The sequence below is a fragment of the Ruegeria sp. AWH4_226 genome (assembly GCF_056159225.1).
Genome location: NZ_JBSWUU010000001.1, coordinates 56,103 through 169,792, shown reverse-complemented (window position 1 = coordinate 169,792; position 113,690 = coordinate 56,103). Strand labels below are relative to the sequence as shown.

Annotated in this window: 109 protein-coding genes and 3 tRNA genes (1 of these 112 only partly in view); 45 read left to right on the top strand and 67 right to left on the bottom strand. The window is 57.8% G+C overall.

Annotation, left to right across the window (positions count from 1 at the left end; all coding sequences use genetic code 11):
- The first annotated feature begins 107 nt into the window (after nt 1-107).
- The 3 genes from ACXAET_RS00845 to ACXAET_RS00835 all read left to right on the top strand — a co-directional run bounded on the left by ACXAET_RS00845 (nt 108) and on the right by ACXAET_RS00835 (nt 3,427).
- Complete coding sequence (locus tag ACXAET_RS00845) at nt 108-1,280, top strand: hypothetical protein (protein ID WP_475179612.1); 1,173 nt, start codon at nt 108-110, stop codon at nt 1,278-1,280.
- 70 nt (nt 1,281-1,350) lie between these two features.
- A complete protein-coding gene (gatB, locus tag ACXAET_RS00840; protein WP_475179610.1) occupies nt 1,351-2,862 on the top strand; it encodes an Asp-tRNA(Asn)/Glu-tRNA(Gln) amidotransferase subunit GatB in 1,512 nt (503 codons plus the stop codon).
- A gap of 142 nt (nt 2,863-3,004) precedes the next feature.
- Nucleotides 3,005-3,427 carry a DUF4177 domain-containing protein gene (locus tag ACXAET_RS00835; protein ID WP_475179608.1) on the top strand — a complete coding sequence of 141 codons (423 nt, stop codon included), beginning with the start codon at nt 3,005-3,007 and terminating at the stop codon, nt 3,425-3,427.
- 118 nt (nt 3,428-3,545) lie between these two features.
- Here ACXAET_RS00835 and ACXAET_RS00830 read toward each other — a convergent pair whose 3' ends face one another.
- Complete coding sequence (locus tag ACXAET_RS00830; RefSeq protein ID WP_475179606.1) at nt 3,546-3,800, bottom strand: BolA family protein; 255 nt, start codon at nt 3,798-3,800, stop codon at nt 3,546-3,548.
- A 107-nt stretch (nt 3,801-3,907) separates the two neighbouring features.
- On the opposite strand from ACXAET_RS00830, the gene ACXAET_RS00825 reads away from it, so the two are divergent.
- The 6 genes from ACXAET_RS00825 (at nt 3,908) to ACXAET_RS00800 (ending at nt 11,015) form a co-directional block, all read left to right on the top strand.
- Nucleotides 3,908-4,528, top strand: a complete 621-nt coding sequence (locus tag ACXAET_RS00825) for a J domain-containing protein (protein WP_475179601.1) — start codon at nt 3,908-3,910, stop codon at nt 4,526-4,528.
- 278 nt (nt 4,529-4,806) lie between these two features.
- A complete protein-coding gene (cobS, locus tag ACXAET_RS00820) occupies nt 4,807-5,793 on the top strand; it encodes a cobaltochelatase subunit CobS (protein WP_475179597.1) in 987 nt (328 codons plus the stop codon).
- A gap of 7 nt (nt 5,794-5,800) precedes the next feature.
- Nucleotides 5,801-6,625, top strand: a complete 825-nt coding sequence (locus tag ACXAET_RS00815; RefSeq protein WP_475179594.1) for a hypothetical protein — start codon at nt 5,801-5,803, stop codon at nt 6,623-6,625.
- A gap of 254 nt (nt 6,626-6,879) precedes the next feature.
- Entirely contained in the window at nt 6,880-8,757 is a 1,878-nt protein-coding gene (gene cobT, locus ACXAET_RS00810; protein WP_475179589.1) for a cobaltochelatase subunit CobT, read from the top strand.
- 75 nt (nt 8,758-8,832) lie between these two features.
- A complete protein-coding gene (locus ACXAET_RS00805) occupies nt 8,833-10,614 on the top strand; it encodes an aminopeptidase P family protein (RefSeq protein WP_475179586.1) in 1,782 nt (593 codons plus the stop codon).
- 59 nt (nt 10,615-10,673) lie between these two features.
- Nucleotides 10,674-11,015 carry a DUF427 domain-containing protein gene (locus tag ACXAET_RS00800; RefSeq protein ID WP_068335669.1) on the top strand — a complete coding sequence of 114 codons (342 nt, stop codon included), beginning with the start codon at nt 10,674-10,676 and terminating at the stop codon, nt 11,013-11,015.
- A gap of 76 nt (nt 11,016-11,091) precedes the next feature.
- Here the strand turns inward: ACXAET_RS00800 and ACXAET_RS00795 are convergent, their stop codons facing one another.
- From ACXAET_RS00795 to ACXAET_RS00720, 16 genes are all read right to left on the bottom strand, one after another.
- Nucleotides 11,092-12,777, bottom strand: coding sequence for a chloride channel protein (locus ACXAET_RS00795; protein ID WP_475179581.1), 1,686 nt, complete (start codon nt 12,775-12,777; stop codon nt 11,092-11,094).
- Nucleotides 12,778-12,878: 101 nt separating this feature from the next.
- Nucleotides 12,879-14,528 (bottom strand): DNA repair protein RecN, encoded by a 1,650-nt coding sequence (gene recN, locus ACXAET_RS00790; RefSeq protein WP_475179580.1) that lies wholly within the window; start codon nt 14,526-14,528, stop codon nt 12,879-12,881.
- 35 nt (nt 14,529-14,563) lie between these two features.
- Entirely contained in the window at nt 14,564-15,406 is an 843-nt protein-coding gene (locus ACXAET_RS00785; protein ID WP_475179576.1) for an outer membrane protein assembly factor BamD, read from the bottom strand.
- 127 nt (nt 15,407-15,533) lie between these two features.
- A complete protein-coding gene (gene lpxC / locus ACXAET_RS00780; RefSeq protein ID WP_475179572.1) occupies nt 15,534-16,454 on the bottom strand; it encodes a UDP-3-O-acyl-N-acetylglucosamine deacetylase in 921 nt (306 codons plus the stop codon).
- Nucleotides 16,455-16,667: 213 nt separating this feature from the next.
- Nucleotides 16,668-18,290 (bottom strand): cell division protein FtsZ, encoded by a 1,623-nt coding sequence (ftsZ, locus tag ACXAET_RS00775; RefSeq protein WP_475179568.1) that lies wholly within the window; start codon nt 18,288-18,290, stop codon nt 16,668-16,670.
- Nucleotides 18,291-18,635: 345 nt separating this feature from the next.
- On the bottom strand, nt 18,636-19,052 hold the full coding sequence (locus tag ACXAET_RS00770; RefSeq protein WP_475179565.1) for a hypothetical protein: 417 nt from the start codon (nt 19,050-19,052) through the stop codon (nt 18,636-18,638).
- A complete protein-coding gene (ftsA, locus tag ACXAET_RS00765; protein WP_475187026.1) occupies nt 19,039-20,373 on the bottom strand; it encodes a cell division protein FtsA in 1,335 nt (444 codons plus the stop codon). The genes ACXAET_RS00770 and ftsA overlap by 14 nt, the downstream gene beginning before the upstream one ends.
- Nucleotides 20,373-21,383 (bottom strand): cell division protein FtsQ/DivIB, encoded by a 1,011-nt coding sequence (locus ACXAET_RS00760; protein WP_475179563.1) that lies wholly within the window; start codon nt 21,381-21,383, stop codon nt 20,373-20,375. The genes ftsA and ACXAET_RS00760 overlap by 1 nt, the downstream gene beginning before the upstream one ends.
- Entirely contained in the window at nt 21,371-22,291 is a 921-nt protein-coding gene (locus ACXAET_RS00755) for a D-alanine--D-alanine ligase (protein ID WP_475179560.1), read from the bottom strand. Before ACXAET_RS00755 ends, ACXAET_RS00760 begins: the two co-directional genes overlap by 13 nt.
- Before the next feature lie 103 nt (nt 22,292-22,394).
- On the bottom strand, nt 22,395-23,321 hold the full coding sequence (murB, locus tag ACXAET_RS00750) for a UDP-N-acetylmuramate dehydrogenase (protein WP_475179559.1): 927 nt from the start codon (nt 23,319-23,321) through the stop codon (nt 22,395-22,397).
- Nucleotides 23,322-23,366: 45 nt separating this feature from the next.
- Entirely contained in the window at nt 23,367-23,621 is a 255-nt protein-coding gene (locus ACXAET_RS00745) for a DUF2484 family protein (RefSeq protein ID WP_475179556.1), read from the bottom strand.
- Entirely contained in the window at nt 23,618-23,866 is a 249-nt protein-coding gene (locus ACXAET_RS00740; RefSeq protein WP_475179554.1) for a DUF2484 family protein, read from the bottom strand. The genes ACXAET_RS00745 and ACXAET_RS00740 overlap by 4 nt, the downstream gene beginning before the upstream one ends.
- A gap of 76 nt (nt 23,867-23,942) precedes the next feature.
- Complete coding sequence (gene murC / locus ACXAET_RS00735; RefSeq protein ID WP_475179552.1) at nt 23,943-25,352, bottom strand: UDP-N-acetylmuramate--L-alanine ligase; 1,410 nt, start codon at nt 25,350-25,352, stop codon at nt 23,943-23,945.
- The gene (locus tag ACXAET_RS00730; protein ID WP_475179550.1) at nt 25,349-26,446 is read right to left on the bottom strand and encodes a UDP-N-acetylglucosamine--N-acetylmuramyl-(pentapeptide) pyrophosphoryl-undecaprenol N-acetylglucosamine transferase; all 1,098 of its coding nucleotides are present in this window, start codon (nt 26,444-26,446) and stop codon (nt 25,349-25,351) included. Before ACXAET_RS00730 ends, murC begins: the two co-directional genes overlap by 4 nt.
- Complete coding sequence (gene ftsW / locus ACXAET_RS00725; RefSeq protein ID WP_475179547.1) at nt 26,446-27,609, bottom strand: putative lipid II flippase FtsW; 1,164 nt, start codon at nt 27,607-27,609, stop codon at nt 26,446-26,448. The genes ACXAET_RS00730 and ftsW overlap by 1 nt, the downstream gene beginning before the upstream one ends.
- A gap of 169 nt (nt 27,610-27,778) precedes the next feature.
- Entirely contained in the window at nt 27,779-28,072 is a 294-nt protein-coding gene (locus tag ACXAET_RS00720) for an antibiotic biosynthesis monooxygenase family protein (protein WP_475179546.1), read from the bottom strand.
- Between the two features lie 140 nt (nt 28,073-28,212).
- On the opposite strand from ACXAET_RS00720, the gene ACXAET_RS00715 reads away from it, so the two are divergent.
- Nucleotides 28,213-29,391, top strand: coding sequence for a BaiN/RdsA family NAD(P)/FAD-dependent oxidoreductase (locus tag ACXAET_RS00715; RefSeq protein ID WP_475179545.1), 1,179 nt, complete (start codon nt 28,213-28,215; stop codon nt 29,389-29,391).
- Here ACXAET_RS00715 and ACXAET_RS00710 read toward each other — a convergent pair.
- The 9 genes from ACXAET_RS00710 to mraZ all read right to left on the bottom strand — a co-directional run bounded on the left by ACXAET_RS00710 (nt 29,388) and on the right by mraZ (nt 39,069).
- Nucleotides 29,388-29,762, bottom strand: a complete 375-nt coding sequence (locus ACXAET_RS00710) for a glycine zipper family protein (RefSeq protein WP_475179542.1) — start codon at nt 29,760-29,762, stop codon at nt 29,388-29,390. The genes ACXAET_RS00715 and ACXAET_RS00710 overlap by 4 nt on opposite strands.
- Before the next feature lie 105 nt (nt 29,763-29,867).
- Nucleotides 29,868-31,268 carry a UDP-N-acetylmuramoyl-L-alanine--D-glutamate ligase gene (murD, locus tag ACXAET_RS00705; protein ID WP_475179539.1) on the bottom strand — a complete coding sequence of 467 codons (1,401 nt, stop codon included), beginning with the start codon at nt 31,266-31,268 and terminating at the stop codon, nt 29,868-29,870.
- Nucleotides 31,269-31,418: 150 nt separating this feature from the next.
- The gene (gene mraY / locus ACXAET_RS00700) at nt 31,419-32,501 is read right to left on the bottom strand and encodes a phospho-N-acetylmuramoyl-pentapeptide-transferase (protein WP_068335706.1); all 1,083 of its coding nucleotides are present in this window, start codon (nt 32,499-32,501) and stop codon (nt 31,419-31,421) included.
- A gap of 24 nt (nt 32,502-32,525) precedes the next feature.
- Nucleotides 32,526-33,920 carry a UDP-N-acetylmuramoyl-tripeptide--D-alanyl-D-alanine ligase gene (locus ACXAET_RS00695; protein ID WP_475179537.1) on the bottom strand — a complete coding sequence of 465 codons (1,395 nt, stop codon included), beginning with the start codon at nt 33,918-33,920 and terminating at the stop codon, nt 32,526-32,528.
- A complete protein-coding gene (locus ACXAET_RS00690) occupies nt 33,917-35,398 on the bottom strand; it encodes a UDP-N-acetylmuramoyl-L-alanyl-D-glutamate--2,6-diaminopimelate ligase (RefSeq protein WP_475179535.1) in 1,482 nt (493 codons plus the stop codon). Before ACXAET_RS00690 ends, ACXAET_RS00695 begins: the two co-directional genes overlap by 4 nt.
- Before the next feature lie 21 nt (nt 35,399-35,419).
- Complete coding sequence (locus tag ACXAET_RS00685) at nt 35,420-37,207, bottom strand: peptidoglycan D,D-transpeptidase FtsI family protein (RefSeq protein ID WP_475179534.1); 1,788 nt, start codon at nt 37,205-37,207, stop codon at nt 35,420-35,422.
- On the bottom strand, nt 37,204-37,572 hold the full coding sequence (gene ftsL / locus ACXAET_RS00680; protein WP_068335718.1) for a cell division protein FtsL: 369 nt from the start codon (nt 37,570-37,572) through the stop codon (nt 37,204-37,206). Before ftsL ends, ACXAET_RS00685 begins: the two co-directional genes overlap by 4 nt.
- Nucleotides 37,569-38,561 carry a 16S rRNA (cytosine(1402)-N(4))-methyltransferase RsmH gene (gene rsmH, locus ACXAET_RS00675; RefSeq protein ID WP_475179530.1) on the bottom strand — a complete coding sequence of 331 codons (993 nt, stop codon included), beginning with the start codon at nt 38,559-38,561 and terminating at the stop codon, nt 37,569-37,571. The genes ftsL and rsmH overlap by 4 nt, the downstream gene beginning before the upstream one ends.
- 4 nt (nt 38,562-38,565) lie before the next feature.
- Nucleotides 38,566-39,069: a division/cell wall cluster transcriptional repressor MraZ gene (gene mraZ, locus ACXAET_RS00670; RefSeq protein WP_475179528.1), complete on the bottom strand. Its 504-nt coding sequence runs from the start codon at nt 39,067-39,069 to the stop codon at nt 38,566-38,568.
- A gap of 904 nt (nt 39,070-39,973) precedes the next feature.
- On the opposite strand from mraZ, the gene ACXAET_RS00665 reads away from it, so the two are divergent.
- A complete protein-coding gene (locus ACXAET_RS00665) occupies nt 39,974-40,198 on the top strand; it encodes a DUF1127 domain-containing protein (protein WP_475179527.1) in 225 nt (74 codons plus the stop codon).
- Between the two features lie 517 nt (nt 40,199-40,715).
- On the opposite strand, the gene ACXAET_RS00660 is transcribed toward ACXAET_RS00665, so the two are convergent.
- The gene (locus ACXAET_RS00660; protein WP_475179524.1) at nt 40,716-43,109 is read right to left on the bottom strand and encodes an ATP-dependent helicase; all 2,394 of its coding nucleotides are present in this window, start codon (nt 43,107-43,109) and stop codon (nt 40,716-40,718) included.
- A 343-nt stretch (nt 43,110-43,452) separates the two neighbouring features.
- On the opposite strand from ACXAET_RS00660, the gene ACXAET_RS00655 reads away from it, so the two are divergent.
- The 3 genes from ACXAET_RS00655 to ACXAET_RS00645 all read left to right on the top strand — a co-directional run bounded on the left by ACXAET_RS00655 (nt 43,453) and on the right by ACXAET_RS00645 (nt 48,629).
- A complete protein-coding gene (locus ACXAET_RS00655) occupies nt 43,453-44,589 on the top strand; it encodes an alpha-hydroxy acid oxidase (RefSeq protein WP_475179523.1) in 1,137 nt (378 codons plus the stop codon).
- 146 nt (nt 44,590-44,735) lie between these two features.
- Complete coding sequence (locus ACXAET_RS00650) at nt 44,736-48,173, top strand: pyruvate carboxylase (protein WP_475179522.1); 3,438 nt, start codon at nt 44,736-44,738, stop codon at nt 48,171-48,173.
- Nucleotides 48,174-48,245: 72 nt separating this feature from the next.
- The gene (locus ACXAET_RS00645; protein ID WP_475179520.1) at nt 48,246-48,629 is read left to right on the top strand and encodes an MAPEG family protein; all 384 of its coding nucleotides are present in this window, start codon (nt 48,246-48,248) and stop codon (nt 48,627-48,629) included.
- Nucleotides 48,630-48,644: 15 nt separating this feature from the next.
- Here the strand turns inward: ACXAET_RS00645 and ACXAET_RS00640 are convergent, their stop codons facing one another.
- Nucleotides 48,645-48,797: a hypothetical protein gene (locus tag ACXAET_RS00640; protein WP_475179517.1), complete on the bottom strand. Its 153-nt coding sequence runs from the start codon at nt 48,795-48,797 to the stop codon at nt 48,645-48,647.
- Between the two features lie 149 nt (nt 48,798-48,946).
- Between ACXAET_RS00640 and ACXAET_RS00635 the strand changes: the two genes are divergently transcribed.
- The 3 genes from ACXAET_RS00635 (at nt 48,947) to ACXAET_RS00625 (ending at nt 50,078) form a co-directional block, all read left to right on the top strand.
- Nucleotides 48,947-49,021: transfer RNA gene (locus ACXAET_RS00635), tRNA-Gly, on the top strand.
- Nucleotides 49,022-49,054: 33 nt separating this feature from the next.
- A tRNA-Gly gene (locus ACXAET_RS00630) sits at nt 49,055-49,129 on the top strand.
- An 82-nt stretch (nt 49,130-49,211) separates the two neighbouring features.
- A complete protein-coding gene (locus ACXAET_RS00625) occupies nt 49,212-50,078 on the top strand; it encodes a GNAT family N-acetyltransferase (RefSeq protein WP_475179515.1) in 867 nt (288 codons plus the stop codon).
- Here ACXAET_RS00625 and ACXAET_RS00620 read toward each other — a convergent pair.
- On the bottom strand, nt 50,075-50,314 hold the full coding sequence (locus ACXAET_RS00620) for an Lrp/AsnC family transcriptional regulator (protein ID WP_068335738.1): 240 nt from the start codon (nt 50,312-50,314) through the stop codon (nt 50,075-50,077). The genes ACXAET_RS00625 and ACXAET_RS00620 overlap by 4 nt on opposite strands.
- Before the next feature lie 154 nt (nt 50,315-50,468).
- Here ACXAET_RS00620 and hisB point away from each other — a divergent pair, with 154 nt between their 5' ends.
- Together hisB and hisH are read left to right on the top strand one after the other, a co-directional pair.
- Nucleotides 50,469-51,056 (top strand): imidazoleglycerol-phosphate dehydratase HisB, encoded by a 588-nt coding sequence (hisB, locus tag ACXAET_RS00615; protein ID WP_475179512.1) that lies wholly within the window; start codon nt 50,469-50,471, stop codon nt 51,054-51,056.
- Nucleotides 51,057-51,695: an imidazole glycerol phosphate synthase subunit HisH gene (gene hisH, locus ACXAET_RS00610; RefSeq protein ID WP_475179510.1), complete on the top strand. Its 639-nt coding sequence runs from the start codon at nt 51,057-51,059 to the stop codon at nt 51,693-51,695.
- A 3-nt stretch (nt 51,696-51,698) separates the two neighbouring features.
- Here the strand turns inward: hisH and ACXAET_RS00605 are convergent, their stop codons facing one another.
- The gene (locus tag ACXAET_RS00605; RefSeq protein ID WP_475179508.1) at nt 51,699-52,100 is read right to left on the bottom strand and encodes a DUF2147 domain-containing protein; all 402 of its coding nucleotides are present in this window, start codon (nt 52,098-52,100) and stop codon (nt 51,699-51,701) included.
- A 134-nt stretch (nt 52,101-52,234) separates the two neighbouring features.
- Here ACXAET_RS00605 and hisA point away from each other — a divergent pair, with 134 nt between their 5' ends.
- The gene (hisA, locus tag ACXAET_RS00600) at nt 52,235-52,957 is read left to right on the top strand and encodes a 1-(5-phosphoribosyl)-5-[(5-phosphoribosylamino)methylideneamino]imidazole-4-carboxamide isomerase (protein WP_475179505.1); all 723 of its coding nucleotides are present in this window, start codon (nt 52,235-52,237) and stop codon (nt 52,955-52,957) included.
- Between the two features lie 82 nt (nt 52,958-53,039).
- Nucleotides 53,040-53,426, top strand: coding sequence for a DUF2867 domain-containing protein (locus ACXAET_RS00595; RefSeq protein ID WP_475179503.1), 387 nt, complete (start codon nt 53,040-53,042; stop codon nt 53,424-53,426).
- A gap of 5 nt (nt 53,427-53,431) precedes the next feature.
- On the opposite strand, the gene ACXAET_RS00590 is transcribed toward ACXAET_RS00595, so the two are convergent.
- The gene (locus ACXAET_RS00590) at nt 53,432-53,878 is read right to left on the bottom strand and encodes a DUF302 domain-containing protein (RefSeq protein ID WP_475179501.1); all 447 of its coding nucleotides are present in this window, start codon (nt 53,876-53,878) and stop codon (nt 53,432-53,434) included.
- A gap of 253 nt (nt 53,879-54,131) precedes the next feature.
- On the opposite strand from ACXAET_RS00590, the gene ACXAET_RS00585 reads away from it, so the two are divergent.
- The 4 genes from ACXAET_RS00585 (at nt 54,132) to ACXAET_RS00570 (ending at nt 58,163) form a co-directional block, all read left to right on the top strand.
- Entirely contained in the window at nt 54,132-56,348 is a 2,217-nt protein-coding gene (locus ACXAET_RS00585) for a fused MFS/spermidine synthase (RefSeq protein ID WP_475179499.1), read from the top strand.
- A 99-nt stretch (nt 56,349-56,447) separates the two neighbouring features.
- Nucleotides 56,448-57,209 (top strand): imidazole glycerol phosphate synthase subunit HisF, encoded by a 762-nt coding sequence (hisF, locus tag ACXAET_RS00580; RefSeq protein WP_475179496.1) that lies wholly within the window; start codon nt 56,448-56,450, stop codon nt 57,207-57,209.
- A complete protein-coding gene (locus tag ACXAET_RS00575) occupies nt 57,206-57,523 on the top strand; it encodes a phosphoribosyl-ATP diphosphatase (RefSeq protein ID WP_475179494.1) in 318 nt (105 codons plus the stop codon). Before hisF ends, ACXAET_RS00575 begins: the two co-directional genes overlap by 4 nt.
- A gap of 73 nt (nt 57,524-57,596) precedes the next feature.
- Nucleotides 57,597-58,163: a hypothetical protein gene (locus ACXAET_RS00570; RefSeq protein WP_475179492.1), complete on the top strand. Its 567-nt coding sequence runs from the start codon at nt 57,597-57,599 to the stop codon at nt 58,161-58,163.
- 2 nt (nt 58,164-58,165) lie between these two features.
- Here the strand turns inward: ACXAET_RS00570 and ACXAET_RS00565 are convergent, their stop codons facing one another.
- The 4 genes from ACXAET_RS00565 to rlmB all read right to left on the bottom strand — a co-directional run bounded on the left by ACXAET_RS00565 (nt 58,166) and on the right by rlmB (nt 60,463).
- Nucleotides 58,166-58,636 carry a CoA-binding protein gene (locus tag ACXAET_RS00565; protein WP_224890700.1) on the bottom strand — a complete coding sequence of 157 codons (471 nt, stop codon included), beginning with the start codon at nt 58,634-58,636 and terminating at the stop codon, nt 58,166-58,168.
- Nucleotides 58,637-58,834: 198 nt separating this feature from the next.
- Nucleotides 58,835-59,287, bottom strand: coding sequence for a YHS domain-containing (seleno)protein (locus ACXAET_RS00560; RefSeq protein ID WP_475179488.1), 453 nt, complete (start codon nt 59,285-59,287; stop codon nt 58,835-58,837).
- 106 nt (nt 59,288-59,393) lie between these two features.
- The gene (locus ACXAET_RS00555; protein ID WP_475187021.1) at nt 59,394-59,675 is read right to left on the bottom strand and encodes a hypothetical protein; all 282 of its coding nucleotides are present in this window, start codon (nt 59,673-59,675) and stop codon (nt 59,394-59,396) included.
- Between the two features lie 14 nt (nt 59,676-59,689).
- Entirely contained in the window at nt 59,690-60,463 is a 774-nt protein-coding gene (rlmB, locus tag ACXAET_RS00550) for a 23S rRNA (guanosine(2251)-2'-O)-methyltransferase RlmB (protein WP_475179486.1), read from the bottom strand.
- 115 nt (nt 60,464-60,578) lie between these two features.
- Here rlmB and ACXAET_RS00545 point away from each other — a divergent pair.
- Nucleotides 60,579-60,662, top strand: a tRNA-Tyr gene (locus ACXAET_RS00545).
- Nucleotides 60,663-60,912: 250 nt separating this feature from the next.
- On the opposite strand, the gene ACXAET_RS00540 is transcribed toward ACXAET_RS00545, so the two are convergent.
- Nucleotides 60,913-61,434, bottom strand: a complete 522-nt coding sequence (locus ACXAET_RS00540) for a DUF2478 domain-containing protein (protein WP_475179483.1) — start codon at nt 61,432-61,434, stop codon at nt 60,913-60,915.
- Between the two features lie 230 nt (nt 61,435-61,664).
- On the opposite strand from ACXAET_RS00540, the gene ACXAET_RS00535 reads away from it, so the two are divergent.
- Complete coding sequence (locus ACXAET_RS00535; protein WP_475179481.1) at nt 61,665-62,351, top strand: hypothetical protein; 687 nt, start codon at nt 61,665-61,667, stop codon at nt 62,349-62,351.
- Nucleotides 62,352-62,354: 3 nt separating this feature from the next.
- Here ACXAET_RS00535 and ACXAET_RS00530 read toward each other — a convergent pair whose 3' ends face one another.
- From ACXAET_RS00530 to ACXAET_RS00520, 3 genes are all read right to left on the bottom strand, one after another.
- Nucleotides 62,355-62,759 carry a c-type cytochrome gene (locus ACXAET_RS00530; RefSeq protein WP_475179479.1) on the bottom strand — a complete coding sequence of 135 codons (405 nt, stop codon included), beginning with the start codon at nt 62,757-62,759 and terminating at the stop codon, nt 62,355-62,357.
- A 258-nt stretch (nt 62,760-63,017) separates the two neighbouring features.
- Complete coding sequence (locus ACXAET_RS00525) at nt 63,018-63,704, bottom strand: ABC transporter ATP-binding protein (protein ID WP_475179477.1); 687 nt, start codon at nt 63,702-63,704, stop codon at nt 63,018-63,020.
- Nucleotides 63,697-64,992 carry a lipoprotein-releasing ABC transporter permease subunit gene (locus ACXAET_RS00520; RefSeq protein ID WP_068335781.1) on the bottom strand — a complete coding sequence of 432 codons (1,296 nt, stop codon included), beginning with the start codon at nt 64,990-64,992 and terminating at the stop codon, nt 63,697-63,699. Before ACXAET_RS00520 ends, ACXAET_RS00525 begins: the two co-directional genes overlap by 8 nt.
- Before the next feature lie 377 nt (nt 64,993-65,369).
- Here ACXAET_RS00520 and ACXAET_RS00515 point away from each other — a divergent pair, with 377 nt between their 5' ends.
- The gene (locus ACXAET_RS00515) at nt 65,370-65,720 is read left to right on the top strand and encodes a hypothetical protein (RefSeq protein ID WP_475179475.1); all 351 of its coding nucleotides are present in this window, start codon (nt 65,370-65,372) and stop codon (nt 65,718-65,720) included.
- A 5-nt stretch (nt 65,721-65,725) separates the two neighbouring features.
- Here ACXAET_RS00515 and ACXAET_RS00510 read toward each other — a convergent pair whose 3' ends face one another.
- Together ACXAET_RS00510 and proS are read right to left on the bottom strand one after the other, a co-directional pair.
- Complete coding sequence (locus ACXAET_RS00510; protein WP_475179473.1) at nt 65,726-66,637, bottom strand: glycosyltransferase family 2 protein; 912 nt, start codon at nt 66,635-66,637, stop codon at nt 65,726-65,728.
- On the bottom strand, nt 66,621-67,961 hold the full coding sequence (gene proS, locus ACXAET_RS00505; RefSeq protein WP_475179470.1) for a proline--tRNA ligase: 1,341 nt from the start codon (nt 67,959-67,961) through the stop codon (nt 66,621-66,623). The genes ACXAET_RS00510 and proS overlap by 17 nt, the downstream gene beginning before the upstream one ends.
- A 167-nt stretch (nt 67,962-68,128) precedes the next feature.
- Here proS and ACXAET_RS00500 point away from each other — a divergent pair, with 167 nt between their 5' ends.
- The 5 genes from ACXAET_RS00500 to ACXAET_RS00480 all read left to right on the top strand — a co-directional run bounded on the left by ACXAET_RS00500 (nt 68,129) and on the right by ACXAET_RS00480 (nt 73,915).
- Nucleotides 68,129-69,493, top strand: a complete 1,365-nt coding sequence (locus ACXAET_RS00500) for an FAD-dependent oxidoreductase (protein WP_475179468.1) — start codon at nt 68,129-68,131, stop codon at nt 69,491-69,493.
- Nucleotides 69,493-70,467, top strand: a complete 975-nt coding sequence (locus ACXAET_RS00495; RefSeq protein WP_475179467.1) for an isopenicillin N synthase family dioxygenase — start codon at nt 69,493-69,495, stop codon at nt 70,465-70,467. The genes ACXAET_RS00500 and ACXAET_RS00495 overlap by 1 nt, the downstream gene beginning before the upstream one ends.
- Nucleotides 70,468-70,557: 90 nt before the next feature.
- A complete protein-coding gene (locus ACXAET_RS00490; protein ID WP_475179464.1) occupies nt 70,558-71,631 on the top strand; it encodes an AI-2E family transporter in 1,074 nt (357 codons plus the stop codon).
- A complete protein-coding gene (locus tag ACXAET_RS00485; protein ID WP_475179462.1) occupies nt 71,632-72,321 on the top strand; it encodes a P-loop NTPase family protein in 690 nt (229 codons plus the stop codon).
- Between the two features lie 49 nt (nt 72,322-72,370).
- On the top strand, nt 72,371-73,915 hold the full coding sequence (locus ACXAET_RS00480) for a Ppx/GppA family phosphatase (protein WP_475179460.1): 1,545 nt from the start codon (nt 72,371-72,373) through the stop codon (nt 73,913-73,915).
- Between the two features lie 3 nt (nt 73,916-73,918).
- On the opposite strand, the gene ACXAET_RS00475 is transcribed toward ACXAET_RS00480, so the two are convergent.
- The 6 genes from ACXAET_RS00475 to scpA all read right to left on the bottom strand — a co-directional run bounded on the left by ACXAET_RS00475 (nt 73,919) and on the right by scpA (nt 79,358).
- The gene (locus tag ACXAET_RS00475; protein ID WP_475179457.1) at nt 73,919-74,293 is read right to left on the bottom strand and encodes a hypothetical protein; all 375 of its coding nucleotides are present in this window, start codon (nt 74,291-74,293) and stop codon (nt 73,919-73,921) included.
- Nucleotides 74,294-74,331: 38 nt separating this feature from the next.
- A complete protein-coding gene (locus ACXAET_RS00470; RefSeq protein WP_475179455.1) occupies nt 74,332-75,309 on the bottom strand; it encodes an endonuclease/exonuclease/phosphatase family protein in 978 nt (325 codons plus the stop codon).
- A 5-nt stretch (nt 75,310-75,314) separates the two neighbouring features.
- Complete coding sequence (locus ACXAET_RS00465; RefSeq protein WP_475179453.1) at nt 75,315-75,995, bottom strand: TerB family tellurite resistance protein; 681 nt, start codon at nt 75,993-75,995, stop codon at nt 75,315-75,317.
- Between the two features lie 45 nt (nt 75,996-76,040).
- Nucleotides 76,041-76,529 carry an N-acetyltransferase family protein gene (locus ACXAET_RS00460; RefSeq protein WP_475179451.1) on the bottom strand — a complete coding sequence of 163 codons (489 nt, stop codon included), beginning with the start codon at nt 76,527-76,529 and terminating at the stop codon, nt 76,041-76,043.
- Complete coding sequence (locus ACXAET_RS00455; protein WP_475179450.1) at nt 76,526-77,128, bottom strand: VOC family protein; 603 nt, start codon at nt 77,126-77,128, stop codon at nt 76,526-76,528. Before ACXAET_RS00455 ends, ACXAET_RS00460 begins: the two co-directional genes overlap by 4 nt.
- Before the next feature lie 103 nt (nt 77,129-77,231).
- The gene (scpA, locus tag ACXAET_RS00450; RefSeq protein ID WP_475179447.1) at nt 77,232-79,358 is read right to left on the bottom strand and encodes a methylmalonyl-CoA mutase; all 2,127 of its coding nucleotides are present in this window, start codon (nt 79,356-79,358) and stop codon (nt 77,232-77,234) included.
- A gap of 168 nt (nt 79,359-79,526) precedes the next feature.
- Here scpA and ACXAET_RS00445 point away from each other — a divergent pair, with 168 nt between their 5' ends.
- Nucleotides 79,527-79,973 carry a DUF4174 domain-containing protein gene (locus ACXAET_RS00445; protein WP_475179445.1) on the top strand — a complete coding sequence of 149 codons (447 nt, stop codon included), beginning with the start codon at nt 79,527-79,529 and terminating at the stop codon, nt 79,971-79,973.
- A 67-nt stretch (nt 79,974-80,040) separates the two neighbouring features.
- Here the strand turns inward: ACXAET_RS00445 and ACXAET_RS00440 are convergent, their stop codons facing one another.
- Nucleotides 80,041-82,086: an acetyl-CoA carboxylase biotin carboxylase subunit gene (locus ACXAET_RS00440; RefSeq protein WP_475179443.1), complete on the bottom strand. Its 2,046-nt coding sequence runs from the start codon at nt 82,084-82,086 to the stop codon at nt 80,041-80,043.
- A gap of 114 nt (nt 82,087-82,200) precedes the next feature.
- Entirely contained in the window at nt 82,201-82,404 is a 204-nt protein-coding gene (locus tag ACXAET_RS00435) for a hypothetical protein (protein ID WP_475179441.1), read from the bottom strand.
- 641 nt (nt 82,405-83,045) lie between these two features.
- Between ACXAET_RS00435 and ACXAET_RS00430 the strand changes: the two genes are divergently transcribed.
- Entirely contained in the window at nt 83,046-84,203 is a 1,158-nt protein-coding gene (locus ACXAET_RS00430; RefSeq protein ID WP_475179437.1) for a DcaP family trimeric outer membrane transporter, read from the top strand.
- 87 nt (nt 84,204-84,290) lie between these two features.
- Here ACXAET_RS00430 and ACXAET_RS00425 read toward each other — a convergent pair whose 3' ends face one another.
- From ACXAET_RS00425 to ACXAET_RS00415, 3 genes are all read right to left on the bottom strand, one after another.
- Nucleotides 84,291-84,644 (bottom strand): hypothetical protein, encoded by a 354-nt coding sequence (locus tag ACXAET_RS00425; RefSeq protein WP_475179433.1) that lies wholly within the window; start codon nt 84,642-84,644, stop codon nt 84,291-84,293.
- 130 nt (nt 84,645-84,774) lie between these two features.
- Entirely contained in the window at nt 84,775-85,260 is a 486-nt protein-coding gene (locus tag ACXAET_RS00420; protein ID WP_475179429.1) for a DUF6497 family protein, read from the bottom strand.
- Between the two features lie 100 nt (nt 85,261-85,360).
- Nucleotides 85,361-86,893, bottom strand: coding sequence for an acyl-CoA carboxylase subunit beta (locus ACXAET_RS00415; protein ID WP_475179424.1), 1,533 nt, complete (start codon nt 86,891-86,893; stop codon nt 85,361-85,363).
- A gap of 182 nt (nt 86,894-87,075) precedes the next feature.
- Between ACXAET_RS00415 and ACXAET_RS00410 the strand changes: the two genes are divergently transcribed.
- On the top strand, nt 87,076-88,281 hold the full coding sequence (locus tag ACXAET_RS00410) for a multidrug effflux MFS transporter (protein WP_475179420.1): 1,206 nt from the start codon (nt 87,076-87,078) through the stop codon (nt 88,279-88,281).
- A gap of 65 nt (nt 88,282-88,346) precedes the next feature.
- On the top strand, nt 88,347-89,747 hold the full coding sequence (locus ACXAET_RS00405; RefSeq protein ID WP_475179418.1) for a helix-turn-helix domain-containing protein: 1,401 nt from the start codon (nt 88,347-88,349) through the stop codon (nt 89,745-89,747).
- 72 nt (nt 89,748-89,819) lie between these two features.
- On the opposite strand, the gene ACXAET_RS00400 is transcribed toward ACXAET_RS00405, so the two are convergent.
- The 6 genes from ACXAET_RS00400 to ACXAET_RS00375 all read right to left on the bottom strand — a co-directional run bounded on the left by ACXAET_RS00400 (nt 89,820) and on the right by ACXAET_RS00375 (nt 95,581).
- On the bottom strand, nt 89,820-90,059 hold the full coding sequence (locus tag ACXAET_RS00400) for an HP1242/YdcH family protein (protein ID WP_224890727.1): 240 nt from the start codon (nt 90,057-90,059) through the stop codon (nt 89,820-89,822).
- A gap of 78 nt (nt 90,060-90,137) precedes the next feature.
- A complete protein-coding gene (betA, locus tag ACXAET_RS00395; protein ID WP_475179414.1) occupies nt 90,138-91,796 on the bottom strand; it encodes a choline dehydrogenase in 1,659 nt (552 codons plus the stop codon).
- Nucleotides 91,797-91,867: 71 nt separating this feature from the next.
- Complete coding sequence (gene betC, locus ACXAET_RS00390) at nt 91,868-93,376, bottom strand: choline-sulfatase (RefSeq protein WP_475179411.1); 1,509 nt, start codon at nt 93,374-93,376, stop codon at nt 91,868-91,870.
- Entirely contained in the window at nt 93,373-93,945 is a 573-nt protein-coding gene (betI, locus tag ACXAET_RS00385; protein WP_475179407.1) for a choline-binding transcriptional repressor BetI, read from the bottom strand. The genes betC and betI overlap by 4 nt, the downstream gene beginning before the upstream one ends.
- 87 nt (nt 93,946-94,032) lie before the next feature.
- Nucleotides 94,033-94,941 (bottom strand): DMT family transporter, encoded by a 909-nt coding sequence (locus tag ACXAET_RS00380; RefSeq protein ID WP_475179405.1) that lies wholly within the window; start codon nt 94,939-94,941, stop codon nt 94,033-94,035.
- A 40-nt stretch (nt 94,942-94,981) separates the two neighbouring features.
- Nucleotides 94,982-95,581, bottom strand: a complete 600-nt coding sequence (locus ACXAET_RS00375; protein ID WP_475179400.1) for a LysE/ArgO family amino acid transporter — start codon at nt 95,579-95,581, stop codon at nt 94,982-94,984.
- Between the two features lie 86 nt (nt 95,582-95,667).
- On the opposite strand from ACXAET_RS00375, the gene ACXAET_RS00370 reads away from it, so the two are divergent.
- Complete coding sequence (locus tag ACXAET_RS00370) at nt 95,668-96,552, top strand: LysR family transcriptional regulator ArgP (protein ID WP_475179396.1); 885 nt, start codon at nt 95,668-95,670, stop codon at nt 96,550-96,552.
- 226 nt (nt 96,553-96,778) lie between these two features.
- Entirely contained in the window at nt 96,779-97,741 is a 963-nt protein-coding gene (locus tag ACXAET_RS00365; protein ID WP_475179394.1) for a Hint domain-containing protein, read from the top strand.
- Nucleotides 97,742-97,798: 57 nt separating this feature from the next.
- Here the strand turns inward: ACXAET_RS00365 and ACXAET_RS00360 are convergent, their stop codons facing one another.
- Nucleotides 97,799-98,539, bottom strand: a complete 741-nt coding sequence (locus tag ACXAET_RS00360; RefSeq protein WP_475179392.1) for a YebC/PmpR family DNA-binding transcriptional regulator — start codon at nt 98,537-98,539, stop codon at nt 97,799-97,801.
- 110 nt (nt 98,540-98,649) lie between these two features.
- Between ACXAET_RS00360 and ACXAET_RS00355 the strand changes: the two genes are divergently transcribed.
- The 4 genes from ACXAET_RS00355 (at nt 98,650) to ACXAET_RS00340 (ending at nt 103,776) form a co-directional block, all read left to right on the top strand.
- The gene (locus ACXAET_RS00355) at nt 98,650-100,422 is read left to right on the top strand and encodes an SLC13 family permease (protein ID WP_475179389.1); all 1,773 of its coding nucleotides are present in this window, start codon (nt 98,650-98,652) and stop codon (nt 100,420-100,422) included.
- 16 nt (nt 100,423-100,438) lie between these two features.
- Entirely contained in the window at nt 100,439-101,173 is a 735-nt protein-coding gene (locus ACXAET_RS00350) for a glutamine amidotransferase (RefSeq protein ID WP_475179384.1), read from the top strand.
- Nucleotides 101,174-101,245: 72 nt separating this feature from the next.
- On the top strand, nt 101,246-102,103 hold the full coding sequence (locus tag ACXAET_RS00345; RefSeq protein ID WP_475179380.1) for a bile acid:sodium symporter family protein: 858 nt from the start codon (nt 101,246-101,248) through the stop codon (nt 102,101-102,103).
- Nucleotides 102,104-102,114: 11 nt separating this feature from the next.
- A complete protein-coding gene (locus ACXAET_RS00340; RefSeq protein ID WP_475179376.1) occupies nt 102,115-103,776 on the top strand; it encodes an FAD-binding dehydrogenase in 1,662 nt (553 codons plus the stop codon).
- A 10-nt stretch (nt 103,777-103,786) separates the two neighbouring features.
- Here the strand turns inward: ACXAET_RS00340 and ACXAET_RS00335 are convergent, their stop codons facing one another.
- The 3 genes from ACXAET_RS00335 to ACXAET_RS00325 form a co-directional block, all read right to left on the bottom strand.
- Nucleotides 103,787-104,521 (bottom strand): YbaY family lipoprotein, encoded by a 735-nt coding sequence (locus ACXAET_RS00335; RefSeq protein ID WP_475179373.1) that lies wholly within the window; start codon nt 104,519-104,521, stop codon nt 103,787-103,789.
- A 97-nt stretch (nt 104,522-104,618) separates the two neighbouring features.
- Nucleotides 104,619-106,397, bottom strand: a complete 1,779-nt coding sequence (locus ACXAET_RS00330) for an SLC13 family permease (protein WP_475179372.1) — start codon at nt 106,395-106,397, stop codon at nt 104,619-104,621.
- Nucleotides 106,398-106,487: 90 nt separating this feature from the next.
- Complete coding sequence (locus ACXAET_RS00325) at nt 106,488-107,303, bottom strand: TIGR00282 family metallophosphoesterase (RefSeq protein ID WP_475179369.1); 816 nt, start codon at nt 107,301-107,303, stop codon at nt 106,488-106,490.
- Nucleotides 107,304-107,391: 88 nt separating this feature from the next.
- On the opposite strand from ACXAET_RS00325, the gene ACXAET_RS00320 reads away from it, so the two are divergent.
- Complete coding sequence (locus ACXAET_RS00320; protein WP_475179367.1) at nt 107,392-107,625, top strand: putative hemolysin; 234 nt, start codon at nt 107,392-107,394, stop codon at nt 107,623-107,625.
- A gap of 5 nt (nt 107,626-107,630) precedes the next feature.
- On the opposite strand, the gene ACXAET_RS00315 is transcribed toward ACXAET_RS00320, so the two are convergent.
- Nucleotides 107,631-108,194 carry a 5-formyltetrahydrofolate cyclo-ligase gene (locus tag ACXAET_RS00315; RefSeq protein WP_475179365.1) on the bottom strand — a complete coding sequence of 188 codons (564 nt, stop codon included), beginning with the start codon at nt 108,192-108,194 and terminating at the stop codon, nt 107,631-107,633.
- Nucleotides 108,191-109,585 (bottom strand): magnesium transporter, encoded by a 1,395-nt coding sequence (mgtE, locus tag ACXAET_RS00310; protein WP_068336379.1) that lies wholly within the window; start codon nt 109,583-109,585, stop codon nt 108,191-108,193. Before mgtE ends, ACXAET_RS00315 begins: the two co-directional genes overlap by 4 nt.
- A gap of 139 nt (nt 109,586-109,724) precedes the next feature.
- On the opposite strand from mgtE, the gene guaD reads away from it, so the two are divergent.
- Nucleotides 109,725-111,014, top strand: coding sequence for a guanine deaminase (gene guaD / locus ACXAET_RS00305; RefSeq protein WP_475179362.1), 1,290 nt, complete (start codon nt 109,725-109,727; stop codon nt 111,012-111,014).
- Between the two features lie 26 nt (nt 111,015-111,040).
- On the opposite strand, the gene ACXAET_RS00300 is transcribed toward guaD, so the two are convergent.
- The 3 genes from ACXAET_RS00300 to hisN all read right to left on the bottom strand — a co-directional run.
- Entirely contained in the window at nt 111,041-111,529 is a 489-nt protein-coding gene (locus tag ACXAET_RS00300; protein WP_475179356.1) for a DUF995 domain-containing protein, read from the bottom strand.
- A 154-nt stretch (nt 111,530-111,683) separates the two neighbouring features.
- The gene (locus tag ACXAET_RS00295) at nt 111,684-113,018 is read right to left on the bottom strand and encodes an 8-oxoguanine deaminase (protein WP_475179351.1); all 1,335 of its coding nucleotides are present in this window, start codon (nt 113,016-113,018) and stop codon (nt 111,684-111,686) included.
- Between the two features lie 114 nt (nt 113,019-113,132).
- Nucleotides 113,133-113,690 carry the 3' portion of a histidinol-phosphatase gene (hisN, locus tag ACXAET_RS00290; RefSeq protein ID WP_475179348.1) on the bottom strand. 234 nt of this gene lie beyond the right edge of the window, so the window shows 558 of its 792 coding nt (coding positions 235-792); its start codon lies off the right edge, out of view; it ends in the stop codon at nt 113,133-113,135.

The window sequence follows — 113,690 nt, the reverse complement described above, 5'->3', positions numbered from 1 at the left end:
TTTTGATTTCGAGTTTTTCCATGTTTCGGTTTTTCAGGGCACGTCAAGCCCAATCCTCTCATTCTTCCAAAAGCTCAACGCAGAGCCTTCCCAATGTGAATGGCGGCGTGCATTCGACGCTCCCAGACAAAGGGCAATTGAACATCCCATTGGCCGACGTCAAAGCCGAAGACTTGGCAGCCCGCGATGCGATTGGGCGTGGTCGGACGCTGGCCAGACAGGATCGTTGGGCTGAACTGTCTCGTCAAATGCGCGCGGCAGACAAAAATCGTGCAGCCGCCCCGGATGGCACACCCATCGCGGATCTGCTTGCCTTTGGCGCTCGGTCCGATGTGGTTCTCGCGGTCGAACACGCCTTGTCGGATGGGAATGCACTGTGTGAGTACGACCTGCTTGGCGGGATTTCCGAGCTTGAAGACGAAATGCGCGCGCACCCGGATGATGCGATGATTGCGCTTGTGGTCGCGCTGACGCATATCGACCTGGCCTGGGCGTGGCGCGGAACGGCAACGGACGCAACCCTTCCGCCATTACACCGTTCCCGTTGTGCAGCCCATTTCGACCGGGCCGCAGCGTTATTGCCGAAATGTCGCGCGGCGTTGCCAGACAGCCCGATCGTCGCCGCCGCAGGCTGCGCACTTTTGGCTGGCCAACGCAAAGCCAGCCTTCGTGTTGCTGATGAATACGAGCGGCTAATCTCGCTGGACCCCAACAATCAGCGCCATATGCGCGCGATGGGCACCCATCTGTTGCCGCGGTGGTTTGGCAGCTACGCAGAGCTTGAGGTTCAGGCCCTGCGCAACGCGGCCCGGACCCACGACATCTGGGGGGCCGGCGGTTACACATGGGTGCAATTCGACGCCATCACCTTGGACGAAGAGGCGTGCGCCCGGCTGGATGTTGAGTACTTTCTGGAAGGTCTCTATGACATTCTGCACCATCGGCCGGATCAGCAAACAGTCAACATGCTATCGGCCTATTGCGCCATCACGATACAGAACGGCCTTAGGCAGAATGAAAAAGCCGAGACTGTGCGCGCGCAAATTCACGAGGCCGCACATGGGCTGATCCGCGACCACATGACCGAACTGCACCCAATGATTTGGGCGCATGCGGCGAACGGGTTCAACAACTCAGTCCGTATACACTCGGCTGAGCGGTTCGCGGCCCGCGGTCAGCGCGACGCACTGCGCGCGATTGGCGACCTGTTCCGTGAAGAGTTGCTCAGCGGCATGGATGTAACCTTCACCCCGTCGGGTTTGCGCCTGTCCCAGCACTGATTCCCCCTTGCCCCTCGCCCGTGCCAGGCCTAATACGCAGGCTTAGACTTCTGCGGAAATGAGGCGCGACATGCTCGACCTGACATACGAAATGCCCAAACCCAAGACCATCGCCGGGGCCAAGCACGATTGGGAACTGGTAATCGGGATGGAGGTGCACGCTCAGGTCTCATCCAATGCCAAGCTGTTCTCGGGCGCGTCGACGAAATTCGGGGCCGAGCCGAATGCAAACGTGGCCTTTGTGGACGCGGCGATGCCGGGCATGCTGCCGGTGATCAACGAGTACTGCGTGGAACAGGCGGTGCGCACAGGGTTGGGCCTGAAGGCGGATATCAACCTGAAATCGGCTTTCGACCGCAAGAACTACTTCTATCCCGACCTGCCGCAGGGCTATCAGATTTCACAGCTGTACCACCCAATCGTGGGCGAAGGTGAAGTGCTGGTCGAAATGGGCGATGGCACCGCGCGCATGGTTCGCATCGAACGCATCCACATGGAGCAGGACGCGGGCAAGTCGATCCACGATATGGACCCGCATATGTCCTTCGTCGACTTGAACCGGACCGGTGTCTGCCTGATGGAGATCGTCAGCCGCCCTGACATCCGTGGGCCGGAAGAGGCCGCCGCCTATATCGCCAAGCTGCGCCAGATCATGCGGTATCTGGGCACATGCGACGGCAATATGCAGAACGGAAACTTGCGGGCGGACGTGAACGTATCGATCTGTCTTCCGGGTGCCTATGAGAAGTACCAGGAAACACAGGATTTCTCGCACTTGGGAACGCGCTGCGAGATCAAGAACATGAACTCGATGCGCTTTATCCAGCAGGCAATTGAGGTCGAAGCCCGCCGTCAGATCGCCATTGTCGAAGCTGGTGGGACTATCGATCAGGAAACCCGTCTGTACGATCCGGACAAGGGCGAAACCCGCTCAATGCGGTCTAAAGAAGAAGCGCATGACTATCGCTATTTTCCGGACCCTGACCTGCTGCCGCTAGAGATTGAGCAAGCATGGGTGGACGATATCGCCGCCAAGTTGCCCGAATTACCGGACGACAAGAAAGCCCGCTTTATCAACGCGTTCGGTCTGACCGACTATGACGCATCTGTCCTGACCGCCGAAGTAGAGTCAGCCGCGTATTTTGAAGAGGTTGCCAAGGGCCGCAACGGCAAACTGGCGGCGAACTGGGTCATCAACGAACTGTTTGGTCGCCTGAAGAAAGAAGATCACGACATCACCGACTCGCCGGTCTCTCCGGCGCAACTGGGTGCCATCATTGACCTGATCGCCTCGGATGCCATCTCAGGCAAAATCGCCAAGGACCTGTTCGAGATCGTCTATACCGAAGGCGGTGACCCGGCGAAGATCGTTGAAGACCGCGGCATGAAGCAGGTCACCGACACGGGCGCGATTGAGTCCGCGCTGGATGAAATTATCGCCGCTAACCCCGCGCAGGTCGAAAAGGCGAAGGTGAACCCAAAGCTTGCAGGTTGGTTCGTGGGTCAGGTCATGAAAGCAACGGGCGGCAAGGCCAACCCCAAGGCGGTGAACGAGCTGGTCGGTAAAAAACTAGGCTCGTAACCTTTTAAGGGCACCCAATCCTGGCGGCAGGGTTTCGCAAAATCCTGCCGCTTTCAATTTTCCGGGTGTTTTCGCGCAATGCTGACTTTCGCCAAATCAACCGCATGTTAAGTTGCCATAACCCGGCAATCAGGAAGATCAAATGCAGCGCTATGAGTACAAGGTCGTTCCCGCCCCGCAAAAAGGCACGAAAGCCAAAGGTGTAAAAACCGCCGAAGGCCGGTTTGCCGCAACGATTGAGCAAGTGTTGAACCAATTGGGTCAAGACGGCTGGGAGTATCAACGCGCAGAGCTTTTACCAAGCGAAGAGAGGGCAGGCCTGACCGGATCTACCGTGAATTGGCGCAATGTGCTTGTCTTCCGCCGCACGATCGAGGCGGTCGAGGTCGCAGCCCCAGTCCCGGACGAAACCCCAGACGAAACCCCCGACGAAACCCCGGTTGCGCAGCCCGTTCCAGGACCAGAAATCGTCGCAGCGCCGGAACCAATTGCCGAAGAGGTTAAAGACCCTCCGTTGACGCTCAAGGACGCAAAGATCGAATTCCGCCGCACAGACAAGTCGTAAGGTTTGGCGTCGCAGCGGCCCGCCCAGCATCAAAGCCAGTGGTTCGCCGGTATGATCGCAGCACTTTGCGTCTCCAAGCTCTGGGCCGAACTGAAGTAAAGCGCCTAAGGTGCGCGCCCTACGTTCCGATATCCAGCGCCAGCGCATGTATCCGCGGCACGATGTCACCTAACGCCTTGTGCACCGCCCGATGGCTGGCGACACGGGATTGGCCTTCGAATGCACTGGCGCGGATATACACATTGAAGTGACTTTCCCCGCCTTCCTGATAGCCGGCATGCCCTCGGTGGCTTTCGCTATCATCGACAACCTTCAGCTCTCGCAGGTGAAACGCGGCATCAAGACGTTCATAGATTTCGTCGGTCACGGTCATTTTTTCGCTCGGCAGCAAATTATTTGCCGCCCCCCTCTTCTACTTTTGGCTGCTTAGACTAAACTGCTGCCTCCGAGTCGAGAAGATGCGTTCTTAAGGATCACAGCATGACGAAATCAGACCCTTTCGGATTCGATATGTCCGTCTCCAACGCCAAAAAGAAAAACCCGCGCGGGCGTCGGGGCATGTCGGGCGCGTCTGAAACTTCGGTCCGGATCTGTGACCATCCGGGGTGCCAGGAGCCTGGCAAGTATCGCGCGCCCAAGGCGCCAGACGTTTTGGATGACTTCTACTGGTTTTGCCAGAAGCACGTGCGCGAGTATAACCAAAAGTGGAATTTCTTCGACGGCACGACCGAGGCTGAACTGAACGCGCAGCGGTCAAAAGACAAGGTCTGGGAACGTGAAACCAAACCGATGGGCGACCCCGAAGCGCGCGCATGGGCACGTCTGGGCATCGAGGACCCGCATCAGGTGCTTGGCGAAAATGCCACCAAGAATCCGGGCCGTGCCGCCACAGGGCGCCGCCTGCCCCCGACCGAGCGGCGGGCAATCGAGATTCTTGAAGCCAAGGACAGCTGGACCAAGGCCGAAGTGCGCAAGGCCTACAAAAAGCTGATCAAGGTGCTGCACCCGGACATGAACGGCGGCGACCGCTCTCAAGAAGAGCAATTGCAAGAGGTCGTCTGGGCCTGGGACCAGATCAAGGACAGTCGGAATTTCAAGTAGGCAAGCCAACTGCCTTTTTCGGAACCATCGGCTTTGGAATGCTGAATGTGTTTCGGTGTGGTTGGATTTAACCCCCGTGGTTTATGTTGAACAATCGCCAATGTGGGCAGGCGATACCCTTCTGGGTGGACCTGGACGCGCATCAATAAGGCCAGTTTCAAAGAAAGCTTTGCCGAGTTCGCAGCACGCGCGGCTTTCCCTTGCCCTTGCCTGCAATATGTTGCACCACACACGGGTTCAGACCCGGCGAGATGGGTCGAAGGATAAGGACTACGCACATGGCTGACGGATCGATTGACATTAACGCAAAACCCACCGAAGAAATCTCGGTCCGTGACGTTTTCGGCATTGATACCGACATGGCGATCAAGGGGTTTTCCGAAGCAAGTGATCGGGTTCCGGTAATAGACCCGACGTACAAGTTCGACCCCGAAACGACTCTGGCGATTCTGGCCGGCTTTGCCCATAACCGCCGTGTGATGATTCAGGGCTATCACGGCACTGGCAAGTCCACCCATATCGAACAGGTCGCTGCCCGCCTGAACTGGCCAGCCGTGCGTGTGAACCTGGACAGCCATATCAGCCGGATCGACCTGATCGGCAAAGACGCGATCAAGCTGCGGGACGGTAAACAGGTGACCGAGTTCCACGAGGGCATTCTGCCGTGGGCGCTGCGTAATCCGGTTGCAATCGTGTTCGACGAGTATGACGCAGGCCGCGCTGACGTGATGTTCGTGATCCAGCGCGTGCTGGAGCATGACGGCAAGCTGACTTTGTTGGACCAGAATGAGATCATTACGCCGAACCCGAATTTCCGCCTGTTCGCAACGGCGAACACCGTGGGTCTGGGCGACACGACGGGCCTGTATCACGGCACGCAGCAGATCAACCAGGCTCAGATGGACCGGTGGTCGCTGGTGTCCACGCTGAACTACCTCAGCCACGATGCTGAGACGATGATCGTGCTGTCGAAGGCCCCGCACTATAACACCGAAAAGGGCCGCAAGACCGTCAGCCAGATGGTGACCGTTGCCGACCTGACCCGGACCGCCTTCATGAACGGCGATCTTTCAACAGTGATGAGCCCGCGGACCGTGATCAACTGGGCCCAGAATGCCGAGATCTTCCGCAACATCGGTTACGCCTTCCGCCTGTCTTTCCTGAACAAATGTGACGAGCTGGAACGCCAGACCGTCGCCGAGTTTTACCAACGCTGTTTTGACGAGGAACTGCCAGAGAGTGCAGCGAGCGCCAGCTTGGGTTGAAGGCAATATGGCTAAATTCTTCCGAAACTTTTTGACTAAACCATCAGGCAAAGACAACGATGTCTTGCGCGAAAACGGCAGCTTGTTTGAGATATCGCGTCCCAAACCCCGTCTAGTCTCATTTGCGGATGGCACATTCTCTTCACGTAGGGCGAATTTCCAACAGCAGGCAGAGCAAACGAGTTTTTTCTCGGACATTCGTGTTTATAGCTTACGGACGCTGCCGCAAGATTTCCGATCTCAGCACGGTGATTACGTAAAAAGCACACCCCGTGGTTTTGGTTATTGGATTTGGAAACCAGTGGTGATTTTACAGGCGATGGAAGCCGCCGAAGACGGTCAAACAATCGTTTATCTGGATGCAGGCTATACGATAAACCCAAATGGCGGCCGACGTTTTCAAGAATACCTTGAACTGGCTCAAGATCACGAAAGCAAGATGTTGTCCTTCATGAACGTTTTTACCGAAAGCCACTGGACCAAAGGTGATCTGTTCCGTCGTCTGGGCTTATCGGTCGATTGTTCAGAGGCTAAAACAAGTCAGTTTGGATCCGGATTTCTAGTCATGGTGAACAACGCTAGAAACCGTGACCTAGTCAGACAATGGTCCGAAATCGCGACCGAGGATAACTATCGTTACTCAGATGACTCGGAATCCATGAGCCGGAATCACGCCGAATTCAAGGAGCACCGACACGATCAAAGCATTTCCAGCTTGCTCCGCAAATTGAATGGCACCGCGATCACACACTACGAGGTTCAAAACTATTCAGGTCGGTTCGAGGAGTTTCAGAGTTCTTTGCCCACCTGGGCAACACGCCTCCGAAGTTGAGGTTTCGAGCGCGCGGATTTGGTTCTTTTCTCATATTGAGCAAAGGACGCGCAGTTTCTGCCCAAAGCGTTTTTTAAGATTTCCTTCGTAGAAACATTCCCTCGTGTCCTGCGGCAATCACATCGACGGTAAGTCGAGATGAACCGCCGACGGAGAGGAGCTTACCAAACCAAAGCGAATTAACGGCTAGCCCTATGGCCAAGACACCCGTTTGGCACTAGGTTGCCGGGACAGAACTAGACCGGACTGCCCCGATGAGCAAACCCAACGACAACCCCGCCGATCCGTTCAAAAAGGCCTTGGCCGAGGCCACCAAGGTTATGGCCGATGATCCCGAGTTGAACGTTACATATACGGTAGACCCGTCTGGGATGACCGGCGAGTCGATGCGTTTGCCACAGGTGAGCCGTCGGATGACGCGCGAAGAGGTTCTGCTGGCACGTGGTACGGCGGATGCCTTGGCCCTGCATCGAAAGTATCATGATGACGCGACCCATACGCGCTATGCCCCCCCAGGGGATATGGCCCGTGATCTGTATGAAGCAATGGAAGCCGCCCGGTGCGAGGCGATGGGCGCGCGTGACATGCCCGGCACCGCGTCTAACATCGACGTCAAGATCGGGCATGAGGCGCTGCGGCGTGGATATGACCAATGCAAACAACCTGCGGACGCACCTTTGGCAGTAGCTGCGGGCTATCTGATCCGCCACCTAGCCACGGGGCGCGATCTGCCTCCGGCGGCTGAGAACATCATGAATCTGTGGCGCGGCTTCATCGAGGAACAGGCTGGCGGAACGCTGGAAAACCTTGATGAAATCCTCTCGGACCAGGCAGAGTTCGCCAAATTCGCCCGCCAGATGATCAAGGACCTTGGTTATGGCGATCAACTGGGTGACGACCCGGATGAGTTGGACGAAGAACAAGAGGATCAGGCCGAGGAAAACGCCGACGAACAGCCTGACCCGGACAGTACTGGCCAAGACGATCAGGACGAACAAGAAGCCGACGCCACCCCGGAACAAACTCAGGAAGAGCAACAGGATCAATCCCAGGCTCAGGTCTCGATGGACGAGATGTCCGAAGATGAGCTGAGCGATGAGGCCGAGATGCCAGAGGGGGAAGCCCCGCTGGAACCCCCTGCCCCTCAGCCTGCGTCCGAAGCTGATCCGGATTACAAGGTTTATCTGAACACGCATGACGAAGAAATCGCTGCTGAGGATCTGGCCGAACCCGCCGAGTTAGAGCGCCTGCGCGCCTATCTGGACCAGCAGCTTGAACCGCTGAAGGGGGCTGTCAGCCGTCTTGCCAACAAGTTGCAGCGCCGCCTGCAAGCTCAACAGAACCGAAGCTGGGAGTTCGACCGAGAAGAAGGCATTCTGGACGCTGGCCGTTTGGCACGTGTGGTGGCAAACCCGACCACACCGCTCAGTTTCAAGGTCGAAAAGGATACCGAGTTCCGCGATACCGTGGTGACACTTTTGCTGGACAACTCGGGGTCAATGCGCGGGCGCCCGATCTCAATCGCCGCGATCTGCGCAGATGTTCTGGCGCGGACGCTGGAGCGGTGCAACGTGAAGGTCGAGATTTTGGGCTTTACCACGCGCGCTTGGAAAGGCGGTCAGGCGCGCGAGGCGTGGCTGAACGATGGCCGCCCGCAACAGCCGGGCCGTCTGAACGATCTGCGCCACATCATTTACAAGGGTGCAGATGCTCCTTGGCGGCGGGCGCGGCCAAACCTGGGCCTGATGATGAAAGAGGGCTTGCTAAAGGAAAACATCGACGGCGAGGCGCTGGAATGGGCGCACCGCCGGATGCTGGCGCGGCGCGAGCAACGCAAGATCCTGATGGTGATTTCGGATGGTGCACCGGTTGACGATTCAACACTCAGCGTCAACCCCGCAAACTATCTGGAAAAACACCTGCGCGACGTGATCGCAATGGTGGAAAAGCGAAAGATGGTGGAACTTCTGGCTATTGGAATCGGCCATGACGTCACCCGTTATTACGACCGCGCGGTGACAATAACAGACGTGGAACAGTTGGCCGGTGCGATGACCGAACAATTGGCTGCCCTGTTTGACAGCGACCCACGCGCACGCGCGCGGGTTATGGGGATGAAAAAAGCCAGCTAAAACTGGCCTTGCCGCCAATGCGCGGAATTTCCAAAAAAGAAGAACGGGTAAAACCCGGTATGGGAGAGGTATGTGATGTTTCAATCCTTTGAGGTAACGGCGCGCCCGGAACAGGGGCCGCCCCGACTGGCAGCTTTGCGCAGTGAGATGGCAAAAGAAGGGTTGGACGGGTTCCTGATCCCCCGCGCCGACGCGCATCAGGGCGAATATGTTGCCCCGCGGGATCAGCGCTTGGCTTGGTTGACGGGATTTACCGGCTCGGCCGGGTTCTGCGCGGTGTTGACAGACGTGGCCGGTGTATTTGTCGATGGTCGCTATCGCACTCAGGTCAAGGCGCAGGTCGCCAAAGAATACACTCCCGTAGCTTGGCCCGAAACCAGCCTCAGCGCTTGGTTGAAAGATCAGTTGCCCGATGGAGGCAAGGTCGGCTTTGACCCGTGGCTGCATGCCGCTGGCCAGATCGCCAGCACGCAGAAAGAGCTGGTCGGCAGCGATATCGAACTTGTCCGCTGTGACAATCTGGTGGACCGCGTGTGGGAGGATCAGCCAGAGCCGCCGATGAATCCGATCAAGACGCATCCGATCGAGTTTGCCGGCGAAACGGCGGACACCAAGATCACGCGTCTGGCCAAGGCCGTGCAAGAGTCAGGCAGTGCCGCCGCCGTGATCACCTTGCCCGACTCCATCATGTGGCTGCTGAACATTCGCGGTTCCGATATCGGATACAACCCGGTGGCGCATGGGTTCGCGATATTGCACGCCGGTGGTCAGGTCGATCTTTTTATGGCTTCGAAGAAGTTGGTGGTGCCACTGGCGGATCAGGTCACATCGCATGAGCCCGACGGATTTCTGGACGCTGTCGCGGCGCTGAAGGGCAAGGTGCAGGTCGATCTGGGAACGCTGCCGCAGGCCGTGGCGGACGTGTTAAACGATCAGATGGTCGATGGCGGCGATCCCTGTGCCCTGCCCAAGGCCTGCAAGAATGGCGCAGAAATCGAAGGCAGCGCCGAGGCACATTTACGCGATGCAGTAGCTGTGATCGAGACGCTGTGTTGGTTGGACGCACAGGCACCGGGTACCCTGACCGAAACGCAGGTGGTCACCCGGCTTGAAGAGAACAGGCGCAGGGATAATGCGCTTCAGGATATCTCTTTCGACACAATCGCGGGCACGGGTCCGAATGGCGCGATCATGCATTACCGCGTGACCGAAGAAACCGACAGCCGTTTGGAAGATGGCCACCTTCTGGTTCTGGACAGCGGCGGGCAATATCTGGACGGCACGACCGATATCACCCGCACCGTTGCTATCGGTACGGTCGGGGATGAGGAAAAAGCGTGTTTTACCCGTGTCTTGAAGGGCATGATTAACCTGTCCATGCTGCGCTGGCCGAGTGGGCTTGCCGGGCGTGATATTGAAGGGATTGCGCGGGAACCGCTCTGGGCCGCAGGGCAAGATTTCAACCACGGCGTCGGGCACGGTGTCGGTGCTTATCTCAGCGTTCACGAGGGCCCGCAACGCCTGTCCAAGGTCAGCCATGTGCCCCTGAAACCGGGCATGATCCTATCCAATGAACCCGGCTATTACCGCGAGGGGTCTTTCGGGATTCGCATCGAGAATCTTGTGGTCGTGCAGGACGCCGCACCCCTTCCAGGCGGGGACGACGACCGTGCCATGCTGATCTGGCGCACGCTGACCTACGTGCCAATCGACCGGCGGTTGATCGTGGTCGATATGCTGACATCCGCGGAACGCGCGTGGCTGAACGCGTATCATCGCGATGTTGCTGAAAAGATCGGGCCAAGGCTGAGCGATGATGCGCGGCGGTGGTTGGATACCGCAACTGCGCCGATCTGACACCGGGCTGTTACATAAACCGGGCAGAGGAGAAGCCCGAAAAAGACGAGGGAAGAGAAATGGTTGAAATCACGATTCACAAGGCACCAGGCAAATGGTGCGTCCGTTCCGGTGGGGCCGTATTGGGTGAAAGCACGAATGCATTGGAATTGACCGAGGGAGACCTGCCTTCGGTGATCTATTTCCCGCGCGCGGACATCGCGATGGCATTTCTGGACATGACTGACAAGACCACGCATTGCCCACACAAGGGCGACGCCACGCATTTCTCGATCGTCAACAAATCCTCGGTCACTGAAAATGCCGCCTGGAGCTATGAGGACCCGATCCCAGCCATGGCCGAACTCAAGGGCTATGTCGCATTTTATCCGAGTGATACCGTCAAGGTCGAACAGATTTAGGTAAGGGTCGCCGAGCCTATTCATACCGTTTTACCCATGACACCTATCCATGTGGTACAGCATCGGTGTGCTACGGCTACGAGTGTTCTTCGGCCGCAGTGGCTGCCAGCGCGCGATTATACGCCTTTAGTGCATCGACGTGAAACAATGCACCCACAGGGTTTTCGCTGCCGTCTTCTTCAACGACCACCACGGGAATGCAGGGAATGTCGTCTCGGTCGAAATAGGGCATCGCCGCTTCCAGCGTTGCGCTGGCATTTACGCAAAGCCCCTGATTGATCAGGTCCAGCGCCTCGTCTTTCGTGATCGAACGGGGGTCACCTATCGGTCGCATAACCGCACCGGCGCGCAACATGGCCAATAAATAGGCCTGCGGACCCGCAGCCAAGTGTACGTCACGCCGTTCCAACTGGGTCAGGAAGAAAGACCGGTCCACCAGACGCGAGGCCAGTGCGGTGGACATTGAAACCGAAACCATCACGGCAATCCCGATCTGCCAATCTCCGGTCAGTTCAAAGACGATCATGGTGGTAGAAATCGGCGCACCCAGAACGGCTGCAGCCACGGCCCCCATGCCTGCAAAAGCATAGAGCGTATGCGTCCCCGATACATCTGGCAGCAGCCCGGTCGCGATCAGACCAAAGGCCAGCCCGGTCAGTGCGCCGATCATGAGTGAGGGTGAAAACACCCCGCCCCCCATTCGACCGCCCATGGTTATAGCCACAGCAATCGTTTTGATCACGGCAAACAAAATTGCAGCCGAAAGGGTCAGGTCACCCGCCAGAGCGCGGATCGTCGTCTCGTACCCAACGCCGATGATATGCGGGAACCAGATTGCCAACAGCCCTAGCATTGCGCCAGACATTGCCGGACGCAGCCAGCGCGGCAGGGAAATACGGGTCTGTATATGGTTTCCAATATCCTCGGCAAAAAAGATTGACCGCATCATTAGCAGGGACACCAATCCGCAGATCAGGCCAAGGATTAGAAAAGCAGGAAGCTCCACGTAGAATTGTAGCGATCCGGGGGTTTCAAGAACAAACTCGGTCACATCGCCATATTCCAGCCGGTTGATCACCGTACCAGCGACCGACGCAATGACGATAGGCGCAAAGGCGTGAACGGCAAAATGGCGCAACACCACCTCAAGCGCGAACAATGCACCGGCAATGGGCGAGTTGAAGCTTGCCGATACCGCTGCCGCCACCGCACATCCCAACAGGTCGCGCCCCGTTATGCCATCAGCGTGGATACGGTTGCTCACCCAGGTCGAGATTACTCCGGCCATATGTACAACCGGCCCCTCTCGTCCAGTGGACCCCCCGGTGCTGAGGGTGATCAACGAGGCAAAGAATGAGGCAACGCCAGCCTTTCCTTCGACCCGCCCATTGGTCAAAGCGGCACCTTCGATCACATCCGCGACCGACCGCACCCGGCCATCGTCCGTGAACTTGTGCAATATGATACCGACCAACAGACCGCCGATAATCGGCGTGATCAGGATCAGAACCCGCGGCAGTTTTTCCGCATGGCTATGCAACAGAAGGATATTGTCGGTGTCGTAAACAAACGCCTGCAACGCCTGAATTGCCTTACGAAACCCCAAGGCCATAAAGCCTGCGGCAATACCGATAGCCAATGCAATGAACCAGAACTGAACTTGGCTTGGGCCGCGTCGCAACATGACCCGCCATGCGTCCTTGATCGCGGCCAGAGCCTGATTGAGCTGGTTGCGCAGAACGGTGCGGGTTGATTGGGTCATGGGCTCTCGGGGATCAGTACACACCCTTTAGTAAGCTACGGAGCCGCCTGAGAAAAGCAGGATCGCTATGGTTTGAAGGTTCGGACCGCAGCAGAATTTCTTCAGGCATCCAGCAAGGCGCGGGCAGCGGCGCGGGCCTCATCCGTTATGGTGTCTCCGGCGACCATGCGGGCGATTTCATCCACCCGGTCCGGCTGGGCCAGCGGAATGACGGTGGACAGGGTCTGACCATCGGTCACCTGCTTTTGCACCCGCCAGTGATGGGACGCACGGGCCGCAACCTGCGGAGAATGCGTCACGACAAGCACCTGCCCTCCATTCGCCAAAGACGCCAACCGGCGCCCGACCGCGTCGGCGGTTGCCCCACCGACACCGCGATCGATTTCATCGAAGATCATGGTCCGCGCGCTGTCATCGCCCGTCAGACAAACCTTGAGGGCCAGCAAAAACCGGCTGAGCTCACCACCTGAGGCGATCTTGTTCAACGGTCCTGAGGGCGCGCCGGGGTTGGTGGCGACAGTAAAGGCCACCGCATCTTTGCCTTCAGGGCCAGGATCGGCGGCGGTGATTTCGGTCTGAAACAACGCGCGTTCCATTTTCAGCGGTGCCAGTTCAGCCATAACCGCGGCATCCAATTGCCCGGCAGCGTGCCGGCGCGCCGCACTCAGGGCCTCGGCCGCAAGGTCATATGCGGACTGCGCCGCATCGGCTTCCGCTTGCTGATCCGCCAGATCAGCATCACCTGCATCCAGCCGGTTCAGGCGATCGCGCAGCGTGGTCGCAAATCGGCCCAGATCATCTGGTGCAACATCGTGTTTTCGGGCCAGCGCGCGGATTGCGAACAAACGCTCTTCTGTGGCCTCAAGCTCCGCGGGGTTGAAGTCCAACGCCTGAAGGCAGGTACTTACCCCGTCCTGCGCCTCACCAAGTTCGATCAACGCGCGTCCCAAAGCTGCGATTGGCTCTTCCAGCTGCCCACCTGCATTGTCGGAAACACCTTCAAGCCATCGTACGGCATCTGACATCGCGCCCTCGGCCCCTTCTCCGCCCAGCAGGTCAAACGCGCGTGCAACATCGTCTCTGATGCGTTCGGCCCCCTGCATCATACGGCGCCGCGCATCCAGTTCCGCGTCCTCCCCGGGCTGAGGGTCCAGCTTGTCCAGTTCAGCAACGGCGTGGCGCAGGAATTCTTCTTCGGCCCGCATGGCGGCAAGCGCCGCCTCGGTCTCGGCCAAAGCCTTTCGTGCGCGTGACATTTTTGTCCACGCTCCGCGTACGGCCGCCAGATTCTCGTCCGTTTTTGCATAGGTATCCAGCATCGCCCGGTGTCCGCGTGGGTTCAGCAACCCACGATCATCATGTTGACCGTGCAATTCTATCAGCGTGTCTGACAGGGCGCGCAACACTTCGCCTGAACAGCGGCGGTCGTTGACCCAAGCAGTTTTACGCCCTTCAGCCGTGTTGATGCGACGCAGGATCAGTTCCTCGCCGCCCGGCAGGCCAGCTTCGGCCAGAACCAAATGTGCCGGGTGATCAGGGCCAAGTTCGAATACGGCCACAACTTCACCCTGCGCGGCCCCCTGACGTACCAGTTCGGCCCGACCGCGCCAGCCCAATACAAAACCCAGCGAGTCCAGAAGAATCGACTTTCCTGCCCCGGTTTCACCCGTCAAGGCGTTCAAACCCGGCTGAAATGTCAGTTCCAGCCGGTCAATGATCAGCATATCGCGGATATCAAGGGCGCGCAGCATCGGGTCTTAGCGTCCCACGCCTGTAGCCATGGCGATTACAACCACTCACCTTTGATAGTCTGGCGATAAATCTGACTCAGCCAGTTGTTACCGCGGCTCTTCAGGTCCAACCCGCGCGAGGTCAGCAACTGGTAACCTGCGTCGTACCATTCGGACGACTGGTAGTTATAGCCCAGGATAGCACCGGCGGACTGCGCCTCATCCACCAAGCCCAGCGACAAATACGCCTCGATCAGACGATAGAGCGCTTCGGCGGTGTGGGTTGTCGTCTGGAAATCCTCAACAACGACGCGGAACCGGTTGATGGCCGCGGTATAGTGATCCTGACGCAAATAATAACGCCCGATCTCCATCTCTTTACCTGCCAGATGGTCGAAGGCCAGATCAAATTTAAGCACAGCCGAGGTTGCATATTCGCTGTCAGGATAAACCTCGATCACCGTCCGCAAGGATTGCAACGCCTGAAACGTCAGCCCCTGATCGCGACCGACCTCGTCAATCTGGTCATAGTAGCTGAGCGCCAGAAGATACTGCGCATAGGCGGCATCTTCGTCGGTTGGGTAAAAGTCGATATAGCGTTGTGCGGCTGCCCGGCTTTCCTCGTAATTCTTGTCTGAGTGATACGAAAATGCCTGCATGATCAGCGCACGTTTCGCCCAATCGGAATAGGGGTACAGACGTTCAACTTCTGAAAAATACCACGCCGCGTCATCCGAGCGATTCTGCGACAGTTCGAATTCACCGCGCGTATAGATCTGCTCGGGCGTGAAGCCTTCCAGATTTTGATTGCGGTCCGCGCCACTGTTGCCGCACGCCGTCAAAACTGCTGTCAGAAGAATCGCGCCCGCGAATCTGACTGCCGCTTTGGTGCCAACCATTCCGCCTATCCTTGTTGTATTGCTTGTCGGGACATACCCCGGATTTGCCCTTGGTCTAGCATATATAATTCCGGGGCAAAACGCCTTAGTAGGTCAGTTCGCGGAATTGTAGACCGGGGCGAACCAATCAGGCAACTTCGGGAATTTCGTCCCAAACTAAACCCTGCCCCGGAAGGCGCGCGGCCTGCTCGGGTGTACACAGGATCGGCCGAACCGCGCCGGGCGTTTCAAAAAGCTTGCGCAGCAGCGTGTTGGTCATCGCATGACCGGATTTGTCGCCGGTGAAGTGGCCCAGAATCGGCCCACCCGCCAAATAGAGATCGCCCAAGGCGTCCAGCATCTTGTGTCGTACAGCCTCGTCCGCGTGACGGAAACCGCCGGGCGTCAGAACGTCGTCGCCCTGAACGACAACAGCATTGTCCAGAGTGCCACCCAAGGCCAAACCGCTTTCGCGCATTGCCTCAACGTCAGTGCGTCGGCAGAAGGTGCGGCAATCGCTCAGCTCACGCGCGAACGAGCCGTTGCGCATATCCAACGTTTTGGTCTGGTTGCCAATCGCGCTGTCTTCGAAATCAATGTGGAAGTCGATGATTAGACCGTCTGCCGGAACGATGGATGCGCTTGCGCCTTCACGCGTTGCGGTCACGGGTTTCAGAACCTCAAAGGCCAGAACCGGGCTGCTCTGGCGGCGCACGCCTTTGGCCATGATCCCACGTACAAAATCAATCGCAGATCCGTCCATGATCGGCACTTCGGGTCCGTCGATTTCGATCAGCGCGTTATGCACACCGCAACCTGCCAGCGCGGCCATGATATGCTCAACAGTTGAGACCGATACGCCCGCGTCGTTCACCAAACGTGTGCAAAGCGGTGTCCGTTCCACCACATCGTATATGGCGGGGATCAGCGCATTTCCCAGCTCAATATCCGTCCGTTTGAACCAGATTCCGTGACCGGCGGCTGCCGGTTTCAAAACCATCGTAGCCGGTTTGCCGCTGTGCAGCCCGACGCCTTTAAACGTGACCGGGGATTTGAGCGTATGTTGCAAGGTTAGCCTCGATGAATGATGTCCGGCCTAAGCGGTCCGTGTTGGACATTCAGTTAAGGAAGCACGCGTCAAGGCTCAACTCACTCTTTGTAACTGAATGAAACATGAATGTAACAGATCGGCAAAAGCCTGCTTACACACCGCTTAAGTTATGAATTTAAAAAGAAAAGGGCCGCCAAGCGGCGGCCCGTGATCGCTAATTTGTTACCGGGATCAGTTGGCCTGACGCCGCAAAAAGGCGGGAATTTCGATCCGGTCCTGTTCAGGATCAGCCTCATCATGCGCAGGTGCCGTGGCGTCAGCCTGGCGTACCGGGGGTTGTTGGCGGACCGGTTGAGCAGGTGTATCTGCCGCATGTCCGGTCATCCGATCGATGAGGCGATTGAAGCCGAACCGAGGACGATCCTGCGCCTCTGCCTGTGGCGCCGGTGCTTGTCGCGGAGCCTGCGGACGCGGCGCGGAAAACCCGCGTTCGGATGCAGGAACCTTTTGAACCGCTGTTTGCAAACGCTGCAATGCCTCGGGGGACGGAGTGCCAGCGGCGGGCTTGGGTTGCGGGGCAACATAGCTTTCCGCAGCGTGCTCGACCGGCTCAGGGGTCGGCTCAAACTCTGCCACGCGCGGTTGGTAGGCCGGCGGCGGCAACCCGTCATCATCCTGCTCTGCCTGAGGTTGGAACTGCGGCTGCGCAGGTTCTTCGGCCGTTTCGAACAAAGAAGGTTCGCGGTTTACTTCGGGTTGCGCAACCGGCTCTGCCGTATCAGCCGCAGCAATGGGGGTCTCATCCTGCTGCGGCTCTTCGGCGGATACAGTGCGCGTCAACGGGGCTGACATGGTGCGCCGCGCGACCGGAACATCAGCGCTTTTTTCGCTGGCGTCGATCCCGGTGGCCACGACGGAAACGCGCATGCCGCCTTCCATCGCTGTATCAAGTGTAGAGCCGACGATGATGTTCGCCTCGGGGTCCACTTCCTCGCGGATGCGGTTGGCGGCTTCGTCCAGCTCAAACAGAGTCAGGTCATGCGAACCGGTGATGTTGATCAGCACACCCTTAGCACCCTTGAGGCTTATTTCGTCCAGCAGCGGGTTGGCAATGGCCTTCTCAGCCGCCTGAACGGCACGATCTTCGCCCGTGGCCTCACCCGTTCCCATCATCGCCTTGCCCATTTCGTCCATCACGGCACGAACATCGGCGAAGTCGAGGTTGATCAGGCCCGGACGTACCATAAGATCGGTCACACCCTTGACGCCCTGATAGAGAACGTCATCGGCCATCGAGAACGCCTCGGTAAAGGTGGTCTTTTCATTGGCAAGGCGGAACAGGTTCTGGTTTGGGATGATGATCAGCGTGTCGACAACTTTTTGCAGCGCCTCAACACCGTCCTCGGCCTGACGCATCCGTTTGGCGCCTTCGAACTGGAACGGCTTGGTCACAACACCGACGGTCAGCACACCCAATTCGCGCGCGGCTTGTGCGATGATCGGCGCGGCACCCGTACCAGTGCCGCCACCCATGCCGGCCGTGATAAAGCACATGTGCGCACCGGCCAGATGATCAACGATCTGCTCAATGCTTTCTTCCGCAGCCGCAGCCCCGACAGTTGGGCGGGCACCGGCGCCAAGACCCTCGGTCACTTTGACGCCCAGCTGCACCCGTGATGACGACTGGCTTTGCTGTAACGCTTGCGCGTCAGTGTTGGCGACTACGAAATCCACGCCATCAAGTTGTTTTTCAATCATGTTGTTAACGGCGTTTCCGCCTGCACCGCCAACGCCAAATACTGTAATCCGAGGCTTCAGTTCGTCGTGCCCGGGCATCGAAAGATTCAATGTCATGCTCTGTCCGCCTGTTTTATTGACCCGCCAAAGCGGTGTTTTTCTTACCTGTTCACGGACAATCCTACCGCTCGAAACCCAAAAGGTCACGCCAAAAATAGTCGAATTCCACAAAATATGGAGGAATTAAGGCGCTGCTAAACGGTATTTCGCATGAATTGCGATATGTTGCGGAATGATCTCAATCCACCACAAAATAAGCGACCACGCGGCAGAGCTGGATTACGCGCCACTGAAAGATCACCGGTTTTGTTAAGCGGAAAACTGCTCATGTCCTGCCGCTTGGCCTCTGACGGGCCCTATAGGTAACTTGCTGGAAATACGTTCGGCACGCAAGACATTTCTTCAGCCAATCTGGGCACTTGGGCAATTCAGATCGTCCTCGGAGATGTTGCGTACCTCTTGGATTTCAGTGTGATTAAAGCTGGCCAATCGCACCATGAGCCGCCCTTCGTACTCAAAGGTCCACCAACAGACCGGCACCCCATCCGGATCGTCATCGTACAGAAAGCAAAGTTGCCCATTAGGCGTCGTGATCTGCCCATAGACGCAGCCCCGACCCTCCATCCGCCAAACGGATAGGTTGCGACTCAGAAACTGCTCGGTGCCGACGAGGATACCGCTGGGAAAGTCGTAAAACATGACGGTCTTACCTTGGACCGCGTCCAGGAAAACATCGGGGGAAATCCGAGTCTGAGCGTTGGTCGCAAGCGGAGCCAAGGCGACCACCGCCGCGATCCCGAGTGCCCTACCAATTGTCACGGAACCAGCGCATAGCGCGTTTGAGCGGCCGTGCGGCATAAGTATCGACCGGAATTTCGAAATCCCACCATTCGTCCTGCGGATGCGCTGCAAACAGGCTAAGCCCGACGGCCGACGAAAAACCCGGTCCCGTCGCAGATTGTGGCAGGCCGTGGACGCGCAAGGGCCGACCCAATCGGACGCGCTGGCCAAGAATACGGGTGGCCAGGCCATCCAGCCCCATGATCTGACTTCCACCTCCGGTCAGCACGATCTGCTGACTAGGCATGTGTTCGAAACCGGCGGCGTCCAGACGGACGCGGACTTCTTCAAGAATCTCTTCAACACGTGGTCGCATGATACCGATCAGTTCGGCCCGGCTGACGGTGCGGCGGTCGTGTTCCCAATCACCGGTATCGCCGCCAATATCGATCAGATCACGGTCGTCGGCCCCGGTCGCGTGGACACCGCCGTTAAAGGTCTTGATCCGTTCCGCCACAGCAGCCGGGACGCCCAGCCCCATCGAGATGTCGGCCGTCACGTGGTCGCCGCCCATACGTACGCAATCGGCGTAAATCATGTGCTTTTTCATGAAGATCGAAACGCTGGTCGTGCCGCCGCCCATGTCAATACAGGCTGCGCCAAGCTCTTGCTCATCCTCGACCAAGGCCGAGACGCCCGATACATAAGCTGAATTCGCAATACCTGCGAGTTCAAGGTCGCAGCGTTTGATGCAGCGTACGATGTTCTGGATCGCAACCGCATCCACCGTCAGCATGTGCATGTCAACGGCGAGCATCTGACCCAATTGCCCGCGCGGATCAATCAGACCCGATCGGTTATCCAATGCAAAGTTCACTGGCTGGGCGTGCAGCACTTCCCGTCCGGCGCCATAGTCGGGCACATCGCAGGCGTTCAAAACGCGGCCGACCTCGGCCTCGGTCACTTCCTGCCCATCCAATTCGACTTGGGCGTCCAGCCCATAGGACCGGGGATTCGCGCCCGAGAAGCAGGCAATGACATGATCCACTCGGATATCCGCCATCTTTTGCGCAGCTTGCAGCGCGGTGCGGATGGCGCGTTCGGTTTCCTGCATCGCAGTGACTTCACCAAACTGGACACCCCGCGACCGCGTTGTGGCAGCGCCGATCACCCGAAACCCGGTCTGGCCCGCCAACGACCCGATGCTGTTGTCCTCGCTTAGCCGACCCGTGCCATCAAAGCGCAACACAAGGCAGGCTATCTTGGAACTGCCCACATCCAGAATGGCGACAACACCGCGCTGCATCGCCTGTCTGCGCATCTGTCGCATTGCCCTTTGGGACTGATATAGATCGGTCATCATGGTCGTTTCTGCCCGTTACCCACTGTCGCTTTTGTATTCCACCAGTCTTCGCTGGCGGCTTTGGTCATTCTGATTGTCGGACGCTGACCAAGGCGCATGTCTACCACGGCCACATCGCGTTCCAACAAGTCCTGTACTTCGTTTACGGCCAACACACGCTCGAGCGCGCGCACGGGACGTTCGGTTGGGAGCATGATGCGTTGGCCACGGTCCAGCACCAGGTCCCATCGGCGTTCGCCGATACGAACCAGCCCACGCACACGTCCACCCAGGCTGCTGGCGATGTTCATCAGGGCCAGAGCTTCGGCAACGTGATCATCTGCGCCCTTACCCGCGATCAATGGCAGGTTGGCATAGTCTTTGCGCGAAGCAATACGCTCGACATGCGCGCCTGTATCGTCCAACAGCTCGATCCCGCGGCGCGTACGCCAGACGACAACGGGTTGGCGTTCAACCACGTCGACTTGAAGGATGCCGCCGGGGCGCACTCGAACAGCGGCGGACTTGACCGGATCAAGCCCGGTAACTGTGTCCCGGATCTGTTCTACGTCGAGGTCCCAGGAACTGATCGGGAAATCCAGCGGCACGATTTCGCGAATGTCTTCCGACAGGTTGGGGCCAGCACCATCAATGGCCATCAAGTTGACCATAAACTCCGGTCGCTGTTGGATTGAGGTCTTGATGTCCGCAACGTAAGCGACTGCCGCATCGCGCCGCTCTTGCGAACCGAAGTAGACGCCGGTGACAGCAACAAGCAGGACTACGGGTATCCCCAATCTAAGACCGCGTCGTACACCCCGCGTCAACATCCAGCGCTGGAAGCGATAGCTGAACCGCGATGGAGCTGGATCACAGCGTCGCGACCTGCGCCCAAACAGCCTGACACCGCGCAGGTGCAAACCAGTCTCGTCCTCATGTCTATCACCAGAGGCAAAATCCGCGTCTGGCCCCGTCAGAGGCTTGGACCGATGAATGACCGGCGCGCGGGTGGCTTTCAGCGGTCGCATGAAGCGTCCTCCACCATCCAGGCACACAGCTGGCCGAAGCTGAGCCCACAGAACTCGGCCTGCTCCGGTACTAGCGAAGTTGGTGTCATGCCGGGTTGCGTGTTCGTTTCCAGTAAGAACAGGCCATCCCTGCCCTTGGTGTCATCCCAGCGATAATCCGTCCGGCTGACGCCTTTGCAGCCCAGAACCTTGTGGGCGCGCACGGCGTAATCAAGGCATAATTCAAATATATCCGACGGAATTTCAGCAGGTAATACGTGCCATGAACCACCGGGTTTGTACTTGGCATCGTAATCGTACCAGCCATCGGTCATGATTTCAGTCACGGTCAGGGCCCGGTCGCCCATAACCGTAACCGTTAGTTCGCGCCCGGCGACATATTGTTCAACCATCACCTGATCGGGCATGTCATCCGACAGTTGCGGCGGGATGTTTGTACCTTCCATCACAAGGTAAATGCCAACGCTGGAGCCTTCATTGTTGGGCTTGACCACGTAAGGCGGCTTCATCACGTGATCTGCCATCACACCCGCCTTGGGAAGGATGACACTGTCCGCAATCGGCATACCGGCGCTTAGGAATGCGTCCTTGCTGCGCTGTTTGTCCATCGCGAGGGCCGAGGCCAGAACACCGGAATGCGTATAGGGGATGCGCATCCATTCCAGCACACCCTGCACGCAGCCATCCTCACCCCAGCGACCATGCAGAGCGTTGAAGACCACATCTGGCTTGATTTCGGACAGGCGCGCGTAGAGGTCGGGACCAGCGTCCAGCTCGACCACTTCAAAGCCTTCTCCCACAAGGGCGGCCGCGCATTCGCGCCCAGAGCTGAGAGACACCTCGCGTTCCGCCGAGGGGCCACCCATCAACACCGCCACTTTGGGGTTTGTCCTGCTCGACCTACCCACTTCGTGCGCCTCAATGTCCCCGGACCTTGTGTCGTGGTCCGTGCTGCGTTATGCCTTTGATCCGTCGCCGTTAATTGCCTGTTTTGGTCTGACGGTTGGGGCTTTATTCCTTCAGCGGATCACCGACCCGCATGATTTCCCACTCTAGCGTGATGCCGCTTGTTTCGTAAACCTTTTTTCGCACCTCTTCCCCCAGACCTTCCAGGTCTGCGGCAGTTGCGTTCCCGGTGTTGATGAGGAAATTCGAGTGCTTGGGACTCATCTGCGCACCACCTTTTGTCGCCCCGCGCATGCCCGCATCGTCAATCACCTTCCACGCCTTCAGGTCGTGTATGTCATCAGCCCGGCCCGTCGAAGAGAACCCCGCAGGGTTACGAAAGGTGGAACCGGCGCTGCGATCTTTCGTTGGTTGGGTCTCGTCGCGTTTTTCAAGTTGGGCTTTCATGCGAGCGTGAAGTTCCTCTGGGTCGCCCGAGGGGCCTTCAAACGTGGCATCAATCAACACCGCGCCCTCGGGCAGATCGGTTTGGCGGTAGCGAAAGTTCAGATCGTCAGGCGTAAGCTCGGCAAGCTCACCTTGCCGGGTGACGATCGTAACCTTGCGCAGCACATCCGCTGTGTAGCTGCCATAGCAGCCCGCATTCATCCGCACCGCACCACCAATCGAACCGGGGATCGTCCGCAGAAAGGTCAGGTCCACCCCCGCATCCGCCGCCTTACGCGCCACATGCGCATCGAGTGCTGCCGCACCCGCGGTGACGGTGTTGCCCTCGACATTGATCCCGTTAAAGCCGCGCCCCAGCCGGATCACCACGGCACGCAAGCCGCCATCGCGGACAATCAGGTTCGATCCAACGCCCATTGGAAAGACAGGAACACCCGCTGGCAGATCGCGCAGAAACGCCCTCAGGTCGTCAATATCGGCGGGCTGGAACAGGTAATCTGCAGGTCCACCGACGCGCAGCCAAGTGAGGTCATTCAAGGACCGATTTTCAGAGAGCTTGCCGCGCGGAACAGGAAGAGATGTCATGCCTGCTAGATCGCGGATTTAGCATCACAACGCAAGCTGTAAAGGCTAAGGCGCAGACCGCATGACACTGCGCAGCCACCGCCCCAGATAGATCACTGGCCAGCGCAGCATGGACATACCCGCAGCCAAAACCAGCAGCCCGATCCACGGGCCGTTTTCATAGGTGACATATCCCAGAATGGGGATGCCGACCGCAATCAGGATATAGGCGCGGGTCCAGTGATTATCCTTGCTGGGAAGCATCGCCAGTACATTTGCTGCGATACCCCACAACGCGGCAAAAGCGATCGACCAATTCACTCAGCAACCTCCTGCCCGGTCCAACGGCGCCAATAAAAGCGGATAGGGTTGCGGAACATGGACACGAAACCTCCGATCGCCAGAACCGACCAGAGCCAGCCGTGGTCATAGCCTAGCCAGATGATCACAACCGGCGCACAGATCAGCAAAAGGAAACCCGGTGGAAATTGCAGCCGCATCGGAAGCAACCCAACAATCGTGGCGCATATCACCCAGAGGGCCGCAAAGGTTATCGAATAGTCCATTGGCCTCTCCGAAGGCGCGCAGTGGTAAATGTCCGGTTGTCACACTTGCAAGTTGTGCGACAAATATCAGTTTGGGTCAAACGGCTTGTTTTCTTTGCAGTCTTACGGGCAAACCGTTCGCCCATGCACTGATTGTTCCTGCCCCGAGACAGACAACCATATCGCCGGGGCGGGCCTGCTCACGCACGAGGCGCTCAAGGTCATCTTCGTTCAGAAGGGCGCGGGCATGGCGGTGGCCGTGGCGGATCAGACCCTGCACCAGATCATCGCGAGAGGCGCCGGGGATCGGATCTTCTCCAGCGGCGAAGATATCCGCGATGGCGACCACATCAGCGTCGTTGAAGCAGGTGCAGAAGTCTTCGAACAGGTTGGACAGGCGAGAGTAGCGGTGCGGCTGATGAACGGCGATCACGCGACCCTCGGTCGCCTGACGCGCAGCTTTCAGGACGGCGGCGATTTCAACAGGGTGATGGCCGTAGTCGTCGATGATCGTCACGCCGTCGACCTCGCCTACCTTGGTAAAGCGGCGATTGACTCCGCCAAAATTGGCCAATGCCTTGCGGATCTCGGCAGTTTTCATGCCGAGGTGACGGGCTACGGCGACAGCAGACAGTGCGTTGGACACGTTGTGGTCGCCCGGCATGGGCAAGGTACACCCCTCGATCACGGTGTCTTCGTATTGCAGGTGGACATCGAAATGCGCGACCCCGCCCTTGTATGTCAGGTTCACCGCCCGCACATCCGCTTGCGCGTTGAAGCCATAGGTGCGTACGCGGCGGTCGGTAATTCGACCCACAAGCGTTTGAACCTCGGCGTGGTCAGTGCAACACACGGCCAGACCGTAGAATGGAAGATTCGAAACAAACTCGTAGAATCCATCGCGCAATTTGTCGAAATCGCCCCAATGCTCCATATGCTCGGGGTCAATATTGGTGACGATGGCGATGGTTGCGGGCAGACGGTTAAACGACCCATCGGATTCGTCGGCCTCAACAACCATCCATTCGCCCTGCCCCATACGGGCGTTTGAGCCATAGGCGTGGATGACACCCCCGTTGATCACGGTCGGGTCAAAATCACCAGCAACCATCAACTCGGCCATCATCGTAGTCGTGGTTGTCTTACCATGGGTTCCGGCAACGGCGATGTTTGAGCGCAGGCGCATCAGCTCGGCCAGCATGTCGGCGCGGCGCACAACAGGCAGCCCCTGCGCACGCGCACCATCAAGTTCCGGGTTGCCCGGTTTGATCGCGGTCGACACCACAACGACAGAAGCGTTTTCAAGGTTTTCTGCGCGTTGTTCTACAAAAATCTCAGCCCCCAGGCCTGCCAGCCGGTCCGTGATTTTTGAGGTCTTCAGATCTGATCCCTGAACCCGGTATCCTAAGTTCAGAAGAACCTCGGCAATTCCAGACATCCCTATCCCGCCGATCCCCACGAAATGGATCAGCCCGACGTCTTGCGGCAGTTTGGTTGCAGGATTCATGCGATCTCCTTCTGCGCCAGATCTTCGACAAGATGTACCAAGCGCTCGGTTGCATCCGGGGTGCCCGTCGACAAGGCGGCTTGGGCCATCTTTTGCGCCGCTTCCGGGTTGGTCAGAACTGAGGTGATTTGCTCGGTCAACGACGAAACGTCAAGGGCATTCTCGGGGATCATGATCGCCCCGCCCGCCTGCACCAACCCACGGGCATTCGCAGTCTGGTGGTCGCCAGCAGCGGCAGCAAACGGGATCAGAACCGACGGCCTTCCAATAACCGAGATATCGGCAACACTGGACGCGCCCGAACGTGAGATAACCAGTTGCGCGTCCGAAATGCGGCGCGGGACATCCTGAAAGAAAGGTTCGACTTCGGCCCTGATACCGTGATCAGCATAGAACGCCGCAACACGCGCGCCATCCTCGTCACGGGCTTGATGGGCAACACGGATATGGCCGCGCAGATCTTCAGGCAAAGCGGCAATCGCACCGGGAACCACGTCGCTGAGGATGCGCGCACCCTGCGACCCACCCATCACCAGAATCGACATCGGATAATCGCCGGGCGGGATATAACCGGCTGCTGCGCGCTCCAGCACGGCGGCACGGACGGGGTTGCCAGTGTGGACCCGTTTAACGCCTTCGGGCAAGTCGGTGGGCCAAGTGCCGCAGGCGACTTGCGGAACGCGGGTAGCAAATAGTTTGTTAACCCGCCCCAGAACCCCGTTCTGTTCATGGATCATGCGCGGGACGTTCAGCAAGGTTGCCGCACCCAGCGCAGGGATCGAGGGATAGCCACCGAACCCCACAACAACATCCGGTCGGTCGCGCATCATCTGCATTGCCATGCTGGTCACACCGCCCGCGATCTTGGGTCCGACCAGCGCCTTGGCGGCCAGACCACCGCGCGCGAAGGTCGCTGACGAAGCCTCGACAATCTCGGTCGAATGCGGAAAGCCGCTGGTATAGCGCGCACCACGCGGGTCGGTGGACAAACGTACACGCCACCCCTTGTGAAGCATCGCCTCGGCCAGCGCCTGCGCGGGGAACATATGCCCCCCGGTGCCGCCCGCAGCAATCAGAAGATAGGGTTTGCTCATCAACCTCGTCCGCGCAGAATGTCACCAAACTCGCCCTGAGGGCGCATTCGGGTGAAGGCCAGCAGCATGCCAACCGCAATACCACCCGCAATAAGTGACGAGCCGCCATAGCTGACAAACGGTAGCGTCATGCCCTTGGCGGGCAGCAACCGTACTGCGACCCCCATGTTGATCATGGCCTGAACGCCAAAAATGCAGGCCAAACCAGTACCGGCCAGACGGATGAACATATCCCGTTCGCGCATCAGGCGCAGCAACGACCGCACAACGATCAGCGCATAGAGCGCGATGATGATCAGGACCAGAACAAGGCCGTATTCCTCGGCCGCGACCGCAATGATGAAATCCGTGTGCGCGTCGGGCAGTGACCATTTCACTTGCCCCTCACCCACGCCAACACCGAATAATCCACCTTCACGGATGGCGTTGGTGGCATAGCCAATTTGCGTGGTCGGATCGACTTCCTGATTCAGAAATCCATCTATGCGACGGGCAAAATGTTCTGAATTCGAGTAGGCCAGCATACCGGCCAGAACGACCGCACCTGCCATCCCCACCAGCAGCAGCATCGGCGCTCCGGCCACGAAGTACATCACGCCCCAGCCAAAGAGGATCAAGCAAGCCTGCCCGAAATCGGGCTGCAATACCAGCATGCCCACGATCGCCATGCACAACGCAAACGACCAAAGCCGTCCCGGAGGGCCGTTGATTTCCTGCGATGCGGCCAGCAACCATGCGGCCACGACGATAAAGCCGGGCTTCAGAAACTCGGATGGCTGCAGCGAGCCAAAACCCAGCGAGTACCAGCGCACCGCGCCCTTACCAAAATCGGTGCCAAAAACGGGCAGAAAGACCAGTGCTACGAAAGCTCCCAAAAACCCAAGAATGGCCAGACGCCGTACCAGCGTCGGCGACATCATCGAGGTCAACAGCATCGCAATCAGTGCCAATCCACCAAAGATCGCCTGACGTTCGACATAGTGGAACGGATCGAACCCGTTGCGGCCTGCCAGCGGTGGCGATGAAGCCAGCCCAAGCAACAGCCCGATGACAAACAGGATCAGCACGCAGGACATGGTCCAGCGATCAATCGTGCGCCACCACTTTGGTAGAATCGGTTCTCCGCGCTGGTCCTGGACCGCGCCATACACCATCTCAGTCATGAGATACCGCCACTCTCTGCCTCATCCACGCCCCGTTTCTCGGGGTCTGACGTTGAGTCTACAGGGATTTTGGTGTTTGGGCTAGCGGAATGAGGACACAACAGCGGAAATTGGCCCCAAAAGCTGCCGTTTCGGGCAAGCAAGATGATTTCCTATCCCGCAGACCTTCTTATTCGACAAGATCGTAGTGTTTGATTGTCCGGGATTCGACCAATTCAGCTTCGGCCGGGTCAATATGCGGGCTGTTGTAATCCTCACCCACAAAGGCCTTTAGCGCATCCAAACTGCGCCAGACCATAACGAAACTGAATTCACGTGGCGTTTCCGAACGCGGGGCACCCGGAAGGACCTGAACAATGCCTTCCGTGTTCTTCATCAGGGGTATCGCGGTCTCATGGAAGAACTCTGAGAATTCCGCCTCTTTACCCGGTCGAACCGTGACTTGGAAAATGCGCATGATCATTGGGGTGCCCTCCTTCAGCGCAGATCCATCTTGATGTCCGCGCTTGCAGAAGTTTACCACAATAGCTCTCGTTTCCCTTGCATTGGCTTTCTGGTCTGCTTCCACTTGATATCCGGCACAATTCACGCCATGCGCTGCCCATGACTTTTGACACGATCATCCTAGGGGCCGGTGCTGCCGGCATGATGTGCGCGGCCCATTGCGGTGGGCGCGTTCTGGTGATCGACCATGCAAAATCTCCGGGTGAGAAAATCCGCATTTCAGGCGGTGGGCGCTGCAACTTTACGAATATGTATGCTTGGTCCGACAACTTCTTGTCGCAGAACTCTCATTTCTGCAAATCCGCATTGGCGCGCTACACACAGTGGGATTTCATTGATCTGGTTGGGCGCCACAAGATCGCATGGCATGAGAAAACCTTGGGCCAACTGTTTTGCGACGGGTCGTCAAAGCAGATTATTCAACTGCTGCTGTCCGAGATGGACCGCGTCGGGGCTGAGCTGTGGCTGCGCACCGAGTTGAAGGACCTGCGCAAGACGGACACTGGGTTCGTGTTGGATTTTGACCGCGAGGGGCAGCGCCTCAGCGTGACCTGCACCAATCTGGTCCTGGCCACAGGTGGCAAGTCGATCCCCAAGATGGGTGCAACCGGGCTGGCCTATGATATTGCCCGCCAGTTCGGCCTGCGGATCACCGATACGCGCGCCGCGCTTGTGCCCTTCACATTCTCGGACGGTAAATTCAACGACCTGTCCGGTGTATCCCTGCCCGTACGTCTGTCAAACGAGCACACCAGCTTTGACGAGGCGCTGCTTTTCACCCATCGCGGCCTCAGCGGACCGTCGGCGCTGCAACTGTCGTCCTATTGGCGCGAAGGTGAAGCGATCCGGGTCAACATGATTCCTGATCTGCCCCTTTTCGACTTGCTGCGTGATCAAAGACAGGCCGCAGGTCGCAAGGCGCTGACCACCGAATTGGCGCGTCATCTTCCCGCGCGGCTTGTGGACTACCTGTCCCAGAATATCCAGATGCAGGGCAATCTGGCCGATCAGCCCGACATTGCGCTGACCAAGTTAACCGCAGCGCTCAGCAACTGGGAACTGACCCCATCAGGCACCGAAGGTTATCGCACCGCCGAGGTCACGCTGGGCGGGATCGATACTGATGACCTGTCTTCAAAAACAATGGAGGCCAAGGATGTCCCTGGCCTCTATGCAATTGGTGAAGCGGTCGATGTCACCGGGTGGCTGGGCGGCTACAACTTCCAGTGGGCGTGGTCCTCAGGCTATGCCGCCGGAACAGCCATCGCGGCCCATTAACCTACGACGTTGTAGCCACGTCCGCGCATGCAGTTGCGCACGATGACTTCCTGGTTCTGGGTGTTATTGATCGCACTCGCGCCAGCCCCAACCAAAGCACCCGCGGCCGCTGCACGGCCCAGATTGTCGCTGCTGTCCTGAATTATTGCGGTGGTTGCCGCAGCACCCGCAGCACCAACCGCTGCCGCACCGGCCGTACTGCCGTCCACAGTGCCTTGCGTTCTTGCCAAGGCCTGACAATTTGCAAGATCGGATTGGTAATTCGGTCCAACTGGCCCATCAATAATCGGGACATAATTTGCACCCACATTCGTGCAGGCAGCAATCGCCAGACAAGCGGGAAGGATCAATGAAAACTTACGGTATGGCATTGTCATAACCTCGTGTTGCATTTGCCCGAAGCCAAACGCAATTGCCAAGGCGCGTCAAGCTGATAGCACCCTAGCTTGGCCCAACAGGCGGTCTATTGCAAATCGCTATTCCGCAAGCCTTTGCCGAACCTGCGAGGTAAAGTCTTCTCCGCGCCGTTCGAAGTTGTCGTATTGATCAAAACTGGCTGCTGCCGGCGCAAGCAACACGGTCTCTCCCGGTTGCGCATCGGCCATGGCTTGCGCAACGGCTTCCGCCATCGTTGTGCAGACTTGCGCCTCAGCTTTTAGCTGCATGGCAAAGCCAGCAGCCTCGCGCCCGATCACGTAGGCTTTGATTACTTGGTCCGCTGCGGCGTTCAGGGCCGCCAAGCCGCCTTCCTTTTCAAGCCCACCGCAAATCCACCTGATCTTCTTGAAGGCATTCAGGGCCTTCAATGCACTCTCCACATTCGTGGCCTTGGAGTCGTTCACATAAGTCACGCCGTCAACTTCGGCGATGATCTGGCTTCGATGTGGCAAACCGGGATAGCTGTGAAGCGCGTCCTCGATCACACGCGGTGCAAGACCCAGGGCGCGACAGGCCGCATAGGCGGCGCAGGCGTTCTGATGATTATGCGCGCCCGGTAACCCCTTGATCAGGCGCAGGTCAATTGATCCGGCCTGCCGCCCTTTACGATACTCGGACAGGAAGCCCTTGCGCGCAAAGACTTGCCAGCCCGGCCCGGTCAGCTTGCGCGATACCGAGATACGGATGACGCGATCGTCAACCGGACCCTCCGAAAGCTGCCCCGCTAGAAACGCACCTTCTTTTTCATCCACCCCGATGATGGCGCGATCTGGCCCGCCCTCGGCAAACAAACGACGTTTGGCGGCAAAATAGCCGCCCATCCCCCCATGCCGGTCCAGATGATCTGGTGAAAGATTGGTGAACACGGCCACGTCGGGCGTCAACGCGCGCGCCAGCTCGGTCTGATAGCTGGAGAGCTCAAGAACTACCACGGACCCATCCCCGCCCGGTTCGATATCCAACACTCCGCGCCCGATATTGCCCGCCAACTGCGCCTCACGCCCAGCTTCGGTAAGAATGTGATGGATCAATGCCGCAGTAGTCGATTTCCCATTCGATCCCGTCACCGCAATTACACGCGGCGGAGCGTCATAGCTGTTCCATTCTGGCCCTGCAAAGGACCGGAAAAACAGCCCTATGTCGTTATCTACCGGAACGCCTGCCTCTAGCGCGGCTGCCACAACCGGGTTTGGTTCGGGATAAAGATGCGGAATACCCGGCGACACAATCAGCGACGCGACCCCTTCGAAAGCACCGTTGCGAAGCAGATCGACACAGACGAGCCCTTCGGCTTCGGCCCTTTCCCGCGCGGCTGGATTGTCATCCCAACAAAGCGGCTCGGCCATGCCAGCCCGCAATGCGCGGGCCGCGGCCAGACCTGACCGACCAAGCCCCAGAACCGCAACCTTCTGACCCGAGAACCCTTTCACAGGGATCATGCCACCCACCTTTTTCTGACGTCCAATTCGCCGCCACACTGCGCAGAAGAAATCACCGATGGCAAGGGCAGCAAAAGGCTCGCGCGGCAGCGCGAGCCAGGCCCAACAGGTGGCAGGTGGACCGCAGGTCCGCCGAACCTGGCGGGAGCGTTACCGGACTTTCAAAGTCGCAAGGCCAATCATCGCAAGGATCAGCGAGATAATCCAAAAGCGGATCACGATTGTCGGCTCAGCCCAACCCTTTTTCTCATAGTGGTGATGAATAGGTGCCATCAAGAAAACACGTCGACCGGTTCGTTTGAAATAAAGCACCTGAATGATCACACTCAGCGCTTCGACCACGAACAATCCACCGACCACTGCCAATACCAGCTCGTGCTTGGTCGCCACTGCAATCGCACCCAGTGCGCCGCCCAGTGCCAGCGATCCGGTATCGCCCATAAACACAGCGGCAGGCGGGGCGTTATACCACAGGAACCCAAGCCCGCCCCCAAACAATGCTGCGGTAAAGATCAGGATTTCTCCGGTTCCCGGCACATAATGCACATCCAGATACTCGGTGAAGTCGACCCGCCCGACGGCATAGGCGATGACACCCAAGGTCGACGCCGCGATCATTGCCGGCATGATCGCCAGCCCGTCCAGACCATCAGTCAGGTTCACTGCATTCGCCGCCCCGACGATAACCACGACCGCGAAGGGAATATAGAAAACTCCAAGGTTGACCAGAGTGTCCTTGAAGACCGGCACCGCCATCTGGTTCTGCAAGGCTTCGGGATGATGCAATGACGCCCAGAGCGACGCCAGAACGGCAATTATCACGCCCAGCGCCAGTCGCATCCTGCTCGACACACCCTTTGTGTTTTGTTTCGACACCTTGGCGAAATCATCTGCAAAGCCAATCGCCGCATAGGCCAGCGTCACGAACAGCACCATCCAGACATAAGGGTTATCCCACCGCGCCCAGACCAGCGTCGACGTAACCAACGCGCCAACAATCAGCAACCCGCCCATCGTGGGCGTTCCCGCCTTGGAAAAGTGTCCTTCAGGGCCGTCATCCCGGATTGGCTGACCCTTACCTTGCTTCTTTCGAAGCACGTTGATCAGGGGCTTGCCAAAGATGAACCCAAAAATCAGCGCCGTCAAAAAGGCCCCGCCCGCACGGAACGTGATGTAGCGGAAGAGGTTAAAGAAATCGCCTCCATCCGACAGGGCGGTCAACCAATACAGCATGTCAAAACCTTTCCAACGCGGCGATCATGAGCCAGGCGCGCTCCCTTGCCCCATTTTCCGCAAACCGTCAACAATCTGAGCCAGCGCCATGCTCAGTGAACCTTTGGCCAACACCGTGTCGCCTGCGCGGACCAGCTCCGGCAGATGCTTAGCCATTTCTGCGCTGGTTTCACACCACCGCCCACGCTTGTCTGTGGGCAGCGCGTCATGCAGGGCCTTCATCAGCGGACCGATACTGTGGACTTGATCCACCCGCGCCATCGCGCCAACGCCTGCCAGCCCGGCATGCATCGCGACTTCCTGTCCGCCCAACTCTTTCATATCCCCCAGAAACGCAATCCTGCGCGCAGCTTTCGACGCCGCGAGCACATCCAGTGCCGCCTCCATCGAGGTGGGGTTGGCATTATAGCTGTCGTCCAGCAGCTCGATTTCGCCCCCTGAAGCTAAGGGTAAGATTTCGCGCACGCCCCTCCCTTTGACTGGCGACCATTGCTTCAGGCCAGCGATTGCGTCGTCAAGATCAACGCCCATTTCAACGCAGGCCGCCAGAGCACCCAGAGCGTTCATGGCGAAATGAGCGCCCGCCGACTGCACATCGTATGAAAAGGCCTTGGTTCTTAATGTTGCATCGGCGCGGACCGAGCCGTTTACTTGTGCAACGCCGGTCAGGACGTAATCTGCGGCCCTGCGGCCAAAATCGATGATCTTTGCACCCTGATCCAGCGCGGTCTGGCGCAGAATGTTTGCATATTCGATATCGGCATTCACGATGGCCACACCGCCGGGTTCAAGCCCTTCGAAAATCGCAGCTTTTTCATGAGCGATGCCAGCAACTGAATCAAAAGCCTCCAGATGCACCGCCGCCACGGTCGTGACCAATGCTACATGCGGCCGGGCCTGACGGGCCAAGGGCGCAATCTCTCCGGGGTGGTTCATTCCGATCTCGATCACGGCGAATTCGGTATCGCGCGGCATACGCGCTAACGTCAAAGGTACGCCCCAATGGTTGTTGTAGCTGGCGACGCTGGCATGAGTTTTTCCCTGCGTCTCAAAGATGGTCGCCAGCATTTCCTTGGTTGACGTCTTTCCCACGCTACCGGTGACACCCACCACGCGCGCGCGGGTGCGGGCGCGCCCGGTCTTACCCAGCGCTTCCAGCCCGGCTTGAACATCCGCGACAACAAGCAACGGTGCGTCTTGGGAAACGCCATCAGGGATGCGCGACACGAGCGCGGCCCCAGCGCCTTTTTCCAAGGCCTGCGCTACGAAATCATGCCCGTCACGTGCGGCTTTCAATGCTACGAAGAGGTCACCGGGTTGGAGGGTTCTCGTGTCGATCGACACGCCATTCACGTCCCAGTCGGTTGTTGCATGCCCGCCGGTGGCTTCGGCAGCCTCGGCTGCGGTCCACAGCGTCATGCCACCCTCCCATCCAGCGCGGCCACGCTGATGCTGGCTTGTTCCACGTCGTCAAACGGCAAGACCTGATCGCCGACAATCTGGCCCGTTTCGTGCCCCTTCCCTGCAATCAGCAGCGCATCACCGGGTTGGAGCGCATCAACGCCGCGCAGGATGGCCTCGGCGCGGTCGCCCACTTCGGTGGCGTCGGGTGCGCCCAAAAGGACAGCGGCGCGGATGGTAGCCGGATCTTCGCTGCGAGGGTTGTCGTCAGTGACAAACACAACATCTGCATGATCAGCGGCGGCTTTGCCCATAAGCGGACGTTTGGTTGCATCGCGATCCCCGCCAGCACCGACAATCGCGATCAGGCGCCCCATGACATGCGGTCGCATCGCCTTTAAGGCCGTCGCCACGGCATCTGGTGTATGGGCATAGTCGACAAAAACCGTTGCTCCGTTCTGGCGTGTGGCAGCCAGTTGCATCCGGCCCCGGACAGTCGTCAGATGCGGCAAGGTTTCGAACACGCGCTCGGGGTCGTCACCCGCCGCGATGACCAGACCACAAGCCAGCAGAATATTTTCGGCCTGGAACCCGCCGATCAGATTCAGGCGCGCTTGAAGCACTTTGCCTTGCCAAGAGAAGCGCAAATCCTGCCCGGTCGCATCAAAACGCTGGCCTATCAAGCACAGATCGGCATCGCCCGACCCAACCGTAAGAACCGATTGCCCGCGCGCCTCGGCGATTTTGCGGACGTCTGCGCCTTTGGGGTCGCTCATATTGATCACAACGGTGCCATCCTGCGGCAGAACGCGGTCGAATAGCCCGGCCTTGGCGGCAAAATACGCCTCGAAAGTTTCGTGATAATCCAGATGGTCCTGCGAAAAATTCGAAAATCCTGCGGCGGTCAGGTGCACACCGTCCAAACGGCGTTGTTCTAGCCCGTGCGAGGACGCTTCCATTGCGGCATGAGTCACACCGTTTTCGGCAGCTTCGGCAAGGCAACGGTGCAACGTTATGGGTTCCGGCGTGGTATGCGCCAGCGGGGTTGTCCATGCCCCTTCGACACCCGTGGTCCCAAGGTTGACGGCCGCATGTCCAAGCTCGGTCCAGATTTGGCGTACAAATGTGGCGACCGAGGTCTTCCCATTGGTTCCCGTAACCGCAACGATGGTCTCAGGCTGCGCGCCAAACCACAGGGCGGCGCACCCGGCCAGTGCCTGACGCGGGTCTTCGGCCACGATCAGCGCGGCGTGCGACGCGGCCAGCTCCTCAGCGGCGATTTCAGCACCCTTGGCGTCTGTCAGGATCGCCGCAGCCCCCATCCGCAAAGCATATTGAATGAACTCCCCACCATGCACGCGGGTGCCGGGCAAAGCGGCGAAAAGGAAGCCGTCCTTTACCTCGCGGCTATCAACTGCCAGGCCAGTGATGTCGGGATTTGCACCACCCCGGGCGGTCAGGGCCAATTGGCTGAGTGTTTTTGTCCTTGTGCCCATGCCCCACCTCTACCGCACAGCCTAATTCGAGGTCAGGGTTATAGCAGCGCTCGCCTCAGGCTCAAGCCGGGGACGCAAGCCCAGTAATGGTGCAATGCGTCCAATCAACTCGGCGGCAACGGGAACTGCCGTCCAACCTGCCGTCCGTCGCTTTTCACCATAGGCAACGATGGACGGTTCATCCAAGGTCACGATCAGCACATATTTGGGATCGTACGCGGGGAAGAAGGTCGCAAAAGTTGCAATCACCTTGTCATCGTAATAGCCACCGCGCGGTTTGGGCTTGTCCGCCGTGCCTGTTTTGCCAGCCACATCGTATCCGGCTACATCACCAAAGCTTGCAGTTCCATCCGTCACCACGCGGCGAAGCATGTTCTGCGCTTGTTTGGCCGCGTTCTCTGACATGACGCGCGGGCCATATTGCGGCCCATTCTTGCGCAGGATGGTCGGGCTGACATAGTGACCGCCATTGGCAATCGCCGCATAACCCGCAGCCAGATGCATCGGGCTGGTCGAAAGTCCGTGGCCGTAGGAAATGGTCACGGTGCTCAGTTCGCCCCATTTCTTGGGCTTCAGCGGCTCGCCCCCGGCTGCTTCGACAATTTCAAACGGCGTAGGCTTGAACATACCCAACGCCTCAAGGAAATCCTGCTGGCGTTTTGCGCCGATCTGCAAGGCAAGCCGCCCGGTCCCCCGGTTCGAGCTGTGGACGATCACATCCGCCACGCTGATCTTGCCGTAATTCTTGCCGTTGAATTCACCGATCGGGAAACGCCCGATCCGCATCGGACCCGAGGTATCGATGATCGTTTCGGAATTCACCAAGCCCAACTGCACCGCCTGAGCGGCCGTGAAAATCTTGAAAACCGATCCCAGCTCGTAAACGCCCTGCACATAGCGGTTGAATAGCGGACTGTCAGAGGGGTCAAAGCCCGATGTGGGCGGACGTGGGCGGTCATTCGGGTCGAAAGACGGTAGCGAAGCAGCCGAGATGACCTCACCCGTATGCGCGTTCATCAACACGGCGGACGCGCCCTTGGCATTCATGATCTTCATGCCACCGTAAAGCACCTGCTCCACAGCCGCCTGAACCGTCAGGTCCAGCGACAATTGCAAAGGTTTGTTGCCATTGGCCGGATCACGCAAGTAGTCGTCAAACTGCTTTTCAACGCCGGCAACACCGATCACCTCAGCGGCGCTAACGCCCTCGCGGCCAAAGCTGGACCCACCCAGAATATGGGCGGCGAGTTTACCGTTCGGATACAGCCTCATTTCACGGGGTCCGAACAGAATGCCGGGATCGCCGATGTCGTGAACGGCCTGCTTCTGTTCGGGCGAGATACGTTTCTTGATCCAAAGGAACTTGCGGTTGCCGGTGAAGTCCTTGACCAGACGCTCTTTGTCCAGATCCGGGAAGATTGCGACCAGCTGATCAGCGGCTAAAATCGGATCGATCATCAGGGGCGGCTGGGCGTATACGGAATAAGTATCCAGATTGGTTGCCAGAATACGCCCTTCGCGATCGACGATATTTGCGCGCTGCATGGCAATCGCAGCCCCCGGTGCGCTGGCCAGCGGCTCTTGCGCCTCGGACGTGGCAAGCATACCCATGCGGACGCCAACGACCGAGAACGCACAGAAAAAGAAAAGACCCAAGACCAAAAGACGCCCTTCAGCGCGGGCGCGGGCACGGTCCTTCATATCCTCATGACGCTGACGGATATTTTCTCGTTCAATTACCTTGGGGTTTTCACCCCGGGCACGAGCATCAAGGATACGGGCCAGAGGGCGCAGAGGCGTGCGGGTCATGGGATTTGCACCTCACCCAACGCCTGAGTATTTGTAATGGCCTGTAACTCGATCGGATCAACGATGGGCAGGTCCGGATCCTCGGCATAGGCAATCTGATCAGCCCTGCCGAATTGTTCAGCTCGCAGCGGCAACAGGCCCAAACGTTCAAAGTTCAGATCGGCCAGTTCGCGCAGCCGGTCGGGGCGGTTAAGATAAGCCCATTCCGCGTTCAATACAGCCAAACGCACCTGCGCGATCCCGATCTCGCGCTGCAGTTTCTGCGTCTCCTTAACCACCTGCTGGGTGCGGAAATTTTCCTGATACGCCCAAAGCGCCAGCCCGAACACGGACAAGGCCGTCAACACATACAAAACACTCTTCATTTCATCCTTCCCCCGAGTTGCGGCATCCCAATGGCGCGGGCCTCAATTTCCCCCGCCGGAGCATCTGTCCGCACCGCGACACGCAATTTAGCCGAGCGCGCACGCGGATTTTCCTGCAATTCCTGCTCATCCGGTCCAATGGCCTTGCGTGTTTTGAGCCTGAATTGCGGCTGCTCCTGTTCCACCTCTGGCGCATAGCGGTTGGCCCGCCCCGTCTTGCCCGCACGTGACTGAAAGAACCGTTTGACCATCCGATCCTCGATCGAATGAAAGGTGACCACGGCCAACTGCCCACCGGGTCTCAATGCCCGTTCAGCGGCCATAAGGCCTTGGAATAACTCTTCGTATTCTGCGTTTACCGCAATCCGAAGCCCTTGAAAGCTGCGCGTCGCAGGATGAGACTGGCCAGGTTTCGGGCGCGGCAGGCAGGATTCGATGATTTCAGCTAAACGCAGGGTCGTGGTGATCGGCTCCTGTGCCCGCGCTTTCACAATGGCCTTTGCAATCCGGCGACTCGCGCGCTCCTCACCATAGTGGAAAAGAATATCCGCCAACTGCGCCTCGGTTGCCGTGTTGACCAAATCAGCGGCGCTTTCACCTTCCTGGCTCATCCGCATATCCAGCGGACCGTCCTTCATGAAAGAAAACCCGCGCTCGGCTTGATCCAACTGCATGGAGGACACGCCAAGGTCCAACACCACTCCGTCCAGATCCAAAGCGTATTCATCCAAACGCGAAAAAACGCCTTGCTGCATCACCAGCCGGTCGCCATAGGCAGACGCCCATGCTGCAGCCATTTCAAATGCCAAAGGATCACGATCAACCGCGATAACCTTGTCAGCCCCAGCGTCCAACAGGCCGCGTGTGTACCCGCCCGCACCAAAAGTGCCGTCCAGCCAAGTCCCGGACACCGGCGCAACCGCAGCCAGCAACGGACGCAACAGAACAGGAATATGAGGTTTGTCAGAAGGGGTTTCAGCGTCGGCCATGCCGCTACGCGTCCCTGACGCCATCTAGGAATTCGAGGGGGTCAAAATCCTCGGGCTGTTCGTCCAGCCATTCCTCTGCTGCGGCAAGCTCTTCGGATTCGTAAGTTTCAGGCTTCCAAATCTGAAATGTGTCACCAGCAGCGATGAAAAACGCCTCACCCTCGAGCCCGATCTTGGTTCGCAGCTTGGCCGGTAGAACAAGACGCCCTGTCTCATCAACTGTGGTGGGAAAAGACTGCCCGTGAAACATGCGTTGCAGCATTTTTCGCTGCATCGAACCGCGCGGCAAAGCGTCAATCTTTTCATCGACCTCTTCGATTGCCTGCATGGTATAGCATTCAAGGAATTTCCGCCGGTGATCCCCGTATACAATTACAAGCTCAGGAGTGTCGCCGGGCTGCCAATTGGGGTCCGACGATTCAAGCACGCGGCGAAAAGAGGCCGGGATCGAGACCCTGCCCTTCGTATCCACCTTGTGGTGGCTTTCACCTCTGAACCTGCGCGCCAAGACGACTGTCCCTTTCGCTTGCGCCCCACCAAATCTTCACGTCCCCCGGATGAAAAACGGCGGGTTGATCTGCTGCCACTGATCAACCCGCCGCATTAACCCGCTGTGCGGGATGTCCAGCTGCGCGCGCCACCTGGGGGGATGTCTGCTCGCCCGCGCGCCGGATCTCTGAGTGATGAAAGCGAGATGCCTGTATGAAACCTGTTTTTCTGGTTCGGGGTCGTTTGGCGCCCCATCTGCCTCGTCCTCATCTTATGATCAAGGGATGACATGGGAATTCATGGAAATCAATAGAAAGTTTTGAGCGTACCCATGGGAGTTGCAACATAGACAATGAGAAACTAAAAGAAAACTAGCCACATTGATCTACATTTAGTTGTCCGCCTTCACTGTGTAACAAATTATAGTTCAATTCTGGACTCACCCCTTGTTTCCCACAATTTCCCACTTTTCTTCAATTTCTTTGCGATTCTAGCCTTCAGTGGGTCAAAACTGTCGTTGAAAGCATCGAATCACCCCGAACTAAAACGCGCTGACAGCAAAATCATCGGACACGCGCGACTTGCCCATGATTTCCCATACAGCCTTTTTCAGACACCATATGCCGTCTCGTGGTTCACCGGATTTTCAAATCGCCCAAATTTCAAAGCTACGTGCATAAAGATAAAGCAATTCCAGGTACTGCATTTTACACAGTCGTTTGCGGTAACGGCTTGGGACGGCCTAAAACCTATATTTTAAAGGCACTTATACCATCGCGCGACCAACGCGTTGATATCTATGCATTTGCTGCATAGCAGCATTGACCACTTGGGCTATTGTGCAAGCGCAGCATTCCCTTATCTTCAGTCTCAAGCGAACGCCGGAACACATCGGCAAGAACGAAACATATCGGGTAAAGCAGATGGCAGCAGCAACACATCAAACCGCTCTCAAAGGTGCGCCAGTAACTGGCTTGTCTTCACTGATCGACGCCGCAAAAGCCCGTTTCATTCGCTACCGCGTCTACCGCCGGACAGTCAATGAACTGTCCGAGTTGTCGAACCGCGAGTTGGCCGATCTTGGACTGCACCGCTCGATGATCCGTCGCATGGCAATGCAGGCGGCAGAAGAATACGTCGCGTCGTAGGCGCGCACTGACATACCGAGATCAGGTCCTTCTCCTCCCTTTTGGACCTGCATTTCAGCGGCGATATCTCTCCTCCTCCCTGATATCGCCGCAATTATACCGGCCCAAAATGCCGGACACTGACACACCGGGTACTTCTCCTCCCTTTCCCGGTGTTGAAAGCGCGCGGCGACGTCTTCCTCCTCCCTGACGTCGCCGCGTCTTACAGATTACCGGGATCAGACCCGGAAAAAGATGCATCGGGGCTCTCCTCCTCCCTGCCTTGATGTTGAAAGAGCGCGGCGGCACCTCTCCTCCTCCCTGGTGTCGCCGCGACTTACGCATACCGGGGTCAAACCCGGGTTCGGATACATCGGGTCTTCTCCTCCCAATCTCGATGTTGATAAGAACGGCGGTTCCCTCCTCCTCCCTGGGAGCCGCCGTTTTTCATTTCCCAAGCAAGAAAAAAGGCGCCACAGCCAATGCCGGGCGCCCATCACAAAAGTCGAGCATGTGCCGAAAGGCACATTCCATTTGGCTAAAACGGCACGTCGTCTTTGGCGGACAGGAATCGCGAGACCACTTTCTTGATCCCCGCTTTGTCGAAATCCACTTCGACCTTGTCCCCTTCGATACCGATTACCGCACCATACCCGAATTTCTGGTGAAACACGCGTTCACCCATCGTAAAGCTGGCCACCGCAGTTGCGTCGATCACCGTATTGCGGCTTTCGCGCGGCTGAGAGGTTCCATACTGCCCTTGTCGCGCCTGCATCCGCTTCCACCCCGGGGAGTTATAGACATTCGCTTCAGCCGCGCGGGTTTCGATCCCAGCCGTGGGTTGACCACCGCCGTAAAGCCCCGGAGGTGTCAGCACCTCTACATGATCTTCGGGCAATTCGTCGATAAACCGCGACGGCATTGCATTCTGCCATTGCCCAAACACGCGCCGGTTCGCCGCGAAAGATATCGTACAAACTTCCTCCGCGCGGGTGATGCCCACATAGGCCAGCCGCCGCTCTTCTTCCAAACCCTTGATCCCGGATTCGTCCATGGACCGCTGAGAAGGGAATAACCCGTCTTCCCACCCCGGCAGGAAAACGGCGGGAAACTCCAACCCTTTGGCCGCGTGCAAGGTCATGATCGAGACTTTGGCCCCGTCGCCCTCCTGCTCATTGTCCATGACCAGGCTGACATGCTCCAGAAACCCTTGCAGGTTCTCGAAATTATCCAACTGGTTCACCAGTTCTTTCAGGTTTTCCAGCCGCCCCGGAGCCTCGGGCGTTTTTTCGTTTTGCCAATGGGCGGTGTAACCGGATTCATCCAAGATGATCTGCGCCAGTTCGATATGTGAAACCTCAGGCTCTCCAAACCGCATCGGGGCGCCGTCATCAATGACCGAGTCATCGTCGACCTCGATCCGCGGTCCGCGCGTCATCGCGTTCCACCGCGCCAGCCCGTCGATCAACTCGCGCAGCGCTTTACCGCCCTTGCCCTTGATCAACCCATTGTCGACCGCAATCCGCGCACCGTCGACCAGCGAAACGCCATGCTCGCGCGCAGTCATTTGGATCGTCTGCTGCGCCTTGTCGCCCAGCCCCCGTTTCGGAGTATTCACGATCCGCTCGAACGCCAGATCGTCGCCGGGGCTGACCACGAGCCGGAAATAAGCCATGGCATCGCGAATCTCCATCCGCTCATAGAACCGGGGGCCGCCGATCACCTTGTAGGGCAGGCCAATAGTCAGGAACCGATCTTCAAACGCGCGCATCTGGTGCGACGCGCGGACCAGGATTGCGATTTCATCCAGCCCGATGGGCCGCATACCGCGCGTCCCGCCCTGCATCGCGTCGATCTCTTCACCGATCCAGCGGGCCTCTTCCTCGCCATCCCAATGGCCGATGAGCCGAACCTTTTCGCCCTCTTCAGCGTCTGTCCAAAGCTCTTTACCCAAACGGCTTTCATTGCCCCGAATGACATTCGATGCTGCGGCCAAAATATGCGGGGTCGAGCGATAGTTCTGCTCAAGCCGCACCACATAGGCACCCGGAAAATCCTTTTCGAAGCGCAGGATGTTGCCCACTTCGGCCCCGCGCCAGCCATAGATCGACTGGTCGTCATCGCCAACGCAGCAGATATTCTTATGCGCCCCGGCTAAAAGACGCAGCCAGAGATACTGCGCGACGTTAGTATCCTGATACTCGTCCACAAGAATGAACCGGAACCAACGCTGGTATTGTTCCAGCACATCCTGGTGTGTCTGGAAAATCGTAACCATGTGCAGCAGCAGGTCGCCGAAATCCACCGCGTTCAGTTCGCGAAGACGGGTCTGGTACTGCGCGTATAGCTCAATACCCTTGTTGTTATAGGCCCCGGCATCAGCCGCAGGGACCTTGTCGGGTGTCAACGCGCGGTTCTTCCAGTCGTCGATGATCCCGGCAAGCATTCGCGCGGGCCAGCGTTTTTCATCAATATTCGCCGCCTGAACCAACTGTTTGAGCAAGCGCAGTTGATCGTCGGTATCGAGAATCGTGAAGTTGGATTTCAGATCGACCAATTCAGCATGACGGCGCAGCAGTTTGACGCAGATCGAGTGAAATGTCCCCAGCCACGGCATTCCTTCCGCCGGCTGCCCAAGCAATCTACCGACCCGCCCTTTCATCTCACGCGCAGCTTTGTTGGTGAAAGTTACGGACAGAATCTCGTTCGGACGCGCGCGGCCAGTGCTGAGAAGATGTGCGATCCGGGCCGTCAGCGCCTTGGTTTTGCCCGTGCCCGCACCAGCCAGCATCAGAACTGGGCCCTCCAACCGCTCGACTGCTTCGCGTTGGGCGGGGTTCAGCTCGTCCAGATAAGGCGTGGGGCGCGCAGCCATGGCGCGCGCGGATAACGATGCGCCCTCAAAGGCGTCCATTTCGTCGAAACTGCTCATTTGCCCAAACTACGCTGGAAACGCCGCAAGGGAAAGGGTTTGTTCACGGCTTGTTCGCGCAATACTCGAAAAAAAACCATCGCATTTCTGATCAACACACCGGGTATTGTCTGCACCTACTTCACTCCCTTTGCGCCGGAGTACGTGACGGGCTTGGGTTCTGCCCGCAGGCGTGCATAAATCTCTGGGCGATGCATAACAGGTCGAACAGCACCCGGTTTCAGCCGGCCTCCGTCGGCACAGTGTCTTGACATCAATCGCCCAAAGGCCCGCTCGCGCATCCTTTCTGGCGGCAGCAGTCTGAAAACCTTGCAGAATCGGGCGACAGGTCGGATCAATTCATATGGACCTTCACAGCTCATTCCCTGGCATTGCCGATCTGAAGCGCTGCGCCCGGCGCAGGGTGCCGCATTTTGTATGGGAATACTTGGCAAGCGGCACCGGGACCGATGTCACTATGCATCGAAACCGGGCTGCGTTGGATGATGTCGAGTTTCTGCCCTCGATCCTGCATGGCCCCATCGAATGTGAGACTGGCGCGCAGTTCCTTGGTAAGGACTTTCCCCTGCCCTTCGGTATTGCGCCTATTGGGATGTCAGGGCTGATCTGGCCGAATGCGGAACAATTGCTGGCGCAAGCCGCCGCAGAGGCGGACGTACCCTATACCCTGTCGACCGTCGCCAGTCAGAGCCCCGAGGACATGGCACCACATATTGGACAGAATGCCTGGTTCCAGCTGTATCCGCCAAAAGATCCCGACATCCGCACGGATATGCTGAACCGCGCCAGAAGTGCTGGTTTCACGACGCTTGTGCTGACCGTAGATGTTCCTGTCGCCTCTCGTCGGGAACGGCTGGTGCGATCCGGCCTGACCAATCCGCCCAAACTCACCCCCCGACTGCTGGCCCAGATTGCCCTGCGTCCGACCTGGGCATTCGGCATGGCACGAAACGGGATGCCGCGTATGCGGACGCTGGACAAATACGTCGGCGGCGAAAGCGCTCGCTCGTCAACGGCGCATGTTGGCTACCTGCTGCGCACCTCACCGGATATGGACTACGTGAAGTGGCTGCGTGACGCATGGGACGGGCCTTTCATCGTAAAAGGCGTACTGCGCGCAGAAGACGCTGTCCGGCTGCAACAGGCAGGAGTTGACGCAATCTGGGTTTCGAATCACGGCGGAAGGCAGTTCGATGGTGCCCCGGCCAGCATTTCGGTGTTGCCTGCCATTCGCACGGCTACAGACCTGCCGCTTATCTTTGACGGTGGCGTCGAAGGCGGCCTGGACATTCTGCGCGCGCTGGCCCTTGGGGCAGATTTTGTCATGCTTGGGCGCGGTTTTCTCTATGGCCTCGCCGCTTTAGGGGCACGCGGACCGGCCCATGTCATCGACATTCTGAGACAGGATTTGCAGGCGAATATGGGGCAGATGGGGTTAGCGCAACTGGATCAGATTAAGACACATGATCACGCCAATTGATGCTGCAATGCAGAGCGGGTAAGAAGTTACCGCTAACAAGCGGCGTTTGCGAGCGTTAACATGCCGGTTCTACCCAGAACGACTGATATACGTGCGCTTATTGTCCGCCTATGACACGGCCAAACAAAAAAAGACCGGGACCCGATATGACCGATTTCAAAAAGATATTGATTGCCAACCGCGGCGAGATTGCGATTCGCGTGATGCGTGCGGCGAATGAGATGGGTAAGAAGACCGTTGCGGTTTACGCCGAGGAGGACAAGCTGGGTCTGCACCGGTTCAAGGCGGATGAGGCCTATCGGATTGGTGAGGGGATGGGCCCGGTTGCGGCCTATCTGTCGATTGACGAAATCATACGCGTGGCTAAGCAATGTGGTGCGGATGCGATCCATCCTGGCTATGGGCTGTTGTCGGAAAACCCTGACTTCGTGGATGCCTGTGTCCAGAACGGCATCACCTTCATCGGCCCCCGCGCCGAAACCATGCGCGCGCTTGGTGACAAGGCCAGCGCACGGCGGGTTGCGATCGCGGCAGGGGTTCCGGTGATCCCGGCGACCGAAGTTCTGGGCGATGACATGGATGCCATCCGGGCCGAAGCTGCGGAAATCGGCTATCCGCTGATGCTCAAGGCGTCGTGGGGCGGCGGCGGGCGCGGCATGCGCCCGATCCAGTCCGAGGATGAACTGGAGGAGAAGGTTCTGGAAGGCCGCCGCGAAGCCGAGGCCGCCTTTGGCAATGGCGAGGGCTATCTGGAAAAGATGATCACCCGCGCGCGCCACGTCGAGGTGCAAATTCTGGGCGACAAGCATGGTGAGATCTACCATCTGTATGAACGTGACTGCTCGGTCCAGCGTAGGAACCAGAAGGTCGTCGAACGTGCCCCTGCCCCGTATCTGTCCGAGGAACAGCGCGCCGAGATCTGCGAGTTGGGCCGCAAGATCTGCGCTCATGTGAATTACGAGTGCGCGGGCACGGTCGAGTTCCTGATGGATATGGAGACTGGCAAGTTCTACTTCATCGAAGTAAACCCACGCGTGCAGGTGGAACACACCGTCACCGAGGAAGTCACCGGCATCGACATCGTTCAGGCGCAGATCCTGATTGCCGAGGGCAAGACGCTGGCCGAGGCCACTGGTGCCGCCAGCCAGGCGGATGTGCACCTTAACGGCCACGCGCTGCAGACCCGGATCACCACCGAGGACCCGCAGAACAACTTCATCCCCGACTATGGCCGCATCACCGCCTATCGCTCGGCCACCGGCATGGGCATCCGTCTGGATGGCGGCACGGCTTATGCGGGGGGCGTGATCACGCGGTATTACGACTCGCTGCTGACAAAGGTCACGGCATGGGCACCGACGCCTGAAAAGGCCATCAGCCGGATGGACCGGGCGCTGCGCGAGTTCCGCATTCGCGGCGTTAGCACCAACATTGATTTTGTCATCAACCTGCTAAAGCACCCGACCTTTCTGTCGAATGAATACACCACCAAGTTCATCGACACGACGCCGGACCTGTTCACCTTCAAGCGCCGCCGCGACCGGGGCACCAAGGTGCTGACCTATATCGCGGATATCACCGTGAACGGGCACGCCGAGACCAAGGACCGGCCCGAGCCGCGCGCCGACCTGAAAGAGGCCAAGCCCCCTGCGCTCAAGGCCGAACCTCAGATGGGCACCCGCAACCTGCTGGAGCAGAAAGGCCCGCAGGCGGTGGCCGACTGGATGAAGGCGCAGCGGCAATTGCTGATCACCGACACCACCATGCGAGACGGGCACCAATCGCTGCTGGCGACGCGGATGCGCTCGATCGACATGATCCGTGTGGCGCCCACCTATGCCGCCAACCTGCCGCAGCTGTTCAGCGTCGAATGCTGGGGCGGCGCGACCTTCGACGTGGCCTACCGGTTCCTGCAGGAATGCCCGTGGCAACGTCTGCGCGACCTGCGCGAGGCGATGCCGAACCTGATGACTCAGATGCTACTGCGCGGGGCAAACGGCGTTGGCTATACCAACTACCCTGACAACGTGGTGCAGGAATTCGTGCGCCAGGCCGCGCAGAATATCGATGTGTTCCGCGTGTTCGACTCGCTGAACTGGGTCGAGAATATGCGTGTGGCGATGGATGCGGTCGTTGAAAACGGCAAGATTTGTGAAGGCACCGTTTGCTATACCGGTGATATCCTCGACCCGGACCGTGCCAAGTATGACCTGAAATACTATGTCGGCATGGCGAAAGAGCTGCGCGACGCAGGCGCACATGTGCTGGGCCTGAAAGACATGGCGGGCCTGCTAAAGCCGGCCTCGGCTAAAATCCTGATCCGCGCGCTGAAAGAAGAGGTCGGCCTGCCAATCCACTTCCACACCCACGACACGGCGGGCATCGCCAGCGCTACGATCCTAGCCGCGTCCGAGGCGGGCGTTGACGCGGTGGATTGCGCGATGGACGCGTTCTCGGGCAACACATCCCAGGCAACGCTTGGCACCGTGGTCGAGGCGCTGCGTCATACCGAGCGGGACACCGGTCTGGAGATCAAGGCGATCCGCGAGATCAGCGATTACTTCGAGGCGGTGCGCGGCCAGTACGCAGCGTTTGAATCCGGTCTGCAGGCCCCGGCCTCCGAGGTCTATCTGCATGAGATGCCGGGTGGTCAGTTCACCAACCTCAAGGCGCAGGCGCGCTCCTTGGGTCTGGAAGAGCGCTGGCACGAGGTCGCGCAGATGTATGCTGACGTGAACCAGATGTTCGGGGATATCGTTAAGGTAACGCCGTCCTCGAAGGTGGTGGGCGACATGGCGTTGATGATGGTCAGCCAGGGCCTGACCCGCGCGGATGTCGAGAACCCCGGCACGGATATGGCCTTCCCCGACTCGGTCATCGACATGATGCGCGGCAATCTGGGCCAGCCTCCGGGCGGGTTCCCCGACACCATCATCAAGAAGGTGCTGAAGGACGAGGTCCCCAATACCGAGCGCCCCGGCAAGCATGTGCCACCCGTCGACCTCGAAGCCACCCGCGCCGAGCTTTCCGGACAATTGGAAGGGATGCAGGTCGATGACGAGGACCTGAATGGCTACCTGATGTATCCCAAGGTGTTTCTGGATTACATGGGCCGCCACCGGATCTACGGCCCGGTCCGCACCCTGCCCACGCGCACCTTCTTCTACGGTATGGAACCCGGTGAAGAGATCACCGCCGAGATCGATCCCGGCAAGACGCTGGAGATCCGGTGTCAGGCCATCGGCGAGACCGACGAAAAGGGTGAGGTCAAAGTGTTCTTCGAACTCAACGGTCAGCCTCGCGTGATCCGAGTACCGAACCGGATGGTCACATCGGCCACACAGGCGCGACCCAAGGCCGAAGCTGGCAACTCCAACCACGTGGGCGCACCGATGCCCGGTGTGGTTGCAACAATCGCCGTGACAGCCGGTCAACAGGTCAAGGAAGGCGACATGCTGCTGACCATAGAAGCCATGAAAATGGAAACCGGCATCCACGCCGAACGCGACGCAACGGTCAAGGCCGTCAACGTCCAGCCCGGCGGACAGATTGACGCCAAGGATCTGCTGGTCGAACTGGAATAACTGGTTCGCCTTTATCAGGAACTACCGGCCGCTCGGGGAACCGGGCGGCTTTTTGCGCAGAAGGAAGAACGAATGCTGACTATATCCCCCATCTACGCCGCGCTGTTGGCGATCCTCTACATCGCCCTCAGCGTGAGAGTCATCAGCCAGCGCTTCAACGATAAAATCTCTTACGGCGACGGGGGCAGCAAGAACATGATCAAAGCCATCAGAACGCATTCCAACTTCGTCGAATACACGCCTTTTGCGTTGCTGCTGATCGCCATGGCCGAACTGCAAAACGCAGGAGGCTTACTCTTGAATTTGCTTGGGCTGACATTGCTGGCCGGGCGTGTTTTTCACGCGTATGGCTTTGGCCGCACCCCTCAGATCGTAATTTTACGCCGCATGGGAATGCTGCTGACATTCACCGCTATACTGGTTGCTGCCATTGCAAACCTCGCGCTGGCAATGTGACGTGCGTGGCAGGGCTTAACCCGCCAAAATCCGCGTCTCAATCGGTGGGGCTTGCATGAGAATCGGTTCCACCTTGACCACCTCGTTCTCTTCCCGGACACAGATCACGGTTGTCAGCACAATTAGTGCCGCAAGTAGGGCCGTTTTTATATCTGCACTGCGTGTCATCATCCTCTCCTCGAACCGGCCAATTCAACAACTGTCATAGTCTTTAACGTGTGGCGCGGGGATTTCCGTCGAAAGATTTTTCCGGCTTTTTGTGTTTTTCCGCTTGCAGGCTTGCGTGGGAATTTATACATCCCTCCTCACTCAACGGCGCGGGCGTAGCTCAGGGGTAGAGCATAACCTTGCCAAGGTTAGGGTCGGGCGTTCGAATCGCCTCGCCCGCTCCATTGAGAGGTCTTTGGACCACATTTGTATCTGATGCGGGCGTAGCTCAGGGGTAGAGCATAACCTTGCCAAGGTTAGGGTCGGGCGTTCGAATCGCCTCGCCCGCTCCAGATACCAAAACTCCGATATAGCCTAGCTTATACTCTGTCTGTGCGCCATTCTGGCGGTATTTTGCAACACAGGACATTCACCTTGTCTGAATATGTCATCCGCCTGTTAACTGCAGATGAGCTACAGATGGCTGTAGATTGGGCCGGACGCGAGGGGTGGAACCCCGGTCATCTTGATGCCGCATGTTTCCACAGCACTGATACCGGCGGGTTTCTGGGCGGTTTTCTGGATGGTGAGATGATCGCCTCGATCTCCGTCGTCCGCTACGACGATACATTTGCATTTCTTGGGTTCTACATCGTTCGGCCCGAGTATCGCGGTTCTGGCCACGGGCTGAAAATCTGGCGGCATGCGCTGGCGAATTGCAATGCGCTCAACATCGGATTGGACGGGGTCGTCGATCAGCAACACAATTATCGCAAGTCGGGCTTTGCCTTTGCCTACAACAACTATCGTTTCTCAGGATCTGCACGGGACATACTTGCCAAACTGGAAACAGGGTCGGTTGCTCAGATTTCTGATCTTTCCAGCGTTTCAGATGACCTGAGGGCTTATGATCGCAGTCTGTTCCCCGCGCCGCGCGGTGTATTTCTTGAACATTGGCTGAGTGCATCTGGCCATGTCTCAAAAGTGTATGTCGATAGTGGCAGGATCAGGGGGTATGCCACGCTGCGCCCCTGCCTGAATGGGTACAAGGTTGGCCCCCTGTTTGCGGACACAGGTGAGATCGCAAAGGCGTTGCTTGGCGCAGTTCTTGGCACGCTTCCCGAGAGACACCGCGCACATGAGGTATTTGTGGACATGCCGCAGCCCAATGCATCGGCCATGGCGTTGGCGGACGAACTTGGGCTGAGCAAGGTGTTTGAAACGGCGCGGATGTATTCGAAGCACGAACCAGATATCGACCTGAACCGCATCTTTGGCGTTACGACGTTTGAGCTGGGCTAGAACGCCTTGAACGTCATCGTGGTCAGGGACCGTTCGATATTTGGAATCACCAAAAGGTTTTCCGTGATGAAATGCCCCACATCCTTGTCTTCGGGGATGTAGAGCTTCAGCAGCAGGTCGTATTCACCGCTGGTCGAATAAAGCTCGGAGTGGATTTCGCGCAAGGCGATTTCTTCGGCAACCTTGTACGTGGTGCCGGGTTTGCAGCGGATCTGGATGAAAACGCAGGTGGACATGGGCCGTGCCTTGTTGGTTGAATTGCTGGCAGGCTGGCATGGGGCGCGCGCGGGTGCAATCCCCTGCAACAGTTTGCACTGATTACCACGTGCGGTCTGGATAAGCCGCCCCAACCCCGTCTATAAGCGCGCCTGTAGCAAAAGGAATTCGCCCATGCGCAGCGCAAAGATCAGCCGTCAGACCGCCGAAACCGAAATCTCGGTCGAGGTCAATCTGGACGGTACTGGCATATATGACAACCAGACCGGTGTCGGGTTTTTCGATCATATGCTGGACCAGCTTGCGCGCCATTCGCTGATCGACATGACAATCCGCGCCAAGGGTGATTATCACATCGACGATCACCACACGGTCGAGGATACTGGCATCGCGCTGGGTCAGGCTTTGACACAAGCCCTGGGCGGCAAAAAGGGCATCCGGCGCTATGGAGAATGCCACCTGCCCATGGACGACGCGCAGGTCCGCTGTGCGCTGGACCTGTCGGGCCGCCCTTTCCTGATCTGGAACGTGGACCTGCCGACACCCAAGATTGGCTCGTTCGATACCGAGTTGGTGCGCGAGTTCTTTCAGGCGCTCAGCACCCATGGCGGCATCACACTGCATGTCGACCAGGTACACGGCTTCAACAGCCACCACATTGCCGAGGCTGCCTTTAAGGCCGTGGCCCGTGCCCTGCGCGTGGCGGTTGAGACCGACCCGCGCAAGGCAGATGCGATCCCGTCCACCAAAGGCGCGCTGTAAATGCTGACAGCCATCATTGATTACGAGAGCGGTAACCTGCACTCGGCCGAAAAGGCATTTCAACGCATGGCACGCGAAGTGGATGCGGGTGAGGTTGTCGTGACCTCGGACGCGGATGTTGTTGCGCGTGCCGACCGTTTGGTTCTGCCGGGCGACGGTGCGTTTCCGGCCTGCGCCGCCGAATTGCGCGGACATAAGGGCATCTATGACGCCATGGTTGAGGCGGTTGGACAAAAAGGCCGACCGTTTCTGGGAATCTGCGTTGGTATGCAACTGATGGCCACGAAAGGCCATGAATATCGTGAAACGGACGGGCTTGACTGGGTCGCTGGCGATGTGGTGCGCATAGAATCGTCAGACAAAGCGCTGAAAGTCCCCCATATGGGTTGGAACGATCTGGTGCTGGAAAGCGACCACCCCGTGTTTAGCGGGGTCAACTCCGGCGATCACACCTATTTTGTCCACTCCTACCATTTCCGGGTGAAAAACCCGGCTGAGCGGTTGGCCTACGTGGATTATGGACAAGAGGTCACGGCCGTGATCGGCCGCGACACCATGGTTGGCATGCAATTCCACCCCGAGAAAAGCCAGGATGTGGGCTTGCGTATGATCGGAAATTTCCTGAACTGGGCGCCCTAAGCCTTATTGAACGCGTGTCCAGGTCTGCCCGCGGCAGATCAGGCCGCCAGCGACACAGCCTTTGACGGTCAGCTCGTTCTGGCTGTCCAACGTCATCTTCGAATTATAGGTCTTGTCCCGGTCCGGAGCCCAGATCTTGCCATTGTCATAGCTGCCGCCGCCTTCCGGGATCATATCCCAGATGATCTGCTTGCCTAGATTCTCATACTCCAACTGCTCGTTCCCATCCGCGTCAAAGGCAGTATCGATGGTACCGCAAATGGCGCTGCCGCATTCAGAAATCGTGACGTGCAGATAACCTCCGGTATCCCCCGGAGCGGTCTTCCACAGCCCGTCGACAGGATCGGCAGCCAAGGCGGTTGTTGCCAGCACTGCCAGACCCGCTGCAAGAATAAATGTTTTCATGAGTGTCTCCCTGTTTTGTGGCCAGTCTGGCCCGCCATTCGCCACCGGGCAAGATTGACTTTGCGTCGCGTTGCATCTCCTGCCCTGCATGTGCGATATCCCGCGCGAAAAGCAGTGATATAAGGCCACCCGACATGATCCTCTACCCCGCCATCGACCTAAAAGACGGCCAAGCCGTGCGCTTGCTGCGCGGTGAAATGGATAAGGCCACCGTGTTCAACGACGACCCGGCCGCGCAGGCCCGTGCCTTTGTTGACGCAGGGTGCGAATGGCTTCACCTTGTGGACCTGAACGGGGCCTTTGCAGGCGCGCCTGTGAACGCCGCGCCGGTTGAGGCAATTTTGAAGGCTTGCAATGTTCCAGCGCAGCTTGGGGGCGGCATTCGTGACATGGCCACGATTGAGACTTGGATCGACAAGGGTCTGGCCCGGGTCATTCTGGGTACCGTGGCGGTTGAGAACCCCGATCTGGTGCGTGAAGCCGCGCAAGCCTTTCCCGGCAAAGTTGCCGTCGGCATAGATGCGCGCAATGGCATGGTCGCCACCAAAGGCTGGGCGCAAGAAACCAACGTGCAGGTCACCGATCTGGCACGCAGCTTCGAGGACGCAGGTGTTGCCACCATCATCTATACGGACATCAACCGCGATGGTGCGATGCAGGGTCCAAATGTCGAAGCAACTGCAGATCTGGCGCGAGCAGTATCTATTCCGGTGATCGCTTCGGGTGGCGTTTCGTCGATCGCTGACCTGATCGCGCTGCGCGATTGTGGCGCAGATTTGAATGGTGCGATTTCGGGCCGCGCGCTCTATGATGGGGCGATTGACCTGAAACAAGCGGTGGCAGCGCTCCGAGTGTGAGTTCGTGTTCCATACCCACGTAAAAAAATCCGATCTTCCAACCACTAGCCGTCTGCATGCGCGGCTTGAACAAGGGGATTTTTTGGATTGCTACAGCGTACCATCCACCCTTTCCCCGCGCCGTGCGGCAGAAATCATTACCGATTTTCCAAATTGGGCAAAAGCACTGGTTCGATTGAGGGGGATTTTACTGGCACCGTTCGGGATATCCAAATCCGGTCCGAACGCAGCCGATAGGGTTGGTATTTTCCCGGTCGAACACGACGACGAAACCGAGCTGATCGCGGGATTTAACGATCGTCACCTGAATTTCCGGGTCTCGGTTGTTTCAGAAAATGGTCGGATTTCGTTAGCCACGTGGGTACGTCGGCATAATCTTGGTGGCTGGATTTATTTGGCGACAATCCTTCCATTCCATATTCTCATAGCAAGAAACGCGCTTGCGCGGGTCAGCCGCGCAAGCACCTAAGACTTTTATTCTGCGGCAACTGACGTCAGCTTTGCCAGTGCCCCCCGCATCTTTTCAATGACCGGGGATGACTCAACTGCGTCGAGATCATCCATGGTCTCTTTGGGGTCTTCATAGGCCAACCAGACCTGACCGTTTTCGTCCTCGTATGCCTGCACTTTCAGCGGCAAGAACAATCCCGCACGCGGGTCAATCTGCATGGCGGGTGTGCCCATCGCGGGGTTGCCGAAGATCAGCACTTGATTGGCCGGAATGGTCAGCCCTACCTTTTCGGCCCCGGCTGCGTGATCGACGCGTGCAAAAACAGTTGCGCCAGCATTACCAACAGCCGCCTCTAACGCTTCCAGCGCCTCCGACACCGATTTGTCTGTACCAACCTTGATGATATCGTCTGCCATCGCTGCGACGGTTCCTCCTAAAACGAAAACAGTTGCCAAAATGAAACTGTGCATTTTACTAATCTCCCGCTGAATTTGGGCGTAAACTTCCCGGGTTTGAATGGTCTTGCAATCACAAGTCCGGCATCACCGACACGGTGTTTGCCTGTGCTGTCATTTGATTGACCCACCAAAGAAGATTTGCCCTCGAATCGATCTCAGATCGTAAACAATTTTGGCTAAACTTGCAGAATTTGCACAGATCGGTCGCAAAAAGGTCAAATTCCGCGCCTACCGCTGAACCGTACCCCATAGCCGGAGTTTTGCCGTGTCTATTTCGAATGTATCGCAACCTACAGAAAACTGGCGTTATCTTGCTCCGGTTATCAGTTTCTGCGTGACGATTTTTGTCAGCGCCAGCCTTTTGTTTTTTGTGCAGCCGCTGTTTGCAAAACTCGTTTTGCCGAAAATCGGCGGCACACCTGCGGTCTGGACAACAGCGATGCTGTTCTTCCAGCTGATGCTTATCCTGGGGTATTTGTACGCTCATGTGCTGACACGATGGCTCGGTCTTCGGTGGCAGATTGTGACACACCTGGCCCTTTGGGTTTTGGCGCTCAGCTTTTTGCCTCTTGCCACGCAAGACGATTGGAGGTTCGATCCCTCGGCCTCGATCGCCCTTCAAACCCTTCTGGTCTTCGCGGTCGGTGTGGGGGTACCGTTTGCGGTGCTGTCAGCGAATGCACCATTGCTACAAGCCTGGTATTCACGCTCGGGCGGTCCGTCGGCCAATGATCCGTATTTTCTGTATGCGGCCAGCAACGTGGGGTCTTTGCTGGCCCTGTTGGCGTTTCCACTGATTGCCGATCCATTTTTTGGCGCTCAGGACATCAGCCTGTTCTGGTCCGTCGGGTTTGTCGCATTCGGACTTCTCATGGCGATCAGCGGCATGTTTGCCCTGAAAGGCGCAAGCAAACCTGTCGCGACACAGAACACACCTTCCGCTAGCGACAGGCTGAGCTTCGGGAAAATCATCGGCTGGGTCTTCATTGCCTTCATCCCCTCGTCCCTGATGTTGGCCACCACAACCAAACTCAGCATCGACCTTGGTGCTATTCCCCTGATCTGGGTTGTGCCACTGGCGACGTATATTCTGACGTTCATCCTGGCTTTTTCTAAATGGCGCCGCTTAACCTTGAACGGGCTGACGACGCCGGTTCTGATCGCACTGTCATTCGGCGTCGTGCTGCTGTCCAATACTCTGTCTGCACACAAGCCACCCGCTGTTATGGCGTTGTATATACCTATCCTGTTTTTGATTGCTTTGTTTGCGCACCGGCTGCTTTATGAGCTTCGCCCGCCGGCCCAGCATCTTACCGTCTTTTACTTGGCGCTTTCGGTTGGCGGTGCCTGTGGCGGGCTTTTCAACTCAATCATCGCACCTGCCGTTTTCAACCGCGAAATTGAATTCGCCGTCACCCTAATCCTGACCGGAGGCTTGTTCTTGATGCAAGCGGGCAAATTCAACCTGCGCCAGGTCGCACCGGCTATAGTCCTTTCGATTCCATTGCTATTCATGACTGGCGCTTTGAAAGTTAGCTTTCAATTCGAATCACGAACACTTGCCTTAGTCGCTGTTACAGCCATTGTCGCAGCGGTTTTGCTTGCGTCGAGAGGCAATCCAACCCGCTTGGCGACTGTTTTGCTGATCGTTCTGGCTTCAACGCTCTTTTCCAATCAAGACAGCTATTTCCGTGATCGTAGCTTTTTTGGAACCCACGATGTTTTTGATTTGGGGGAGTTCCGCGTCTACAAGAACGGCACCACGATACATGGTTGGCAAAAACGAACGCCCCCCGGCATACGACCGGTTGCGTTGTCGTATTACCATCCGAACGGACCGATGGCCGAAGTTCTCACATCGGATTACGGCGTTAACTCCAACAATATCGCCATTGTTGGTCTCGGGACTGGCGCGTTGTCCTGTTACGGCCAGCCGCATCAGACATGGGATTTCTTCGAGATCGACCAAACCGTCGACCGTATCGCTCGTGATCCAGAGCTGTTCACATACCTGTCCGAATGCGCCCCAACTGCCGAGACGCATCTTGGCGACGCCCGGATCGTGCTGGAACATCAAGCCTTTGATTTTGATATCATGGTGTTGGACGCCTATAGCTCTGATGCAATCCCCCTGCACCTGATCACCCGTGAAGCAATCGAAATTTACCTGCGTCATTTAAATCAGGACGGCGTTTTGGTCTTCCATATCTCGAACCAATACTACGATCTGTCACCGCAACTGGCCCGGTCTGCCGCCGCGCTTGACCTATTCGCCGCACTCCAAAGGGACAAAGTCGGAAAGCAGGAAAAAAAGAAGGGCGCATCCGACACGCATGTGGTGATCCTGAGCCGTGACAAAAGCCGCATCGACGCATTTGTCCAAGACGGGGAGTGGCAACCTTTGATTGCAGACGGTCGGGTTCCTTGGACAGATGACAAGGCCAACCTGTTGTCAGCCCTCAAGATACTGGGCACCGACTGACCGAAGAACAGGCATCCACTGATTGGCCGGTGTCACGCTGTTCGGCACTGGCATCGGCGGGGCATTATCGTTACAGGTGCGGCAACAAAGGATGCCGCCATGCTAAAGACTCGCATCATACCCTGCCTCGATGTCGCTGATGGCCGTGTGGTCAAAGGCGTGAACTTCGTGGGCCTGCGTGATGCAGGCGACCCGGTGGAATCGGCCAAGGCCTACGACGCCGCCGGCGCGGATGAGATTTGCTTTCTGGACATTCACGCCACCCACGAAAACCGAGGCACCATGTTCGACGTTGTTCAACGCACAGCCGAACAGTGTTTTGTCCCCCTCACAGTAGGCGGTGGCGTGCGCACCAAGGAAGATGTCCGCGCCTTGCTTTTGGCTGGTGCGGACAAGGTAAGTTTCAATTCGGCCGCAGTGGCAAATCCGGACGTGGTCGCCGAAGCAGCGGATCAATTCGGCAGCCAATGCATCGTCTGCGCCATCGACGCCAAGACCGTCAGCCCGGGTAAGTGGGAGATTTTCACGCATGGTGGCCGCAAACCCACCGGGATCGACGCCGTTGAGTTTGCCAAAATCGTCGTCGCCAAAGGCGCGGGTGAAATCTTGCTCACCTCAATGGACCGGGACGGCACCAAGGCCGGATTTAACCTACCACTGACACGCGCCATCTCGGACGCGGTGGATGTACCCGTGATCGCTTCGGGCGGGGTGGGCAATCTGGATCATCTGGTCGAAGGCGTGACGCAAGGTGGCGCAAGCGCGGTTCTGGCGGCCTCGATCTTTCACTTTGGCGAATATACGATCCATGAAGCCAAGGAACACATGGCTGCTGCGGGCATCCCGATGAGGTTAACATGAGCATTCTACACGATCTCTCCGCCACCATCGAGGCCCGCAAGGATGCTGATCCCGACTCCAGCTGGACCGCCAAATTGTTGGCGAAAGGTCCCGAAAAATGCGCCGAAAAATTCGGGGAAGAGGCCGTCGAAGCCATCATCGAAGCCGTCAAGGGTGATAGGGCGGGCCTGACAGCCGAAGCGGCGGATGTGCTATATCACTTGCTGGTCATGCTGGCGGCACGCGACGTCGCGCTGGATGACGTCCTGGCCGAGTTGGAACGGCGGCAAGGCGTCAGCGGCATCGCTGAAAAAGCTGCTCGCCCCAAGGGCTGAACGACAGGGTTCCGTCAACCGGTCCTCGCCTTTATGATCAGGTTTCACAGTCAACGGATCATAGGGCCAAGGGATGATCAGGATTATGGCAGCTATGCTGGCCTTTGCGGCGCTGACCGCCTGCGCGTCCCCGCCCCCGTCAACCGGGGACGAAGTGCAGCGACTCGCCAATGAAATCCTCAGCCTTGGGCCGGATATTGACCCGGAAGAGGCAAACCGTGCCTCTCAGATCGCTTATTCCTACACGGCGCAACTGGTGCAGGAATACGAAATCACTGACCCCCCGTTGATCCACAACGCCAAGGTCAACAAGGGCCTGCGCCCTCGGGGGCTGTGCTGGCACTGGGCCGAGGATATTGAGCGCCGGCTCAAGCAAGAGAACTTCCAAACGCTCGAATTGCATCGTGCCATCGCCAATGCGGACAACCCGTTCAGGATCGACCACAGCACCGCCATTATCAGCCGCAGAGGCGAAACACTGTATAGCGGCGTGGTGCTGGATCCCTGGCGCTACGGCGGGGTGTTGTTCTGGTCTCCGCTGGTGGAGGATACGAAATATGAATGGGTGCCGCGTGACGCCGTGTTGCAGCAACGCCGCGTCGAGCAATATGGTGAGCTTTTACCCTATGTCAGTGAGTAAGCTCAGATTTTGGAAGAGATCACGCCGGTCGCAAATCCACCCATGCGCAGCTCACCAAACAGGCGTTGATACTCGATTTTTGGGCATCTGTTCATGATCACGTCCATACCCTGACCTTGCGCCTTGGCGGCGGCATCGGCGTTTTCTACCCCGATCTGCATCCAAACCGTGCGTAGTTTTGGCAGCACGTCCAAGGCTTCGTCGACGATCGGCGGCACCGCCTCGGATCGGCGGAAGATATCGACCATATCAACCGGCTCGGAAATCTCAGACAATGAGGCGCGCACGGTCTGACCGAATAACTCTTTCCCCGCATGGCCCGGATTGACCGGGATAACCGTAAACCCTTTCAAAGATAGATACCGCGCCACGTAGTAACTTGGCCGCACCGGGTTCATCGACACACCAACCACGGCGACCACCTTGGTACGCTGCAGAATCTCTTTCAGGTATTTATCAGGATACTCTGTCATGGCCGCACCCTATTCTGGCGAACCAAAAGAAAAAAGCGCCCAGGCCGTACCTGAGCGCAAGTTGTTGGAACGAGGGACAGTGAAATGACCCGCGGCAGTTCCGTTCCGCGGTCACTGTGTCATTTAGGCATATGATCAGAGAAAAAAAGAGGGTGACCTAATTTTTGTGATGACAATTCACAAAAATCGACAATTTGCTCATTTGTTGTGAAGAATTCCGGGCCAATGCGCTTCGGCCATGCGGATATATTCAGCCGAGTCAGTGCGCCACATCCGTTCAACTTCCAATGAATGGGTCACATACAGCCGTCCGCCAACCACTTGCCATGCCATCGGGTCAGAACCGGCCAGTGATCCGTGGGCCATTGCATAGGCACAGTACCCACCGAACTGAGGCGCAAAGGCGCGTGGATCACGCTCGAATGCCTCACGGTTTTCGGCGGTTGAGAATTGCCATTTGGCCCCCCGCCACACAACTGCGTGTTCCGATTTGCCTTGAATAGGCGCATCTTCGTCAAAGTAAGATACCACGTCATACCCAGCCATTGCCGCTCCCTCTGTAGCAAAGAAAAACGGCATATCCTGCGCTGTGGCGGCAGGTGCGATCACGGCGGCGGCCGCTGCGGCCAACAGAAAACGACGAGTAAGCATAGCAGAAATCAATTTGATCCTTTCAAATAATCAAATTGCAATTTTTGCGCACTTGAGAAACCCCCGTTAACGGGTTTGTGATCATCAAATCGACCCTGAGGCCGCTTTAATCAAAGATATCCTCGACGACATCCCATGCCTCTTCCAGCAAGCGCGAGAAGATAGCCTTTCTCTTCTTCTTTTTGTTCTTCCGGTATGCCGCAGGCGCTTTCTTGACGTCTCGTTTAATCTTTTCGTCGCTCAACTTGCGCTTGGGCACCATTTTGATGTCATGCAGCGGCGCCCCGCAACTTGAACAGCTTAGCTCGTGGCGTTTCTGCCCCCTCAGAACCAACGCAGCGCGGGTCCCGCAGTAACAGCAGGTGACGATTTTGGACGGGCTGGGAATGGGGGCTCTCCTGTCTACGTGTGCCTTGAGGCATATAGGGCGATTGCGGCTGCATTTGAGACGTTAAGCGATCCAAAACCTCCGGCTGCGTCGATTTTCACCAATTGATCAACCGTTTCCTTGGTTTTTTGCCGTAGGCCTGGCCCTTCGGCCCCTAGCACCAGTGCAACCGGCTGATCCAACTTGCCACCCAAGGTCGTTTCGATGGTCTGGCTGGCCTCTCCATCCAGCCCCAGCACCAGAAAACCCATGTTTTGCAACTCAACAATCGTATCAGCCAGGTTGCGGACCCGAAGATAGGGTTGACGCTCCAGCGCGCCGCTGGCGGTCTTGGCCAAAGCACCTGTCTCGGGCGCTGAGTGGTGCCGGGTACCGATGACCGCACTTGCCCCCAAAACCTCGGCCGATCGCAGGATCGCCCCGACATTGTGAGGGTCTGTTACCCGATCCAACAAAAGCACGCGCGGATGCTCACGGCCAATGCAGTTTTCCGCCAATCCGCCCCACTCCAGAGGCTTGACCTCAAGAGCAGCACCTTGATGGACAGAGCCCGGATCAATTGGCGCAGTAAACTTGCGCGGGTCAACCATTTCGGCCTCAATCCCTGCAAATTCAATGGCTTCGGCCAATTTATCCCGTGCATTTCGCGTGACGATCAGGCGCAACTTCTGCCGGTTCGGGTTCATCAACGCGTCCCGCACGGCATGCAGTCCGAACAGCCAGAAGGTTTCCGCGGCAGCCGCCTTGCGCGCCTGTTCCTTTTCGACGACCCATTTGGGTTTCTTCATTTCATGGGCCTCCGGGCCGGGACTTCGGTTTCCTGCGTCAAAGCGAAATTTTCCTGTTGACGCTCCTTCAAGGCGCTAGTAATCACGCCTCCACGTCAGGTCAACGCCTGACAGTGGGCGACAGGCCGCAAGGTGTGGCAGGGGACTGTAACTCCCTCGCGGAGACGCACGCCTGGTTCGATTCCAGGGTCGCCCACCATCTTCTTTGTAGAATGATGAAGCTCTTACCACAGCGCATAATCGCTTTCTGGAAGCGCAAAACCGCGGCATTCCACAATTTGGCAAGGCCTCATAGATCGTATCTACAATTGAGGCTTTTTCATCTTGATATCAATGGATTGAAGAAGATCTCTCAGCATTGATTACCTAGAAAGCGTCGCGCCAAGGATCACCAACCGGAACCTTATGTAGGTCAATCTGCAAAATTGGCGCGACAAGGGCAGTCTCACTCAGGCAGCTGCTACCCGCTGTGCATCAACGCGGTCAAACCAGGCAACAATAGATTCAAGGTCAGCCGCGATCTGTTCCGCCGCGCCGCCCGCGAAGTCCTGAAACTTTTCTCTATTCAGACCATTCACGCCAACCAGAACCGGAATGTCCTTTGCCAGGGCTTCGGCAATCACAGGACGGAAGCCGCGCCCGTCAGCCTCATGCTTGCCAAACTTGTTGATGATTAGCAGTTGCGGGGCGTTTTCCAGCGAATTTGTAACCAATCCAACGGCTTGCTCCAACGCCGCCGGGTCCAGTCGGCAGCCGCGCGAGTGTTCGCCCAGCGACTGCGAGATACGGATTGTGTCTCCGTCCGGAAGCACGCGAACGTCCATGTCGCATTTGCTACTATCGGTGCATTCGGTGTTGGTTTGCACCACACCCGCCAGTTGAGCGCCGGCAGCCAAAAGAGCCTGGGCAACTTCGCTCAGCAACCGATCAGTCGCGCCGCGGTCCGTGGTTGTGACATAGGCCAAATACATTCAGCGACCCTCGTAGATTAAGCGTGATCATCCAATTAGCACGCCTAACCCTATCCGGCCACTCTTCGTGTTGCGGCACGGGTAACATAACTATTATGTGATGATGGCCGTGCAATACGCTGCTAGCACTTGGATGAGTTCGGGCAATCATTGAAGCAAATCAGCCGTGTTTTGGCAATGAGCCTGTGAAAAGCAGTTGCAGTGCGAGTGCTTGCCACTAGGCTCAGATCATGACCTGTCGCTTCCTGATTATGGTTCTTGTTCTGCTTGCGTCCTGCGGTCGCCCATTGACCGAGCAGGAACGCACCTTCGCGGATACCGTTCAGGGTGAAACGCTTAACCTTGACCGTGTGCGCCTGGTCGAGGGGGCTCCGGTCGCGCCGATCACTTTTTATCGCCAATCACGACCCCGCCTTGCCTGCCGCGAACGCATTCTGCCACCTACTGAAGAAGGTATAGTGACCGCAAAACCGGCCGCCGTTGCCCTTTTCAATCGGGTTTATTTCGCCCGCGACTGGTATCTTGAGGACTATATGTCCGAATTCCCCGAACAGATGAACCTGATTGCAGCGATGCTTCTTGCGCATGAGTTGACCCATGTCTGGCAATGGCAAAATCGGGAAACCACCGGCTATCACCCCCTGCGCGCCGCAGCCGAACATGGTGGCAACGCGGACCCGTACCTGTTCGATCTGAACACATCGCCAAACTTCTTGTCCTATGGGTTTGAACAGCAAGGTGCGATCGTCGAGGAATACGTCTGCTGCCGGGCTCTGGACCCAAAGGCACCCAGAACCCAGCGAATTCACGACATGTTAAGCGTGCATTTCGATCTGTCACCACTGCCAGAGCAGTCACGTGACCGCGACATCGTGATTCCGTGGAGCGGCGCCAAGATCGAAGGCATTTGCAGGTAACGACTACTGCCCCTGCAGCGTTTCGAGATACGCAACCAAATCCACAATTGGTTGGCTTGTCAGGATCGGCTGCCCCTCTGGCGTTTTCATCGAGGTATCCTGCCCGTCAAAGTAAGGCCCATAGACCGGCATCGGGCTACCATGGCTGACCAATGGGTCGCGCCCATCGATACGCGCCACCACGCGGGCGGTTGGGAATACGCCGTCCTCATTTGCCAGTTTCGTCAGATCCGGCGGTTGCACCAACAAAACACCAGCCATTGGGCCTTGTCCTGTTGCATCAATCCCGTGGCACGTTGCGCAATAATGCTGGTACAACTCGGCCCCTTCCCCTACGTCCTGCGCCGCGGCCTGTGAAACTGCCATCAGTGTTCCGATAGCAGCTACCCTAAGTAGCTGTCTGCTCATCGCATCCTCCTGTCACGATTGACATTTACAGGCTTGCCCGCCGGCGTTCTTGGCACAATGATCCAGATCAACGAAGCAGAGAACCACCAGCAACTAAGCTGGACGCCCTGATCCATTTTGCGTTCCAGATCACCCAGCACTTGGTGTCTCGCCCCTTTCGAGAAGCTCTGAGCCGAAGTCAATCTTACCAATAGCGTGTTCGCAACCTGTCCATCGATGATAGCCGTTTTTCTGCGGACAGCGCTTTGAGAGGTGCCATCACGGAATTGATCTGAGCACCCCGCCTTCCAATCGAAGTTTTCTGTCCATCCGAGCGGCGAGATCCATGTTATGCGTGGCAATCAGTGCTGAAAGCCCTTCGTCCCGCACCAGCGCCATCAGTGCATCAAACACCTGATCCGATGTCTCAGGATCAAGGTTTCCGGTTGGTTCATCGGCCAGCAGTATTTTAGGGCGGTTAGCCAGCGCCCGGCAGAATGCCACGCGTTGTTGTTCACCCCCTGACAAGGCCGCTGGACGGTGTTGCGCGCGCGGTGCAACACCAACGCGGTCCAACAAGGACATGGCCCTATCTTGGGCCGCCTTCTCGGACACACCGTTGGCCAGTTGTGGCAGAGTGATATTTTCCAAAGCTGTGAACTCGGGCAGCAAGTGGTGGAACTGATAAACAAACCCTACGTCCTGCCGTCGGATCGCCGTGCGGGTCCGATCCCCCTGGCCGTTGACAGTCTTGCCCGCGATTTCGACGGACCCGGCATCTGGCATGTCCAGCAAACCCGCGATGTGCAACAGGGTAGACTTACCCGCCCCGGATGGCGCCACCAGTGCAACAGCTTCGCCCGCGCGCAGTTCCAGATCGGCACCGCGCAGCACCTGAACTTCACCCGGCGAACCCTTTAGGTAGGTCTTGACCAGGCCGGCCAATCGCATTGTCACATCATTCATACCGCAGCGCCTCGACCGGATTGAGCCGCGCCGCGCGGCGAGCTGGAAAGTAGGTAACAAAAAAGGACAAGCCCAATGATAGACCAATCGCTTTGAGCACATCCGACAGATGTAGTTCGGCCGGCAAGGCATAGATACCGCGAATGGACGGGTCCCAAACGCCGCCACCCATGATGTAGTTCACGAATGAGAATATCGGATCAATATAGATCGCAAACAGGCATCCCAGCAGCACACCCAAAGCCGTGCCGATGATTCCCGTGAACGCACCGCAAATGAAGAAGACGCGCAGGACCGAACCTTCGCTCAGCCCAATGGTACGCAGGATGCCGATGTCGCGACCCTTGTTTTTCACCAGCATGATCAGCCCCGAGACGATATTCATCGCGGCGATCAGAACCAGGATAGACAGGATGATGAACATCACGTTGTCTTCAACCTCGAGCGCCCGCAGGAACCCGCCGGATGCGTCCTGCCATGTCCATATCTGGCTGCGCTCTCCGGCGGCTTCGAGGATGGGGATCAGGATCGGCGTCAACTCCTCGGGCCTTTCGACCATTACCTCGATCTCGTCAGCCACACCTTCTCGGTTGAAAAAGCTCTGCGCCTGTTCGAAGGGCATATAGACGCGCGTCCGATCGATATCATATCGACCGGCCGAGAACACATAGACGACCCGATACGCATTTACGCGCGGCGACGTGCCAAATGCCGTCTTCACGCCGTTGGGCGAAGTGAGCTTGATCGTGTCCCCAACCGTTGCCCCGATACCCCGTGCGACACCTGACCCGATGGCAATGACATCTTCGCCATTCTGAAACTCGGACAGATCACCCACGGCCTGTTCGCTTTCCGCAACACCGGGCAGGTCCAGCAGGTCATCCGGTTGAATGCCAAATACCTCGACCCCGTTGCTACGCTCGCGATTGGTAATCAGCACCTGCCCTTTCACCAAGGGCGCTGCACGCTCTACACCGGGAACCTGTGCGATGCGGTCAGCCACATCGTCATATTCCGCGATGGTGCGATCCAACTGGCCCTGAGCATCAAAATTGCCGGCTGAATAAACCGTGACATGCGCATTAGCCCCCAGAATGGTGCCCACAAACTCGGCCCGGAAGCCGGACCGCACAGCCAAGGTCGCAATCAGGGCAAATACGGCCAGCGTGATTCCAATGAGCGAAATCCAGGTCATCACGCTGACGCCACCCTCGGCCCGACGGGCACGCAGGTATCGCCAGGCGATCTTCCATTCAAAAGGGGCAAAGGGCGGGGGCGTCTTGGCCATATCTGCTCCGGGTGGTTATGTTTGGCGCGACACTTTCGGCATTTCCTTGGATGGTCAAGTTGATATCCACCCCCTGCGCCCGGATGGGCGTTTCCGCGACTTCTGCGCATAGTCTTCGATACGAATCATACGAAAAACCATCTCAAATGATCTGGTCAAAGGTGATATCAGAGCGCGACCTTATACCCTCGGTTGTGACGCGCTTCACAGACATGCCCGAATTGTTTCAGGTATGAAGTCAAAAAGGCCGTTGCGTGAGGGACTGAACTCAATATGCAACAATTTCCTCAGCAATTTTATTTCGCCTTTTGCCAATTTTTCGAAACTTTGTCACCCTGAATACAAGGGGGATACCATTTTAAGAGCGGGAGACGCTCATGTTAGTAAAGAGTAACACGGTTTTTTTGGACCCGACTTTGGTCCGAAAGGCATCTTCAGAACTTGATTGTGAAACGGCAGCGCTTTTGCGTGCAACAATTCGCCCTGTGTTCGACACTGCGGCAAGTTGGGCAAGCTTGGCTGACATCCTGAAGGAAAAAGGATACCGCCTTGCATTCCGCGACGGTCGCTTGTGCATCACGGACCGCGCAACCGGGGAAAGAGTATGCGGGATACGCTTTCTTGGGTTCGAACTGCGTGAATTGGTCAAACGCCTCGGGCGCCCAATCGTCGTGGCACGCGGGAACACTGCAGATGGCGATATTCTGACGAAACGGCCAAAACCGTAACAGAATTAGTAGCTACGCCAGAACTGCGCTTTGCGGCGCAGCGTCTTTGTCAGGCTGTAGAACGCAGCCCGCGCAATGACCGGGCGCGACAGCGATTTCAAAAAAATAGCACCTGAAACCCGTACTGGCAGATGGCCCTGCTTGTACCATCCAAGGCGTTCTGCGTCTGTATATCCAGACAGATCGCAGAACTGGCTATAGTTTTTCAGCCAGACTGCGGCCATTTCTGCACCTGCGGCATCTGTGTCCGCCGACACCCCTCCGATCCGAAACAGTGATATTGGTCGCTGCAACCGATGGCCGGAGTGGCCAGACAATATCATTCGTAAGACCATGTCATAATCCGCGGCAATGCGGAACCGCAGGTCATGACCACCCATTTCCTGAAAAACCGCCTTTTTCAGAACCATCGCGTTGTGGCCGAATGGCAGGCGTTGCAGGATTGATTTCGGCGTAAGCCGGCGGGCGTGGCGGCGATTGCCCTCATCATCAAAAAAGACCGTCTCGCCGTAAACAAAGTCCGGCTTGTCCGGCTCAAGGGCTTTTTGAACATCCAGCAGGCTGTCAGCGCCCGCAAGCAAGTCATCCGAATTGAGGAAAAGAATATACTCACCCGCGCACCGCTGAACCGCCTGGTTCATCGCATCATAAAGGCTTTTGTCTGCCTCGCAGAAATACTGCACGGGAATGGGGTTTTCAGTGTCCGCGATCTTTTGAATCGCTGCCTTCAAAAGGTCTTGCGTGCCGTCGTCGGATTGGCCGTCCCAAATCACGTGCTCGATGTCACGGAACTTTTGATCCTGAACACTGTCGAGGGCAGCGAGGATTTGTTCCCCGCGCCCTGCTTCGATCAGGTTTCGCGTTACCGTTATGACCGAGATCAGCGGCCGTTGATCCTGTTCAGGCAATTTGCTCATAGATTTCGGCAACTTTTGTAACGGCAGCCTCAGGGCTCAGCTCTTCGCTTTCGCCGGTCCGGCGGCAGGTCAGCTCGACCACGCCGTTTTTCAGGCCGCGCGGCCCAACGGTGATGCGCCAGGGCAGACCGATCAGGTCCATGGTGGCGAACTTGCCGCCTGCCCGCTCATTACGGTCGTCGTACAGCGGTTCAAGCCCCAGCGCGGTCAGAGCGCTATAGATCTTTTCACAGGCTGCGTCCGCCTCGTCATCACCCTGCTTTAGGTTGACGATACCGCAATGGAACGGCGTGACACCCTCAGGCCAGATGATGCCCTTGTCGTCATGGCTGGCTTCGATGATCGCGCCGATCAGGCGGCTAACACCGATGCCGTGGCTGCCCATGTGAACGGGAACCGGTTTGCCGTCCGGACCTTGCACGGTCGCGCCCAGAGGTTCGGAGTATTTGGTGCCGAAATAGAAAATCTGGCCAACTTCAATGCCACGCGCCACCCGGCGACGTTCCTCGGGAACTTGATGGAACAACGCCTCGTCATGGGTTTCGTCCGTACGCGCATATTTCGAGGTAAACTCCTCGAGGATCGCCTGACATTGCTCGCGGCTATCGTAATCGATGTCACGGTCACCAAATGTCAGATCGGTCACGGCGCTGTCATAGAACACCTCAGATTCACCAGTATCGGCCAACACCAGGAATTCATGCGTATCATCACCGCCAATGGGGCCAGAGTCCGCACGCATCGGGATCGCTTGCAGGCCCATACGTTCGTAGGTGCGCAGGTAGCTAACCAGATGACGGTTATACGCGTGCAGCGCATCCTCTTTGGTCAGGTCAAAATTGTACCCGTCCTTCATATAGAACTCGCGCCCACGCATCACGCCGAAACGCGGGCGAATCTCGTCGCGAAATTTCCATTGGATTTGATACAGCGTCAGCGGCAGGTCTTTATAGCTGCTGACGTGGCCACGGAAGATATCGGTCACCAATTCTTCGGCGGTCGGGGTATATAGCATGTCGCGGCCGTGGCGGTCTTGCATCCGCAGCATTTCCTGACCGTAATCATCATAGCGACCGGATTCACGCCACAGGTCTGCCGATTGCAGGATCGGCATCTGGATCGCGATATGCCCTGCCCGCGCCTGTTCCTCGTGCACGATGTTTTCCAGTTTACGCAGGACTTTGAAACCCAGCGGCAGCCACGAATAAATCCCTGCAGCAGCCTGCTTGATCATCCCGGCGCGCAGCATCAGCCGGTGGCTGACGATCTGGGCCTCGGACGGGGTTTCCTTGAGAACGGGCAGAAAGTAACGGCTGAGGCGCATTTTGAACCTTTAAAGGTGAATTTGGACTTCAAAGCTGCTTATTGCAAAGCCCCACCGGGGGCAATCGGCATTGGTGATTTTGCGGCCCTCAGGTCATGTGGCTTTTTGAATTGACCCGTCAGTCAGCTTCTTCAATTGTGACAGAAATGTAAATTTCCGAGGCACCGATGCAGACCATTCAAGAACCCGCCCGTCAAATCCCCGTTGTCCATCAGACCGACGTCCTGGTCGTTGGGTCCGGGCCCGCCGGGCTGGCCGCTGCGTTGGCCGCAGCGCGTGCTGGGGCCGAGGTGTCCCTGGTCGACCGGTTCGGCTGCATGGGGGGCAACATCACCGCCGTGGGTGTCGAAGGGTTCGCCTGGTATCGCCACGAACAGACGGTCGAAGCAGGCGGCATCGGCATGGAGTTCGAGACCCGCGCGAAAGACATGGGCGCGGCGGTTCCGGAAAGCCAGTCACTCAGCTATGAGCTGGACAGCGAAGGGTTCAAACTGGTCGCCGACAAGCTCGTCGAAGAAGCTGGTGTGCATCCGATGCTGCACCGCCAATTCGTCGCGCCCATTATGGACGGTGACCGCATCACCGGTATCATCACCGAATCCAAAGCCGGGCGCGAGGCGATCCTGGCCAAGGTGGTGATCGACGCGACCGGAGACGCCGACGTGGCCCACCGCGCGGGTGCGCCGACCTACAAAACCGCGCGCGAAGAGATGATGGCCGCTTCGGTCATGTTCCATCTGGCTGGTGTCGACAAACGGGCCTTTATGGAAGGCGTCAAGGCCGATCCACAGACGTACAAGGATTGGGGCGGTGGTGGAGAGTGGAATATCGAAACCAGCGGAAAAGAGGACGACATGTTCTCGCCCTTTGTGCACAAGCCGTTTCAGCAAGCTATCGAACAGGGGCTGATCCCGCCGCATCTGAACACCATCGCAGGCACTTGGGGCGCGATGCACGACACGGGCGAGCTGACCTATATGAACCTCATCCACCTCGCAGAAATTGACGGAACCGACCCCGATAGCCTGACGCGCGGAGAGATCGAGGGCCGCCGGCAGGCCATGCTCGCCATCGACGCGCTGCGCCGCTTCATGCCGGGTTGTGAAAACGCCCGGCTGCGAAACTTTGGCATGACAATCGGTATCCGGGACACACGCAAGATCGACGCGGTCTACAACATGACCGAGGACGACGCCCGCCATCAGGGCCGGTTCGAGGATACGATCGGCATCTACCCCGAATTCATAGATGGTTACGGCATCCTGATACTGCCAACCACGGGGCGCTACATGCAAGTGCCCTATCGTTCGATGTTGCCGAAAGGGATAAAGGGGCTGTTGGTGGCAGGCCGTTCGCACGGGGCTGACAAGGTGGCCCATGCCGCTACGCGGAACATGGCGTGCTGTGCGGTTATGGGTCAGGGTGCGGGAATAGCGGCTGCTTTGTCGCTGAAAAGCAATCAAGAGCTTCACGAATTGAACCTTGCGCCAGTTCATAACGAGCTTAACCGCCAAGGTGTCAGGATTCACTGATGGGCCGCATTCCGACGATTGACATCACCCCGCTGCGCGACAACGGACATCCGGGCTATGACCTGACCGTCAGACAGGTGATGGATGCCTGCGCGGATATCGGGTTTCTGTCGATCTCGGGCACCGAGATTTCCCCCGATACAGTCCAACGCATGCGCACCTGCGTGCAGGCCATCTTTGACATCGACGAAGATGCGAAATGGGAACAGTCGATCACCCGCGAAAACTATCGCGGTTTCATCCCCTTGGGATTTTTTACTCCAAATGATGGGTCTGGCTCGGCGGACAAATACGAAGGGTACAAGCTGCATTACGAAGTGGCCAATGATGCAGCGATCCGCAGTGAATGCGCCCTATATGGCCCGAATGTCTGGCCTCCACAAGTGCCTGTGTCGCGGTCCGTCATCCTCGGCTATTGGTCGCAACTGGACCGTGTAGCCGATACCCTTTTGGGTGCGCTTGAGACCGGTCTGGGGCTACCCGCCCGCCAGTTGCGCGACGCTTTCCGCGACCCGATGACAAATATGACGCTGCTGCACTATCCGCCCCAGGCTCCCAATGAAGACGGCTACGGCATCCATCCCCACAAGGACACCGACGCCCTGACCATCATCGCCCCCGACCCTGTCGGCGGGCTGGAAGCGCAAACTCATGACGGAGACTGGATCGCTCCCGACTGTCCGCCGGGCGGGTTTGTCGTCAATATAGGCGACATGCTGGAATTGTGGTCAGGCGGGCGGCTCAAATCCACGCCGCATCGCGTGGTGAATCGTTCTGGCCGAGAACGCTATTCCTTCCCCTATTTTGCAGTGCCCCGCCACGACGTAGTCGTGGCACCGCTGGTCACGCCCCTGCCGGGGTTTGACCGTCCCCCGGTGCATTGCGGCCATTGGTCAGCTGAAACATGGCGCACAAACTGGCCTGATGAAAAAGCGACGGATACAACGCCTGAGCTGGGGACACTCCACGATTGATGATAAGTATTGCAAGGGGCATGAACAACTTGCATCACAAGGCCGCATACGCCAAGAACGCCAGCAAGAGCCGATAACAAGGGGACAACCATGGCGTTGCCGGTGAAAGATCAACTCAGGTACTGGGGGGTTGCAACCGCAGTTTTTGCCCTATTGCTCTGGGCACTCGGCGACGTTCTGCTGCCATTCGTCATTGGCGGCGCCATCGCATATTTCCTTGACCCGATTGCCGACCGGATCGAGGCGTTGGGCCTGTCACGAATGGCGGCGACCGGAATCATCACCATTGTTGGGGTTCTGGGCTTTTTGCTGATCGTTTTGATGGTCGTACCCGCGCTGATCACACAGCTTGTTGATCTGGTCGACGTACTTCCAAGCCTGTTCCAAGAGCTACGCGGGTTTATCGAACGGCAGTTCCCATCAATTCTGGACACCAACTCAAGCTCGCATCAAGCGCTCGTCTCTCTGGGCGAGACCCTGCAATCAAAATCCGGGGACCTTCTGCAATCAGTCGTGGCCTCTCTTGGTTCGGCCATCAACGTCTTGTTCCTGTTGGTCATTGTTCCGGTTGTCACGGTCTACATGCTGCTGGACTGGGATCGCATGACCGCCCGTATCGGAGAGCTGCTGCCCCGTGACCACGCCCCCACGATCAAGCGGTTGGCAGGTGAAATTGATGACGTTCTGGCCTCGTTCGTGCGCGGCATGGGGACTGTTTGCCTGATACTTGGCACCTACTACGCTGTGGCGCTGATGGTCGTTGGCCTGCAATTTGGCCTGATTGTCGGTTTTATCGCAGGTCTTGTGACGTTCATCCCCTATCTGGGCGCGTTGATCGGCGGTACGCTGGCGATCGGGCTCGCCCTGTTTCAGTTCTGGGGCGATTGGCTTCAGATCGGGTTGGTCGCGGGCATCTTTGCACTTGGCCAAGTGACCGAGGGCAATTTCCTCACTCCTAAACTGGTTGGCAGTTCGGTTGGCCTGCATCCGGTCTGGCTGCTTCTTGCCCTGTCGGTCTTCGGCGCATTGTTCGGTTTTGTCGGCATGCTGGTCGCCGTGCCTGTTGCGGCCGCCCTGGGGGTTGTGGCCCGGTTCCTGACCTCAGTCTACCTGGACAGCCGGCTGTATACCGGCGTTGAAGGGCAGCAACAGGAAGACGAGTAAATGGCCCAACAACTGAGTTTTGATCTGCCGGCGAAGACTGCGCTTGGCCGTGAGGATTTCTTTGTCTCCCCCGCCAACGCGCTGGCTGTTGCAATGATCTCGGCCACGTCATGGCCCGGCAATAAGCTGGTACTCAGCGGCCCTGCCGGGGCAGGTAAAACACATCTGGCCCATGTCTGGGCCGCTGAAACCGGAGGGCGGATCATCCAGGCCCGAGACGTGCGCCATCAGGACGTTCCCGAACTGGCCCGCACACCTGTTGCCGTTGAAGACGTGCCGATGGTCGCTGACGATATCGAACAGCAGAAAACCCTGTTTCATCTGCACAATCTGGTTCTGGCCGAAGGGCGCGCATTGTTGATGACGGGGCGGCTGGTGCCAAAACTTTGGCAATTGCCGCTGCCCGATCTTCAAAGCCGGATCGAAGGCGCGCATCACGTGGCGCTTGATCCGCCGGACGATGCGCTTTTGGGTGCGGTGCTGGCAAAGCTTTTCATCGACCGACAACTGAACCCGGGTCCTGACGTGATTGCTTATCTTGTCAAACACATGGACCGGCGTTTCGAAACCGCGGCCGAGGTGGTGGCGCGGCTGGATCACCTTGCCCTGTCGGAAAAGAGAGAAATTACGCGCGCGCTTGCAGGGCGGGTCCTGAACGCGGAAATGACATATGTCACATCCGGGAATTGACCCAAACGCGGCGATTTCGCATTGTGACATCGGAATACCTGGAAGAAGCATGGATCAGATCGCAGCAACCGACATCCCGGACTGGGGACCTTTCGGAAAACCGTTGTTCGATAATCCTGAGGTCCGCGCCCTGTCGCGGGTCGGTGTGGTCGATGTGGGGTCAAACTCGGTCCGCATGGTGATCTTCGACGGTGCGGCACGATCTCCGGCCTATTTCTTCAATGAAAAAGTGATGTGTGAACTGGGGGCCGGCTTGTCGGAAACCGGGCATCTGAACCCTCGCGGGCGCGTCCGTGCGATGGCAGCTCTGCGTCGGTTCCGGCGGTTGGCGGATGATCTGGGACTACCCGGCTTGCATGTTGTCGCAACCGCAGCCGTACGCGAAGCCAGCGACGGCGCGGAATTCTGTGAAGAAGTCAAATCTGAAATCGGGCTAAGCGTTCAGGTACTGCACGGCGCTGAAGAGGCACGGCTGTCGGCGCAGGGCGTTTTGCTTGGCTGGCCGGGTGCTTATGGGCTGATCTGCGACATTGGCGGCTCGTCCATGGAATTGGCCGAGATCGGTGCAGGTAAGGTCGGTCACTGTCTGACATCCGCCCTCGGCCCGCTGAAGCTGCGTGACATCAAGGGCGGACGGCGTGCGCGCAAGGCACATATCAAAGAAGCTATGGAAGAGCTGCGGGATCAACTGGGCCCCCAAAGGGATCGTCTGTTCCTTGTGGGCGGCAGTTGGCGGGCATTTGCCCGTCTGGACATGCTGCGGCGAGGCTATCCCCTGAACGTTCTGCATGAATACCGCATGACCACCAAACAGGTGCACGAAACCATTAAGTTCATCGAAAAAGGAGACCCGGCCGAGTTGCGCAGCCTGGCTGGTGTCTCGGGGTCTCGTATGGCCTTGATACCTTATGCAATGGATGTGCTCGCGCGGTTGATCCGTACGTTCAAACCCAAGGATATCGCGATTTCAAGCTATGGTATACGCGAGGGGTTGCTGTACGAGCAAATGCCGCAAAACCTGCGTGACCGCGACCCATTGATTGAGGCCAGCCGGTTTTCCGAGGCCAAGGACGCGCGACTGCCCGGTTTCGGCAAGCACCTTTACGATTTCGTCATGCCCTTGTTCAAATCAGCGCCCGAAACGCGCGTGCGTCTGATCAAGGCGGCTTGTTTGCTGCATGATGTAAGCTGGCGCGCGCATCCCGACTATCGGGCCGAGGTCTGTTTCGATTATGTCACCCGCGCCAATCTGGGCGGGCTAAAACACTCTGAGCGGATATTTATCGGGCTGGCCCTGCAACATAGGTACCGCAACAAACGCGAGGGCAACCGCTTTGCCCCGTTGTACAAACTGCTGGGCGAGCAGGATCAGAAACAGGCCGAGATTCTGGGCAAGGCCATGCGTTTCGGTGCAATGTTGTGGATGCAAAGCGACGCGACGATGGGCACCCTGCGGTATTTCCCCAAAAAGCGCCAGCTTGAACTGAGGCTGCCCAAAGCAGGATCCCCGTTGTTCACCGAGGTGGCGGAGTCGCGACTGAACTCATTGGCTTCGGCGCTGAAATCCGAAACCCGCGTGATCGTCCGGGGATAAGGGCTAAATCTCTGTCGCTCCGTCAGCTTCTTCCTGGCTCTCCTCGGGCACTTCGGGTTCGTCTTGCGTGGGTTTCTTGCGAATGATGATATCGCCATTTGGCAGCATCTCGGGCGCTTCGTAGGCGCTCCAATCTTCGATATCATCCGCCAGTTCGGCAAGCGCTGGTCCCATCTCCTGAAAGAAGGACTGCATAGCCGGTCCGAACTTGCCAACGAGACCCTGTAAATCTTCCAGTGCAGGCTCCATTTCCTTACGCAACCCTTCAAAAAACAGCTCGGCCCCCTGCTCCATCAGAGACTTGCCGGTGTCCTCTTCGGCGTGGGAGGGCAGCGCGAGCGCAACTGAAAGTGCACAGATCGGAATAAGACGTCTCATAGGCACAAGTATAGGGGCTGCTGTCCGTTGATAAAAGGCTACAGCTCAATATCCAGTGAGACAGGAAAATGGTCAGATGCGGTCAGCAGAGCCTGATGCAAGTCGGTCACGTCCCGGCATTTTTGATCTCGGAACGGGTGCCAAACGCGCCAGACCGGTCGCCGCGCTCGTAGGTTTTCGCTGACCATGATGTAGTCCAGCAAAGCCTCAAGGTGCTGCCCATTTTCAAGTTCAAACCGGGCTGTTGATGGTATTGGGTCAACCTGTTCGGCGTGGGGATCGAACAACCCGGTCTGCAACAGAATCTCGACCGAGGATCGACCAAAAAGATTTTCGAACTCGTCCAGCCCCGGTCCGTCATTCAGGTCACCCAACAGGATGACGTGCTCTTCCGCCGCGAGATGCGATGTGATCCGTCGCGACAACCACACGGCCTGCGCAAGTTGCTTGCGGCGGTTCGCGATCGAGATTCGGATTGCCTCATCCCGCGTCTCGGCCCCGTGCGGCGCTTTGGATTTCAGGTGCGCGCCAATAAGCCTAAGCGAGACCCCTGATCGTGTTCTCACCGCCAACTCCATCGGGGGTTTGGAGAAAAAAACCTTGTCCTCGGTCGCGTCGATATCAAGATCAATTCGAAACACACCATCAAACCGGGGGGCCATGTCGTCACCCGCAATCGGGTCATGCCGGACGGTCATCGCGTCGGGATCGTATAGCAGCGCCAGTTCCTGATGGGTCTCGTTGGCAAATCCCATCGCCGCATGCGAGGTGCGCAGATCGAAAGCTTCGGCAAAGTTCTGCAATGCGCGAATGGTATCCTGTGTTCTGCCTGTGTTTGGGGCCTCGACGATCACAACTGCATCTGCGTCGACTGCTGTCAGAACCTTGGCTATCGCCTCAACTTGCTGTGCCTTCGTGATATTGTGTCGACCAGACCAACTGTTATCGACGATCAGGTTGTCGTTGCGGTCGAACAGGTTGGCGAACCATTCAATATTGTAGGTCGCGAACCGCATCCCTGTCAGGCCTGCGCGCCGTTAATTTCGTCCCACGCGCGATTAATGTCGATCATCTTCTTTTCGGCAAGTCGAATGGCTTCTTCAGGCACCCCGCGCGCCATCATCGCATCAGGATGGGTTTCACGCACCAACTGCCGCCAGACCTTGCGGATATCTGGCAGCGGCATGTCGCGCGGCACACCCAGAACTGTGTACGGATCACTCGGCGCGTCAGGAACAAATCTTGTTCGCAGGGCCAAGAACTGAGCCTCAGACTGGCCGAAAATCCGGCTGACTTGCTCCAGAAACTCATCCTCGTTCGGATGATAGAACCCATCTGCCATCGCGATGTGAAAAAGCCCTTCCATCAGATCGCAAAGCGTGGTCGCATCATCTTCGAACATACGGGCGATTTTTCGGGCGTAATCCTGATAGCCTGCGACATCGGTTCGGGCCATATCAAAGACGCGGGCCGCGTTGGATTCGTCCTTTCGCGCAATCTGGAAGACTTCCCGGAACGCAGTAACCTCATCCCGTGTCACCTGCCCGTCAGCCTTGGCCATTTTTGCACCCAACGCAATCACGGCAATTGCAAACGCGACCGAGCGTTCGGGCGGAGCGCGCAGTTTCTCAAATACAGCCGTCAGGCTTTCACCTTGGGACAGCGCGCTCAGCGCGTCGGATATACGAGTCCAGATCGACATGAATGCACCCTATCGCTCTTGTTCACCACTGTCAGGTGCGACCGATCACCCTGAGGCGAGAATTTTCTGCATCAACAAAAGATCCAAACGTTTTCCCCACTTAACGCCAACCTCGGGCATATGGCCAACTTGCCTATAGCCAAGCGCGGCGTGAAACGCGACCGCACCCGCATTGGCCGATGAAATTCCGGCGACCAGAACGTGTATGCCCTGTTGCCGCGCGGCATCCTCAAGCGCGGACAACAAGGCGCGCCCGGTCCCCTGCCCACGCGCCTCTGCAGTCAGTTGAATGCTATGCTCGCAGCATTCCGCATATCCCGGCCCGTCTCGAAATGCGCCATAGGTCGCGAACCCCAGAACCTGTGCGTTTTCTTCAGCCACCAGAAAGGCGGGACCGCGTGATTGGATATCCTTGGCTACGGCATCAACCTCACGCTCGTCAGTGGTGAATGTCACCAGCGTTTCGCGAATGATCGTGTTGGTGATTTCCGCGATTGCAGCTGCATCCCCGATCCGGGCTTGACGGATGTTCATTCCAGGACACGCGGACCATGAGGTGTTTCAAATTCGGCGCGCAATGCGGCTGGACCGGTGTCGAACACCACAGTTTCCATTTCTCCCAGCAAGCGCGCCAGATCCAGAGCGTCGGGGTGCAAAACCACCAGTCGCTTTAGGCGGCAGCCGCTGTCTTCAAGCATCTTGGCCGGGTGAAGATCACCATGCCATCGGATCAGTGCCGGAAACAAGTTATCGAAAGGCAGCCGCCCATTGGGGGGCACCGCCATTTGCCACCTCAGCGCGCCTCGGGCCAGCTCGACTGGCTGTCCCGCCTCATCAGGCAAGTTGGACAAGGCCGCATCAATATCCGAGACCCGACAAATCCAGTTTGTCAGACGGGGCGAACCAGAAAACCGGTCAAGGTCGAACCACCTTGTACGCTGTGGCTGGGGCGCATTGGGGTCGATTGCAATCGCCTCCAGGTACAACCCATCGCGCAACCCCAGCAGCCGGTTATGCGTGCCAAAAGCTTCGTGCTTGCCGCCACCTTGAAGCGGCACCCCCAAGGCGTGTTCGACATGAGCGGCTGCCTGTTCCAGTGTCTCACCCGCAACGGCCAAATGATCCAGCAACACTTGCGACCTCCATCAAAAACGACCAGACCCGAATGGATCTGGTCGCATGTACCCACCACTTGCAGAGGATCACAAGATTTTTCAGAGAAAAACCCGGCTGATCTTAAGCTTTGGCTTCTCTGATGAGCCTCAGAATATCTTGTGCTGCATTGGGGATGTTCGTACCTGGGCCAAAGATCGCCTTTACGCCGTGATCATAGAGGAACTGGTAGTCCTGCTGTGGGATCACACCGCCGCAGATGACAATGATATCCTCGGCACCGGCTTTCTTCAGTTCTTCAACCAGTTGCGGCGCCAGCGTCTTGTGGCCGGCGGCCTGAGAGGAAATGCCGACAACATGCACGTCATTGTCCACAGCATCCTGCGCAGCCTCGGCAGGGGTCTGGAACAGCGGACCAACGTCCACGTCGAACCCGATATCCGCAAAGGCTGTGGCGATCACTTTGGCACCGCGGTCGTGACCGTCCTGCCCCATTTTGACAACCAGCAATCGGGGGCGGCGGCCTTCGGCCTCGGCGAAGTCTTCGATGGATTTCTGAATCGCAGCAAAGCCTTCATCGCCCTCATAGGCAGCGCCGTAAACGCCAGCCAGTGTTTTTACTTCGGCGCGATGACGGCCAAATTCTTTCTCCATTGCCATGCTGATCTCTCCTACGGATGCACGGGCGCGGGCGGCCTCAACGGCGGCGGCCAGCAAATTTCCACCCTCGCGGGCGGTAGTGGTCAGATTGTCCAACGCCTGTTGGCACGCGGCGTCATCGCGGGTGGCACGAATGCGTTCCAGTCGCGCGACCTGGGCTTCACGCACGGCGACATTATCGACATCCAGAATATCGATCGGGTCTTCCTGTTCTTTGCGGTACTTGTTGACGCCTACGATGACCTCTTCGCCCCTGTCGATCATGGCCTGACGACGTGCGGCGCTTTCTTCGATCCGCAGCTTTGGCATGCCCGAGGCAACGGCCTTGGTCATGCCGCCCATCTCTTCGACCTCTTCCATCAGAGCCCAGGCTTTTTCGACCAGCTCGTTGGTCAGGCTCTCGATATAGTATGACCCCGCCAACGGATCGACCACATCGGTCACACCGGTTTCTTCTTGCAGCACCAGCTGCGTGTTTCGCGCGATGCGGGCCGAGAAATCAGTGGGTAGTGCGATCGCCTCATCCAGCGCATTGGTGTGTAGCGACTGGGTGCCGCCCAGAACCGCGCTCATCGCCTCGTAGGCCGTGCGGATCACGTTGTTATAGGGGTCTTGTTCCTGCAACGACACACCGGACGTCTGGCAGTGCGTGCGCAACATCTTTGACCGCTCGGATTTCGCACCAAAATCTGTCATCACCCGGTGCCACAGCGTGCGGGCGGCACGCAGCTTGGCGATCTCCATGAAAAAATTCATGCCGATGGCAAAGAAGAACGACAAGCGGCCCGCAAACTTGTCAACGTCCATGCCCGACTGTGTCGCGGCGCGAACATATTCACGTCCATCCGCCAGCGTATAAGCCAGTTCCTGCACGAGGTTGGCCCCAGCCTCTTGCATGTGATAGCCGGAAATTGAGATCGAGTTGAACTTCGGCATCTCGTTCGACGTGTACTCGATGATATCCGAGATGATCCGCATCGACGGCTCGGGCGGATAGATGTAGGTATTACGCACCATGAACTCTTTCAGAATGTCGTTCTGAATGGTTCCGGACAGGACGGATTTGTCGTGGCCCTGCTCCTCTCCTGCAACGATGAAACTTGCGAGAATGGGGATCACCGCACCGTTCATCGTCATCGAGACCGAGACCTTGTCCAGCGGAATGCCGTCAAACAGGATTTTCATATCCTCGACACTGTCGATGGCCACACCGGCTTTACCTACGTCACCAACCACGCGCGGATGATCGCTGTCGTATCCTCGGTGCGTCGCCAGATCGAAAGCGACAGAAACGCCCTGTTGGCCCGCCGCCAGATTGCGGCGATAGAATGCGTTGGATTCCTCGGCGGTCGAGAAGCCTGCGTACTGCCGGATTGTCCATGGACGTCCGGCATACATCGTCGCTTTGACGCCACGCGTAAACGGACCAAACCCCGGCAAAGACCCCATATGCGGCAGGTTGGCGGTATCTTCTTGCGTGTAGAGCGGCTTGACGTCGATGCCTTCCAAGGTTTCCTTGGTCAGATCTTCCAACGAACGCCCGCGCAGCTCTTTCTCGGCTAGCGCCTGCCAGTCTTTGGTATCGGTCATGGCGATTTCCTTTTCGTTATTCGGGTCGCGCCGGTACGTCGTTCGCGCGATGTGATATCCGACAGGGCCAGTTCTGGGCCGGTCGAACGCAAGTTTTTGAACGACGGGTGCATTTCGTCGGTCGCATTCACAAACACAGGGGCTATATTCAACCCAACAGGAGGACTTATGACACGAACGCTTGCCCTTGTTTTCTTGGTACTATTCCCGCTGGCCGCAGTGGCTGCCGACGGGTCTGCACCGGCAGAAGATGAATTCGTCCGGCCCGTTGGCGACAGCGAACTCAGCGAATTTCTGTGGGTCAGTCGGCCCATCATCGTCTTCGCCGACACGCCCGCCGACCCGCGGTTCCAGCAACAGATCGACATGCTGGTCGAAGGCGAAGCAGCTATGCGTGATCGCGATGTGGTCGTGCTAACAGATACAGACCCGGCCGCGCGCTCTCCGATTAGATCGGAACTGCGGCCGCGCGGGTTCCAGATGGTGTTCGTCGACAAGGACGGTGTGGTCAAACTGCGCAAACCCGCACCATGGAGCGTGCGCGAAATTGGCCGATCCATCGACAAAACGCCCCTGCGCGAACGCGAGATCCGCGAACGACGCGAAGGCGGGTGAATGGCTTCACCAAACCCGGCGCGACGCGCCGGGACCATCCGAAGATTTAGCGAACACAAGGTCATGGTCATTCGAACTCGATGATCACGTCGTCCACGGCAAGGCTGTCGCCGGGACCAGCGTTGATCTTGGCAACGACACCCTTCTTTTCGGCCCGCAAGATGTTTTCCATCTTCATCGCCTCGACCGTGCACAACGCCTGACCTTCCTGCACCTCTTGCCCCACTTCGACATCGATCTTTACGATCAGGCCGGGCATCGGGCAGAGAAGCATCTTGGATGTATCAGGCGGAAGTTTCTCGGGCATCCGTTTGGCCAGTTCCGCCTGACGCGGACGGCGCACATGCACCTTTAGGTCAGCGCCGCGGTTCCGTACACGGAACCCCCCTGAAATCTTACCGACCTTCATCACAAGCGGGCCACTGTCCACGTCGATAACAGCGAGCTGATCGCCGGGTGTCCAGTCCGATGAGACACGCAGAGTCTCACCATCTTCGAATTTGACCGTCGCGCCTTGTTTGTCAGCTTTGACCTTAACGTCAAACTCCCTTCCCTGAAGCGCGACGTTCCAACGCTTGCCCACCTTGCGCTCATGATTGTCCATACGTCCCGATACACGCGTGCGCCGGATTTCGGCCACCCGGTACATCGCCGCGCAAGAGGCCGCGATGCTGCGCAGATCAGCTTCGGATAGCTCGACACCTTCGAAACCGTCCGGGTATTCCTCGGCAATGAAAGCGGTCGTCATATCGCCGCTGATGAATTTCGGGTGGTCCATTACAGCAGACAGGAACGGCAGGTTGTGCCCGATGCCTTCGACCTCAAAACTATCCAGAGCGACGCGCATTGCCTCAATCGCGGCCTCACGCGTCGGGGCCCAGGTGCAAAGCTTGGCGATCATCGGGTCATAATACATGCTGATCTCGCCGCCCTCATAGACGCCCGTATCGTTTCGAACCGCAGCCTCTCCCTTGGGCGCATCCCCTTGCCATTTTCCGTTAACCAGCATCGGACCAGCGGCGGTTTCCTGCGGGGGGCGATACCGGGTCAGACGACCAATCGAAGGCAGGAAGTTGCGATACGGATCCTCGGCATACAAGCGGTTTTCAATGGCCCAGCCAGTCAGGGTTACATCATCTTGCGTGATCGTGAGCTTTTCACCTGCCGCCACGCGGATCATCTGTTCAACCAGATCGACACCGGTGATCAGTTCGGTGACAGGGTGTTCGACCTGAAGGCGCGTGTTCATTTCCAGGAAGTAGAAGTTCTTTTCACCATCCACGATGAACTCAACAGTGCCCGCACTGGCGTAGTTCACGGCTTTGGCCAGCGCGACGGCCTGTTCTCCCATTGCCTTGCGGGTTTCTGGGTCAAGGAATGGCGACGGCGCTTCTTCGACCACTTTCTGGTTCCGACGCTGGATCGAACATTCACGCTCACCCAGATAGATCCCGTTGCCGTGAGTGTCGCACAACACCTGGATTTCAATGTGTCGTGGCTGGGTCACGAATTTCTCGATGAAAATCCGGTCGTCCCCGAACGAGTTCGCAGCTTCGTTCTTGGATGACTGGAAGCCTTCGCGCGCTTCTTCATCATTCCAGGCGATCCGCATACCCTTGCCGCCGCCTCCGGCGCTGGCCTTGATCATGACCGGATAGCCGATTTCGTTTGATATCTTCACCGCCTCTTCGGCGTCTTCGATTAGCCCCATATAGCCCGGGACTGTCGATACACCCGCATCCTGAGCGATTTTCTTCGAAGTGATCTTGTCACCCATCGCCTCAATCGCACCTTTCGGAGGACCGACAAACGCAACCCCTTCCGCCTCAAGTGCTTCGGCAAATTTTGCATTTTCCGACAGGAAGCCATAGCCGGGGTGTACCGCCTGAGCCCCACTTTGCCGAATTGCATCCATCACCTTGTCGATGACAATGTAGGACTGGTTCGCAGGCGGCGGGCCTATATGTATGGCCTCATCCGCCATCGAAACGTGCAGCGCATTCTTGTCGGCATCTGAGTAAATGGCGACCGTGCCGATACCCATCTTGCGTGCGGTTTTTATAACGCGGCAGGCGATCTCACCCCGGTTGGCGATCAGGATCTTGTTAAACATGGAGCGTCCTTTGTCTTGGTGTTCTGGAATCGCAAAACGCCGCCACAGGGATTTAGCCCCATGACGGCGTTTTGCGCGATGACGGTCAGGGCGGCAGGCGCCCCGAAGATTGTATTAGTAACAGTTCCGCTGCGTTTTGCAGAATAGCACGTTGCCGGCGGCACCCACCGCGGCACCGACGAACGGATCGGCGTTGAGGACCGCCGCGCCCAGCGCGCCTGCGCCACCGCCCAGCAACGCCTGTTCGCCGGTCGAGTCACCACAGGCCGCGAGGCCCGTACAGGTTGCAACAACCAGGAAGAGTTTTGAGAATCGCATACGCTCTGCCTCTTTTCAGTTTTTGATTCACTGAAACGCAGATGCAGCAACCGCGGGTTGATATTCAATAACAAGCGCGGTTTTTTCAGATTTTGCGCAGATTTGCGCCGCAGGTCACGCCCAAAGAAAAACGCAGGCAGGGTTTTGTGGGGTTCACAAGCCTGCCCGCGTAAGGAAGGGGTACGGAATAGTAGGTGCTTGTGCGGCGCAGGCAAAGTAGAGCCGCACAGCACGATCAAGATGCACGCGACGTGACATTCAGCAAAGACTGAAGTGTTACCCTTTGGGATTCCGGCTGGAATCTGCCCATGCAGCAAAACGCCGCGCAAATTCGTGCCGAGGGAAATAGATGTCGACGCACATGCCTCAAGGCGCGTCACCGTCACAATTCTGTTACAAACGGCGACAATCACAGCACGCTGCAAAATTGCGTTAACGCTATCAGTCTTTACCAATTCGCCAGGAATTTTCGGTGGGAACAGGGTTTTAGCAGGGGCTTTCACCACAGCGTGATTTTTAACCAAGAAATTCGCACATTTCCTTGAATTATAATCAGTTTTTCGTCTCAGTCTCGTGATTTCCTTGAATAACCGCTGCGTGAAAATGTGCGCGTGCATACTTGCACACAAGGAAACACCCAAATGAAAAGACGAAATACGAAGGCAATCCTGCTCACTGCAACAATACTGAGTGCAACGAGCACGCTTGCCTTTGCCGAAGACGCACAAACCCAAGCCGAGCTTGAAGCCCTGCGCGCCCGAGTAGAAGCCCTCGAAGCCAATAGCGCCGGTTCCGGAACCGGGGATCTTCGTGTCGGTAGCACATCCCTGGATGTCTACGGCTACGTCAAAGCCGACTTCTTTTATGACTTCGACTTTGATCAAGGCGACTTTGCCAATACTAGCAGAATCGGTGAACCCGGCTTCGCGACCAACGGAAAATTTGGTGCCACAGTTCGCCAATCGCGGATCGGGTTGCGCACCCTCACGCCCAGCGACATCGGTGACATCGGTGGACAGTTGGAGGTAGACCTGTTTGGCTCGAACGGAACAGCGGAATTCCGGGTGCGCCATGCCAATATCACGATCGGCGACCACTGGTTGATCGGTCAGACATGGACGAACTTCATGTCGCTGAACTCTTATCCCCGCACGGTTGAATTCAACGGACCTGTCGGCGTTCTGTTTGCCCGGAATCCGCAGGTGCGCTACACCGGCAAACTTGGCGCTCACACCACGTTCACCGCGTCTGTCGAAGAAAACCAAGGCAGCTCGAGGTCGGATGATCCTGTCGTGACGGCCGCTGTTGAGTTCAAAAACGATAAGTACAGCGCTCGCGCGGCTGCCCTGTACAGCAAAGCGAAGTCCGTCGATGGCAATACCGAGGTCGATCAAACCGGCTTCACTGTCGGCGTCTCGGCCAAACTCTGGGAAGGCGGGCTTTTCACGGCCAACTACATCGACGGCGAGGCGATTGGCCCATATCTGATCGGTGGCGGTGATGCGATCGTGGGCGGCCGGGCCAACGACGCGGACGGCTACTCGCTTGAGCTCCGCCAGGACATAGGGGAAAAACTGAACATCGGTATCGCCTATGGTAGCGAAGACTATGACCTTGCGAGCTCGACCGGTACGCTGGCTTTCACCGAACTCGAAACCATCCACGTCAACGCGTTCTACAAAGCCACGGATAACCTGACACTGAGCGCCGAGTACTTCTATGGCGAACGGAACGACGCGCCTACGGGCCGGGATTTCGACGGCGACCGTATTCAGCTTGCTGCACAGCTGAACTTCTAAGCACACCGCCCTGCCCTGCCCGACACCGGGCAGGGTTTTTTCCGAAGATGTCCTCGGATGGGTATGCACGACTACAGCCCGCACGGTTCAACGCACCTCGTTGAAGATATCAGGAAATGACAGACGCGCCGCGTCCACATCTACTATCAGCAATGCGTCATAGCTGGCCGGATCAAACGGATCTTCGGCGGCAATGACTTCGCGTTCGAATAGCCAACTCAAGCGACCCGCATCCAAGTTGCCGCGTTCGAAAGGCTGGTCGCCAAAGTGCTGCCACAGCGCTTCGATGAATGCCGCGTCGGCGCGACGGTCTGCAGGTTTGCGATCTCTGAAGCGTTCGCGCCGTGTGATCGGCGTTACACCTTTTGGGTTGGCGCGGCGAATGGTGAACTGAAAATCGGTTCCTGGCAGCCGTCCGGGGAATCCACGGTGTTTCAGCATATCGCTACCTTTTTGTTCGTCGTATCAAAGGAAACAAGCCTGTTCCCCAGCGCAGACAGAGTCATTGCGCGCACCTCCAAAGCCGTATTGGTGTTCAGAAACGTCCGGGTTTTTCGAAAACGTTTCATGGTCAGAAACCCTCCCAGATACATTGGGATTGCTCCAGCCGATAGGCTTCGAAGAACTGAGTTGCATCGGGCGCCGACCGCCCGAATTCGATAGGCCGGTCAGACAGCGAAATGACAATCCGAGACGGCTCGAGATCGTATTTGGCGACATAGGCGACCGCGAGCGTCTGGCACAAATGTGCCATATCGACCGAGGCCACATCATATCCGATCCGCCCCACCGTCGACCCGATCTTGGGCGCGATGAAGCGAAACCTGACCCATAGCTCACCAGGGTTGTTGTCCAGCAGCACATCGGCCAGATGTACCGGCTGACCTGACGGCACCGGCAGCAGGTTTTCGGATTTGGCGAAGGCAGGGCTGACGCACGAAAGACAAATCAGAACAAGAGCGCGACCCCAGACCTGCTTTACGCAGGCTCCTCTCTCCGGGGTCGCGCGCGCTTGGCGTAAGGCCCGCGCTTTTCTATGTCTGATAGGGCTATTCATTTATCAGCTTTATTCTCTATGTCAAACGCTCCGGTTGTCCTGCTTGCCGTGGATTTCCCGCAAAAGGCCTTACCATCGATGAACCCGGCGCCGTTTCCCCTTACAACGGAATATTGTCGTGTTTTTTCCACGGGTTTTTCAGCTTTTTGTTGCGCAGGCTTGCAAATGCCCGAGACACACGGCGACGGGTAGATTGGGGCATAATCACCTCGTCAATAAACCCACGCTCGGCAGCGACAAATGGGGTAGCGAAGCGGCCTTCGTAATCCGCAACATGCTGTGCTGTCTTCTCGGCATCGCCAAGATCGGCGCGGTGGATGATCTCGGTTGCGCCCTTTGCTCCCATTACCGCGATTTCCGCGGTGGGCCAGGCATAGTTGAAGTCGCCACGCAGATGCTTGGATGCCATCACCACGTAGGCACCACCATACGCCTTGCGCGTGATCACGGTGACCTTCGGCACGGTCGCCTCGCCATATGCATAAAGCAGCTTGGCACCGTGTTTGATAACACCGCTGTATTCCTGCTGCGTACCTGGCAAAAAGCCCGGAACATCCACAAACGTCAGAATTGGAATCTCGAAACAGTCGCAAAACCGTACGAACCGGGCGGCCTTGCGCGCACTATCGATATCCAAACATCCTGCCAGCACCATTGGCTGGTTGGCCACAACACCAACCGTTTGCCCTTCCAGTCTGATGAAGCCTGTGATGATGTTTTTGGCGAAATCTTCCTGAATTTCGTAAAAGTCGCTCTCATCCGCCACTTTGGTGATGAGTTCCTTCATGTCGTAGGGCGTATTCGGATTGTCCGGAATCAGCGTGTCCAGCGAAGGCTCAAGGCGGCCCGGCTCATCAAAAAACGGACGGACCGGGGGCTTTTCACGATTGTTTAGCGGCAGGAAATCGACAAGGCGGCGCACTTCGGCCATTGCCTCAACATCATTTTCAAACGCGCCGTCTGCGACCGAGGATTTCTTGGTATGAGTCGATGCTCCGCCCAATTCTTCAGCTGTCACGACCTCGTTGGTTACAGTCTTCACAACATCGGGGCCGGTCACGAACATATAGGACGTGTCTTTGACCATGAAAATAAAGTCTGTCATCGCCGGACTATAGACCGCGCCACCCGCACAGGGTCCGGTGATGACGCTGATTTGTGGCACCACGCCCGAGGCCGTGATGTTGCGCTGGAACACTTCGGCATAGCCTGCAAGAGACGCCACGCCTTCTTGAATTCGCGCTCCACCCGAGTCGTTGATTCCAATAACAGGCGCACCGTTCTGAACCGCCATATCCATGATCTTGCAAATCTTCTGCGCGTGGGTTTCCGACAGCGATCCGCCGAACACTGTGAAATCCTGGCTGAACACATAGACCATTCGACCATTAATCGTGCCCCAACCGGTCACCACGCCATCGCCCGCAGGCTTTTGTTTCTCCATGCCAAAATCTGTACAGCGGTGGCTGACGAACATGTCGAACTCTTCGAAGCTGCCCTCGTCCAACAGCAGGTCAATACGTTCACGTGCAGTCAGCTTGCCGCGGCCATGCTGTGCGTCGATGCGCTTTTGTCCCCCGCCCAGCCGGGCTTCGTTGCGACGGTCTTCAAGCTCTGTCAGGATGTCTTTCATGGCGCTAATCCCCTGTGAATTTTGCGCGACACTATACGCAGACGCGCGTAAGCCAAAGCGTCTTTCGGCAAATTTGCAAATGTTTGAAAACTTAGAGTAGGAAAACTGTAAATTAGCTAATCCTCCTCTTTAGGCGCGTTCTTGCATGGCATTCCTTGTTGAGCTTCATGTACACGTGAACCATGCAGTTCAGTTCAAGTCAGGCGCACCGCACGCCCCCCACAATTTCCACGCTCGTTTTGCTTTCGGGGCTGTCGGCGCTCAGCCTGAACCTGTTCCTGCCCAGCCTGCCGAATATGGCGCTGCATTTTCAAACCGACTACAAGGTCATGCAACTGTCGATTGCGTTGTACTTGTTGGTCAATGCGATACTTCAAATATTGATCGGGCCGATTGCGGACAAAGCCGGACGACGACCTGTTCTTCTGTGGGGCTTGGTGCTGTTCCTGGCCGCTACACTGGGTTGCATCTACGCCCCGAACGCCGAGATTTTTCTTGCCTTCCGGATGTGCCAGGCCGTCGTGGTCGTTGGTATGGTACTTAGCCGTGCCGCAGTGCGGGACCTGTTTGAACAGGACAAGGCGGCCTCAATGATCGGGTATGTCACGATGGGTATGGCCGTCGTCCCCATGATCGGACCGGCCATTGGCGGCTTTTTAGAAGAGAGTTTTGGGTGGAAGGCGAATTTCTGGCTGCCCTTCGCGCTTGGTGTGATGACGCTGGCGCTGACCTACTTCGATTTTGGCGAGACTTCGGTCAAAAGCGGCAAGACCTTGATACAGCAGTTCCGGGAATACCCCGAGTTGCTTCGTTCGCCGCGGTTTTGGGGCTATTCCCTGTCGTCAGCTTTGTCCTCGGGTGCGTTTTTCGCCTATCTGGGCGGAGCTCCGTTTATCGGAGCGGAACTCTTCGGCCTCAGCGCCGCTCAGGTCGGCATTTATTTTGGCGCACCAGCCGTTGGGTATTTCGTTGGGAACTTCTTTAGCGGGCGATATTCGGTCCGGTTTGGCGTGAACCAAATGGTGTTCTGGGGGTGCTGGTTGAACGCGATCGGTGTCGCCCTGTCGGCCATCCTGTTTCTGGCAGGCTTTGGCACCGCACTCAGTTTCTTTGGCTTCATGACCTTCGTGGGCATCGGCAACGGCATGACAATCCCCAACGCCACCTCGGGCGCGCTGTCCGTACGGCCTCAGCTAGCCGCCACCGCCTCCGGCCTGAGCGGCGCAATCATGCTGGGCGGCGGGGCTGGTCTCAGCGCTCTGGCCGGAGCCTTGCTGACCCGCGAAACCGGCGCAATGCCACTTCTATGGCTGATGCTGGCCACGTCGGTACTGGCCATCGGGGCCATCGTTTCGGTCATAAGGCGCGAAAGACAACTGGGCCTGTAACGCGGCTTGCACCCGACAGTTTGCAAAGTTAGCGTGCACTGACGGAAAAGTTGCAAAGGCACGCTATGGCCACCCAAAAACTTTACGCTGGTGCAAAACTGCGTGAAATGCGCACGCGTCTGACGCTGACGCAAAAAGACTTCGCTGCCAAACTGGGCGTGTCATTGCCTTATCTGAACCAGATGGAGAACAACAACCGGCCGATCTCGACGACTGTTGTTCTGGCGCTGGCGCAGGAATTCGGCATGGATGTGACCGAGTTGAGCACCGGCGACAGCGAGCGTCTGGTCTCGGACATGCGTGAGGCGCTGGCTGATCCGGTTTTCGATGACACCATGCCACCGCTGGCCGATCTGCGACTGACGGCGTCGAACGCGCCCGCCCTTGCCCGCGCGTTCATCGCGCTGCACCGTACCTACCGGCAAACGCATGAGCGCCTAGCTTCATTGGATGAAGCCCTGGGTCGGGAAGACGCGCAAATACAGGCCAGCCCCTGGGAAGAGGTACGTGACTTCTTTCACTATTGCGACAACTACATCGATGCGGTCGACCGCGCGGCCGAGCGGTTCGCGACACGTGCAAACGACGCTGGGGGCATTCGGTCAGCGACCATCGATAGCCTCGGCGAGCGTGGTATTCGGGTGCAATTTGTGGATATTGACGAAACCCGAAAATACGACGCCGACAGCAAAACCCTTCAGCTTTCGTCGCGCACCGCGCCGCAGACGCAGGTGTTCCAACTGTTGTTGCAGATGGCTTTGATCAGTCAGGATAAATTGCTGGAAGCAACACTGGATTTTGCGAAGTTTCAAAGCGACGAAGCCCGCGCTATCGCCAAGATCGGTCTGGCCAATTATTTCGCCGGGGCTTCACTGATGCCCTATGCTGCGTTTCTCACGGCCGCGCAGGAATACCGTCACGATCTGGAATTGCTCAGCAATCGCTTTGGCGCGTCGATTGAACAGGTTGCACATCGACTTTCTACGCTGCAGCGTCCGGGCGCCAAGGGTATTCCATTCTTTTTCGTTCGGGTCGATCAGGCGGGCACGATCACCAAGCGCCACTCGGCCACCAGACTTCAATTTGCGCGGTTTGGGGGTGCCTGCCCCCTTTGGAACGTTCACCGCGCCTTTGAAACCCCCGGCCACTTTCTTCGACAACTGGCAGAAACGCCCGACGGCGTGCGCTATATCTCACTGGCCAGAGATGTTTCGAAATCCGGAGGCTCATTTGGCGCACCTGTGCGCCGTTACGCCATTGCACTTGGATGCGAGGTTCGCCACGCCGAAGCGCTGGTCTACGCCGATAACCTTGATATCAACAACGCCAGCGCCTATGAGCCGATCGGCATTTCGTGCCGCATCTGCGAGCGCAAGAATTGCCATCAGCGCTCGGTTCCACCACTAGAGCGCCGCCTTTCGATTGACGCGCATTCGCGCGGCACGTTGCCTTATGAAGTCACCTGAACTTTGGCATAAGTGACAGGACCGACGCAGAGTTGCGGATTGCAGCGGCGGGGGCGCGGCCCCGCCCACGTCTTACGCTTTTGACAAAATCGCCCAGATCTCATCCTTCAGCGCGGCACGTTTCTTGCGCAACTCACCTTCGGCCAAATCTTCCATTGGCTCGATGTTTGCTTCGGCGCGATGCACGGTGCGGTTGATCTCGTGATATTCATCCGCAAGCCTTGCGAAATGCGCGTCGGATTGCTTGAGCTGGCTCATCAATTCGACTTTGTCCGGAAATTCTTCGGCCAGTTCATGCGGGGTGTGGGACATTCCTGTTCGCTCCTTAAAGATGTCGTTGCTACTCCGGTTTATACGCCTGTCGCACGCCCCACTTTGACGCGGATCAAATCACCGCTGCGCTGTCGCCCATTCCGGATGAATCCACGGGCGATTGTTGGCCCGGGGCAAAGCCTCTTTCCCAAGCAGATGATCTGAAACTTTCTCACCCACCATGATAGACGGCGCATTCAAATTGCCGTTGGTGATCTGCGGAAAGATCGAGCTGTCGCCAACGCGCAGCCCATCCACGCCGATCACGCGGCCTTGGGGATCGACCACCGCGTCTTTGTCGTCGGCTTGCCCCATACGGCAGGTACCGCACGGGTGATAGGCGCTTTCGGCGTGTTCAGCGATAAAGCTGTTCAGCTCCTCATCTGTTTGCACATCCGCACCGGGCTGAATTTCCTTGCCCGCATAAGCTTTGAACGCCTCTTGTCCGAAGATTTCACGGGTCAGGCGGATGCATTTGCGAAAATCCTCCCAATCCTTTTTATGACTCATGTAGTTGAATCGGATCACCGGCGCGTCCTCGGGCCGGTCCGAGCGCAGCCTGACTGTTCCCCTAGACGGAGACCGCATCGGTCCCACATGTGCCTGAAACCCGTGCCCTTCCGCTGCGGCCTGACCGTCGTACCGCACGGCCATCGGCAAAAAGTGGTACTGAATATCCGGATATTCAACGCCCGGTTTCGAACGGATAAACGCCGCGCTTTCGAATTGGTTCGATGCACCAAGGCCGGTTTTCGTGAACAACCACTGCGCCCCGATCAGGCCCTTGCTGATCAGATTCCAGTGTTTGTACAACGTGATAGGCTGCAATGAGGCCTGTTGGATATACAACTCAAGATGGTCTTGCAGGTTCCCGCCAACGCCGGGGCGATCGGCGACAACGTCAATTCCCATCTCGGCCAGATGCGCCGCCGGACCGATCCCCGACAGCATCAAGAGTTTGGGTGAATTGATAGACGACGCCGCCAAAACCACCTCGCGCCGGGCACGGATAACTTCCCTCTTGCCGCCACGGATCAGCTCGACACCCGTGGCACGCCCGTTTTCAATCACAACCCGATGCGCCAGACCACGGACAATATCGCAGTTTTCGCGCTTCAAAGCAGGCTTCAGATAGGCATTTGCCGCAGACCAGCGCCGTCCTTTCCAGACGGTTTGATCCATTGGACCAAAACCTTCCTGTTTCTCACCGTTGTAATCTCCGGTGACCTCATAGCCCGCCTGCTGCCCCGCATCGACGAAAGCCTGGAACAGAGGGTTTTGACGCGGCCCCCGAGAGACATGCAGCGGACCATCCTTGCCGCGCCACTCTGCATCACCACCGTGGCCACCATCGTGCCACGTCTCCATGCGTTTGTAATAAGGCAACACGTCGGCATAGGACCAGCCATCGGCCCCCATGTCGGCCCACGTGTCAAAGTCGCGCGCATGACCGCGCACATAGACCATCCCGTTGATCGAGGACGACCCACCAATCACCTTGCCACGCGGGCAGGCCAGACGGCGGTTGTTCAGATGCGGCTCGGGTTCGGATTGATAACCCCAGTCATACCGCGCCATGTTCATTGGATAGCTGAGCGCGGCAGGCATCTGGATAAACGGTCCGGCATCCGTGCCGCCATGTTCGATTACCAGAACCGAAGCCCCTGCCTCGCTCAGACGATAGGCCATCGCGCAACCGGCGGATCCGGCACCCACAATGACGAAATCTGCTTCCATTTTTCAACTCCTAGACCCGCCGCTCCAAATCAGGTGAATTGCGGCGAAGTGTGCTTTCTCGGACCGAAAGGTTATTCGCCGCGCGGGAAGCGCTGGCTTTCCTCAACGATGTTCAAATCCATGTGGTTGCGCATGTAGCGCTCTGACGCTTTTTGAAGGGGCTGATAGTCCCAGGGGTAATAACCGCCCTGCCGCAGCGCCTCGTACACCACCCATCGGCGGGCTTGGCTGGCCCGCACGTCCGCGTCGAACCGATCCAGATCCCAACGTGCCTCAGATTTCGCGCGCAGGGTCTGCAACGTCCCGGCATGCGCAGGGTTCGTGGCCAGATTGACCCGTTCCTGCGGATCAGCCTCAAGATCGAAAAGCTGATCGGGGTCCAGCGAACAGCGGGTGTACTTCCACTTGCCATACCGCAACGAGACCAGCGGCGCATATGACGCCTCGGCCGCGTATTCCATCGCAACCGGCGCAGTACGTTCGACCCCTTGCGCCAAGGGCACAAGATTTTCGCCATCGGTCCATGGCGCAATTTCTGCCATGTCAACGCCTGCAAGCGCGGCAAGCGTTGGGGTCACATCAAGCGTTGAAACCGGCGTTTCGATCCGACCCGCAGGCAAATCAGGCGCACAGATCATCAGCGGCACGCGCGACGACCCCTCGAAGAACGTCATCTTGAACCACAAACCGCGTTCGCCCAGCATGTCGCCGTGGTCCGAGACGAACAGGATGATCGCCTCTTGCCGAGTGCTCTCAAGCACCTCAAGGATTTCGCCGATTTTGTCATCCAGGTACGAGATATTGGCAAAATAGGCGCGGCGTGACTTGCGAATGTCATCCTCGGTAATGTCGAAGGTGCGCCAGTCATTGGCATCGAAAATCCGCTTGGAATGCGGGTCTTGGTTTTCGTAACCCAAGTCCGACACTTCGGGCAGCAGGTGGTCGCAATCTTCGTACAGGTCCCAGTATTTCCGACGCGCTACGTAGGGATCATGCGGGTGAGTAAAGCTTACGGTCATGCACCACGGGCGGTCATCCTTGCCACGGGCCAGATCATAAAGCTTGGCCTTGGCGTGATAGGCGACCTCGTCATCATATTCCATCTGGTTGGAAATCTCGGCCACGCCCGCGCCGGTGACCGAGCCCATGTTGTGATACCACCAATCGATCCGCTCGCCCGGTTTGCGGTAATCAGGGGTCCAGCCGAAATCAGCCGGGTAAATATCGGTGGTCAGCCGATCTTCGAACCCGTGCAACTGATCGGGTCCGACAAAATGCATCTTGCCGGACAGGCAGGTGTAATATCCCGCCCGACGCAGGTGGTGCGCATATGTGGGGATGTCGCTGCGAAACTCGGCCGCATTGTCGTACACCCCGGTGCGCGAGGGCAATTGCCCCGACATGAAGCTGGCCCGCCCTGGTGCGCAGAGTGGGGACGCCGTATACGCGTTGGCAAACCGTGTCGACCGGTCCGCCAGTTTCTTCAGGTTCGGGGCATGAAGCCAGTCTGCGGGACCATCGGGAAAGAGGGTTCCGTTCAGCTGATCCACCATCAGGATCAGAATGTTCGGCTGTGTCATTTTTCAGCCTCAAGCAAGGTATTGAGGACACACAAGGCGTGGTTCACGGCCAGTTGCGGTTCCTTTGGGGCTGTAAGTGCCGCGCGGATATACAAACCGTCAATCAGGGCAATCATGTTTGCGGCCGCCTCGACCGGGTCCTGCATCAAAGGACGTAACGCATCGACCAAATTGGACCGCATACGGGCCTGATATATCTGCCAAAGGCGCAGCGCGTCGTCGTTCGTTTGTGCCAGAACATAAAATGTCATCCACGCGGTGATGACATCAGGCGTAAAGCAAGACGGCGCAAAGCAAGCACGAATAATCGCTTGCGCCCTTTGATGAGGCGCTGCCGCTTTAAGCTCGGCCCGAGCCTCATTCCCGAAGTCGGACAGGATTCGCCGCATCGCAGCCAGAAAAATCTGATCCTTGCCACCGAAATAGTGGTGCGCCAGCGCGCTGGACATTCCGGCTCGTTTGGCAATTTGGCTGACGGTCACATCAAGGGATTTCTTTGACCCAAGCTCGGCAATCGTCGCGCGAACGATCGCATCACGACGGATTGGTTCCATTCCGAGTTTTGGCATAGCCATCCCCTTCTCAACAATTACCGAGGAGACGCTACGGCGTTTTTATTGACTCGTCAATCAACATCAAAGTTACTGATGAGACGACTACAGCTTGGGCGCGATACTGGGCGTGGTCAGGTTGCTGCGATTCAGAACAGCTTCGCGCCAAGCGATAAAGCTGACAGCCGTCAGAATGAGCGACCCACCTGCGACAACCCATATGTCAACGCTTTCGTGAAAAACCAACGCGCCCAACAGCGTGGCCCAGATCAGTTGCAGAAACGTCACCGGCTGGGTTACGGCCACCGGGGCCGCTTGCAACGCCAGCGTCATCAGATAGTGGCCTGCCGTGGCAAAGCAGGCGACCAGAAACAACACTCCGATATCGCGCCAGCTCGGAGGCTCCCAGACTGCGATGGCAAAGGGTATCAAGGCCAGCGTCACCCAAATCGACAGATGCGCCACAATGACCGAAGGCGGGATGTCACGCACCAGCAATTTGGCCAGCAGGTATGACCCGCCAAGCATCAACGCAGTGGCCAGCATGGCGAGGTGCCCGGTCGAAACCTCTCGGAATCCGGGACGCAGGATAATGACGACACCGATCAGGGCTACCAGAATCGCGGCGATCCGGCGGAAAGCCAGCTTTTCGCCCAGAAACAGCGCCGCCCCTAGTGTGACGTAAACCGGGGTCATGTAGTTCATCGCCGTAACCTCGGCTAAAGGGATCTGAGTCATCGCGTAGAACCACAGCATGACGGCAATCCCGTGCACAATTCCGCGCAACCCGAACAAGGATAGGTGCCGCGATGACAGGCGGGTTGTCAGGATGGAACGCAGCGCAGGCAGCAGAAACACCAACCCCAGGGCGTACCGTATAAAAGCCGCCTGAATAGGGCTCATGGTCGTTCCCAAGGATTTGACGAGTGCCGTCATCACCACAAAGGAAATCCCGGCAGCAAACATCCAGAACATACCCGCGAGGGGCCGCGAGGAGACGGCAAGCGTTGTCATGCGCAATTCTGAACACCGAAATCGGATCAGAGACAACCCTTCACATGGCAATAAGTTTAAACGCGATACCCAGCATGACGATTCCGATCACCGTATCCAGAACCTGCCACGCGCGCGGTCGGGCAAAGACGGGGGATAGCACCCCTGCCCCGTAGCCAAGGGAAAAGAAAAACACAAAGCTGGACAACATCGCCCCAACAGCAAAAGCCATGCGGTCATCATACTGGGCCGAGATTGAGCCGATCAGCACAACCGTATCCAAATAGACATGGGGATTCAGCCACGTGAAAGCCAGCACGGTCAGCAGGGCCGAACGCAGACTGGCGCGCTGACCTTCTGACACGTCCATCACGGCCCCGCCTCGCCAAGCCGATTGCAGGCTGCGCAGCCCGTACCAGGTCAGGAAAATCGCCCCACCATACCGCATGACCGTTTCAAACCACGGCAATGCTTCGGCCAGGGCGCCGAACCCTGCGACACCGGCCGCGATCAGGATCGCATCCGACACCGCGCAGGTCAGGCACAGGGGTAACACATGCTCGCGCCGCAGCCCCTGACGCAGCACAAAAGCGTTTTGCGCGCCAATAGCTAGGATCAGGCTGAAACCTAATGTGAAACCAGCGATCAGGGATGTAGACATGAAACCTCCTGTAGTCTGAGGCGTTGACTACGGATGTCGGCGCGTTCTATCAAATTAAAGTTATTGACTACAGTTAAGTTTGATTAATGCTGCTCGATCCCAATCACCTGTCCGCTTTGTCGTCGATCCTTCGCCACGGCAGCTTTGACGCCGCTGCGGCTGAGCTTTCGGTAACGCCCTCAGCTATTTCGCAGCGGATCAAGGCACTGGAGGACCGCGTAGGAGCAGCGCTGATCAACCGGGGGACACCCTGCACCGGGACCCCCGCGGGGATGCGTATCGCCCAACATTCCGAGGATATTGGCTTGCTAGAGGCCAAACTGGCCCGCGAGCTGACTCTGGATCAGGCCACCGGCCCTGTCAGGGTCCGTGTAGCAGTCCCCGCAGATGTTCTGGCAACATGGTTCATTGATGCGATGGCTCAGGTGGATGGGTTGTTGTTCGATCTGGTGGTCGATGATCAGGATTATTCAGCGGAATGGCTACGCCGGGGCGAGGTCAGCGCCGCAATAACGGTGGGCGGGCAGTTGGTTTCGGGCTGCGATGCCACATCTCTGGGGGCGTTGCGCTATGTCGCGACTGCCAGCCCGGAGTTCATAGAACAATGGTTCGCCAAAGGCTTGGACGAACACACATTGGCTAAAGCCCCTTGCTTGACCTTCAATCGCAAGGATGGGCTTCAGAAAGCCTGGATTGCCGAACAAACGGGCCAAGCGGTTTCTCCGCCTTCACACTTCCTGCCTTCGCCGCAGGGTTTTGTGGATGCGGCAATCGCGGGGATGGGCTGGGGCATGAACCCTCTCGGCCTGGCGCAACGCGCGCTGGACGATGGCAGGCTGCGGGTTCTGCTACAGAACGCGCCGTTGGATGTGCCGCTGACGTGGCAGGTCGGCCGCGTCTTATCTGCGGCCCTGGCGCCGCTGACCAGAGCGGTCAGACAGGCCGCCCGCACCGCGCTGCTTCCCAAGTGATGCCAGCAAGTCGATACGCGACCAACCAGCGCCGTTAGCGGATTTAAGGCCGACCGCACATCAACAATGTCGGCCTAAGTGGCCCAAACCCTTGCCTTTTGGCAACGACAGACCACGAAAACCCCCAATTCCTCAAGGTCACTATAGAACTTGGTCAAAAACTCTGTTTCATGCATGATACTGAATATAATGATGTAGAAATTCTTCGCGTTGTAGTTGCACCTTTATGGCCACTGAAACCGTCGTTGCGGCATATTACCTTGGAAACACCGGCAGTGACGGTGGTAAAGCGGGCCAACCGGCGGTTGCAACCGTGGTGACCTTTGAAGACATCGCGATGGATGGAACCATTTCCGAAGGTGAAGATACAATCAACGGCTTCACCGTATCGTCGATGAAAGACCAGTCGACAATCGAACTTGAAAACAGTTTGACCGTCAACGGTTGGTATGTCGAACACGAAGATGCCTCGGGGGACAAAGAAATCTATTTTGTACCAACGGATAGCACCGTACCTACAGACAGTGTTCTGGCCGAGGATTCAGAACAGAATGGCGATCAGGAAGGGGATACCGGAGATCTTACACCCTTGCCGCCGCCACCCTGTTTCGTCGCTGGGACCAATATCAATATACTGACCAGCTCAGGATATCGCCCGGTCGAAAGCCTTAAGACCGGCGAAAAGATTCAAACAAAAGATAACGGCTTTCAGAACATCCTCTGGATTGGGAAGGCAAGGCTCACCCAACAGACATTGCGGCGCGCGTGGTTTGCCCGGCCTGTCAAAATCGCCAAAGGATCCTTTGGCGATGGTTTGCCAACAGCGGACCTGTACCTGTCACCGATGCATCGCGTGCTGACATCTGGCCCCAAGATCAATCTTCTTTTTGCTGAAGACGAGGCCTTTGCAGCCGCCAAGTTCTTTCTGCCTCTAAGTGGCGTATCGCAGAGAAATCCGCGCCACGTTGAGTATTACCATCTATTGTTCGACAACCATGAAGTGATCCAATCCGAAGGCGTTTGGACCGAAAGCCTTTATCTGGGTCAGAACGGTTTTGGCGGGTTTGATCACGACCAAAGACTGGAATTGTGCTGCCTGTTCCCCGAACTCCTCAACAACCGCAATGTCGAGTCCATGAAGCTCGCGCGGCGCGATCTCAGGCGGTTTGAAACCCACGCGGCGCTGTAGCCCGGAAAAAACCCGGCCACTAAGCCGGGTTTCGAACGCAAGGGATTATGGCCCGGATCAAAGCTGCGCCATGACCTCATCCGAGGCATCGAAATTGGTGGTAACGCGTTGTACGTCATCATCGTCTTCCAGCGCATCGACCAGCTTCATCAGCTTTTGCATGTCTTCAAGGCCCAACTCGGTCGTGGTGGTAGGTTTCCAGATAAGCTTGGTAGACTCGGACTCGCCCAGCGCGGCCTCTAACGCGTTGGATACATCGTTCAGATCGGTGTCTGCACACCAAATGATGTGGCCATCGTCCGAACTTTCGACATCTTCGGCACCGGCTTCAATAGCCGCTTCAAAGATCGCATCCGCATCACCCGCGGTCGCGGGATAGACGACTTCGCCCTTGCGTTCGAACATGAACCCGACCGAGCCCGTCTCGCCCAGATTGCCGCCGTTCTTGGAAAAGGTCGACCGCACGGTCGAAGCGGTCCGGTTGCGGTTGTCCGTCATCGCCTCGACAATCACGGCCACGCCGTTCGGGCCATAGCCCTCATACCGGATTTCTTCGTAATCGTCGCCCTCGCCCGCGACAGATTTCTTGATGGCGCGGTCGATCACGTCCTTGGGGACCGAGTTCGACTTGGCCTCTTTCACGGCCAGACGCAGGCGCGGGTTCTTGTCAGGATCGGGGTCGCCCATTTTTGCGGCGACGGTGATCTCTTTCGACAGTTTGGAAAACAGCTTGGACCGCGCGGCGTCCTGACGTCCCTTGCGGTGCTGGATATTGGCCCATTTGGAATGGCCTGCCATGTTGCGTCCTCGTGATAGTGATTGCGTATTCGGCGCTCATATAGACGTTTGCCGGGCATGGGATCAAGAGAGCGGCTTGCCCAAGCCCCGCTTGAGGGTATGGTGGCGGCATGACGACAGATCAGATTATTCTTTTTGCCCTTTTCGCCACCGTATTCGGAATGCTGCTATGGGGGCGGTTTCGCTATGATCTTGTGGCGTTTTCCGCCCTGCTGGTCGGAGTCATTCTCGGGGTTGTTCCGGTCGACGAGGCTTTTGCCGGGTTCGGGCATCCCGCAACAATTATCGTGGCGCTTGTTTTGGTTGTATCGGCTGGCCTTGTCCGCTCGGGCGCTGTATTCCTTATTACGCGCACTATGGTTGATGCCGCACGGGGATTGGGGGCGCATATCGCCCTGATGGGTGGGATCGGCGCGATTCTGTCGGCCTTCATGAACAATGTGGCCGCGCTGGCATTGCTGATGCCGGTCGATATTCAAACCGCACGCAAGGCAGGTCGGTCGGTGGGGCTGACGCTGATGCCGCTAAGCTTTGCAACCATTCTGGGTGGAATGGCGACACTGATCGGGACGCCACCCAACATTATCATCGCCTCGATCCGACAAGAGACGCTGGGCGAACCGTTCCAGATGTTCGACTTCGCCCCAGTGGGCGGGGTGGCCGCCATTGCGGGCTTGGCCTTTGTCTCGTTGATCGGATGGCGGCTGATCCCGGACCGCGGCCCACAGACCGAAAGCACCGAGGCGCTAGCCGAATATATCGCTGAACTGACCATTCCGCCCGAGTCGGCTCATATCGGCAAACGGGTCAGCGAACTTTACGCAGCAGCAGAAAAATCCGACGTTGCAATCATCGGCCTGATCCGCGATGGCAAGCGGCGCTATGGCCGCTCGGCGCATGCCACGCTGCAAGAGGGCGACGCACTGGTGCTTGAAGCACGGCCCGAAGCGCTGGATGAGTTTCGCGCGGCGTTGAACCTCGATTTCTCAGACACGCGGCGGCAGGAATTACTGACCGCCGAGGGCGATGGGCTAGAGGTGATCGAAGTTGTCGCCACCGAAAGCGCCCGCATCACTGGCCGGACCGCGCAGGGTCTTGGCCTGGCGTGGCGGCAAAGTACCGTTCTGATGGGCATTTCCCGCCAGGGCCGCCGCATCACCGAACAGGTTCGCAAAACCGAGGTCGAGGCCGGCGATATCCTGCTTCTGCTCTGCCCGCGTGACCGCAGCGCGGATGTGACGGAATGGCTTGGGTGCCTGCCCTTGGCCGCGCGCGGGTTGAACGTCACGGCCAATGACAAGGCATGGCTAGCCATCGGCCTGTTCGCCGCAGCCGTGTTGGCGGCCAGTCTCGGGCTGATCTACTTGCCGATTGCATTGGGGCTTGTTGTCGTGGCCTATGTGCTGACCAAGATCATGCCGATTGCGGACCTCTACAACCATATCGAATGGCCAGTGGTTGTTTTGTTGGGCTCGATGATCCCTTTGGGCAGCGCATTGGAGACGTCCGGCGGTACCGAACTGATCGCCAATGCGCTGGTGCAGTTGACCGAAGGCTTGCCCGCCTGGGCCATTCTGACCGTGCTGATGGTCGTCACGATGACCCTGTCAGATGTTCTGAACAACACTGCGACGGCCATTGTTGCCGCGCCGGTTGGCATCCAGATGGCACGCACGCTTGAGGTGTCTCCGGACCCGTTCCTGATGACCGTCGCCGTGGCGGCCTCGGCCGCATTCCTCACCCCGATAGGTCACAAGAACAATACGCTGGTCCTCGGCCCCGGCGGCTATCGGTTTGGCGACTATTGGCGCATGGGGCTGCCGCTCGAAATCCTCATCGTCGCGGTTTCCATCCCCGCCATCCTTGTCTTCTGGCCGCTTTGACGGGTAAGTGCAGCGCATGAAACGATTTCTGATCCTGCAACTGCGCCCCGAGACTGAGGCGTCGGATGCCGAGTACGCCTCGATCCTGGACAAGACCGGCCTTTCGCCGGACCAGACCCACCGTATCCGGCTGGACTGCGAAACCCTGCCTGACGGGTTGGACGTGACGGATTACGCAGGCGTTATCGTTGGCGGCGGTCCCGGCTGTGTCAGCGATGATCCCGCAACGAAATCCACAAGCGACGCGCGGGTTGAGGCATCAATCATGGGTCTGATGCCCCAAATCACCGCAAACGATCACCCGTTCATGGGCTGTTGCTATGGGCTGGGTGTTCTGGCGGCGCATCTGGGCGGGCACGTCAGTAAGGACCGGTTCGGAGAGCCTGTGGGCCCCTCAACCTGCCACCTGACCGAAGAGGGCGCGCGCGATCCTCTGACCGCCGGGCTGGGCGAGAGTTTCGATGCGTTTGTGGGCCACAAAGAGGCGGTGCAGACACTTCCCGAGGGCTGCGTGCACCTGTTGTCCTCGGACCCCTGCCCGTTTCAGATGATCCGCTGGGGTCAGAATGTCTATGCCACGCAGTTCCACCCCGAAGCCGACGCGCGTGATTTCGAACAACGCATCAAAATCTATAAGAATTATGGGTATTTCCCCCCCGAAGACGCGCAGCGCCTGATTGATATATGCCACGCTGCCAAGGTTACAAAACCCGGTGAAATCCTGCGCCGTTTCGCCCAGCGATACATGTGACCTAACGGCGCTGTTGCCTGCGCCGCAATCACTCGCTTAGGCTGTTCCGAACGGCTTTGGGAGGAGTTGTTCTTGGATCTGCTTATAAATGTCGGCCTGCCGCTTTCGCTGGCCATTATCATGTTGTCGCTGGGCGTCGGGTTGCATGTTGCTGATTTCAAACGTGTGCTGAGCCGGGGATATCCCTTTGCCATCGGCGCGCTTTGTCAGGTTATCTTGTTGCCTATATTGGCATTTATTACAGTTACTGCCTTCGCTTTACCTCCCGAGATTGCGGTGGGCTTCATGCTGCTTAGCTTTTGCCCCGGCGGAGTGACCAGCAACATCCTGTCGAAGCTGGCCAAAGGCGATGTTGCGCTGTCGGTCAGTCTGACTGCGGTGATCAGCTTGCTTTCCATGATCACGGTTCCTTTTCTCGCAGCATGGTCAATCGCTCATTTCATGAGAGAGGACGCACCCGAAGTTTCGATCACTGGCCTGGCCATCGCGTTGTTCCTGATCACAACTCTGCCCGTTGCAATCGGTGTCAGCCTGCGCCACTTCGCAACCGGGTTTGCGGAACGGATTGACGCCCCGCTCTCCAAACTGGCAACCGCCTTGTTTGTCCTGATTGTCCTCGCCGCGCTGGCTGGGAACTGGCAACTGTTCATCGACAACCTCGGAGCGATGGGTGCTGGGCTGGTCTCACTTAACATCGCATTGCTCGCAATCGGGCTGGGTATCGCGCGTGCCGCGAAACTGTCGTGGAATGAGAGTAAAACGATCTCAATCGAAACCGGCATTCAGAACTCGACACTCGGGATAACGCTTGCCGCGCTGATCACAGGGACGGAAAGCGGGTTCAGCCCATTGGCCCTTCCCTCTGCCGTTTACGGGATCATGATGTATGTCGTGGCCCTGCCGTACATCGCCTGGCTGCGTGGCCGCTGAAAGGACAATTCATGACCACTAACACTGCCGATGCCATTGTGGTGGGTGCCGGTTTGGCGGGCCTCGTAGCTGCGGCCGAGATGGGGGATCGCGGCAAGAAAGTCATCGTGCTGGATCAGGAGCCCGAGCATTTTCTGGGCGGGCAAGCATTCTGGAGCCTGGGTGGTTTGTTCATGGTCGATACACCGGAACAACGCCGGATGGGAATCAGGGACAGCCACGAATTAGCCTTACGCGACTGGATGGGCAGCGCGCAGTTCGACCGCGACGAAGACGCCTGGCCGCGCAGATGGGCCGAAGCCTACGTTGAGTTCGCAGCCGGAGAGATGCGCCCATGGCTGCATGAAATGGGTTTACGCTGGTTTCCGATCGTTGGCTGGGCCGAACGTGGCGGATCTTACGCGGATGGTCATGGCAACTCGGTGCCGCGGTTCCACATCACTTGGGGCACTGGACCGGGCGTGCTTGAGCACTTTATCCGCCGCGTGCGTGCGCATGTCAGCAACGGTTTGATCGAGTTGAAGTTTCGGCATCAGGTCAGCTACATCATCATGCAGAACGGCAGCGCCAAAGGGGTCTCGGGCGAGGTTCTAGCCGATGACACTGCCCTTCACGGTGCCAAGACCAACCGCGATGAGGTCGGTGAGTTCGAAGTTTATGCTCCGTCTGTGATCGTCACCTCTGGCGGGATCGGTGGCAACTTTGAGATGGTGCGCAAGAACTGGCCCCGCAACCGACTGGGTGAGCCTCCAAAAGACATGGTCGCAGGCGTCCCCTTCCACGTCGATGGCCGAATGATCGGCATCAGCGAAAAAGCCGGTGGTCACGTCATCAACAGCGACAGGATGTGGCATTACACGGAAGGCGTGCGCAATTGGAATCCGATCTGGCCGTCACACGGCATCCGCATCCTGCCCGGCCCAAGCTCTATGTGGTTCGACGCGCGCGGCAATAGGCTGAAACCACCCTGTTTGCCCGGCTTCGATACCCTTGGCACACTGAAGGAAATCCTGAAAACCGGCTACGAATACAGTTGGTTCGTGCTGACCCAAAAGGTGATCAAGAAGGAATTCGCCCTGTCCGGTTCGGAACAGAACCCCGATATGACAGACGGAGGATGGAAAGAGGTACTGTTCCAGCGCGTCCTAACCGGGTCAAAGGCGACGGCACCGGTTGAGGCGTTCAAACAGCATGGCGAGGATTTCATCGTTGCCAACACCCTGACCGAACTGGTCAGTGGCATGAACCAGTTGGGCGGAGGCTTGATCAATGAGGCACATCTGAGGGCTCAGATCGAAGCGCGGGATTCGCAGGTCGACAATCCGTTCACCAAGGACGCTCAAATCGCAGCAATATTGGCCGCGCGCAACTACCGGGGCGACAAGCTGATCCGCACTGCCAAACCGCATAAATTCCTCGACCCGGCCAATGGCCCGCTGATTGCTGTGAAACTGCATGTGCTTACCCGTAAGACACTTGGCGGGCTGCAGACGAACCTGGACAGCCAGATGATTGGCGCAGACGGTCAGGTGGTCCCAGGTCTGTTCGCAGCCGGAGAGGTCGCCGGGTTTGGCGGTGGCGGCTATCACGGTTACAACGCGCTTGAAGGTTCCTTTCTGGGCGGCTGTATCTTTTCGGGCCGCAATGCCGGACGATCAAGGGCCGTCGCGTAACCTCCAAGCGTTATTGGGTGCGGGTGAAGGTGACAATCGGTTCGCCCGCAGCGTCCAGAAAAGCCATCGCATCCCCTTTCATTGCGTAGGTGGTAACCTCTTGCAGCAACGCAAAGAACTGGCGTTCAACCTCTTCAAGGGCCGGAGGACAGGCCATAAGCGTCGCCGCCATATTGTCCGGGAACGCGATATTCGAGCCCGAGATTTCAGCCTGTCCGTTGAACCGGTTGCACCCGCCGCTGCCGGAAAAAGCCCCGCCCTCGGCAAAGGCAATCTCGGGGCGGCGCTCTGTCTCGATCTTCGTGCCACTCAGGGCGACGGCGGTCCATTGCGTGTTCTCAAGCATGGCTGCCCCTTGCACTTGCACCAAAACCAGATCGGTAGAGTTTCCCGCACCATCCGTCAGCACCGGATATGCCGTATCCGTGGTAAACAGCGGCTTGCCGCCCTGATTGATTGAGGCGCGCACCACATAACGGCGACCGTCCTCGATCAGGTTATCGTCGAACGCCAACTCGAACTGCGCAGGCACGCCACTCATCGCATAGCGTTTGGTGGCAAGCGGCACTGCGGGCGCATCCGCCCGCGACACATCCTGAAGTTCGACATAAAGCGTGGCATCGGGTGGCACTGCGATCCGTTCACGATAAGTCGCTGTCCCTTCGATTGTGCCCGCAGTTGCGGCAGCGCTTAGCGCAACCAAAAATGGGGCGACTGCCAATGCTGCCTTACCGGTTCCGAGCATGGGGATGCTCCTTCCTTCATAATCACTTGATGAAACATTGTATTTGCATGTGATTTTACAAGGACTGTGCCGAAAAACCAGCGGTTCCGCGCTGACGTCACAGCGGCCAGAGTAGCGGAATCAATAGCGATGCCAAAAGTCCGACTGTCAGGTTCAGTGGAATTCCGACTTTCATGAAATCTAAAAACCGATAGCCACCCGGGCCATAAACCATCATGTTCGTCTGATACCCAATCGGCGTCGCAAACGAGGCCGAAGCCGCCACCATCACAGCAACCACCAACGGGCGCGGGTCGATCCCCACCGCTTGCGCCAAGCCTATGGCAATTGGCGTTACAACCACGGCCACGGCGTTGTTTGAAACAAGCTCTGTCAGCACCGAGGTTAGCAGGTAAACGGCCCAGACAATCAGGAAAGGCGGCAGCTGACTAAGGCTTGGCGCAATCGTTTCGACGATCAGCGACACCGCGCCGGATTTATCCAGCGCCGCGCCAATCGCCAGCATTGAAAAAATCAACGCCAGCAAGCGACCTTCGATAAAGGAAAACGCCTCATCCGCGTCGATGCAGCGAGTCAGCAGGACAACTGCCACAGCCAGAACCGACAGCAACAAGATCGGAGCTACGCCCAATGCGGCAAGCGCCACGATGCCGATAAGTGAACCAATCGCAATCGGCGCATGTGAGCGTCGGAACGCACGCGCTGAAGGTTGGGTCACATCCACCATTTCCATATCGGCGGCCAGTTTCTGAATATCCCCCGGAGCGCCTTCCAGCAGCAAGGTATCACCAACCCGCACAACCAGTTGATCGAGCTGTCGCCCAATATTCTGGTTTCGACGGTGTACAGCCAGCACATAGACACCATAGCGTCGCCGCAGGCGCATCGCACCCAACGTCCGTCCGACCATGCGACAGCCAGGCGTAATCAGAACCTCAACGGTCTTGGTCTCAACTGCGGAAACCTGATCGACACGTTTTAGTTCCTTATTGCGCTGAAGGCCTAGAAGTTCGGTCATTTCGGTACGCAGAACCACCCTATCGCCCAACTTCAACTCCACGCCCTTCAGATTGCGGCGCAGCGACTCGTCCCCGCGGATCACGTCGATCAGCCGGACACCCGGGCGTTTGAACAGTTGAACGCCTGTCACCTCGCGCCCTATCAGGTTGCTTTCGGGGGGAATGACGGCTTCGGTAAAGAATTTCATTCTGGACCGATCCGACAGAAGCGAGGCCATGCTATCACGTTCCGGCAGCAGGCGCGGCGCGATGAACCGCAAATAAATCATACCGTAGATCACCAGCGCGATGCCCAGCGGAGTGACCTCGAATATCGTGAAGGGCTGCATCCCTTGCGACCGGGCCACGCCATCCACCAAAAGATTGGTCGAGGTTCCGATCAGGGTCAGAGTACCCCCCAGAATCGCTGCATAACTCAGCGGGATCAGCAGTTTCGAGGCCGCCACGTTCAGCGTACGCGCGATCTGCACAAATACCGGGATCATCACAACCACGACCGGAGTATTCGACACCACGGCAGAGGCCAGCACGACGAACGCCATCAACAATCCGATGGCAATCCGCGGATTCACCTGCGCCTGTTTCTGCGCGACAGATGTAAACGCATCCAGCGCACCGGTGCGGACAAGCGCACCCATGATGATGAACATCGCGGCAATGGTCCACGGGGCTGGGTTAGACAGTACCGCCAGAGCACTCTGATACGGTAGAATCCCTGTCACGAGCATGAAGGCAACACCACCGATGGCGACAACCTCGGTCGGGTAAACCTCGCGCAGGAACAGCGCAAACATGCCCGCGACCACCAAAAGCGCCAGAACTGCGCTGCCCGTCTCTGTCAGTTGAAGGAATTCCATTCTTGGTATTCTGTCCGAACCCTGGTCAGGCTTACGCGCCCATCGGGCAGTTTCACGCATTGCGCGCGACAGAGCAAGCCTGACGTGACCCTATTGCGGTCTTGTCTCTTGCAAACGTCCGCCCACACGCACCATCTGTACGGATTTTGCCTGCCCATCACGATCATCGGTCTCGACGAACACGCCGCTCAGCGTCGCCTCGCCATCAGCAGGAGAGAACCGCGCTTTGGGCATGCCCGTAATAAAGCGGCGCATCGGCTCGACCTTGTCCATCCCGATGATCGAATCATAATCGCCACACATCCCGGCATCTGTCAGATAGGCAGTACCACCGTTCAATATCTGCGCATCCGCCGTCGGTATGTGAGTATGGGTGCCCACGACAAGGCTGGCGCGTTTATCGCAATAGTGACCCATGGCCATCTTCTCGGACGTCGCTTCGCAATGCATGTCAACGATGATCGCCTGCGCCTGACCGCCGCGTGGATGGGATTTCAGGATCGGTTCGATCGCCGAGAACGGGTCATCGAAGGGCCGCTTCATAAAGACCTGCCCAAGCACCTGCACCACCAGAACCTTGCGCCCGCCCGGCGCGGTATACAGGCGATGCCCCCGCCCCGGTGCGCTCTTGGCAAAATTCACCGGGCGCACAATCCGGGGCTCATTCTCGATGAATTGCAGCATGTCTTTCTGGTCGAATGCGTGATCACCCAGCGTCAGGCAATCTGCGCCTGCGTCAAGTAACAGCTTGGCGTGATCGCCGGTCAGACCCATGCCGTTTGATGCATTCTCGCCATTGACGACAACGAAATCCAGCCGCCATTCGTCGCGCAGACGCGGCAGATGCTGTTGAATGGCCGCGCGTCCCGCACGGCCCATGACGTCACCCAGAAAAAGTATCCTCATTCCACCCGTCCTACGTCTGGCTTCGACCAAGCACAAGCGCTTAAGATACCGGCACAAACCACCAAAGCAAATTAGTAGGAGAATATTGATGAACCGCGCCCTGGTGGCCCTCATTGGCCTGACCGCTCTTGCAGCCTGCGATGACACCCCGTCCCCTGATACGACCACCCAATTGGCAAACCCGGCCGCTACATTCTGCATCGAAAGCGGCGCACAATACGAAATCCGCGACGGCGAGAACGGGCAGTCAGGCGTATGCATCCTGTCCGATGGGCGCGAAGTTGATGCGTGGGAGTATTTCCGAGAAAACAACCCGAGCTGAAGAGATCAGGCAGGAAAGGTCAGAACCCTACTTTCAGTAACGACCATGTCCAGCGGTTGATCCGTAGGCTCAAGGGGTAGTCCTTCCGACTCTTGCGCGTCAAAGGCAAACCCGATTGCCAGCGTGGGCCGCTTGGCGCGTAAACCTTCCAGCGTTCGGTCATAGAAGCCGCCGCCATAGCCCAGCCGCCCGCCCTGCGTATCAAACGCGACCAAAGGGACGATCAGGATTTCGGGATCGAAATAGTCATCAACCTCGGGAATCTTGGCCCCGAACGGACCGTCTTTGAGGATGCCGTCGGGCGTCCAGCGGGAAAACCTTAAGGGCTGACCCGCTGCCTGAATCACCGGCACACCAACGGGCCCATAAGCCGAAGCTTCGGCCATCGCGGCCACCGGATCAATCTCGGTGCGGATCGGCATGTAGCCGGACAGCGGCACGCCCCGGTGCCCTGCCAGCACCTCGGACAAACGTCCTGCCGCGCCGGGTGGGCGCGCGTCAAACGCGGCTTTGCGGCGCGCAAAGGCCGCCTTGCGCGCGGCAGCCTTGATTACAGTCATATCGGTCACAAGAGTACCACGCTGGCAAGCCCAAGGAACAGGAAGAACCCCATGACATCCGTTGTGGTCGTCACAAAGGTACCGGACGCAAGCGCAGGGTCAGCACCCAGACGGTCCAGCACCACAGGTATTACCGTACCAACGAAACCCGCGATGATCATATTTACGACCAAGGCGGCCCCTATCACGACACCCAGCAGCGGAGAGTGGAACCAAAGCATGCCAACCACGCCCATCACGATTGCAAAACAAATCCCGTTCAGCATCCCAACCAGCAACTCCCTGCGGATCACGCGCAATACGTTTGCGCCCGTCAGGTCACGCGTTGCCAATGCGCGCACCGCAACGGTCAGCGACTGTGTTCCCGCATTGCCACCCATCGACGCCACGATCGGCATCAAAACGGCCAGCGCCACCAGCTGATCAATCGACGCCTCGAACTGCGAAATCACCAGCGAGGCGCAAATCGCCGTGCACAAGTTCACCGCCAGCCACGGCAGACGCCGACGACTCGTTGCCGCAACGCTGTCCGAGATTGAGCTATCGTCGCTTACACCTGCAAGGCGCAGGATGTCCTCTTCGTGCTCTTCATCCAGAACGACCATAGCATCGTCGATGGTGATCACGCCGACCAATCGGCCATCCGCGTCCACCACAGGGGCCGAAATCAGGTGATACTGATTGAAGGCATAGGCCACGTCTTCCTCGTCCTGGTCGACGGGTATTGTGTGAAACTCATCTTCGGCGATGTCCCGCAATGCAACCTCGCGCCGTGTGGCCATGAGCTTACCCAGCGTGACCTGCGCGACGGGTTTCAACCGCGGGTCCACAAGGACGACGTGATAAAACTGCTCGGGCAGATCATCATTTGCGCGCATGAAATCGATGGCCTGTCCGACCGACCAATGCTCGGGGGCCATGACCACCTCGCGCTGCATAAGTCGACCGGCTGAGTTTTCAGGATATGAAAGCGCCTGCTCGGCCGCGACCCTCTCGGAGTCTTCCAGTGCGCGAAGGATCGCTTCTTGTTGCGGTTCCTCGAGATCCTCCAGCAGGTCGACAACGTCGTCGCTTTCCATCTCGCGCACGGCGTCGGCCAGAACGTCCGGACGCAAAACACCGATGACTTCTTCGCGAATGGCTTCATCCAGCTCTGACAGGATGTCACCGTCGAATTCCTTATCGTACAGACGAATCAGGCGGGCGCGGTCGTAGGCGTTGATCTGCTCCAGCAGGTCGGCGATGTCAGCCGGGTGCAGCGGCTCCATCAGTTCGACCAGCTTGTCGCGGTCGTCTACATCGACCGCGTATAAAATGGCCGCCACGGTCCGCCGATCCAATGCGTAGGCGGCCTCGTCACTGGCGGACTCGGTTGCGGGTTTTTCATAGCCTGTCGTCATGTCCGCCCCCGTTTCTTCGGTCATTGCCCCCTAATTAGAGGAAGCAGCTACCGGAAAACAATGACAATGCACCGATTTACCGGCAGGTTTCGCGAGCCTATGCTGTTTCGCAGTCCCATACAGGCGGAGATGACGAAAAATGGCGCAAAAAACGCTGCTGAAAGGGCGCGTTCTAAGCTTTACGGGGTCCCCTTTCGAAGGTGAACCAACCGAAGCCGTAAAGATCCACGAGGCGGTCCTGATCGAGGACGGCAGCATATCCGCAGTTGCTGATATCGCCAGTCTACGCGCTGCCCATCCAGACGCAACCGTTGTGGACCAGGGCTCGCACGTGATCATGGCCGGTTTCGTGGATGCCCATGTACATTACCCGCAAACCGCCATGATCGCGAGCTGGGGTAAGCGCCTGATCGACTGGCTGAACACCTATACCTTCCCCGAAGAGATGAAATTTGGCGATCCTGACTATGCCTCTGAAATCGCCACCCGCTATCTGGACCTGACGGCGGCCCACGGCACCACGACAATGTGTAGCTTCTGCACCATTCACCCAGAAAGCGTCGACGCTTTTTTTACGGCTGCTCAAAATCGCAATCAGCGTGTCGTCGCGGGCAAAACCTGCATGGACCGCAACGCGCCCGATGGTCTGCGGGACACCGCGCAAACGGCTTATGACCAATCCGCAGCCTTGCTTGAGAAATGGCACGGCATCGACCGCCTGTCTTACGCCATAACGCCACGTTTTTCGCCCACTTCGACGCCAGAACAGCTTGAGGCGATGGGCGCGCTTTGGGCCGAGCATCCTCATTGCCTGATGCAGACCCATCTGAGCGAGCAAACCGATGAAATCTCGTGGGTTCGCGAGCTGTTTCCAGAGGCACGGGATTACCTCGACACTTACGAGAAATTTGGCCTTCTGGGTCCAAATGGCGTTTACGGCCACGTCATCCACCTTGAGGCGCGTGAGCGTCATCGCCTGCGCGAGGTTGACGCCGCGCTGATCCACTGCCCGACCTCGAACACGTTCATCGGCTCGGGCCTGTTCGACATGGACGGGCTGATGCGCGACGGGCACCGGGTTGGGCTGGCAACGGATACCGGCGGCGGGTCGAGCTTTTCGATGCTGCGCACAATGGCGGCGGCCTATGAGATCGGACAATTGCGCGGGGCACCGCTGCACGCTGCGCAATTGTTGTGGCTGGGAACTGTCGGATCAGCACGGTCCCTGCGCTTGGATGATTGCGTTGGTAACGTCGCACCGGGGATGGAGGCCGATCTGATCGCCCTTGACCTTGCCTCAACCCCCGCCATCGCCCAGCGCGAAGCCTGTGCGGAGGACCTGTGGGAGGCGGTCTTTCCTACCATCATGATGGGTGATGACCGCGCTATCGCTGCCGTTTGGATCGGCGGAGAACGCGTCACGCTGTAAAGCGTGGCGTCGTCCAGGCCGCTGGGCTAAAGTCCTAGCCCCATTTTTCGGGCTCTTCGTTTCTTCTGTGATTTGAACCTGTCGCCCTTCAGAAGACCTCTGTCGCCAGACATCGACCACCACTCGGATTCATCTGGCCAACTGCGCCAGATAGACCCGTCCGGGGCGACCACATGTTCGATGCAAACAACACCGTCTGACTTTGAACGTATGGTCTCACCTTCAGGCCAGTGCCATATGATTTCACGGCAAACGCGCGCGTTGCGGTCAACTCGCCATGTCCCAAGGGCCACGATGTGTTTGTGCTTTCTGCACCATGCGCTCGCTTGCCCGTCGGCACCGTAATACACACCGCCCCCGCAGACGTTCCAGATTTGTGTTTTGCCCCGATACAGTTCGACAACCCTATTGGGGTCTGCCGCTTTCGCGCCCCTTGGTTTCGGATCGGCCCACGCTATTCCGTGGGCCAAAACAGTCACAACAGCGGCATTCACTAAAAGAACTCGTAAAAACATCTAACCACACCATCAATACAGAGCAGAAAGATACCATGAAGCGCGCCGTTTCCCAAAAACCACTGCTATTATGGCCAGAACTCGCAGGTCACAAGGCATCTTGCTTTGCAGGCAGGACATGGGCCAGCCACTTGGACGGAACGACAAATCGTCCCTAGTGTTGGAGAGCGCGGGCCAGAGAATTTTGGCGTTCAACCGTTTTTTGCAGGTCTATCGTTACTATCTGCCCGTCACGCACGATCTGGCGACCTTCGACAAACAAGTGCTTCACTTTCATCGGCCCGGCAAGCAACAGCGCTGCCGGGTCCCAACTGCCCGCGCTTTCAACGCAACGTGTGTCCCAGATGGCTATGTCGGCGCGTTTCCCCGGCTCCAGTCGCCCGCAATCAGGGCGGTTTAGAACGTCAGCCCCGCCGCGCGTCGCAATTTCCAGTGCTTCCCGGGACGACATCGCGTCGGCACCATTCACAACACGCTGAAGCAGCATCGCCTGCCGTGCTTCGAGGATGAGACTGCCGTTGTCATTGCTTGCCGAACCATCCGCGCCCAGCCCAACCGGCACACCCCGGTCGCGCATGGTTCGTACCGGTGCGATACCCGACCCCAGACGGCAATTCGAACACGGGCAATGGGCGACGCCGGTCTGCGTTCTGGCGAACAAGTCGATTTCAGCCCCGTCCAGCTTGACGCAATGGGCGTGCCATACGTCTGAACCGGTCCATCCCAACTCTTCGGCATATTGTCCCGGCCGACATCCGAACTGCGCCTGCGAATAGGCGATATCCTCGTCATTCTCGGCAAGATGGGTGTGCAGCATGACACCCTTGTCCCGCGCCAGAACGGCCGCATCGCGCATCAACTCGCGACTAACGGAAAACGGAGAACACGGTGCCAGCCCAACCCGGCACATTGCGCCGTCAGACGGGTCATGAAACGTATCAACCACGCGGATCATGTCATTCAGGATTGCTTCTTCAGCCTCAACCAACGCATCCGGGGGCAAGCCGCCATCGCTCTCACCTATGCTCATCGCGCCGCGCGTCGGATGAAACCGCAGGCCGATCTCCGCTGCGGCGGCTATCGTATCATCTAACCGAGCGCCATTGGGATACAGGTAAAGATGATCGGAACTGAGCGTGCAGCCGGACAATGCCAGCTCGGCGAGACCAATCTGGGCCGAAACAAACATTTCTTCAGGCCCGAAACGCGACCAGATGGGATAAAGCGTTTTCAGCCAGCCAAACAACAACGCATCCTGCCCACCAGGAACAGCACGCGTCAGGGTTTGGTACAGGTGGTGATGGGTGTTCACCAGACCCGGCGTCACCACGCAGCCCGCGGCGTCATGCACCTCGCCCGTCGTTTGCAGACCTTGGCCCACCTTGTCGATCCGCCCGTCGCGGATCAGGATGTCTGCGTTGGACAACTCGCGGCGCGTGTCGTCCATCGTCAGGATGGTGTCTGCATTTTTGATCAGGATTTCGGTCATCTCCGGCCCCTTGCAACAGCCCGTTTCGTGCAAGATGGCAAGGGCTGGCGGAAAACGGACGTAAGAACCAGCCCATTAGATCATATTCGACCAGCCCAAACCGGGCAACCGGATTCAGGCGTCACGCAATAGTGCCAGCGCAGCCGCGTGCAGGCTTGCGTTCGCTGCAGCAAGCACGCGCCCTCCTTCATGGGCCGGACCGCCCTGCCAATCAGTGACGATCCCGCCAGCAGCCCGTATCACGGCAATCGGTGCATGAATGTCATAGGCGTTCAGGCCAGCTTCGATCACAAGATCCACCTGCCCTGCTGCCAACAGAGCATAGGCGTAACAATCCATTCCATATCTCGTCAGCCGCACCCTTTGTGCAACGGCTTCGAAGCCTGAGCGCTCGTCAGCCGTGCCAACTTCGGGGAAGGTGGTGAAAAGAATGGCCTCGTCCAGGTTTAGCGTCGGACGGGTTTTCAATGACATCGACCCTGCCGGGCCGGTTGCTACGGCGATATCGGCAGATCCAACAAAACGCTCACCGATGTAGGGCTGATCAATGACACCCATCACCGGACCATCTTGGGTGCTGAGCGCGATTAGAACGCCCCACGTGGGCGTGCCGCTGATAAACCCGCGCGTGCCGTCGATCGGGTCCAGTACCCAAGTCCGGCCAGAGCTGCC

What these genes read in the sequence shown, in the direction of transcription:
- gatB (WP_475179610.1), top strand. Translation starts at nt 1,351, where the DNA reads ATGCTCGACCTGACATACGAAATGCCCAAACCCAAGACCATCGCCGGG.
- ACXAET_RS00835 (WP_475179608.1), top strand. Translation starts at nt 3,005, where the DNA reads ATGCAGCGCTATGAGTACAAGGTCGTTCCCGCCCCGCAAAAAGGCACG.
- ACXAET_RS00830 (WP_475179606.1), bottom strand. Translation starts at nt 3,800, where the DNA reads ATGACCGTGACCGACGAAATCTATGAACGTCTTGATGCCGCGTTTCAC.
- ACXAET_RS00825 (WP_475179601.1), top strand. Translation starts at nt 3,908, where the DNA reads ATGACGAAATCAGACCCTTTCGGATTCGATATGTCCGTCTCCAACGCC.
- cobS (WP_475179597.1), top strand. Translation starts at nt 4,807, where the DNA reads ATGGCTGACGGATCGATTGACATTAACGCAAAACCCACCGAAGAAATC.
- ACXAET_RS00815 (WP_475179594.1), top strand. Translation starts at nt 5,801, where the DNA reads ATGGCTAAATTCTTCCGAAACTTTTTGACTAAACCATCAGGCAAAGAC.
- cobT (WP_475179589.1), top strand. Translation starts at nt 6,880, where the DNA reads ATGAGCAAACCCAACGACAACCCCGCCGATCCGTTCAAAAAGGCCTTG.
- ACXAET_RS00805 (WP_475179586.1), top strand. Translation starts at nt 8,833, where the DNA reads ATGTTTCAATCCTTTGAGGTAACGGCGCGCCCGGAACAGGGGCCGCCC.
- ACXAET_RS00800 (WP_068335669.1), top strand. Translation starts at nt 10,674, where the DNA reads ATGGTTGAAATCACGATTCACAAGGCACCAGGCAAATGGTGCGTCCGT.
- ACXAET_RS00795 (WP_475179581.1), bottom strand. Translation starts at nt 12,777, where the DNA reads ATGACCCAATCAACCCGCACCGTTCTGCGCAACCAGCTCAATCAGGCT.
- recN (WP_475179580.1), bottom strand. Translation starts at nt 14,528, where the DNA reads ATGCTGCGCGCCCTTGATATCCGCGATATGCTGATCATTGACCGGCTG.
- ACXAET_RS00785 (WP_475179576.1), bottom strand. Translation starts at nt 15,406, where the DNA reads ATGGTTGGCACCAAAGCGGCAGTCAGATTCGCGGGCGCGATTCTTCTG.
- ftsZ (WP_475179568.1), bottom strand. Translation starts at nt 18,290, where the DNA reads ATGACATTGAATCTTTCGATGCCCGGGCACGACGAACTGAAGCCTCGG.
- ftsA (WP_475187026.1), bottom strand. Translation starts at nt 20,373, where the DNA reads ATGACCGATCTATATCAGTCCCAAAGGGCAATGCGACAGATGCGCAGA.
- ACXAET_RS00760 (WP_475179563.1), bottom strand. Translation starts at nt 21,383, where the DNA reads ATGCGACCGCTGAAAGCCACCCGCGCGCCGGTCATTCATCGGTCCAAG.
- murB (WP_475179559.1), bottom strand. Translation starts at nt 23,321, where the DNA reads ATGACATCTCTTCCTGTTCCGCGCGGCAAGCTCTCTGAAAATCGGTCC.
- ACXAET_RS00740 (WP_475179554.1), bottom strand. Translation starts at nt 23,866, where the DNA reads ATGGACTATTCGATAACCTTTGCGGCCCTCTGGGTGATATGCGCCACG.
- murC (WP_475179552.1), bottom strand. Translation starts at nt 25,352, where the DNA reads ATGAATCCTGCAACCAAACTGCCGCAAGACGTCGGGCTGATCCATTTC.
- ACXAET_RS00730 (WP_475179550.1), bottom strand. Translation starts at nt 26,446, where the DNA reads ATGAGCAAACCCTATCTTCTGATTGCTGCGGGCGGCACCGGGGGGCAT.
- ftsW (WP_475179547.1), bottom strand. Translation starts at nt 27,609, where the DNA reads ATGACTGAGATGGTGTATGGCGCGGTCCAGGACCAGCGCGGAGAACCG.
- ACXAET_RS00720 (WP_475179546.1), bottom strand. Translation starts at nt 28,072, where the DNA reads ATGATCATGCGCATTTTCCAAGTCACGGTTCGACCGGGTAAAGAGGCG.
- ACXAET_RS00715 (WP_475179545.1), top strand. Translation starts at nt 28,213, where the DNA reads ATGACTTTTGACACGATCATCCTAGGGGCCGGTGCTGCCGGCATGATG.
- ACXAET_RS00710 (WP_475179542.1), bottom strand. Translation starts at nt 29,762, where the DNA reads ATGCCATACCGTAAGTTTTCATTGATCCTTCCCGCTTGTCTGGCGATT.
- murD (WP_475179539.1), bottom strand. Translation starts at nt 31,268, where the DNA reads ATGATCCCTGTGAAAGGGTTCTCGGGTCAGAAGGTTGCGGTTCTGGGG.
- mraY (WP_068335706.1), bottom strand. Translation starts at nt 32,501, where the DNA reads ATGCTGTATTGGTTGACCGCCCTGTCGGATGGAGGCGATTTCTTTAAC.
- ACXAET_RS00695 (WP_475179537.1), bottom strand. Translation starts at nt 33,920, where the DNA reads ATGACGCTGTGGACCGCAGCCGAGGCTGCCGAAGCCACCGGCGGGCAT.
- ACXAET_RS00690 (WP_475179535.1), bottom strand. Translation starts at nt 35,398, where the DNA reads ATGGGCACAAGGACAAAAACACTCAGCCAATTGGCCCTGACCGCCCGG.
- ACXAET_RS00685 (WP_475179534.1), bottom strand. Translation starts at nt 37,207, where the DNA reads ATGACCCGCACGCCTCTGCGCCCTCTGGCCCGTATCCTTGATGCTCGT.
- ftsL (WP_068335718.1), bottom strand. Translation starts at nt 37,572, where the DNA reads ATGAAGAGTGTTTTGTATGTGTTGACGGCCTTGTCCGTGTTCGGGCTG.
- rsmH (WP_475179530.1), bottom strand. Translation starts at nt 38,561, where the DNA reads ATGGCCGACGCTGAAACCCCTTCTGACAAACCTCATATTCCTGTTCTG.
- ACXAET_RS00665 (WP_475179527.1), top strand. Translation starts at nt 39,974, where the DNA reads ATGGCAGCAGCAACACATCAAACCGCTCTCAAAGGTGCGCCAGTAACT.
- ACXAET_RS00660 (WP_475179524.1), bottom strand. Translation starts at nt 43,109, where the DNA reads ATGAGCAGTTTCGACGAAATGGACGCCTTTGAGGGCGCATCGTTATCC.
- ACXAET_RS00655 (WP_475179523.1), top strand. Translation starts at nt 43,453, where the DNA reads ATGGACCTTCACAGCTCATTCCCTGGCATTGCCGATCTGAAGCGCTGC.
- ACXAET_RS00650 (WP_475179522.1), top strand. Translation starts at nt 44,736, where the DNA reads ATGACCGATTTCAAAAAGATATTGATTGCCAACCGCGGCGAGATTGCG.
- ACXAET_RS00645 (WP_475179520.1), top strand. Translation starts at nt 48,246, where the DNA reads ATGCTGACTATATCCCCCATCTACGCCGCGCTGTTGGCGATCCTCTAC.
- ACXAET_RS00640 (WP_475179517.1), bottom strand. Translation starts at nt 48,797, where the DNA reads ATGACACGCAGTGCAGATATAAAAACGGCCCTACTTGCGGCACTAATT.
- ACXAET_RS00620 (WP_068335738.1), bottom strand. Translation starts at nt 50,314, where the DNA reads ATGTCCACCTGCGTTTTCATCCAGATCCGCTGCAAACCCGGCACCACG.
- hisB (WP_475179512.1), top strand. Translation starts at nt 50,469, where the DNA reads ATGCGCAGCGCAAAGATCAGCCGTCAGACCGCCGAAACCGAAATCTCG.
- hisH (WP_475179510.1), top strand. Translation starts at nt 51,057, where the DNA reads ATGCTGACAGCCATCATTGATTACGAGAGCGGTAACCTGCACTCGGCC.
- ACXAET_RS00605 (WP_475179508.1), bottom strand. Translation starts at nt 52,100, where the DNA reads ATGAAAACATTTATTCTTGCAGCGGGTCTGGCAGTGCTGGCAACAACC.
- hisA (WP_475179505.1), top strand. Translation starts at nt 52,235, where the DNA reads ATGATCCTCTACCCCGCCATCGACCTAAAAGACGGCCAAGCCGTGCGC.
- ACXAET_RS00590 (WP_475179501.1), bottom strand. Translation starts at nt 53,878, where the DNA reads ATGCACAGTTTCATTTTGGCAACTGTTTTCGTTTTAGGAGGAACCGTC.
- hisF (WP_475179496.1), top strand. Translation starts at nt 56,448, where the DNA reads ATGCTAAAGACTCGCATCATACCCTGCCTCGATGTCGCTGATGGCCGT.
- ACXAET_RS00575 (WP_475179494.1), top strand. Translation starts at nt 57,206, where the DNA reads ATGAGCATTCTACACGATCTCTCCGCCACCATCGAGGCCCGCAAGGAT.
- ACXAET_RS00570 (WP_475179492.1), top strand. Translation starts at nt 57,597, where the DNA reads ATGATCAGGATTATGGCAGCTATGCTGGCCTTTGCGGCGCTGACCGCC.
- ACXAET_RS00565 (WP_224890700.1), bottom strand. Translation starts at nt 58,636, where the DNA reads ATGACAGAGTATCCTGATAAATACCTGAAAGAGATTCTGCAGCGTACC.
- ACXAET_RS00560 (WP_475179488.1), bottom strand. Translation starts at nt 59,287, where the DNA reads ATGCTTACTCGTCGTTTTCTGTTGGCCGCAGCGGCCGCCGCCGTGATC.
- rlmB (WP_475179486.1), bottom strand. Translation starts at nt 60,463, where the DNA reads ATGAAGAAACCCAAATGGGTCGTCGAAAAGGAACAGGCGCGCAAGGCG.
- ACXAET_RS00540 (WP_475179483.1), bottom strand. Translation starts at nt 61,434, where the DNA reads ATGTATTTGGCCTATGTCACAACCACGGACCGCGGCGCGACTGATCGG.
- ACXAET_RS00535 (WP_475179481.1), top strand. Translation starts at nt 61,665, where the DNA reads ATGACCTGTCGCTTCCTGATTATGGTTCTTGTTCTGCTTGCGTCCTGC.
- ACXAET_RS00530 (WP_475179479.1), bottom strand. Translation starts at nt 62,759, where the DNA reads ATGAGCAGACAGCTACTTAGGGTAGCTGCTATCGGAACACTGATGGCA.
- ACXAET_RS00525 (WP_475179477.1), bottom strand. Translation starts at nt 63,704, where the DNA reads ATGAATGATGTGACAATGCGATTGGCCGGCCTGGTCAAGACCTACCTA.
- ACXAET_RS00520 (WP_068335781.1), bottom strand. Translation starts at nt 64,992, where the DNA reads ATGGCCAAGACGCCCCCGCCCTTTGCCCCTTTTGAATGGAAGATCGCC.
- ACXAET_RS00515 (WP_475179475.1), top strand. Translation starts at nt 65,370, where the DNA reads ATGTTAGTAAAGAGTAACACGGTTTTTTTGGACCCGACTTTGGTCCGA.
- ACXAET_RS00510 (WP_475179473.1), bottom strand. Translation starts at nt 66,637, where the DNA reads ATGAGCAAATTGCCTGAACAGGATCAACGGCCGCTGATCTCGGTCATA.
- proS (WP_475179470.1), bottom strand. Translation starts at nt 67,961, where the DNA reads ATGCGCCTCAGCCGTTACTTTCTGCCCGTTCTCAAGGAAACCCCGTCC.
- ACXAET_RS00500 (WP_475179468.1), top strand. Translation starts at nt 68,129, where the DNA reads ATGCAGACCATTCAAGAACCCGCCCGTCAAATCCCCGTTGTCCATCAG.
- ACXAET_RS00495 (WP_475179467.1), top strand. Translation starts at nt 69,493, where the DNA reads ATGGGCCGCATTCCGACGATTGACATCACCCCGCTGCGCGACAACGGA.
- ACXAET_RS00490 (WP_475179464.1), top strand. Translation starts at nt 70,558, where the DNA reads ATGGCGTTGCCGGTGAAAGATCAACTCAGGTACTGGGGGGTTGCAACC.
- ACXAET_RS00485 (WP_475179462.1), top strand. Translation starts at nt 71,632, where the DNA reads ATGGCCCAACAACTGAGTTTTGATCTGCCGGCGAAGACTGCGCTTGGC.
- ACXAET_RS00480 (WP_475179460.1), top strand. Translation starts at nt 72,371, where the DNA reads ATGGATCAGATCGCAGCAACCGACATCCCGGACTGGGGACCTTTCGGA.
- ACXAET_RS00475 (WP_475179457.1), bottom strand. Translation starts at nt 74,293, where the DNA reads ATGAGACGTCTTATTCCGATCTGTGCACTTTCAGTTGCGCTCGCGCTG.
- ACXAET_RS00470 (WP_475179455.1), bottom strand. Translation starts at nt 75,309, where the DNA reads ATGCGGTTCGCGACCTACAATATTGAATGGTTCGCCAACCTGTTCGAC.
- ACXAET_RS00465 (WP_475179453.1), bottom strand. Translation starts at nt 75,995, where the DNA reads ATGTCGATCTGGACTCGTATATCCGACGCGCTGAGCGCGCTGTCCCAA.
- ACXAET_RS00460 (WP_475179451.1), bottom strand. Translation starts at nt 76,529, where the DNA reads ATGAACATCCGTCAAGCCCGGATCGGGGATGCAGCTGCAATCGCGGAA.
- scpA (WP_475179447.1), bottom strand. Translation starts at nt 79,358, where the DNA reads ATGACCGATACCAAAGACTGGCAGGCGCTAGCCGAGAAAGAGCTGCGC.
- ACXAET_RS00445 (WP_475179445.1), top strand. Translation starts at nt 79,527, where the DNA reads ATGACACGAACGCTTGCCCTTGTTTTCTTGGTACTATTCCCGCTGGCC.
- ACXAET_RS00440 (WP_475179443.1), bottom strand. Translation starts at nt 82,086, where the DNA reads ATGTTTAACAAGATCCTGATCGCCAACCGGGGTGAGATCGCCTGCCGC.
- ACXAET_RS00435 (WP_475179441.1), bottom strand. Translation starts at nt 82,404, where the DNA reads ATGCGATTCTCAAAACTCTTCCTGGTTGTTGCAACCTGTACGGGCCTC.
- ACXAET_RS00430 (WP_475179437.1), top strand. Translation starts at nt 83,046, where the DNA reads ATGAAAAGACGAAATACGAAGGCAATCCTGCTCACTGCAACAATACTG.
- ACXAET_RS00425 (WP_475179433.1), bottom strand. Translation starts at nt 84,644, where the DNA reads ATGCTGAAACACCGTGGATTCCCCGGACGGCTGCCAGGAACCGATTTT.
- ACXAET_RS00420 (WP_475179429.1), bottom strand. Translation starts at nt 85,260, where the DNA reads ATGAATAGCCCTATCAGACATAGAAAAGCGCGGGCCTTACGCCAAGCG.
- ACXAET_RS00415 (WP_475179424.1), bottom strand. Translation starts at nt 86,893, where the DNA reads ATGAAAGACATCCTGACAGAGCTTGAAGACCGTCGCAACGAAGCCCGG.
- ACXAET_RS00410 (WP_475179420.1), top strand. Translation starts at nt 87,076, where the DNA reads ATGCAGTTCAGTTCAAGTCAGGCGCACCGCACGCCCCCCACAATTTCC.
- ACXAET_RS00405 (WP_475179418.1), top strand. Translation starts at nt 88,347, where the DNA reads ATGGCCACCCAAAAACTTTACGCTGGTGCAAAACTGCGTGAAATGCGC.
- ACXAET_RS00400 (WP_224890727.1), bottom strand. Translation starts at nt 90,059, where the DNA reads ATGTCCCACACCCCGCATGAACTGGCCGAAGAATTTCCGGACAAAGTC.
- betA (WP_475179414.1), bottom strand. Translation starts at nt 91,796, where the DNA reads ATGGAAGCAGATTTCGTCATTGTGGGTGCCGGATCCGCCGGTTGCGCG.
- betC (WP_475179411.1), bottom strand. Translation starts at nt 93,376, where the DNA reads ATGACACAGCCGAACATTCTGATCCTGATGGTGGATCAGCTGAACGGA.
- betI (WP_475179407.1), bottom strand. Translation starts at nt 93,945, where the DNA reads ATGCCAAAACTCGGAATGGAACCAATCCGTCGTGATGCGATCGTTCGC.
- ACXAET_RS00380 (WP_475179405.1), bottom strand. Translation starts at nt 94,941, where the DNA reads ATGACAACGCTTGCCGTCTCCTCGCGGCCCCTCGCGGGTATGTTCTGG.
- ACXAET_RS00375 (WP_475179400.1), bottom strand. Translation starts at nt 95,581, where the DNA reads ATGTCTACATCCCTGATCGCTGGTTTCACATTAGGTTTCAGCCTGATC.
- ACXAET_RS00370 (WP_475179396.1), top strand. Translation starts at nt 95,668, where the DNA reads ATGCTGCTCGATCCCAATCACCTGTCCGCTTTGTCGTCGATCCTTCGC.
- ACXAET_RS00365 (WP_475179394.1), top strand. Translation starts at nt 96,779, where the DNA reads ATGGCCACTGAAACCGTCGTTGCGGCATATTACCTTGGAAACACCGGC.
- ACXAET_RS00360 (WP_475179392.1), bottom strand. Translation starts at nt 98,539, where the DNA reads ATGGCAGGCCATTCCAAATGGGCCAATATCCAGCACCGCAAGGGACGT.
- ACXAET_RS00355 (WP_475179389.1), top strand. Translation starts at nt 98,650, where the DNA reads ATGACGACAGATCAGATTATTCTTTTTGCCCTTTTCGCCACCGTATTC.
- ACXAET_RS00350 (WP_475179384.1), top strand. Translation starts at nt 100,439, where the DNA reads ATGAAACGATTTCTGATCCTGCAACTGCGCCCCGAGACTGAGGCGTCG.
- ACXAET_RS00340 (WP_475179376.1), top strand. Translation starts at nt 102,115, where the DNA reads ATGACCACTAACACTGCCGATGCCATTGTGGTGGGTGCCGGTTTGGCG.
- ACXAET_RS00335 (WP_475179373.1), bottom strand. Translation starts at nt 104,521, where the DNA reads ATGCTCGGAACCGGTAAGGCAGCATTGGCAGTCGCCCCATTTTTGGTT.
- ACXAET_RS00330 (WP_475179372.1), bottom strand. Translation starts at nt 106,397, where the DNA reads ATGGAATTCCTTCAACTGACAGAGACGGGCAGCGCAGTTCTGGCGCTT.
- ACXAET_RS00325 (WP_475179369.1), bottom strand. Translation starts at nt 107,303, where the DNA reads ATGAGGATACTTTTTCTGGGTGACGTCATGGGCCGTGCGGGACGCGCG.
- ACXAET_RS00320 (WP_475179367.1), top strand. Translation starts at nt 107,392, where the DNA reads ATGAACCGCGCCCTGGTGGCCCTCATTGGCCTGACCGCTCTTGCAGCC.
- mgtE (WP_068336379.1), bottom strand. Translation starts at nt 109,585, where the DNA reads ATGACGACAGGCTATGAAAAACCCGCAACCGAGTCCGCCAGTGACGAG.
- guaD (WP_475179362.1), top strand. Translation starts at nt 109,725, where the DNA reads ATGGCGCAAAAAACGCTGCTGAAAGGGCGCGTTCTAAGCTTTACGGGG.
- ACXAET_RS00300 (WP_475179356.1), bottom strand. Translation starts at nt 111,529, where the DNA reads ATGTTTTTACGAGTTCTTTTAGTGAATGCCGCTGTTGTGACTGTTTTG.
- ACXAET_RS00295 (WP_475179351.1), bottom strand. Translation starts at nt 113,018, where the DNA reads ATGACCGAAATCCTGATCAAAAATGCAGACACCATCCTGACGATGGAC.